The 108,746-nt window shown below is 60.8% G+C and carries 105 protein-coding genes (1 of these 105 cut by a window edge); 34 read left to right on the top strand and 71 right to left on the bottom strand.

Annotated features, from left to right (window positions below; all coding sequences use genetic code 11):
* The 9 genes from B2J69_RS04050 to fkpA all read right to left on the bottom strand — a co-directional run.
* Window positions 1-126: GTP-binding protein (locus B2J69_RS04050; RefSeq protein WP_008102187.1), on the bottom strand; the 126-nt coding region annotated here is incomplete at its 3' end.
* Window positions 127-195: 69 nt separating this feature from the next.
* On the bottom strand, window positions 196-2,310 hold the full coding sequence (gene fusA, locus B2J69_RS04045) for an elongation factor G (RefSeq protein ID WP_081136652.1): 2,115 nt from the start codon (window positions 2,308-2,310) through the stop codon (window positions 196-198).
* Window positions 2,311-2,403: 93 nt separating this feature from the next.
* Window positions 2,404-2,874, bottom strand: coding sequence for a 30S ribosomal protein S7 (gene rpsG, locus B2J69_RS04040; protein ID WP_013510774.1), 471 nt, complete (start codon window positions 2,872-2,874; stop codon window positions 2,404-2,406).
* A gap of 96 nt (window positions 2,875-2,970) precedes the next feature.
* On the bottom strand, window positions 2,971-3,345 hold the full coding sequence (gene rpsL / locus B2J69_RS04035) for a 30S ribosomal protein S12 (protein WP_003852912.1): 375 nt from the start codon (window positions 3,343-3,345) through the stop codon (window positions 2,971-2,973).
* A gap of 123 nt (window positions 3,346-3,468) precedes the next feature.
* Complete coding sequence (tusB, locus tag B2J69_RS04030; RefSeq protein ID WP_081136650.1) at window positions 3,469-3,756, bottom strand: sulfurtransferase complex subunit TusB; 288 nt, start codon at window positions 3,754-3,756, stop codon at window positions 3,469-3,471.
* A gap of 9 nt (window positions 3,757-3,765) precedes the next feature.
* Window positions 3,766-4,125 (bottom strand): sulfurtransferase complex subunit TusC, encoded by a 360-nt coding sequence (gene tusC / locus B2J69_RS04025; protein ID WP_081136648.1) that lies wholly within the window; start codon window positions 4,123-4,125, stop codon window positions 3,766-3,768.
* Window positions 4,125-4,511 (bottom strand): sulfurtransferase complex subunit TusD, encoded by a 387-nt coding sequence (gene tusD, locus B2J69_RS04020; RefSeq protein WP_081136646.1) that lies wholly within the window; start codon window positions 4,509-4,511, stop codon window positions 4,125-4,127. The genes tusC and tusD overlap by 1 nt, the downstream gene beginning before the upstream one ends.
* The gene (locus B2J69_RS04015) at window positions 4,511-5,233 is read right to left on the bottom strand and encodes a helix-turn-helix transcriptional regulator (protein WP_081136668.1); all 723 of its coding nucleotides are present in this window, start codon (window positions 5,231-5,233) and stop codon (window positions 4,511-4,513) included. The genes tusD and B2J69_RS04015 overlap by 1 nt, the downstream gene beginning before the upstream one ends.
* Before the next feature lie 164 nt (window positions 5,234-5,397).
* Entirely contained in the window at window positions 5,398-6,225 is an 828-nt protein-coding gene (gene fkpA / locus B2J69_RS04010; RefSeq protein WP_081136645.1) for an FKBP-type peptidyl-prolyl cis-trans isomerase, read from the bottom strand.
* Between the two features lie 280 nt (window positions 6,226-6,505).
* On the opposite strand from fkpA, the gene B2J69_RS04005 reads away from it, so the two are divergent.
* Window positions 6,506-6,724 (top strand): protein SlyX, encoded by a 219-nt coding sequence (locus tag B2J69_RS04005; protein ID WP_081136643.1) that lies wholly within the window; start codon window positions 6,506-6,508, stop codon window positions 6,722-6,724.
* Window positions 6,725-6,915: 191 nt separating this feature from the next.
* Here the strand turns inward: B2J69_RS04005 and slyD are convergent, their stop codons facing one another.
* From slyD to kefG, 4 genes are all read right to left on the bottom strand, one after another.
* Window positions 6,916-7,473 carry a peptidylprolyl isomerase gene (slyD, locus tag B2J69_RS04000; protein WP_081136641.1) on the bottom strand — a complete coding sequence of 186 codons (558 nt, stop codon included), beginning with the start codon at window positions 7,471-7,473 and terminating at the stop codon, window positions 6,916-6,918.
* A 192-nt stretch (window positions 7,474-7,665) separates the two neighbouring features.
* Complete coding sequence (locus B2J69_RS03995; RefSeq protein WP_167376551.1) at window positions 7,666-7,866, bottom strand: YheV family putative zinc ribbon protein; 201 nt, start codon at window positions 7,864-7,866, stop codon at window positions 7,666-7,668.
* A 15-nt stretch (window positions 7,867-7,881) separates the two neighbouring features.
* Window positions 7,882-9,687, bottom strand: a complete 1,806-nt coding sequence (kefB, locus tag B2J69_RS03990) for a glutathione-regulated potassium-efflux system protein KefB (protein WP_081136639.1) — start codon at window positions 9,685-9,687, stop codon at window positions 7,882-7,884.
* Window positions 9,687-10,238, bottom strand: coding sequence for a glutathione-regulated potassium-efflux system ancillary protein KefG (gene kefG / locus B2J69_RS03985; RefSeq protein ID WP_081136637.1), 552 nt, complete (start codon window positions 10,236-10,238; stop codon window positions 9,687-9,689). Before kefG ends, kefB begins: the two co-directional genes overlap by 1 nt.
* A gap of 113 nt (window positions 10,239-10,351) precedes the next feature.
* Between kefG and B2J69_RS03980 the strand changes: the two genes are divergently transcribed.
* Window positions 10,352-12,256, top strand: coding sequence for an ABC transporter ATP-binding protein (locus tag B2J69_RS03980; protein ID WP_081136635.1), 1,905 nt, complete (start codon window positions 10,352-10,354; stop codon window positions 12,254-12,256).
* Between the two features lie 165 nt (window positions 12,257-12,421).
* On the opposite strand, the gene tauD is transcribed toward B2J69_RS03980, so the two are convergent.
* Genes tauD through tauA form a run of 4 tightly spaced genes read right to left on the bottom strand, consistent with a single transcriptional unit; the run spans window position 12,422 to window position 15,841 of the window.
* Window positions 12,422-13,261: a taurine dioxygenase gene (gene tauD, locus B2J69_RS03975; RefSeq protein ID WP_081136633.1), complete on the bottom strand. Its 840-nt coding sequence runs from the start codon at window positions 13,259-13,261 to the stop codon at window positions 12,422-12,424.
* Window positions 13,258-14,085 carry a taurine ABC transporter permease TauC gene (gene tauC / locus B2J69_RS03970; protein WP_081136631.1) on the bottom strand — a complete coding sequence of 276 codons (828 nt, stop codon included), beginning with the start codon at window positions 14,083-14,085 and terminating at the stop codon, window positions 13,258-13,260. The genes tauD and tauC overlap by 4 nt, the downstream gene beginning before the upstream one ends.
* Entirely contained in the window at window positions 14,082-14,849 is a 768-nt protein-coding gene (gene tauB / locus B2J69_RS03965) for a taurine ABC transporter ATP-binding subunit (protein ID WP_081136629.1), read from the bottom strand. The genes tauC and tauB overlap by 4 nt, the downstream gene beginning before the upstream one ends.
* An 11-nt stretch (window positions 14,850-14,860) precedes the next feature.
* On the bottom strand, window positions 14,861-15,841 hold the full coding sequence (gene tauA / locus B2J69_RS03960; protein WP_174580887.1) for a taurine ABC transporter substrate-binding protein: 981 nt from the start codon (window positions 15,839-15,841) through the stop codon (window positions 14,861-14,863).
* A gap of 236 nt (window positions 15,842-16,077) precedes the next feature.
* Between tauA and B2J69_RS03955 the strand changes: the two genes are divergently transcribed.
* Complete coding sequence (locus tag B2J69_RS03955; RefSeq protein WP_081136625.1) at window positions 16,078-17,058, top strand: LacI family DNA-binding transcriptional regulator; 981 nt, start codon at window positions 16,078-16,080, stop codon at window positions 17,056-17,058.
* Window position 17,059: 1 nt separating this feature from the next.
* Here B2J69_RS03955 and B2J69_RS03950 read toward each other — a convergent pair whose 3' ends face one another.
* Window positions 17,060-17,662 carry a LysE family translocator gene (locus B2J69_RS03950; RefSeq protein WP_081136623.1) on the bottom strand — a complete coding sequence of 201 codons (603 nt, stop codon included), beginning with the start codon at window positions 17,660-17,662 and terminating at the stop codon, window positions 17,060-17,062.
* Window positions 17,663-17,718: 56 nt separating this feature from the next.
* On the opposite strand from B2J69_RS03950, the gene B2J69_RS03945 reads away from it, so the two are divergent.
* The 3 genes from B2J69_RS03945 to B2J69_RS03935 all read left to right on the top strand — a co-directional run bounded on the left by B2J69_RS03945 (window position 17,719) and on the right by B2J69_RS03935 (window position 19,881).
* On the top strand, window positions 17,719-18,735 hold the full coding sequence (locus tag B2J69_RS03945; protein ID WP_081136621.1) for a hydrolase: 1,017 nt from the start codon (window positions 17,719-17,721) through the stop codon (window positions 18,733-18,735).
* Complete coding sequence (locus B2J69_RS03940) at window positions 18,732-18,950, top strand: YheU family protein (protein WP_081136619.1); 219 nt, start codon at window positions 18,732-18,734, stop codon at window positions 18,948-18,950. The genes B2J69_RS03945 and B2J69_RS03940 overlap by 4 nt, the downstream gene beginning before the upstream one ends.
* Before the next feature lie 61 nt (window positions 18,951-19,011).
* Window positions 19,012-19,881: a phosphoribulokinase gene (locus B2J69_RS03935; protein ID WP_081136617.1), complete on the top strand. Its 870-nt coding sequence runs from the start codon at window positions 19,012-19,014 to the stop codon at window positions 19,879-19,881.
* A 246-nt stretch (window positions 19,882-20,127) separates the two neighbouring features.
* Here the strand turns inward: B2J69_RS03935 and B2J69_RS03925 are convergent, their stop codons facing one another.
* Window positions 20,128-20,532, bottom strand: coding sequence for an OsmC family protein (locus B2J69_RS03925; RefSeq protein WP_081136613.1), 405 nt, complete (start codon window positions 20,530-20,532; stop codon window positions 20,128-20,130).
* Between the two features lie 300 nt (window positions 20,533-20,832).
* On the opposite strand from B2J69_RS03925, the gene crp reads away from it, so the two are divergent.
* Both crp and B2J69_RS03915 read left to right on the top strand, forming a co-directional pair.
* Complete coding sequence (crp, locus tag B2J69_RS03920) at window positions 20,833-21,465, top strand: cAMP-activated global transcriptional regulator CRP (RefSeq protein ID WP_000242758.1); 633 nt, start codon at window positions 20,833-20,835, stop codon at window positions 21,463-21,465.
* Window positions 21,466-21,523: 58 nt separating this feature from the next.
* Window positions 21,524-23,599 (top strand): YccS/YhfK family putative transporter, encoded by a 2,076-nt coding sequence (locus B2J69_RS03915; protein WP_081136611.1) that lies wholly within the window; start codon window positions 21,524-21,526, stop codon window positions 23,597-23,599.
* On the opposite strand, the gene argD is transcribed toward B2J69_RS03915, so the two are convergent.
* The 5 genes from argD to ppiA all read right to left on the bottom strand — a co-directional run bounded on the left by argD (window position 23,600) and on the right by ppiA (window position 26,966).
* Window positions 23,600-24,820: a bifunctional acetylornithine/succinyldiaminopimelate transaminase gene (argD, locus tag B2J69_RS03910; RefSeq protein ID WP_081136609.1), complete on the bottom strand. Its 1,221-nt coding sequence runs from the start codon at window positions 24,818-24,820 to the stop codon at window positions 23,600-23,602. It abuts the gene before it with no gap.
* An 88-nt stretch (window positions 24,821-24,908) separates the two neighbouring features.
* Complete coding sequence (locus B2J69_RS03905) at window positions 24,909-25,484, bottom strand: anthranilate synthase component II (RefSeq protein ID WP_081136607.1); 576 nt, start codon at window positions 25,482-25,484, stop codon at window positions 24,909-24,911.
* 41 nt (window positions 25,485-25,525) lie between these two features.
* On the bottom strand, window positions 25,526-26,122 hold the full coding sequence (locus B2J69_RS03900; protein WP_081136605.1) for a putative adenosine monophosphate-protein transferase Fic: 597 nt from the start codon (window positions 26,120-26,122) through the stop codon (window positions 25,526-25,528).
* Window positions 26,109-26,282, bottom strand: a complete 174-nt coding sequence (locus B2J69_RS03895) for a YhfG family protein (RefSeq protein WP_081136603.1) — start codon at window positions 26,280-26,282, stop codon at window positions 26,109-26,111. Before B2J69_RS03895 ends, B2J69_RS03900 begins: the two co-directional genes overlap by 14 nt.
* Window positions 26,283-26,393: 111 nt before the next feature.
* On the bottom strand, window positions 26,394-26,966 hold the full coding sequence (ppiA, locus tag B2J69_RS03890) for a peptidylprolyl isomerase A (protein WP_081136601.1): 573 nt from the start codon (window positions 26,964-26,966) through the stop codon (window positions 26,394-26,396).
* A gap of 262 nt (window positions 26,967-27,228) precedes the next feature.
* Between ppiA and tsgA the strand changes: the two genes are divergently transcribed.
* The 4 genes from tsgA to cysG all read left to right on the top strand — a co-directional run bounded on the left by tsgA (window position 27,229) and on the right by cysG (window position 32,934).
* Window positions 27,229-28,407, top strand: a complete 1,179-nt coding sequence (gene tsgA, locus B2J69_RS03885; RefSeq protein ID WP_081136599.1) for an MFS transporter TsgA — start codon at window positions 27,229-27,231, stop codon at window positions 28,405-28,407.
* A 212-nt stretch (window positions 28,408-28,619) separates the two neighbouring features.
* On the top strand, window positions 28,620-31,160 hold the full coding sequence (gene nirB, locus B2J69_RS03880; protein WP_081136597.1) for a nitrite reductase large subunit NirB: 2,541 nt from the start codon (window positions 28,620-28,622) through the stop codon (window positions 31,158-31,160).
* Window positions 31,157-31,483 carry a nitrite reductase small subunit NirD gene (nirD, locus tag B2J69_RS03875; RefSeq protein ID WP_081136595.1) on the top strand — a complete coding sequence of 109 codons (327 nt, stop codon included), beginning with the start codon at window positions 31,157-31,159 and terminating at the stop codon, window positions 31,481-31,483. Before nirB ends, nirD begins: the two co-directional genes overlap by 4 nt.
* 86 nt (window positions 31,484-31,569) lie before the next feature.
* Window positions 31,570-32,934 (top strand): siroheme synthase CysG, encoded by a 1,365-nt coding sequence (gene cysG / locus B2J69_RS03870; RefSeq protein ID WP_081136593.1) that lies wholly within the window; start codon window positions 31,570-31,572, stop codon window positions 32,932-32,934.
* A gap of 75 nt (window positions 32,935-33,009) precedes the next feature.
* On the opposite strand, the gene trpS is transcribed toward cysG, so the two are convergent.
* The 12 genes from trpS to pilM all read right to left on the bottom strand — a co-directional run bounded on the left by trpS (window position 33,010) and on the right by pilM (window position 42,896).
* Window positions 33,010-34,014, bottom strand: coding sequence for a tryptophan--tRNA ligase (gene trpS / locus B2J69_RS03865; RefSeq protein ID WP_081136591.1), 1,005 nt, complete (start codon window positions 34,012-34,014; stop codon window positions 33,010-33,012).
* 13 nt (window positions 34,015-34,027) lie between these two features.
* The gene (locus B2J69_RS03860; protein WP_081136589.1) at window positions 34,028-34,708 is read right to left on the bottom strand and encodes a phosphoglycolate phosphatase; all 681 of its coding nucleotides are present in this window, start codon (window positions 34,706-34,708) and stop codon (window positions 34,028-34,030) included.
* A complete protein-coding gene (gene rpe / locus B2J69_RS03855) occupies window positions 34,692-35,375 on the bottom strand; it encodes a ribulose-phosphate 3-epimerase (RefSeq protein WP_033753082.1) in 684 nt (227 codons plus the stop codon). The genes B2J69_RS03860 and rpe overlap by 17 nt, the downstream gene beginning before the upstream one ends.
* A 66-nt stretch (window positions 35,376-35,441) precedes the next feature.
* On the bottom strand, window positions 35,442-36,254 hold the full coding sequence (gene dam, locus B2J69_RS03850) for an adenine-specific DNA-methyltransferase (RefSeq protein WP_081136666.1): 813 nt from the start codon (window positions 36,252-36,254) through the stop codon (window positions 35,442-35,444).
* Between the two features lie 94 nt (window positions 36,255-36,348).
* Window positions 36,349-37,389: an SPOR domain-containing protein gene (locus B2J69_RS03845; RefSeq protein WP_081136587.1), complete on the bottom strand. Its 1,041-nt coding sequence runs from the start codon at window positions 37,387-37,389 to the stop codon at window positions 36,349-36,351.
* A gap of 72 nt (window positions 37,390-37,461) precedes the next feature.
* Window positions 37,462-38,550: a 3-dehydroquinate synthase gene (gene aroB / locus B2J69_RS03840; RefSeq protein WP_081136585.1), complete on the bottom strand. Its 1,089-nt coding sequence runs from the start codon at window positions 38,548-38,550 to the stop codon at window positions 37,462-37,464.
* A gap of 38 nt (window positions 38,551-38,588) precedes the next feature.
* Window positions 38,589-39,110: a shikimate kinase AroK gene (gene aroK, locus B2J69_RS03835; RefSeq protein WP_033792589.1), complete on the bottom strand. Its 522-nt coding sequence runs from the start codon at window positions 39,108-39,110 to the stop codon at window positions 38,589-38,591.
* 361 nt (window positions 39,111-39,471) lie between these two features.
* On the bottom strand, window positions 39,472-40,734 hold the full coding sequence (gene hofQ / locus B2J69_RS03830) for a DNA uptake porin HofQ (protein WP_081136581.1): 1,263 nt from the start codon (window positions 40,732-40,734) through the stop codon (window positions 39,472-39,474).
* Window positions 40,661-41,068, bottom strand: a complete 408-nt coding sequence (locus B2J69_RS03825; protein WP_081136579.1) for a HofP DNA utilization family protein — start codon at window positions 41,066-41,068, stop codon at window positions 40,661-40,663. The genes hofQ and B2J69_RS03825 overlap by 74 nt, the downstream gene beginning before the upstream one ends.
* Window positions 41,058-41,549, bottom strand: a complete 492-nt coding sequence (locus B2J69_RS03820) for a HofO family protein (RefSeq protein WP_081136577.1) — start codon at window positions 41,547-41,549, stop codon at window positions 41,058-41,060. Before B2J69_RS03820 ends, B2J69_RS03825 begins: the two co-directional genes overlap by 11 nt.
* Entirely contained in the window at window positions 41,539-42,081 is a 543-nt protein-coding gene (locus B2J69_RS03815; RefSeq protein WP_081136575.1) for a PilN domain-containing protein, read from the bottom strand. The genes B2J69_RS03820 and B2J69_RS03815 overlap by 11 nt, the downstream gene beginning before the upstream one ends.
* Complete coding sequence (gene pilM / locus B2J69_RS03810; protein WP_081136573.1) at window positions 42,078-42,896, bottom strand: pilus assembly protein PilM; 819 nt, start codon at window positions 42,894-42,896, stop codon at window positions 42,078-42,080. Before pilM ends, B2J69_RS03815 begins: the two co-directional genes overlap by 4 nt.
* 117 nt (window positions 42,897-43,013) lie before the next feature.
* Here pilM and mrcA point away from each other — a divergent pair, with 117 nt between their 5' ends.
* Window positions 43,014-45,563, top strand: coding sequence for a peptidoglycan glycosyltransferase/peptidoglycan DD-transpeptidase MrcA (gene mrcA, locus B2J69_RS03805; RefSeq protein ID WP_081136571.1), 2,550 nt, complete (start codon window positions 43,014-43,016; stop codon window positions 45,561-45,563).
* 316 nt (window positions 45,564-45,879) lie between these two features.
* Here mrcA and nudE read toward each other — a convergent pair whose 3' ends face one another.
* Complete coding sequence (gene nudE, locus B2J69_RS03800) at window positions 45,880-46,446, bottom strand: ADP compounds hydrolase NudE (protein ID WP_081136569.1); 567 nt, start codon at window positions 46,444-46,446, stop codon at window positions 45,880-45,882.
* Between the two features lie 393 nt (window positions 46,447-46,839).
* Here nudE and B2J69_RS03795 point away from each other — a divergent pair, with 393 nt between their 5' ends.
* The 5 genes from B2J69_RS03795 to pckA all read left to right on the top strand — a co-directional run bounded on the left by B2J69_RS03795 (window position 46,840) and on the right by pckA (window position 52,938).
* Entirely contained in the window at window positions 46,840-48,975 is a 2,136-nt protein-coding gene (locus tag B2J69_RS03795) for an intracellular growth attenuator family protein (RefSeq protein WP_081136567.1), read from the top strand.
* Window positions 48,976-49,061: 86 nt separating this feature from the next.
* The gene (gene yrfG / locus B2J69_RS03790) at window positions 49,062-49,724 is read left to right on the top strand and encodes a GMP/IMP nucleotidase (protein ID WP_081136565.1); all 663 of its coding nucleotides are present in this window, start codon (window positions 49,062-49,064) and stop codon (window positions 49,722-49,724) included.
* A 12-nt stretch (window positions 49,725-49,736) separates the two neighbouring features.
* Complete coding sequence (hslR, locus tag B2J69_RS03785) at window positions 49,737-50,144, top strand: ribosome-associated heat shock protein Hsp15 (RefSeq protein WP_081136563.1); 408 nt, start codon at window positions 49,737-49,739, stop codon at window positions 50,142-50,144.
* Window positions 50,145-50,163: 19 nt separating this feature from the next.
* A complete protein-coding gene (gene hslO, locus B2J69_RS03780; protein WP_081136561.1) occupies window positions 50,164-51,036 on the top strand; it encodes an Hsp33 family molecular chaperone HslO in 873 nt (290 codons plus the stop codon).
* 282 nt (window positions 51,037-51,318) lie between these two features.
* The gene (gene pckA / locus B2J69_RS03775; RefSeq protein ID WP_081136559.1) at window positions 51,319-52,938 is read left to right on the top strand and encodes a phosphoenolpyruvate carboxykinase (ATP); all 1,620 of its coding nucleotides are present in this window, start codon (window positions 51,319-51,321) and stop codon (window positions 52,936-52,938) included.
* 31 nt (window positions 52,939-52,969) lie between these two features.
* On the opposite strand, the gene envZ is transcribed toward pckA, so the two are convergent.
* Both envZ and ompR read right to left on the bottom strand, forming a co-directional pair.
* Window positions 52,970-54,328: a two-component system sensor histidine kinase EnvZ gene (envZ, locus tag B2J69_RS03770; RefSeq protein ID WP_081136557.1), complete on the bottom strand. Its 1,359-nt coding sequence runs from the start codon at window positions 54,326-54,328 to the stop codon at window positions 52,970-52,972.
* On the bottom strand, window positions 54,325-55,044 hold the full coding sequence (gene ompR / locus B2J69_RS03765; protein WP_001157751.1) for an osmolarity response regulator transcription factor OmpR: 720 nt from the start codon (window positions 55,042-55,044) through the stop codon (window positions 54,325-54,327). Before ompR ends, envZ begins: the two co-directional genes overlap by 4 nt.
* A gap of 531 nt (window positions 55,045-55,575) precedes the next feature.
* Between ompR and yjbE the strand changes: the two genes are divergently transcribed.
* The 4 genes from yjbE (at window position 55,576) to B2J69_RS03745 (ending at window position 60,709) form a co-directional block, all read left to right on the top strand.
* Window positions 55,576-55,815 carry an exopolysaccharide production protein YjbE gene (gene yjbE / locus B2J69_RS03760; protein ID WP_081136555.1) on the top strand — a complete coding sequence of 80 codons (240 nt, stop codon included), beginning with the start codon at window positions 55,576-55,578 and terminating at the stop codon, window positions 55,813-55,815.
* Between the two features lie 153 nt (window positions 55,816-55,968).
* Window positions 55,969-56,445, top strand: a complete 477-nt coding sequence (gene greB / locus B2J69_RS03755) for a transcription elongation factor GreB (protein WP_081136553.1) — start codon at window positions 55,969-55,971, stop codon at window positions 56,443-56,445.
* A gap of 100 nt (window positions 56,446-56,545) precedes the next feature.
* Window positions 56,546-58,879: a Tex family protein gene (locus tag B2J69_RS03750; RefSeq protein WP_081136551.1), complete on the top strand. Its 2,334-nt coding sequence runs from the start codon at window positions 56,546-56,548 to the stop codon at window positions 58,877-58,879.
* 138 nt (window positions 58,880-59,017) lie between these two features.
* Window positions 59,018-60,709, top strand: a complete 1,692-nt coding sequence (locus tag B2J69_RS03745; protein WP_081136549.1) for an alpha-amylase family glycosyl hydrolase — start codon at window positions 59,018-59,020, stop codon at window positions 60,707-60,709.
* Here B2J69_RS03745 and B2J69_RS03740 read toward each other — a convergent pair whose 3' ends face one another.
* Both B2J69_RS03740 and bioH read right to left on the bottom strand, forming a co-directional pair.
* Window positions 60,710-60,979 (bottom strand): YdgH/BhsA/McbA-like domain containing protein, encoded by a 270-nt coding sequence (locus tag B2J69_RS03740; protein ID WP_081136547.1) that lies wholly within the window; start codon window positions 60,977-60,979, stop codon window positions 60,710-60,712.
* Between the two features lie 169 nt (window positions 60,980-61,148).
* Window positions 61,149-61,925, bottom strand: a complete 777-nt coding sequence (gene bioH / locus B2J69_RS03735) for a pimeloyl-ACP methyl ester esterase BioH (protein WP_081136545.1) — start codon at window positions 61,923-61,925, stop codon at window positions 61,149-61,151.
* A gap of 35 nt (window positions 61,926-61,960) precedes the next feature.
* Here bioH and gntX point away from each other — a divergent pair, with 35 nt between their 5' ends.
* A complete protein-coding gene (gene gntX, locus B2J69_RS03730; protein ID WP_081136543.1) occupies window positions 61,961-62,641 on the top strand; it encodes a DNA utilization protein GntX in 681 nt (226 codons plus the stop codon).
* 58 nt (window positions 62,642-62,699) lie between these two features.
* Window positions 62,700-63,275: a Fe-S biogenesis protein NfuA gene (nfuA, locus tag B2J69_RS03725; RefSeq protein WP_081136541.1), complete on the top strand. Its 576-nt coding sequence runs from the start codon at window positions 62,700-62,702 to the stop codon at window positions 63,273-63,275.
* 40 nt (window positions 63,276-63,315) lie between these two features.
* Here nfuA and malQ read toward each other — a convergent pair whose 3' ends face one another.
* The 4 genes from malQ to glpE form a co-directional block, all read right to left on the bottom strand.
* Window positions 63,316-65,391: a 4-alpha-glucanotransferase gene (gene malQ, locus B2J69_RS03720; RefSeq protein WP_081136539.1), complete on the bottom strand. Its 2,076-nt coding sequence runs from the start codon at window positions 65,389-65,391 to the stop codon at window positions 63,316-63,318.
* A 183-nt stretch (window positions 65,392-65,574) separates the two neighbouring features.
* Window positions 65,575-66,333 carry a DeoR/GlpR family transcriptional regulator gene (locus tag B2J69_RS03715; RefSeq protein WP_081136537.1) on the bottom strand — a complete coding sequence of 253 codons (759 nt, stop codon included), beginning with the start codon at window positions 66,331-66,333 and terminating at the stop codon, window positions 65,575-65,577.
* 32 nt (window positions 66,334-66,365) lie between these two features.
* Window positions 66,366-67,190 (bottom strand): rhomboid family intramembrane serine protease GlpG, encoded by an 825-nt coding sequence (gene glpG, locus B2J69_RS03710; RefSeq protein ID WP_081136664.1) that lies wholly within the window; start codon window positions 67,188-67,190, stop codon window positions 66,366-66,368.
* 33 nt (window positions 67,191-67,223) lie between these two features.
* The gene (gene glpE / locus B2J69_RS03705; RefSeq protein ID WP_081136535.1) at window positions 67,224-67,550 is read right to left on the bottom strand and encodes a thiosulfate sulfurtransferase GlpE; all 327 of its coding nucleotides are present in this window, start codon (window positions 67,548-67,550) and stop codon (window positions 67,224-67,226) included.
* Window positions 67,551-67,777: 227 nt separating this feature from the next.
* Here glpE and glpD point away from each other — a divergent pair, with 227 nt between their 5' ends.
* Window positions 67,778-69,286: a glycerol-3-phosphate dehydrogenase gene (gene glpD / locus B2J69_RS03695; protein WP_081136533.1), complete on the top strand. Its 1,509-nt coding sequence runs from the start codon at window positions 67,778-67,780 to the stop codon at window positions 69,284-69,286.
* Window positions 69,287-70,119: 833 nt separating this feature from the next.
* Here glpD and glgP read toward each other — a convergent pair.
* The 6 genes from glgP to asd all read right to left on the bottom strand — a co-directional run bounded on the left by glgP (window position 70,120) and on the right by asd (window position 81,016).
* Window positions 70,120-72,567, bottom strand: a complete 2,448-nt coding sequence (gene glgP / locus B2J69_RS03690; protein ID WP_081136531.1) for a glycogen phosphorylase — start codon at window positions 72,565-72,567, stop codon at window positions 70,120-70,122.
* A gap of 21 nt (window positions 72,568-72,588) precedes the next feature.
* A complete protein-coding gene (gene glgA / locus B2J69_RS03685) occupies window positions 72,589-74,022 on the bottom strand; it encodes a glycogen synthase GlgA (protein WP_081136529.1) in 1,434 nt (477 codons plus the stop codon).
* Between the two features lie 70 nt (window positions 74,023-74,092).
* The gene (glgC, locus tag B2J69_RS03680; protein WP_081136527.1) at window positions 74,093-75,379 is read right to left on the bottom strand and encodes a glucose-1-phosphate adenylyltransferase; all 1,287 of its coding nucleotides are present in this window, start codon (window positions 75,377-75,379) and stop codon (window positions 74,093-74,095) included.
* 10 nt (window positions 75,380-75,389) lie between these two features.
* On the bottom strand, window positions 75,390-77,390 hold the full coding sequence (glgX, locus tag B2J69_RS03675; RefSeq protein ID WP_407944732.1) for a glycogen debranching protein GlgX: 2,001 nt from the start codon (window positions 77,388-77,390) through the stop codon (window positions 75,390-75,392).
* The gene (glgB, locus tag B2J69_RS03670) at window positions 77,366-79,549 is read right to left on the bottom strand and encodes a 1,4-alpha-glucan branching enzyme (RefSeq protein ID WP_081136523.1); all 2,184 of its coding nucleotides are present in this window, start codon (window positions 79,547-79,549) and stop codon (window positions 77,366-77,368) included. Before glgB ends, glgX begins: the two co-directional genes overlap by 25 nt.
* Before the next feature lie 357 nt (window positions 79,550-79,906).
* Window positions 79,907-81,016, bottom strand: a complete 1,110-nt coding sequence (gene asd / locus B2J69_RS03665) for an aspartate-semialdehyde dehydrogenase (protein WP_081136521.1) — start codon at window positions 81,014-81,016, stop codon at window positions 79,907-79,909.
* Window positions 81,017-81,236: 220 nt separating this feature from the next.
* Between asd and B2J69_RS03660 the strand changes: the two genes are divergently transcribed.
* Together B2J69_RS03660 and B2J69_RS03655 are read left to right on the top strand one after the other, a co-directional pair.
* Window positions 81,237-81,830, top strand: coding sequence for a YhgN family NAAT transporter (locus B2J69_RS03660; RefSeq protein WP_081136519.1), 594 nt, complete (start codon window positions 81,237-81,239; stop codon window positions 81,828-81,830).
* 116 nt (window positions 81,831-81,946) lie between these two features.
* A complete protein-coding gene (locus B2J69_RS03655) occupies window positions 81,947-82,687 on the top strand; it encodes a carbonic anhydrase (RefSeq protein WP_081136517.1) in 741 nt (246 codons plus the stop codon).
* 32 nt (window positions 82,688-82,719) lie between these two features.
* On the opposite strand, the gene gntU is transcribed toward B2J69_RS03655, so the two are convergent.
* The 4 genes from gntU to B2J69_RS03635 form a co-directional block, all read right to left on the bottom strand.
* Window positions 82,720-84,060, bottom strand: a complete 1,341-nt coding sequence (gntU, locus tag B2J69_RS03650; RefSeq protein ID WP_081136515.1) for a gluconate transporter — start codon at window positions 84,058-84,060, stop codon at window positions 82,720-82,722.
* A 2-nt stretch (window positions 84,061-84,062) separates the two neighbouring features.
* Complete coding sequence (gene gntK, locus B2J69_RS03645; protein WP_033753176.1) at window positions 84,063-84,599, bottom strand: gluconokinase; 537 nt, start codon at window positions 84,597-84,599, stop codon at window positions 84,063-84,065.
* A gap of 139 nt (window positions 84,600-84,738) precedes the next feature.
* The gene (gene gntR, locus B2J69_RS03640) at window positions 84,739-85,734 is read right to left on the bottom strand and encodes a gluconate operon transcriptional repressor GntR (RefSeq protein WP_081136513.1); all 996 of its coding nucleotides are present in this window, start codon (window positions 85,732-85,734) and stop codon (window positions 84,739-84,741) included.
* A gap of 92 nt (window positions 85,735-85,826) precedes the next feature.
* Window positions 85,827-86,522 (bottom strand): pirin family protein, encoded by a 696-nt coding sequence (locus B2J69_RS03635; RefSeq protein ID WP_081136511.1) that lies wholly within the window; start codon window positions 86,520-86,522, stop codon window positions 85,827-85,829.
* 355 nt (window positions 86,523-86,877) lie between these two features.
* Between B2J69_RS03635 and B2J69_RS03630 the strand changes: the two genes are divergently transcribed.
* Window positions 86,878-87,369, top strand: coding sequence for a GNAT family N-acetyltransferase (locus tag B2J69_RS03630; protein WP_081136509.1), 492 nt, complete (start codon window positions 86,878-86,880; stop codon window positions 87,367-87,369).
* A gap of 28 nt (window positions 87,370-87,397) precedes the next feature.
* Here B2J69_RS03630 and ggt read toward each other — a convergent pair whose 3' ends face one another.
* A complete protein-coding gene (gene ggt / locus B2J69_RS03625) occupies window positions 87,398-89,152 on the bottom strand; it encodes a gamma-glutamyltransferase (protein WP_081136507.1) in 1,755 nt (584 codons plus the stop codon).
* Window positions 89,153-89,339: 187 nt separating this feature from the next.
* Here ggt and B2J69_RS03620 point away from each other — a divergent pair, with 187 nt between their 5' ends.
* A complete protein-coding gene (locus B2J69_RS03620; protein WP_081136505.1) occupies window positions 89,340-89,618 on the top strand; it encodes a DUF2756 domain-containing protein in 279 nt (92 codons plus the stop codon).
* On the opposite strand, the gene ugpQ is transcribed toward B2J69_RS03620, so the two are convergent.
* The 10 genes from ugpQ to B2J69_RS03570 form a co-directional block, all read right to left on the bottom strand.
* Window positions 89,615-90,358 (bottom strand): glycerophosphodiester phosphodiesterase, encoded by a 744-nt coding sequence (ugpQ, locus tag B2J69_RS03615; protein ID WP_081136503.1) that lies wholly within the window; start codon window positions 90,356-90,358, stop codon window positions 89,615-89,617. The two genes, B2J69_RS03620 and ugpQ, sit on opposite strands and share 4 nt — an antisense overlap.
* Complete coding sequence (locus tag B2J69_RS03610; protein WP_081136501.1) at window positions 90,355-91,428, bottom strand: sn-glycerol-3-phosphate import ATP-binding protein UgpC; 1,074 nt, start codon at window positions 91,426-91,428, stop codon at window positions 90,355-90,357. The genes ugpQ and B2J69_RS03610 overlap by 4 nt, the downstream gene beginning before the upstream one ends.
* 2 nt (window positions 91,429-91,430) lie before the next feature.
* Window positions 91,431-92,276, bottom strand: a complete 846-nt coding sequence (gene ugpE, locus B2J69_RS03605; protein WP_081136499.1) for a sn-glycerol-3-phosphate ABC transporter permease UgpE — start codon at window positions 92,274-92,276, stop codon at window positions 91,431-91,433.
* Entirely contained in the window at window positions 92,273-93,160 is an 888-nt protein-coding gene (ugpA, locus tag B2J69_RS03600) for a sn-glycerol-3-phosphate ABC transporter permease UgpA (protein ID WP_081136497.1), read from the bottom strand. The genes ugpE and ugpA overlap by 4 nt, the downstream gene beginning before the upstream one ends.
* Before the next feature lie 54 nt (window positions 93,161-93,214).
* On the bottom strand, window positions 93,215-94,531 hold the full coding sequence (gene ugpB / locus B2J69_RS03595) for a sn-glycerol-3-phosphate ABC transporter substrate-binding protein UgpB (protein ID WP_081136495.1): 1,317 nt from the start codon (window positions 94,529-94,531) through the stop codon (window positions 93,215-93,217).
* A 277-nt stretch (window positions 94,532-94,808) separates the two neighbouring features.
* Window positions 94,809-95,522, bottom strand: a complete 714-nt coding sequence (gene livF, locus B2J69_RS03590) for a high-affinity branched-chain amino acid ABC transporter ATP-binding protein LivF (protein WP_081136493.1) — start codon at window positions 95,520-95,522, stop codon at window positions 94,809-94,811.
* A 1-nt stretch (window position 95,523) separates the two neighbouring features.
* Window positions 95,524-96,291, bottom strand: a complete 768-nt coding sequence (gene livG / locus B2J69_RS03585; protein WP_081136491.1) for a high-affinity branched-chain amino acid ABC transporter ATP-binding protein LivG — start codon at window positions 96,289-96,291, stop codon at window positions 95,524-95,526.
* On the bottom strand, window positions 96,288-97,556 hold the full coding sequence (locus tag B2J69_RS03580) for a high-affinity branched-chain amino acid ABC transporter permease LivM (RefSeq protein ID WP_081136489.1): 1,269 nt from the start codon (window positions 97,554-97,556) through the stop codon (window positions 96,288-96,290). The genes livG and B2J69_RS03580 overlap by 4 nt, the downstream gene beginning before the upstream one ends.
* A complete protein-coding gene (gene livH / locus B2J69_RS03575; protein ID WP_081136662.1) occupies window positions 97,553-98,479 on the bottom strand; it encodes a high-affinity branched-chain amino acid ABC transporter permease LivH in 927 nt (308 codons plus the stop codon). Before livH ends, B2J69_RS03580 begins: the two co-directional genes overlap by 4 nt.
* A gap of 71 nt (window positions 98,480-98,550) precedes the next feature.
* Complete coding sequence (locus B2J69_RS03570; protein ID WP_081136487.1) at window positions 98,551-99,678, bottom strand: branched-chain amino acid ABC transporter substrate-binding protein; 1,128 nt, start codon at window positions 99,676-99,678, stop codon at window positions 98,551-98,553.
* A gap of 400 nt (window positions 99,679-100,078) precedes the next feature.
* Here B2J69_RS03570 and panM point away from each other — a divergent pair, with 400 nt between their 5' ends.
* Window positions 100,079-100,465, top strand: coding sequence for an aspartate 1-decarboxylase autocleavage activator PanM (gene panM / locus B2J69_RS03565; protein WP_081136485.1), 387 nt, complete (start codon window positions 100,079-100,081; stop codon window positions 100,463-100,465).
* 46 nt (window positions 100,466-100,511) lie between these two features.
* On the opposite strand, the gene rpoH is transcribed toward panM, so the two are convergent.
* The 4 genes from rpoH to ftsY all read right to left on the bottom strand — a co-directional run bounded on the left by rpoH (window position 100,512) and on the right by ftsY (window position 104,778).
* Window positions 100,512-101,369: an RNA polymerase sigma factor RpoH gene (gene rpoH / locus B2J69_RS03560; RefSeq protein ID WP_033753215.1), complete on the bottom strand. Its 858-nt coding sequence runs from the start codon at window positions 101,367-101,369 to the stop codon at window positions 100,512-100,514.
* A gap of 244 nt (window positions 101,370-101,613) precedes the next feature.
* Complete coding sequence (ftsX, locus tag B2J69_RS03555; RefSeq protein WP_081136660.1) at window positions 101,614-102,597, bottom strand: permease-like cell division protein FtsX; 984 nt, start codon at window positions 102,595-102,597, stop codon at window positions 101,614-101,616.
* Complete coding sequence (ftsE, locus tag B2J69_RS03550) at window positions 102,587-103,255, bottom strand: cell division ATP-binding protein FtsE (RefSeq protein WP_081136483.1); 669 nt, start codon at window positions 103,253-103,255, stop codon at window positions 102,587-102,589. The genes ftsX and ftsE overlap by 11 nt, the downstream gene beginning before the upstream one ends.
* Before the next feature lie 5 nt (window positions 103,256-103,260).
* A complete protein-coding gene (ftsY, locus tag B2J69_RS03545) occupies window positions 103,261-104,778 on the bottom strand; it encodes a signal recognition particle-docking protein FtsY (RefSeq protein ID WP_081136481.1) in 1,518 nt (505 codons plus the stop codon).
* A 235-nt stretch (window positions 104,779-105,013) separates the two neighbouring features.
* On the opposite strand from ftsY, the gene rsmD reads away from it, so the two are divergent.
* Window positions 105,014-105,613, top strand: coding sequence for a 16S rRNA (guanine(966)-N(2))-methyltransferase (gene rsmD / locus B2J69_RS03540; RefSeq protein WP_081136479.1), 600 nt, complete (start codon window positions 105,014-105,016; stop codon window positions 105,611-105,613).
* Window positions 105,603-105,875, top strand: coding sequence for a DUF1145 family protein (locus B2J69_RS03535; protein ID WP_033753227.1), 273 nt, complete (start codon window positions 105,603-105,605; stop codon window positions 105,873-105,875). The genes rsmD and B2J69_RS03535 overlap by 11 nt, the downstream gene beginning before the upstream one ends.
* 26 nt (window positions 105,876-105,901) lie before the next feature.
* On the opposite strand, the gene B2J69_RS03530 is transcribed toward B2J69_RS03535, so the two are convergent.
* On the bottom strand, window positions 105,902-106,258 hold the full coding sequence (locus B2J69_RS03530) for a DUF2500 domain-containing protein (protein WP_081136477.1): 357 nt from the start codon (window positions 106,256-106,258) through the stop codon (window positions 105,902-105,904).
* A gap of 157 nt (window positions 106,259-106,415) precedes the next feature.
* Between B2J69_RS03530 and B2J69_RS03525 the strand changes: the two genes are divergently transcribed.
* The gene (locus B2J69_RS03525; RefSeq protein WP_081136475.1) at window positions 106,416-107,045 is read left to right on the top strand and encodes a lysoplasmalogenase; all 630 of its coding nucleotides are present in this window, start codon (window positions 106,416-106,418) and stop codon (window positions 107,043-107,045) included.
* An 86-nt stretch (window positions 107,046-107,131) separates the two neighbouring features.
* On the top strand, window positions 107,132-108,746 hold the 5' portion of the coding sequence (locus B2J69_RS03520; protein ID WP_081136473.1) for a zinc/cadmium/mercury/lead-transporting ATPase. Its footprint extends 668 nt past the window's final position; only the first 1,615 of its 2,283 coding nucleotides appear in the window; it begins with the start codon at window positions 107,132-107,134; the stop codon falls past the right edge of the window.

The raw sequence follows: 108,746 nt of genomic DNA, 5'->3' as shown, positions 1-108,746 counted from the left end.
GCCGCCGTAGGTTTTAGCCAGAACGGTGGTGATTGCTGCAGTCAGGGTGGTTTTACCGTGGTCAACGTGACCGATGGTGCCCACGTTTACGTGCAGTTTGTTACGTTGAAATTGCTCTTTCGCCATGGCGATAATCCTTACGTTATGCCTTCATCATTGATGAAGGCATCTGTTCACAATTTTTAAACCGTAGCCTTATTTGCTACGAGCTTCAATAACGGCCTGAGCGACGTTGTTCGGCGCATCATCGTACTTCAGGAACTCCATGGAGTAAGAAGCACGGCCTTTAGTCAGAGAACGCAACTGCGTCGCGTATCCGAACATTTCAGACAGCGGAACTTCAGCGTGAATCTGAACGCCGGTAGCGTTAGATTCCTGCCCTTTCAGCATACCACGACGACGGCTAAGGTCACCGATGACGTCACCGGTGTTCTCTTCCGGCGTCTCTACTTCAACCTTCATGATCGGCTCAAGCAGAACCGGCTGTGCTTTCTTAAAGCCATCTTTAAAGGCGATAGAAGCGGCCAGTTTAAACGCCAGCTCAGAGGAGTCGACATCATGGTAAGAACCGAAGTGCAGACGCACGCCCAGATCAACAACCGGGTAACCTGCCAGCGGGCCAGATTTCAGCTGTTCCTGGATGCCTTTATCAACCGCAGGGATGTATTCGCCAGGAATCACACCGCCTTTGATGTCGTTGACAAATTCGTAGCCTTTCGGGTTTGAACCCGGCTCCAGCGGGTACATGTCGATAACAACATGACCGTACTGACCGCGACCACCAGACTGCTTAGCGTGTTTACCTTCGATGTCGGTAACTTTAGAGCGAATCGCTTCGCGGTAAGCTACCTGCGGTTTGCCCACGTTCGCTTCAACGTTGAATTCGCGCTTCATGCGGTCAACGATGATGTCGAGGTGCAGCTCACCCATACCAGCGATGATGGTCTGGTTAGACTCTTCGTCAGTCCATACGCGGAATGACGGGTCTTCTTTAGCCAGACGACCCAGAGCCAGACCCATTTTTTCCTGGTCAGCTTTGGTTTTCGGCTCAACGGCGATAGAGATTACCGGCTCCGGGAACTCCATGCGCTCCAGGATGATCGGGTTGCTCGGATCGCACAGGGTGTCACCGGTGATCACGTCTTTCAGACCGATCGCAGCGGCGATGTCGCCTGCGCGAACTTCGCTGATCTCTTCACGTTTGTTGGCGTGCATCTGTACGATACGGCCGAAACGCTCACGCGCAGATTTCACTGAGTTCAGTACGGTGTCGCCTGAGTTCACCACGCCAGAGTAGACGCGGAAGAAGGTCAGGTTGCCCACGAACGGGTCGTTGGCGATTTTGAACGCCAGCGCAGAGAACGGCTCGCTGTCGTCAGCGTGACGCTCAGCAGGCGTGTCTTTACCGTCGTCCAGCATACCATTGATAGCAGGAACGTCAGTCGGTGCCGGCAGGTATTCCACCACGGCATCCAGCATCGCCTGAACACCTTTGTTCTTGAACGCAGAACCACAGGTAACCAGGATAATTTCGTTGCGCAGTACGCGCTGACGCAGAGCAGTTTTGATCTCTTCTTCGCTCAGCTCGTCGCCGCTGAAGAATTTCTCCATCAGCTCTTCAGAAGCTTCTGCTGCCGCTTCGATCAGCTTGCCGCGCCACTCTTCAGCCAGTTCCTGCATGTCAGCCGGGATATCTTCGTAAACGAAGGTTACGCCCTGGTCAGCATCATTCCAGTTGATGGCTTTCATTTTGATCAGGTCAACAATGCCGGTGAAGTTCTCTTCAGCGCCAATAGCCAGCTGCAGCGGAACCGGAGTCGCGCCCAGACGGGATTCGATCTGACCAACTACTTTCAGGAAGTTCGCGCCCATACGGTCCATTTTGTTAACGAACGCGATACGCGGAACTTTATATTTGTTCGCCTGACGCCATACGGTCTCAGACTGCGGCTGCACGCCACCTACAGCACAGTAAACCATTACTGCGCCATCGAGCACACGCATTGAACGTTCTACTTCGATGGTGAAGTCAACGTGTCCAGGGGTGTCGATGATGTTGATACGGTGCGGCTCAAACTGCTTAGCCATACCGGACCAGAATGCGGTGGTCGCTGCAGACGTGATGGTGATACCACGCTCCTGCTCCTGCGCCATCCAGTCCATGGTCGCGGCGCCATCATGCACTTCACCGATTTTATGGTTAACACCGGTGTAGAACAGGATGCGCTCGGTAGTCGTGGTTTTACCGGCGTCGATGTGTGCGCTGATACCGATGTTACGGTAGCGCGCAATGGGTGTTGTACGAGCCATTTGATTCCTCTGATTCTCGGGCGTTCAAAATTAGTCGAACCCAGCGGGTTTGCATTTTGCACGCCCGCTGGTTTAACAACAACTACGTGGCGATTACCAGCGGTAGTGAGCGAACGCCTTGTTGGCTTCAGCCATACGGTGAACGTCTTCACGTTTCTTAACTGCAGTACCTTTGTTTTCTGCAGCGTCAGAAAGTTCGTTCGCCAGGCGGAGAGCCATAGATTTATCACCGCGTTTACGAGCAGCTTCTACGATCCAGCGCATTGCCAGGGCATTACGACGAACCGGACGGACTTCTACTGGTACCTGGTAGGTAGAACCACCAACGCGACGTGACTTAACTTCGACAGTCGGACGCACGTTTTCGAGGGCTACTTCAAAGGCTTCCAGCTCGTTCTTACCAGAACGCTGAGCCAGGGTCTCAAGCGCGGTATAAACGATTGATTCAGCGGTAGATTTTTTACCATCTACCATCAGGATATTTACAAATTTGGCCAGCAGCTCTGATCCAAACTTAGGATCCGGCAGAATTTTACGCTGACCAATGACGCGACGACGTGGCATGGAAATACTCCGTTGTTAATTCAGGATTGTCCAAAACTCTACGAGTTTAGTTTGACATTTAAGTTAAAACGTTTGGCCTTACTTAACGGAGAACCATTAAGCCTTTGGCTTCTTCACGCCGTACTTGGAGCGAGCCTGCTTACGGTCTTTAACACCTGAGCAGTCCAGCGCGCCACGAACGGTGTGGTAACGCACACCTGGCAGGTCTTTAACACGACCGCCACGGATCAGGATCACGGAGTGTTCCTGCAGGTTATGACCTTCACCGCCGATATAGGAGGTAACTTCAAAACCGTTGGTCAGACGAACACGGCAAACTTTACGCAGTGCGGAGTTCGGTTTTTTCGGAGTGGTGGTGTACACACGAGTACAAACGCCACGTTTTTGCGGGCAAGCTTCCAGCGCAGGCACGTTGCTCTTTGCAACTTTGCGTACGCGTGGTTTGCGAACCAGCTGGTTAACTGTTGCCATTAAATAGCTCCTGGATTTGCTTTTGCTTCGTAAACACGTAATAAATCGCCCCGTATAACTACGAGGACGCAGAATTTTAGGGCTGAGCCAATAGGGTGTCAAGAAATAACCAGGCTTTGTACGCTACCAGGTCATTTGCTGCTGATGTTTTTCAGTGAGCGTGACGAAACCAGTATAGTCTACCGGCCTTATTTTGGCTGAAATTTGACCAGCAAGGCCGCGCGCGGTCACGTCCTCCGTCAGCACCCACAGGGTTGCCGGCGAAGCGAGCAGACGATTCAGGGCGCGGCTGCCCTCTAGCGCGCCCAGCACGCCGTCCTGCAGCAGCAGCAGATCGTCTTGCGCCGTCAGCAGCAGCAGCAGCGTGTCGAGGTCGCTGTAATAGGGTGAATGCATCAGGGTATGCAGCATAGCGCGCTCTTAAAAGGTGATAATACTATCGTAGGTCGCCAGCTGCTGCTGCAGCGCCGCGGCGTCCAGAATGCCGACATCCATAATGCGGGCGCCCTCTTCCGCCAGGCCGCGCTCGCGCAGCGCCTCGCGGCTAATGTAGCAGTGCTCGATATCGTACAGCGCCAGCACGCCGAAGGTGGCAGCGTGGTGGCGGGACAGAATGATCTCTGGCTGCTGGCCGGGCATCAGCTGCAGGACGCCGTCGCCGATAAAGAACAGGCCGATCGACTCACTCAGCGCGCCGGTCGCCAGCGCGGCGTCGAGCCCTTCCCGTCCGGCGCTGCTGCCGTGCGGCGCGCGGGTAAACACAAAGGCGACGCGATTCATTAAAACTGCACCAGTCGATCGCAGCTGAGCGCGGCTTCCGCCAGCGCGCCCAGACCGCTGAGTTCAAACCCCGGCTGCAGGTTGCTGCCTGCCAGCTGCAGCCGCTCCGCCTCCTGCGCGTCGGTAACGCCGCGGCGCAGCGCGGCCGCCACGCAAATATTGAGCGCCACGCCCTGCTCCTGCTGCAGCCGCAGCCAGGCGCGCACGATATCCGCCTCATCGCTCGCCGGCGCGGTCAGCTGATTGGCGTTCAGCACGCCCTCGCGATAAAAGAACACGCTCTGTAACTGATGCCCCGCCGCCAGCAGCGCGCGGGCGAACAGCAAGGCGCTGCTCGCCTGCTGCGTGCCATAGGCCGGCCCGGTCACCAGCAGGGTGTAGCGCATCAGCGCTCCTGCCCCTGAAAGTCGCCGTTCTTGAACTGACGGATATAGAGATAGACGGTGTGCTTAGAGATATTGAGGCGATCCGCAACCTGATTAATGGCGTCTTTAATGTCGAAGATGCCCTTCTCATAAAGATTGAGCACGATCTGCCGGTTCTTGGCGTTATTGGAGACGTTGCGATCGGCGCTCACCTCTTCAATGGTGAACTCCAGCGTCTGGGTCACCAGATCCTCCACCGAGCTGGCGAAGTTGACGTTGGAATCGACCTGATGCATTTCCGGCGGCATAAAGGTCGACATAATCTGCGAGAACGGCACATCGAGATTCATATTGATGCACAACAGCCCGATAACGCGCTGCTGGCGATTGCGTATTGCAATGGTGACCGACTTCATCAGCACGCCGCTTTTGGCGCGGGTGAAGTAGGCGCGCGAGACGTTGCTGTCCGCGCCGTGCATATCGTGCAGCATACGCAGCGCCAGATCGGTAATCGGCGAGCCGACTTTACGCCCGGTGTGTTCGCCGTTGGCGATGCGCACCGCCGAACATTTCAGATCTTCCAGCGAGTGCAGCACGATTTCGCAGTGCGAACCGATCAGCATCGCCAGGCCGTCGACCACCGCCTCATAAGATTTGAGAATATCGTAGTCCGTCTGCTCAAACGGACGCTGCTCCAGTAAATCGAAGTCGCTCAGTTCGCCGGGATTGAATGGATTTGACATCGAAGACATTACCCTAAATGGCTGGAGCCTGTCTCAGCGCAGCGGGCAGACTCTTTTATTGGGAAAGTTGTGCAGGCGATAGTCTGGCAAATGTCGCACGCTTATGCCAGGGCTTTGTCATGGTGTGGAAATGAAACCGCCGCCCGAAGGCGGCGGTAGACAGATTATTGAGATTTCTTCGCGTCGGCGGCAGGCGCCTGCGCTTTCTCATCTGCTTTAGGCGCCGGTTTGATGTCGAGCAGTTCAACATCGAACACCAGCGTGGAGTTGGCCGGAATACCCGGCACGCCGTTTTTGCCGTAGGCGAGCTGCGGTGGGATCACCAGCTTGATTTTGCCGCCTTTCTTCACGTGCTTCAGGCCTTCGGTCCAGCCCGGGATCACGCCGTCAAGACGGAAAGAGAGCGGTTCGCCGCGCGTATAGGAGTTGTCGAACTCGGTGCCGTCGATCAGCGTGCCTTTATAGTTCACGACTACGGTGTCGCTGTCTTTCGGCGCGTCGCCGCTGCCCTCTTTCTCTACTTTATACAGCAGGCCAGATTCAGTTTTCTTCACGCCGCTCTCTTTGGCGAATTTGTCGGCGAAAGCGCTGCCTTTATCGGCGTTCTCTTTCGCGTCTTTCTCCATCTTCGCCTGCGCGGCGCCCTTCACGCGGCCTTCAAAGGCCTGCAGGGTCTGCTCGATCTCCTGGTCGGAGAGCTTGCTCTTACCGCCGAACGCATCCTGAACGCCCGCAATCAGCTGATCTTTGTCCAGCTTGATGCCCAGCTTCTCCTGTTCCTTCAGAGAGTTATCCATGTAGCGACCCAGCGAGGCGCCCAGCGCGTAGGCTGACTGCTGATCTTCATTTTTGAAGGCCGCATTTTTCGGTGCCTGCGGTGCCGCATCGGTCGCAGCAGGGGCTGCGGTCGCTTCGGCTGCCATCGCCAGCGGCGCGTTGAGCGCGATGGCCATGGTGGTGGCTAACATGGTGACTTTAAACAGTGATTTCATCCTTTCTCCAAAACCGAAGCTTGTTACCTCGGGAATTATTGCGGACTAAAGCTCCACACTATAGCGGTACGCGGCAGCGTCGAACACTCCCGCAGCGTAATTACCCGGCTCTCCTCCGACCTTTTTTGCATCAGGAAGTTTCATCAGAGATGATGCTGCCACCGGCGCTATTCAACCCCGCGCAGGCGAGGCGGCGAAGAAATCAGGTGATTCTGACCGGGGAAACCGTAGAATCAGCGCCTGATGTGAGATTCGCAGCGTCATACTATAAGGAGAGGTCATGCAACAATCAGAGTGGGAACAACGACTTGAAGCGCTGGAGAGCAAGCTGGCCTTTCAGGAGCTGACCATCGACCAGCTGAATCAGACGGTGGTGCAGCACGAGCTGGAGATGGCGAAGATGCGCGAGCAGCTGCGCCTGCTGCTGGATAAGCTGAAGGCGGCCGCGCCGTCGATGGTGGCGTCGCAGTCGGAAGAAACGCCGCCTCCGCATTACTGATATGTTCAGAATGGCTGCGCAACGCCGATGCTGCGTTGCTGCGTCAGCGTGAGATGCTCACATACCGCGGTATGCTCCGCTCTCCCGCTTCCTGGCGCCTTGCCTCGCCGCTTGCTCGCGCATTCTTCGCTCGCAAAAAGAGCAAAAGAAAAGGCCACCGTCTGGTGGCCTTGTCATCTGTCTCACACAGCTTAGTGGTTGCAGCCGCAACCGCCGTGGCTGCCGCAGCCGCCGTTGCCGTGATCGTGACCGTGGTCATGATCGTGGTCATGGTCGTGACCGTGCTCGCCGTGAACGTGGCCGTGCGCCAGCTCTTCCGGGGTCGCTTCGCGGATGGCGACAACTTCCACGTTGAAGTTCAGGTTCTGACCCGCCAGCATATGGTTGCCGTCAACCACCACGTGGTCATCTTCCACTTCGGTGATTTCGACCGGCACCGGGCCCTGATCGGTTTCCGCCAGGAAGCGCATGCCAACCTGCAGCTCGTCAACGCCCATAAACACATCTTTAGGCACGCGCTGCACCAGGTTGTCGTCGTACTGGCCGTATGCGTCGTTTGCCGGGATATGCACCTCAAACTTGTCGCCGACATCGTGATTTTCCAGCGCTTTTTCCAGACCAGAAATCAGGGAACCATGACCGTGCAGATAGTCTAACGGCGCACTTACCGGCGACTCGTCAACCAACACACCATCTTCTGTACGTACCTGATAGGCCAGGCTCACCACCAGGTCTTTTGCTACTTTCATGATATCTCCTAACCGTTGAGAACTGAGATCCCGTCTCATTGGTCTATTCTTGCGTGCAATAACACCAACCAGAAAGGTTCGGGGCTGAGGCCGCGCAGTCGCGACGCGTTTTACCTCAGCGTTAGTGGCGCCGATTGTATCGGAATTCAATCCCGCTGTAAGTTTAAGCGTAAAAAAAGCTGCGCCATTTCGCTACTCGGGATGGAAAATACCGATCACTTGCTCCTGGCTGCGAACCTGATCGCGAACCTGTTTATCCGCCTCGCGCATCTGGTGTCCGCATTTCACGCACTCCACGACGTCGACATTGTTTTCACGCCACATCGCCAGCGTGTCTTTTTCCTGGCAGTGCGGGCAAACCGCACCGGCAATAAATCGTTTACGCATGTTGATTAACCTGTGTTGCTGTTACTGATCTTCATCCCAGTCGTCGATCTGCCGCCTTTCATGCTGCATCTCGCGCTGGAAAATGTCTTCCAGCTCGCGCCGCGCCTCGCGCACGCGTGAAATCTGTGCATTGTCGGTGTGGTTCGGCATCAGTTCGCGCAGCATGCGCATATCGAGCCGGCGGAAATGCAGCTGCGCGCGCTGCGCCTGGTGCGGATGCATGCCGACCGAAATCAGCGCCTTACGTCCCAGCTCCAGCGCGCTAGAGAAGGTTTCGCGCGAGAACTGCGTGACGCCCGCCTGCAGCAGCTCGTGCGCCTCGACGCGGCCGCGCGCGCGCGCCACGATCTCCAGCTGCGGGAAGTGCTGCTGACAGAGATGCACGATCGCCATGGTATCTTCCGGCTCGTTGCAGGTGATAACGATCGACTGCGCGTCGGCGGCGCCGGCGGCGCGCAGCAGCTCCAGTTCGGTCGCGTCGCCATAGTAAACCTTGTAGCCATACTTGCGCATCAGGCTCACCGCGCTGATGTCGCGCTCCAGCACCGTGATCCTTTTATTGTTGGCCATCAGCAGACGGCCCACTACCTGTCCCATGCGTCCGAAGCCCACCACAATCACCTGCGGCTGGTCATCTTCGACAAACGGCTTCTCGCTATCCTCATCCACTTCGTTAAAACGCCGCGCCAGCAGCTTGTCGATCGCCTGCATCAGCAGCGGCGTGGTCATCATCGACAGCGTCACCGTCACCAGCAGCAGCGGCAGCTGATCGCCGGCAAACAGATGCGCCGAAGAAGCGGCGGAGAAGAGCACGAAGGCGAACTCCCCGCCCTGGCTTAGCACGCCGGCGAACTGCTGGCGCTCGGAGCTGCGCAGGCCATAAACGCGCGCCAGCACGTAGAGCACCAGCGTTTTCACCGTGACCAGAATCAGTACGCCGAGCAGGATCTCCAGAATATGGGTATAGAGCACACCGAGGTTAAGCGCCATGCCGACGGAGATAAAGAACAGCCCGAGCAGCAGGCCCTTAAACGGATCGATGGCGACTTCCAGCTCGTGGCGGTACTCGCTCTCCGCCAGCAGAATACCGGCGATAAAGGTGCCGAGCGCCATCGACAGTCCGAGGGCGTCCATAAACAGCGCCGAGCCCAGTACCAGCAGCAGCGCGGCGGCGGTAAACACCTCGCGCACGCCGGAAGCGGCGATAAAGCGGAAAATCGGCCGCAGCAGATAGCGGCCGCCCACCAGCATGCCGGCAAACGCCAGCACCTTCATGCCGATCTTCATCCAGTCGATATTGCCGCTGTCGCTGCCCGCCAGCAGTGGCACCAGCGCCAGCGCCGGAATTACCGCCAGGTCCTGGAACAGCAGCACCGAGAAGCCGAGCTGTCCCGCCTCGCTGCGGTTCATGCCTTTGTCGCGCATCAGCTGCAGCGCCATTGCGGTCGAGGACATGGCGAGGCCGATGCCGCCGATCACCGCCGCCTGCCAGCTAAAGTCGCTCAGCCACAGCAGCGCGCCGAGGATGCCGGCGGAAATCAGCACCTGCGCCGCGCCGACGCCGAAAATAGACCGTCGCAGCGCCCAGAGTTTCGACGGATTCAGCTCCAGCCCGATGATAAACATCAGGAACACCACGCCCAGCTCCGAGAAATGCAGGATCTCTTCAACGTCGCTGATAAAGCCCAGCCCCCACGGGCCGATGGCGATGCCCGCCACCAGATAGCCGAGCACGGCGCCGATGCCGAGCCGCGCGGCGATGGGCACGATCAGCACCGCCGCCACCAGGTAGATCACGCCTGCGGTCAGCAGCGTTTGTCCTTCCATCAGAGACCTCCGTTGGGCAGCGGCGCGGCGAGCCATTCGCCATAGGCGCGGGCAAAATGGCTCATCACCTCTTTCGGCTGGCGGCGCGCCCAGTAGAGGATCATCGGCGTCATCCAGTGCATACGGCACATCTGCGCCGTCAGTTCGAACGGGCGCATAATGTCCGATATGGAATAGCGATTCAGGCCGCTCTGCTGATAGGCCGCCTCCGGTTCGCCGGTGGTGATCACGCTGCGCCAGTATTTGCCTTCCAGCGCGTTGCCGTCAACGCCGTTGGCGAAGCCGCGCGACAGCACGCGATCCAGCCACTCTTTCAGCAGCGCCGGGCAGCTGTAGGTATAGAGCGGATGCTGAAAGACGATCACCTGATGCTCGCGCAGCAGCTGCTGTTCATAGTGAATATCGATAAAGAAATCAGGATAGTGCGCGTACAGATCGTGTACGGTGACGTTCTCCTGTTGCTGGGCCGACTGCAGCAGAACCCGATTCGCTATCGACTCCTGCGTTTCCGGATGAGCGTAAAGCAGCAAAACTTTTGCTGGCTGCGACATAGTTATCCTCTTCCAAAGCGTCGTCAGCACGGCGGTTTTCCGCTACCATGCACGACGCGACACCCTCTAATTATGTGGTGGGTAAATTAACATATTCTGACGATACGGCGCTTATGATTGTCTTTTCTTCTCTGCAAATCCGCCGCGGCGTCCGCGTGCTGCTCGATAACGCTTCCGCCACCATTAATCCCGGCCAGAAAGTGGGCCTGGTGGGCAAAAACGGCTGCGGCAAATCGACCCTGCTGTCGCTGTTAAAAGGCGAGATCGGCAGCGACGCCGGCGGCGTGACCTTTCCCGGCAACTGGGCGCTGGCCTGGGTGAACCAGGAGACCCCGGCGCTGAGCAAACCGGCGCTGGAATACGTTATCGACGGCGATCGCGAATACCGCGAGCTTGAGGCGGAACTGGCGGACGCCAACCAGCGCAACGACGGCAACGCCATCGCGCTGCTGCACGGCAAGCTGGACGCGATTCAGGCGTGGAGCATTCACGCCCGCGCCTCAAGCCTGCTGCACGGCCTCGGCTTTAGCCAGGAGCAGCTTAATCGTCCGGTGAGCGACTTCTCCGGCGGCTGGCGCATGCGCCTCAACCTCGCGCAGGCGCTGGTGTGCCGCTCAGATCTGCTGCTGCTCGACGAACCCACCAACCACCTCGATCTCGATGCGGTGATCTGGCTGGAGCGCTGGCTGAAAAGCTACGAAGGCACGCTGATCCTGATCTCCCACGACCGCGACTTCCTCGATCCGGTGGTGGATAAGATTATCCATATCGAGCAGGAAAGCCTCTACGAGTACACCGGCAACTACTCCTCGTTCGAACGGCAGCGCGTCGCCAAACTGGCGCAGCAGCAGGCGCTGTTTGCCAGCCAGCAGGAGAAAGTGGCGCATCTGCAGAGCTATATCGACCGCTTCCGTGCCAAGGCGTCAAAAGCGAAACAGGCGCAGAGCCGCATCAAGATGCTGGAGCGCATGGAGATGATCGCCCCGGCGCACGTCGATAACCCGTTCAGCTTCAGCTTCCGCGCGCCGGAAAGCCTGCCGAATCCGCTGTTGAAGATGGAGAAGGTCACCGCCGGCTACGGCGAGCGCATCATTCTCGACGCCATCAAGCTTAATCTGGTGCCGGGCTCGCGCATCGGCCTGCTCGGCCGCAACGGCGCGGGCAAATCGACGCTGATTAAGCTGCTGGCGGGCGAGCTGACGCCGCTCGACGGCGAGGTTGGGCTGGCGAAAGGCATTAAGCTCGGCTACTTCGCGCAGCATCAGCTGGAGTATCTGCGCAGCGACGAATCGCCGCTGCAGCATCTGGCGCGCATCGCGCCGAAGGTGCTGGAGCAGCAGCTGCGCGACTATCTCGGCGGCTTCGGCTTTCAGGGCGACAAAGTCAGCGAGGTAACAGCGCGCTTCTCCGGCGGCGAAAAGGCGCGGCTGGTGCTGGCGCTGATCGTCTGGCAGCGCCCTAACCTGCTGCTGCTCGACGAACCGACCAACCACCTCGATCTCGACATGCGCCAGGCGCTGACCGAAGCGCTGATCGACTTCGAAGGCGCGCTGGTGGTGGTGTCGCACGACCGCCATCTGCTGCGCGCCACCACCGACGATCTCTATCTGGTGCATGACGGCAAGGTCGATGTCTTCCCGGGCGATCTGGAGGATTATCAGCAGTGGCTGAGCGACCTGCAGAAGCAGCAGGCGCAGGCGGACGCCGCGCCGAAGCAGGACAACGGCAACAGCGCGCAGTCGCGCAAAGATCAGAAGCGCCGCGACGCCGAGCTGCGCGCCCAGACGCAGCCGCTGCGCAAAGAGATTGAGAAGCTGGAGAAGCAGATGGCGAAATGGCAGAGCCAGCTCACCGAAGCGGAAACCCAGCTCGCCGACGGCGACATCTACGACCCGAGCCGCAAAGCGGATCTTACCGTCGCGCTGCAGCGTCAGGCAGAGAGCAAAGCGGCGCTTGAAGAGGTCGAGATGGCGTGGCTGGATGCGCAGGAGCAGCTGGAGGCGATGCTCGCCTCCTGACTTTTCGCTTTTCGCTTTTCGCTTTTCGCTTTTCGCTTTTTGCGGACTTAAAACGATCGTACCGGAGCGAGACAAGGCGCAAGACGCGCCATAAGCGGAGCATACCGACGTATGTGAGCATTATGGCGCGTCGCAGCAACGCCGTCGCAGCCCGGTACGGACGTTTTAAAAGGGCTTATCCCCCAGCACCGTCGCGCGGTGCATTACCCGCCTCGCCGGATAATAATCCGCATTGGCATAGTGCTGCGTCACGCGGTTATCCCAGATCGCCACGTCGTTCGGCTGCCAGCGCCAGCGCACCTGAAACTCCGGCTTAGTGGCGTGCGCATAGAGCAGCTCCAGCACGGCGTGACTCTCTTTCTCGCTCAGTTCGACAATCCGCGTGGTAAATCCTTCGTTAACAAACAGCGCTTTGCGTCCGCTGACCGGATGGGTGCGGATCACCGGATGCTGCACCGGCGGATGCTTCGCCACCGCCGCCTGCCAACGCTGATGCTCCTCTTCGCTTCGACGATATTTATACTCCTGGAACGACTTCTTGAAATCGTGCTCGGCATGCAATCCCTCCAGCAGGGTTTTGATCGGCGCCGACAGGGTCTCATACGCGGCGATGCCGCTCGCCCACAGGGTATCGCCGCCTGACTCAGGCAGCAGCTTCGACGCCAGAATCGCCACCGCCGGCGGCGTGTTGATAAAAGTCACGTCGGTGTGCCAGTTGTCGTTGTCCGGCGGATTATCCTGATGGGTATCCAGCACGATAATCTCCTCGACGCCCTCGGCGTGCGGATAAACCGGGTGGATATGCAGGTCGCCGAAGCGTGCCGCCAGCGCGCGCTGCTGGTGCGGCGTGATTGCCTGGTCGCGCAGGAACAGCACCTGATGGCGCAGCAGCGCGTGATAGAGCTGTTCAAACTGGGCGTCGCTAAGCGGCCGGGTTAAATCGAGATTCGACACCTGCGCGCCAATATAAGGGCCGAGCGCGGTGATGGTCAGCTTTTCGTTCATGATTGTTCTCCATTCCAGGGCGTCAGTCGACGCTGCAGGGCGCGCAGCCCGAGTTCTAAGGTAAAGGCAATCAGCGCGATGACCGCGATGCCCGCCAGCACCACGTCGGTTGCCAGAAATTCGCCGGCGGACTGCACCATAAAGCCGAGCCCGCGCGTCGCGGCGATCAGCTCCGCCGCCACCAGCGTCGACCAGCCGACGCCCAGCCCGATGCGCAGGCCGGTGAGGATCTCCGGCAGCGCGCCGGGCAGGATCACCCAGCGCAGCAGCTGCCAGCGGCTGGCGCCCAGCGACTGCGCGGCGCGAATGCGCACCTGCTGCGTGTTGCGCACGCCCGCCAGGGTGGAAAGCGTCACCGGCGCGAAAATCGCCAGATAGATCAGCAGAATTTTGGAGGTTTCGCCGATGCCGAACCAGATCACCATCAGCGGCAGATAGGCGAGCGGCGGCACGGGACGATAAAGCTCAATCAGCGGATCGAGCAGGCCGCGCACCGCCGGGCTCAGGCCCATGGCGATGCCGACCGGAATGCCGATGGCCGCGGCGGCAAACAGCGCCACCAGCATGCGCGTCAGGCTGGCGGCGAGATGCTGCCACAGCGTCGCGTCCATAAAGCCCTGCGGACTGGCGATCAGCAGCAGCTTGCTCAGCACCTGCTGCGGCGCCGGCAGAAACAGCGGGCTAATCAGGCCCAGCGCCGTCACGCTCCACCAGATCAGCAGCAGCAGCGCCAGGCTCAGCAGGCTGAGGCTAAACGGCCGGGAAAAGGGCCAGCGCAGACGGCGACGCGCCGCCGCGGTTTTGTCATTGATCAGCGCGCTCATACAAAAGCCTCCCGCTGTTCGAATACCCGGCTCAGCACGTATTCACGCTGGGCAATAAACGCGGGATCGGATTTGATAGCGCGGCAGGGTTCGCCGTCGGCAAAGCGCTGGCCGAAGTTAAGCTTCAGGCGCTCCACGATGCGGCCCGGTCCCGGCGAAAGCAGCACCAGCTCGCTGGCGAGAAACACCGCCTCTTCGATATCGTGCGTGATAAGGAAAATTTGTTTGCCGCTGTCGCGCCACAGCGTCAGCAGCAGCGTCTGCATCTGCTCGCGGGTAAAAGCATCCAGCGCGCCGAAGGGTTCGTCGAGCAGCAGCAGCTGCGGATCCGCCGCCAGCGCGCGGGCAATGCCGACGCGCTGACGCTGGCCGCCGGAGAGCTGCCAGATAGGGCGGTTTTCCGCCCCTTCCAGTCCAACCTTTTTAATCAGCCGCTGCGCGATGGCGTTGCGCTCGCTGCGCGCCATCCCGGCGAGCTGCAGACCAAACGCGACATTATCCAGCACGTTGCGCCACGGCAGCAGCCCTTCATGCTGAAACACCACGCCGCGCTCCGCGCCCGGCCCGCTGATGGTTTTACCCTCCAGCGTAATGCTGCCCGACTCCACCGGCAAAAAGCCGGCGATCAGGTTCAGCAGCGTGGTTTTGCCGCAGCCCGACGGGCCGAGCGCCACCAGCAGTTCGCCTTTATCGAGCTGCAGGCTGATATCCTGCAGCGCGGGACGTCCGGCATAACGCGCGTTGAGATGAGCGATGCGCAGCATGGCGTTCTCCTTTATTGTTTCGCCAGCGGCTCGACAAAGCGGCTGGTGACGTAGTCGCTGTAGTCGGCGTTCGCCTGCGGCACTTTGCCCTGCTCTTTCAGGAAGTTCGCCGTGTCGACAATCGCCTTATTCACCGGCTTGCCCAGCTGCTCGACCTGCTGCTGCGCCGTGAGGTAGGTATTGCCCTTCACCAGCCCCGGCACCTGCGCTTCCGGCACGCCGCTCAGGCGCGACAGCTTGCTCAGGTTGTCAGGCTGCTTCAGCCACTGCTCCGGGTTGTCGATATAGGGTTTTTGCGCCTCCAGCGCGCTGCGGGCGAAGGCGGTGACGATCTCAGGATGCGCCTGGGCGAAATCCTTGCGCACCACCCAGACGTCGAGCGTCGGCGAGCCCCACTGTCCGACCTGCGAAGAGTCGGTCAGCACCTTGCCCTCTTTCTCCAGCTCGTTGACGGCGGGCGCCCAGACATAGGCGCCGTCGATATCCCCACGCTGCCAGGCGGCGATAATCGCGGGCGGCTGCAGGTTCACCAGCTGCACCTCGGTCGGCTTGATGCCCCAGTGCTTCAGCGCCGCCAGCAGGCTGTAGTGGGTGGTGGAGATAAAGGGCACGGCGATACGCTTGCCGATCAGATCTTTCGGGCTGGCGATGTTTTTCTTCACCACCAGCGCCTCGGAGTTGCCCAGCTGCGACGCCAGCAAAAAGGCTTCGATCGGCAGCTGCTGCGTGGCGGCGACCGCCAGCGGGCTGGAGCCGATATTGCCGATCTGCACGTCGCCGGACGCCAGCGCGCGCAGCACGCCCGCGCCGCTGTCGAACTTACGCCAGTCGACGGTGGCGCCGCTCTCTTTTGCGAAGCTATTGTCCGCCTGCGCCACTTTCGCCGGCTCGGCGGAGGTCTGATACGCCACCGTCACGTTGACGGCCTGCGCCTGAAACGCCAGCAGCGAAAGCGCTGCGGCCAAAATCGTTATACGTCCTTTCACTGCCATGATGTCGCACTCCGCCAGGGTCTGATGATGGGCGCAGTGTCGCCAGCGGCGATGATTTCATAAAGGAATTAAAAATTATTCTTAATAAACAGATGTTCTTAGATCATGATCGGCAAAGCTGATGCGAAATCCGGCAATGGCTGCGCCACTATTCAGACAAAATGGCAGGCGCTCACATTGCCGCTGTGCTATTGATATGAGTCCACTGTTAACCGGCCAAAAAGGGTTGCGGCAACATGTCCATTGAGAAGGTCGCGCTGCTGGCGGGCGTCTCCAAAGCTACGGTTTCCCGCGTGCTGAACGATCATCCCGGCGTAAAGTCAGATACGCGCGAACGGGTGCTGGCGGCAATCTCTGCCAGCGAATACCAGCCCAATCTGCTTGCGCGCCAGCTGCGTACCGCTCAGAGCAATATGCTGCTGGTGCTGATCTCCGATATCACTAATCCCTTCTGTTCGCGCGTGGTGCAGGGCATCGAAGCGGAAGCAGAAGCGCAGGGCTATCACATTCTGCTGTGCAACTCCGCCTCTCAGCTGCGGCGCGAAGCCGCTTATCTTGGCCTGCTGGCCGGCAAGGTAGTGGATGGGGTGATCACCATGGACGCCGCCGCCGCGCTGCAGGATATCGCCGCGATTATCGGCGATGCGCCCTGGGTGCAGTGCGCGGAGTTTGATCCCGCGCTGCCCGCCTCCTCGGTTTCTATTGATAACCACGGCGCGGCGCGAGAAACGGTGCGCTACCTGGCGAGCAAAGGCCGCCGCCGCATCGGGCTGGTGAACAGCGATTTGCGCTACCTTTATTCGCATCAGCGCGAGGCGGGCTATGAGCAAGGGTTGGCCGAGCTGGCGCTGCCGTGGCGCGGCGTGGCCTATGCGGAGGCGATTTCATGCGAAGCGGGCAGCGAGGCGCTGCGCCAGCTTTTGCAGCAGCCGACGCCGCCGGACGCGGTGCTGGCGGTGTCAGACGTGCTGGCGGTGGGCGTGGTGCACGCCGCGCTTGAGGCGGGTCTGCGCGTGCCGGAGGATCTGGCGGTAGTGGGATTCGACGGCATTCCCTTTACCCGCAGCCTGAATCCGCCGCTCACCACCGTCGAGCAGCCGATGTATCAGCTTGGCGCGCGCAGCGTGCAGCTGCTGCTGCAGCGCATTCGCCGCCCGACGTCGCCGGTGGTGCGCGAAGTGCTGCCGTGGACGCGCGTCGAACGCGCCTCCAGCTAGCCTAGCGCCAGATCAGCAGCACGCAGGCGGCGGTCAGCAGCCCCATCGCCAGGTTGAAAAGGGTCCAGGCGCGGCGGCTTTGCAGAATGCGGCCAATCAGCGCGCCGAAGCCGATCCAGATAATGCCCGCCACCAGGTTGACCATAAACATGCCCAGGCTGATAGCCGCCACCGAATGGAGATAGGCGGCGCCGGCGAGACTGAAGCTGGCGACCGCGCCCAGCGCCATCAGCCAGGCTTTGGGGTTGATCAGCTGCAGCAGGCCGCCCTGCCAGAACGGCATCGGCTTCGGCGGCGCGTCGCCGGTCTCCAGCTTTTCATAGGCGGCGGTGGCGATTTTCCACGCCAGCCAGAGCAGATAAAGGCTACCGGCAATCTTCAGGATAAGATGCAGCGCGGGATAGAGCAGGATCAGGCCGCCGACGCCGAACGCCACCATCAGCAGCATCACCTGCATGCCGATCATAATGCCGATCATCAGCGGCACGGTGCGCCAGAAGCCGAAATTGGCGCCGGACGCGGTGAGTAACATATTATTAGGGCCTGGCGTGATGGCGGCGACCCAGAGAAAACCTAACATTGATAAAAACAGGCTCAGTTCCATGAACGGGTGCTCCTTCCCCAAATTCACAACAAACTCAACGAAGCTAACAGTGTGATATGGATCAGACAAGCCCTGGCGACATGAATTTTACGCCGGACGCCGCGACGCGCTTTCTGCCGCCGCGCGCCCTGCGCAATCCGCATCTGCAGACGGTGCTGCCGCGCCTGGTGCGCCGTCGCCTGCTGCTGCGGCCGCACTGGCAGCGCCTCGACCTGCCGGACGGCGACTTCGTCGATCTCGCCTGGAGTGAAGATCCGCAGCAGGCGAGCCATAAGCCGCGCGTGGTGCTGTTTCACGGGCTGGAAGGCAACTTTCACAGCCCTTACGCCCACGGCCTGATGCACGCCTGCCAGCGACAGGGCTGGCTCGGCGTGGTGATGCACTTTCGCGGCTGCGGCGGCGAGCCGAACCGCCTTCATCGCATCTATCACTCCGGCGAAACCGAAGACGCCGCCTTTTTTCTGCGCTGGCTGAAAACCCGCTGGGGCGATGCGCCCACCGCGGCGGTCGGCGTGTCGCTCGGCGGCAATATGCTGGGCTGTTTGCTCGGCAGGCTGGGCGACGCCGCGCCGCTCGACGCCGGGGTGATCGTCTCCGCGCCGCTGCTGCTGGAGCCGTGCAGCCTGAAGCTGGAACAGGGCTTTTCACGCTTTTATCAGCGCTATCTGCTCGATCAGCTGAAAAAGAACGCCGAGCGCAAGCTGCGCGCCTGGCCGGGCACGCTGCCGGTCGATCTGCCGCAGCTGAAGGCGCTGCGGCGCCTGCGCGATTTTGACGACGCCATTACCGCGCGCGCCCACGGCTTTCTCGACGCGGGCGACTACTATCGTCGCGCCAGCGCCATGCCGCTGCTGAAAAAGGTGCGCAGGCCCTTGCTGATCATTCATGCGAAAGACGATCCTTTTATGACTGACGAGGTGATCCCCCAGCCGGAACAGCTCTCAGCCAGCACAACCTATCAACTTACGCCGCATGGCGGACACGTTGGTTTTGTCGGCGGCACGCTGCGTCAACCGCAGATGTGGCTCGAACAACGTGTGCCGCAGTGGCTCACACAGTGGCTTACATCATGATGATTCCCTGGCAACAGATCGATCCCGAGACCCTCACCAACCTGATCGAAGCCTTTGTGCTGCGCGAAGGCACCGACTACGGCGAACAGGAGCGCAGCCTGGCGCAAAAGGTCGATGACGTGCGCCGCCAGCTGGAGCGCGGCGACGTAGTGCTGGTCTGGTCGGAACTGCATGAAACCGTCAACATTATGCCGCGCAGCGAATTTCGCGGCTGATGCGCCACGGCCTTTTTCGTGTTAACAATGCTCATCGCCCGAGGTTACAGGAAGCTTTACCATGTCAGCACGACACCCGATTATCGCGGTGACCGGCTCCAGCGGGGCCGGCACCACCACCACCAGCCTGGCGTTCCGTAAGATTTTCCAGCAGCTCAGCCTGCACGCCGCCGAGCTGGAGGGCGACAGTTTCCACCGCTATACGCGGCCGGAGATGGATATGGCCATCCGCAAAGCGCGCGATCTGGGACGGCACATCAGCTATTTCGGGCCGGAAGCCAATGATTTCGGCCTGCTGGAGCAGACCTTTATCGACTACGGCAACGCGGGCAAAGGCCAGTCGCGCAAGTATCTGCACACCTACGACGAGGCCGTGCCCTGGAATCAGGTGCCCGGCACCTTTACGCCCTGGCAGCCGCTGCCGGAGAACACCGATATTCTGTTTTACGAGGGGCTACACGGCGGTGTCGTGACGCAGCAGCACAACGTGGCGGAAAAGGTCGATCTGCTGGTGGGCGTGGTGCCGATCGTCAATCTGGAGTGGATCCAGAAGCTGGTGCGCGACACCGGCGAGCGCGGCCACTCGCGCGAAGCGGTGATGGACTCGGTAGTGCGCTCAATGGAGGATTACATCAACTTCATTACGCCGCAGTTCTCGCGCACCCACATTAACTTCCAGCGCGTCCCCACCGTAGATACCTCGAACCCGTTCGCCGCGCGCGAGATCCCGTCGCTGGACGAGAGCTTCGTGGTGATCCACTTTCGCGGGCTGGAGAATATCGACTTCCCCTATCTGCTGGCGATGCTGCAGGGATCCTTTATCTCGCATATGAATACGCTGGTGGTGCCGGGCGGCAAGATGGGGCTGGCGATGGAGCTGATTATGGCGCCGCTGGTGCAGCGGCTGATGGAAGGCAAACAGATCGCCTGACCAAACAATGAGCAGACGGCTCATAAGCGTAAAACGCGGGCGAGATGGGCAGAAGAGCAAAGCGTCCCGCGACAGGGACAAAAACGTTGGGAACGTTTTTGAACAACGCAGCGCGTTGGCCCGTTTACGGGCGCACCTCAGGGAAGAGGTGCGTATCCGGGCGGGCCGAGCGAGCATGGATGCCTTGAGCGACTTTGCGATCGGCCCCTCTCACCCGCGTGAGCACCTTGCCAAAAAGTTTACGTTTTACAGCGCGACCACTTCATAGCTATGGGTCATCTCTACGCCCTTGCCCAGCATCAACGCCACCGAACAGTACTTCTCCGCCGAGAGATCCACCGCGCGCGCCACCGCTTTGTCGCTCAGCGCCTTGCCGGTAACCACGAAGTGCAGATTGATATGGGTAAACAGGCGCGGCGCCTCTTCGCGGCGTTCAGAGGTCAGCTTCACCTCGCAGTCCACCACGTCGTTGCGCCCTTTCTGCAAAATAGAAACCACGTCGATCGCGCTGCAGCCGCCCGCGGCCATCAGCACCATCTCCATCGGACTGGGCGCTTTATCGCCGGAGTTGCCGTCCATCAGGATCTGATGCCCTGACGACGACTCGCCGAGAAAGGTTAACCCTTCGACCCACTTCACTCTTGCCTGCATGTTTCCACCTCGAGAATAGCCCGTTTGCCGCCAGAGTACGCGTTCGCCTGGCAAACAGCAATCCAGAGTAATCCCCCCTTTGCTGAAGCGAGACAACAGAAGACAGTCGGCAAAAGCTGTGCTACAAACAGTGCTGAAAATAGTTCGTCTTGCTAAGGACGAAGACGGGACACATCAAGCGCCTGGCGCAAAATAAGGCCCGAATAATCTCCTTTAGGGGAAACGCTTGAAGCTTTCATCGCCTGGCAGGGAATAATCCCCCCGCGTTTTGGGCACGATTACAACAGAGGATAATAGCGAATGGTTCTCGGCAAACCGCAAACAGACCCTACACTCGAATGGTTCCTGTCCCATTGCCATATTCACAAATATCCATCCAAAAGTACGCTGATTCATCAGGGTGAGAAGGCTGAAACCCTCTACTACATCGTGAAAGGTTCCGTTGCGGTGCTGATCAAAGATGAAGAGGGCAAAGAGATGATCCTCTCTTACCTGAATCAGGGTGATTTTATCGGCGAGCTTGGCCTGTTTGAAGAAGGTCAGGAGCGCAGCGCCTGGGTGCGCGCGAAAACCGCGTGCGAAGTGGCAGAAATTTCCTACAAGAAATTCCGTCAGCTTATCCAGGTGAACCCGGATATTTTAATGCGTCTCTCATCGCAGATGGCGCGCCGTCTGCAGGTAACATCGGAGAAAGTGGGCAATTTAGCTTTCCTCGACGTGACCGGACGTATTGCACAAACCCTGCTTAACCTGGCGAAACAGCCAGACGCCATGACGCATCCCGACGGCATGCAAATCAAAATTACTCGTCAGGAAATTGGCCAAATCGTTGGTTGCTCGCGTGAAACCGTGGGCCGCATTTTGAAAATGTTGGAAGACCAGAATCTGATTTCCGCACACGGCAAAACCATTGTCGTTTACGGCACCCGCTGATTTCCTCTCACTCACGGCGTGAACTTACCGTCACGCCGTTACTGCTTTTAGCGAAGTGATGTGGCGTCGAATCATCTACCACCCCGAAGTTAACTATGCCCTGCGGCAGACGCTGGTGCTGTGCATTCCCGTCGCGCTCGGCTGGCTGTTCGGCGATCTGCAAAAAGGGCTGCTCTTCTCGCTGGTTCCCGCCTGCTGCAACGTCGCGGGCCTGGATACGCCCCATAAGCGTTTCTTCAAACGACTGATCGTTGGCGGCTCGCTGTTCGCGCTCGGCAGCTTTCTGATCCAACTATTGACCCTGAAAGGAGTGCCGCTGCCTGCGGTGCTCTTTGTGCTGCCGCTGCTGCTGGGCGTCACCGGCGAAATCAGCCCGCTGCACGGCCGGCTGCTCTCCGGCACGCTGGTGGCGGCGATCTTTACCCTGAGCCTGATCGGCCGCATGCCGATCTACGTGCCGCCGCTGCTCTATATCGGCGGCACGCTCTGGTACGGGCTCTTTAACTGGTTCTGGTTCTGGCTGTGGAAAGAGCAGCCGATGCGCGAAACCCTGAGCCTGATCTACCGCGAGCTGGCGGACTACTGCGACGCCAAATATACCCTGCTGACCCAGCTCACCGATCCGGAAAAAGCGCTGCCGCCGCTGCTGGCGCGCCAGCAGAAAGCGGTCGATCTGATCAACACCTGCTATCAGCAGATGCATATGCTCTCCGCCAGCCGCGACAACAGCCATAAACGGCTGACGCGCGCCTTTCAGGTGGCGCTCGATCTGCAGGAGCACATCTCCGTCAGCCTGCACCAGCCGGAAGAGGTGCAAAAGCTGGTAGAGCGCAGCCATGCGGAAGCGGTGATACGCTGGAACGCCAAAATCATCTCGGCGCGGCTGCGCGCGCTGGCCGACGCCATTCTCTATCACCAGCTGCCGAGCCGTTTCGAGATGGAGAAGCCGCTCGGCGCGCTGGAGAAGATCGCTCGCCAGCATCCCGACAATCCCGTCGGCCACTTCTGCTTCTACCACTTCAGCCGCATCGCACGCGTGCTGCGCACCCAGAAGCCGCTTTATCAGCGCGACCTGATGACCGATCGTCAGCGTCGGCTGCCGCTGCTGCCCGCGCTGCGCAGCTACCTGTCGCTGAAGTCCGCCGCGCTGCGCACGGCGGCGCGCTTCGCCGTGATGCTGATGTTCGGCAGCGCGCTGGCGATGCTGTTCGACATTCCCAAACCCTACTGGATCCTGATGACCATTATGTTCGTCAGCCAGAATGGCTACAGCGCCACGCGGGTGCGCATTCAGCACCGGGCGCTCGGCACCTTTGTCGGGCTGGTGATCGCCGCCGCCTCGCTGCGCTTCGCGGTGCCGGAATCGCTGGTGCTGCTGTTTATGCTGGTGGTGACGCTGCTCAGCTATCTGGTGACGCGCAAATATTACGGCTGGTCGATGATCGGCTTTACCGTCACGGCGGTCTACTCGCTGCAGCTGCTGTCGCTGAACGGCGCGCAGTTTCTCCTGCCGCGCCTGATGGATACGCTGATGGGCTGTTTGATCGCCTTCGGCGGCATGCTGTGGCTCTGGCCGCAGTGGCAAAGCGGGCTGCTGCGGCAGAACGCCCACGACGCGCTGGAAACCTATCAGGAGGCGCTGCGCCTGCTGCTGGGGCCGGAGCAGGAGGCGAAGCCGCTGGCGTACCAGCGCATGAAGGTCAATCAGGCGCACAACGCGCTGTTTAACTCGCTCAATCAGGCGATGCAGGAGCCGGGCTTCAACGCGCAGTATCTGAAAGATATGCGCTTATGGGTGACGCACAGCCAGTTTATCGTCGAGCATATCAACGCCATGACCATCCTGGCGCGTGAGCACACCATGCTGACCGCAGACCTGGCGCAGCGTTATCTGCAGTCGTGCGAGGTGGCGCTGCAGCGCTGCCAGCAGCGGCTGGAGTATGACGGACCGGGATCGCAGACCAACGTGATGGCGGGCGTGGAGAGCATTGATGAAGGCCCCACCACGATTCTGGAGCAGCATGTGAAACGCATTCTGGAGCACCTGAACGTGATGCACACCATTTCGTCGCTGGCGTGGAGCCAGCGGCCGCATCATGGCCGCTGGCTGATCAGGCATTTACGCAAAGGCTGATTAGGCCGTCAGCACGCGCTCGACCGCGCGGGCGAAGCGCGCCATGCCCTCTTCGATATCGGCGGGTTCGATCACCAGCGACGGCGCGAAACGGATCACATCGGTGCCGGCCACCAGCACCATCAGCCCTTCCGCCGCCGCGGCGTTGAGAATATCGCGCGCTTTACCGGCGTGCTGCGGCTTAAGCGCCGCGCCAATCAGCAGCCCTTTGCCGCGAATGTCGCTAAACAGATCGAACTTCGCGTCGAGCGTCTGCAGCGCGCTGACAAACTGCTGGCGACGCGCCTGCACGCCCTCCAGCACCTCGGGCGTATTGATGACGTCCAGCGCCGCTTCCGCGACCGCGCAGGCCAGCGGATTGCCGCCGTAGGTGGTGCCGTGCACGCCCGGTGACATGGTTGAGGCGATCTCATTGGTGGTCAGCATCGCGCTCACCGGGAAGCCGCCGCCCAGCGCCTTGGCGCTGGTGAGAATATCGGGCGTCACGCCGTAGTGTTCATAGGCGAACAGCTTGCCGCTGCGTCCCATGCCGCTCTGCACCTCATCCAGCACCAGCAGCGCCTGATGCTTATCGCACAGCGCGCGCAGCCCCTGCATAAATTCCGGCGTGGCGGGCATCACGCCGCCTTCGCCCTGAATCGGCTCCACCACGATGGCGCAGGTATGGTCGTCGATAACCGCTTTAACCGCCTCGAGATCGTTAAAGGGAACGTGCACAATATCCGCCGGTTTTGGCCCGAAGCCGTCGGAATATTTCGGCTGGCCGCCCACCGACACGGTAAACAAGGTGCGGCCGTGAAACGCATTATGGAAGGCGATGATTTTGGTCTTGAACGGGCTGTGGCGCTGACAGGCGTAAAAGCGCGCCAGCTTAAAGGCAGCTTCGTTCGCTTCCGCGCCGGAGTTGGCGAAGAAGACGCGATCGGCGAAGGTGGCGTCGATCAGTTTGCTGGCGAGGCGCAGCGCAGGCTCGTTGGTAAAGACGTTGCTGAGATGCCACAGGGTTTCGCCCTGGGTTTTCAGCGCCTCGACCAGCGCCGGATGGCAGTGACCGAGCGCCGTAACGGCGATGCCGCCGGAGAAGTCGATATACTCTTTGCCCTGCTGATCCCAGACGCGGCTGCCCTTGCCTTTGACCGGCACGAACTGCGCGGGTGCATAAACAGGCAAAATGACGTTATCGAACGTTTCCCGCGTTACCGCAATTTTCTCCGCTGCCATCGACGACCACCTTTGATTAATTATTGAGCCACAGTGAAATAATAGTCATAAAATATGCATAATAAATCACCCAAAGGCAAACATAACTTCAGGTAGCGAGAAAATTGCGCAGCAGCTGATGCCCCTGCTCGCTGAGGATGCTTTCAGGATGAAACTGCACGCCTTCCAGCGCCAGCGTCTTATGGCGGAAGCCCATAATCTCGTCGGGTTCGCCCGCTTTCAGGCTCCAGGCGGTGATTTCGAACGCGTCGGGCAGCGAATCCCAGGCGACGATCAGAGAGTGGTAGCGCGTGACGGTAAGCGGATCGTTGAGGTTGCGGAACACGCCGCGATGGTTATGGGCGATGGCGGAGGTCTTGCCGTGCATCGCCTGCCGGGCACGCACCACCTTCGCGCCGTAGGCCTGGGCGATCGCCTGATGGCCGAGGCAGACGCCCAGCACCGGAATGCGGCCGGCGAAGTAACGGATCGCCGCCATCGACACGCCGGACGCGTCGGGTGTACAGGGGCCTGGCGAGATCACCAGATGCGTCAGCGGCAGCGCCGCCATCTCTTCCAGCGTAATGGCGTCGTTGCGCACGACGCGCACCTGCGCGCCAAGCTCGCAAAAATACTGATAAAGATTCCAGGTAAAGGAGTCGTAGTTGTCGATTAGCAGCAGCATAATCCGTCCTGAAGGAGAAAACCGCCGCTATTCTACGCGTTTTACAGGCTGGCGCGACTCACTACCTGGGCGAACAGCGCTTCCAGCGGCGCCAGATCGCCACCGGCCGCCGCCTGATTCGCCTCGCGCCACGCCTGCGCCTCTGCGTGCTGCCACTCAAGGAAGTAGCCGGCGTGCAGCGCCAGCTGCTCGAAGAAGATGCGCTGGGCGCGTCCGTTGCCTTCGCGGAACGGATGCAGCATATTGATTTCGCAATAGTAGTGCGCGATGCGCTCGACAAACGCCTGCGGCTCCAGATTGCGCAGCCCCTCTTCTTCCTCCAGCGCGTCCATCAGCGCGTTGCCCTCTTTCTCGATATATTCGAAGTGGCAGAACGGCGTATCGTCGCGCCAGATATCGATGGTGCGCAGCTCGCCCGCCCAGGCATAGACATCCTGGAACAGCGTGCGATGGATATGGCACAGAAAAGGCAGGCCGATGGTGGCAGGCCCCAGTTCGAGCGTCGCGAGACGCGCGGCGCTGAACGCCAGCTCCGCCTTGCGCAGCTGCGCGGCGTCATGAATATCCAGACGGTTTTTCAACACGTCGTCGTTTTGCCACAGGTAGGGATCGCGTGCTACCGCGCTATTCGGCACCATACTGCCTCCTCAGCGAGTCAAGTCGCGCCTCGGCCCGATCGTAAGTGCTGGCGGGCTCGGCCAGAATAAGATTTTCCAGCCGACAGCTGGCCTGATAGCTGGCGATGCGGCGCTGCTGCCAGAGGGTATTTTTCTGTTTCTCGGTGAGTTTGCTTGCCATGCCGCCTCCTGGCTGGGGTTGTCCACTCTCGTGAAGAGGAGTATAGGAGCAATTTTTCCCTTTGCCGGAGAGGGGCAAGGCGAAGCCGCCAGCGGAGGGCGGCTTACAGGCTTACGGCAGAACTTTGGCGGAGAGGATAACTACCGGTTTTACCGGCACATTTTGATAAGGGCCAACGTCTTTGGTCGGCACCTGGGAAATTTTGTCCGCCACATCCATCCCTTTCACAATTTTACCAAATACCGCGTAGCCGAAGTCGCGCTGGCCGTGATCGAGGAAGGCGTTATCGGCAACGTTGAGAAAGAACTGGCTGGTGGCGCTGTCTTTATCGGCGGTGCGCGCCATCGAGATGGTGCCGCGCAGGTTGCGCAGGCCGTTGTCCGCTTCGTTTTTGATTGGCGCGTTGGTCTGCTTCTGCTGCATGTCGGTGGTGAAACCGCCGCCCTGCACCATAAAGCCAGGGATCACGCGGTGAAAAATGGTGTTGTTATAGAAACCGCTGTTGACGTAGTCGACGAAATTCTTCACCGAAACCGGCGCTTTTTGGTTATTCAGTTCGAGTTCGATATTACCGGCGGAGGTGGTGAACAGGACGTGGGTATCGCCTTTAGCGGCCAGCGCCGAGACGGAAACGGAAGAGAGCGCAAACAGGGCGACCGCCGCTGTAAGAGTACGTTTAAGCATGAGTGAGTCCTTACCTTGGAGAGCAGCTTTTAAACGAGACTGATTGTAAAGAGCCTAAAATACAAGAGCCAGCGTTTTACCGTAATTTACGCAGCATGTGGGCAGAATGGACAATCGGCCACGCAAACGTTTTCGTGATACAAATCACATTATGAATGAAATATGAAAACGTATTTTCAGTCTTTATTTATTAAGATCACAGTTCCGTTTACACTTTCTGACAGTTTTACGCCGCCCTCTCTGTTTTCCACAGGTTCACAACATGACAAATCGTAATCGTATCGGGCTTACCTGGATAAGCTTTTTCTCGTACGCGCTGACCGGCGCGCTGGTGATCGTCACCGGCATGGTCATGGGCGACATCGCGAAGGATTTCCAGCTGCCGATTGAAAGTATGGGCAACACCTTTACCTTTCTGAACGCCGGCATTCTGGTCTCGGTTTTCCTTAACGCCTGGCTGATGGTGATCGTGCCGCTGAAGCGTCAGCTGATTTTCGGCTTTATTTTGATGGTGCTGGCGGTGCTGGGTTTGATGACCAGCCGCGATCTCTCGGTGTTCTCGCTCTGCATGTTCGTGCTGGGCGTGGTCAGCGGCATCACCATGTCAATCGGCACCTTCCTGATCACCCATCTGTATGAAGGCCGTCAGCGCGGCTCGCGCCTGCTGTTTACCGACTCCTTCTTCAGCATGGCCGGCACGCTGTTTCCGGTGCTGGCGGGTATCCTGCTGGCGCGCGCGCTGCCGTGGTACTGGGTCTATGTCTGCATCGGTATTATCTACGTCGCGATTTTCGTGCTGACGCTGTGCGTCGAGTTCCCGGTGCTGCGCAAGCCGGAAAACAGCCCGACGGTGGAAAAAGAGAAATGGGGCGTCGGCGTGCTGTTTCTCGCCGTGGCCGCGCTCTGCTATATCCTCGGCCAGCTCGGCTTTATCTCCTGGGTGCCGGAGTACGCCACCAAAACCATGGGCATGGATATCGCCAGCGCCGGCCAGCTGGTGGGCAACTTCTGGACCGCCTATATGGTCGGCATGTGGATCTTTAGCTTCCTGCTGCGCTTCTTCGACCTGCAGCGCATTCTGATGGTGCTGGCCGGCCTGGCGACGCTGCTGATGTACTGGTTCGTCAGCGCCACGGACGCCAGCATGCTGCGCTGGATTATTATGATCCTCGGCTTCAGCTCCAGCGCCATCTACACCACCATCATTACGCTCGGCTCGCTGCAGACCAAAGTCTCCTCGCCGAAGCTGGTGAACTTTATCCTGACCTGCGGCACCGTCGGCACCATGCTCACCTTCGTGGTGACCAGCCCGATCGTCAGGCAGGGCGGCGTCCATGCCGCGCTGCTGACGGCAAACGGTCTCTACGCCGTGGTATTCGTGATGTGCGTGCTGCTGGGCTTTGTCACCCGACATCGTCAGCACGGCCATGTCATGCACTAAGCAGTAACAAGGCGGCGCAAGCCGCCTTTTTTTATCCCGCCGCAAAAATGCGATCCCGCGCTTTTGTTAACAGAACGAATAACTTACGAAAAATGATGCAGAAACAGTAACCTACCTCAAAATAGGTATACAGAAAGGCGCTTGATGTATATCAATATGAGCGCAAAACGGCGCGCTATTGTAGCCTCAATTCCCGCAATTTTGAGGCAAGCATGAGCAAACACAATGTCGTCGTTATTGGTAACGGCATGGTGGGGCATCGCTTTATTGAGGAGCTGATCGACAAAGCCGAACCCGGCCAGTTCGCGTTAACCGTCTTCTGCGAAGAACCCCGCGTCGCCTATGACCGCGTCCACCTTTCCGCCTACTTCTCTCACCATACCGCCGAAGAGCTTTCGCTGGTGCGCGAAGGCTATTATGAAAAGCATCAGGTCAATCTGCTGCTGGGCGAGCGCGCCATCACCATCAACCGCGACGAGAAGCTGATCCACTCTAATACCGGCCGCGCCGTGCGCTACGATACGCTGATTTTCGCCACCGGCTCTTATCCCTGGATCCCGCCAATCAAGGGTTCGGAAGGCAGCGACTGCTTTGTTTACCGCACCATCGAAGATCTCAACGCCATTGAAGCCTGCGCGCGCCGCAGTAAGCGTGGCGCGGTGATCGGCGGTGGCCTGCTCGGCCTGGAGGCCGCGGGCGCGCTGAAAAATTTAGGTATCGAAACGCACGTGATTGAGTTCGCGCCGGTGCTGATGGCGGAGCAGCTCGACGTGCAGGGCGGCGAGCAGCTGCGGCGAAAAATCGAAGAGATGGGCGTGCGGGTGCATACCGGCAAAAATACCCAGCAAATCGTGCATCACGCCGCAGGTGGCAAAACGCTGGAGTTTGCCGACGGCAGCGCGCTGGAGGTGGACTTTATCGTCTTCTCCACCGGCATTCGCCCGCAGGACAAGCTGGCGAAGCAGTGCGGCCTGGCGCTCGGCCAGCGCGGCGGCATCGCCATTGACGACCGCTGCCGCACCAGCGATCCGGCGATCTACGCCATCGGCGAATGCGCCGCCTGGCGCCACCGCGCCTTTGGCCTGGTAGCGCCGGGCTACAAAATGGCGCAGGTGGCGAGCGATGCACTGGTGGGTCGCGACAGCCTCTTCCAGGGCGCCGACATGAGCGCCAAACTCAAGCTGCTCGGCGTGGACGTCGGCGGCATCGGCGACGCGCATGGCCGCACGCCGGGCGCGCGCAGCTTCGTCTGGCTGGATGAGAGCCGTTCGGTCTACAAACGCCTGATCGTCAGCGAAGAGGGCAACACCCTGCTCGGCGCGGTGCTGGTGGGCGACACCAGCGACTACGGCAACCTGCTGCAGCTGGTGCTTAACGCCATTCCGCTGCCAGAAAATCCCGAAGCGCTGATCCTGCCCGCCGGCAGCGGCGAAAAGCCGGTGATGGGCGTTGATTCGCTGCCCGACAGCGCGCAGATCTGCTCCTGCTTCGACGTCAGCAAAGGGGACATCGTCAAGGCGGTGCAGGCCGGCTGCCACACCGTGGCGGCGCTGAAAAGCGAAACCCGCGCCGGCACCGGCTGCGGCGGCTGCATCCCGCTGCTGACCCAGGTGCTGAACGCCGAGCTAAGCCGTCAGGGCATCGAGGTCAACAACCATCTCTGCGCCCACTTCCCCTACTCGCGTCAGGAGCTTTACCATCTGATCCGCGTCGAGGAGATCAAAACCTTCGACGCGCTGCTGGCGAAGTATGGCACCGGCTACGGCTGCGAAGTCTGCAAACCCACGGTGGCGTCGCTGCTGGCGTCGTGCTGGAACGACTTTGTGCTCGCGCCGCAGCATACGCCGCTGCAGGACAGCAACGATCTTTTCCTCGGCAATATCCAGAAAGACGGCACCTACTCCGTGATCCCGCGCTCGCCCGGCGGCGAAATCACGCCGCAGGGTCTGAAGGTGATTGGCGAGGTCGCCGAACGCTATCACCTCTACACCAAAATCACCGGCTCGCAGCGCATCGGCCTGTTCGGCGCGCAGAAAGACGATCTGCCCGCTATCTGGTCGCAGCTGATCGCCGCAGGTTTTGAAACCGGCCAGGCCTACGCCAAAGCGCTGCGCATGGCGAAAACCTGCGTCGGCAGCGCCTGGTGCCGCTACGGCGTCGGCGACAGCCTCGGCTTCGGCATCGCGCTGGAGAACCGCTACAAGGGCATCCGCACGCCGCACAAGATGAAGTTCGGCGTGTCGGGCTGCACGCGTGAATGCGCCGAGGCGCAGGGCAAAGACGTCGGCATTATCGCCACGGAAAAAGGCTGGAATCTCTACGTCTGCGGCAACGGCGGCATGAAGCCGCGCCACGCCGATCTGCTGGCGGCCGACCTCGACAGCGACACCCTGCTCGCCTACCTGGACCGCTTTATGATGTTCTACATCCGCACCGGCGATCGGCTGCAGCGCACTTCACTGTGGCTGGAGAGCCTGGAAGGCGGCATCGACTACCTGCGCAGCGTCATCATTGATGACAAGCTGGGCATCAACGCCAGGCTGGAGGCAGAGCTGGCCGAGCTGCGTGCCCGCGCGCGCTGCGAGTGGAAAGAAACCCTGGAGGATCCCGCCCAGCAGGCGCGCTTTGCCCACTTTATCAACGCGCCGCTGCGCGATCCCAACGTGCAGATGGTCGCCGAGCGCAGCCAGCATCGTCCAGCGCGGCCGGATGAGCGCATCGCCGTGACCCTGATTGAGGAGAGCGAAGTATGAGCCAGTGGACGCCCGTCTGCGATTTGCAGCAAATCCTGCCCGCTACCGGCGTATGCGCGCTGGTGAATAACCAGCAGATCGCCATTTTCCGGCCGCGCAACGATAGCGAGCTGTTCGCCATCAGCAATATCGATCCCTTTGCCCAGGCCAGCGTGCTGTCGCGCGGCATTATCGCCGAGCATGAAGGTACGCTCTGGGTCGCCAGTCCGCTGAAGAAGCAGCGCTTTCGCCTCAGCGACGGCCACTGTATGGAGGACGCGTCGCGCTCTGTCGCCGCTTATCCGGTCCGGGTAAACGCGGGCAAGGTCGAGGTATGTGCCTGACCCCATCCCTGCCCTGATGCTATGCTACGCCGCCGGCGCCCTGCGCGCCGGCTGTCTGCCCTCTCTTCTCGCTTTCAGGATGCGCTATGGACTACTTTCCCCTTTTTTGTCGCCTGCAGGGCAAGCGCTGTTTGCTGGTGGGCGGCGGCGAGGTCGCTGAGCGCAAGGCGCGCCTGCTACTGGCCGCCGGCGCCGATCTGCAGGTTGGCGCGCTGCGCTTTTCACCCGCATTCCAGCAGTGGGCCGACAGCGGCGAGCTGACGCTGATGGTCGGCGCGTTCGACGACGCCTGGCTGGACGGATGCTGGCTGGCGGTCGCCGCCACCGATGACGACGCGGTGAATCAGCAGGTGGCGGTCGCCGCCGAGGCGCGACGCATCTTCTGCAATCTGGTGGACGCGCCGGAGCAGGCCAGCGCGATTATGCCGTCGGTTATCGACCGCTCGCCGCTGATGGTGGCGGTCTCTTCCGGCGGCCGCGCGCCGGTGCTGGCGCGCCTGCTGCGCGAAAAAATCGAGGCGATGCTGCCGCAGCATCTTGGTCAGCTGGCGTCGCTGGCGGGCACGCTGCGCGCGCGGGTTAAGCAGCGCTTCGCCTCGATGGCGCAGCGCCGCTTTTTCTGGGAGCGCTATTTCACCAGCGATCGGCTGGCGCAGACGCTGGCCAACGGCGACACCGCGCGCGCGGATCGGCTGGTCGAGGCGCTGTTCAGCGACGCGCTGCCCGCGCAAGGGGAAGTGACGCTGGTGGGCGCCGGGCCGGGCGACGCGGGACTGCTGACGCTGAAAGGGCTGCAGCAGATCCAGCAGGCGGACGTGATTGTTTATGACCGGCTGGTGTCAGAAGAGATCCTGAATCTGGTGCGCCGCGACGCAGAGCGCATTTTTGTCGGCAAACGCGCCGGGCATCACTGCGTGCCGCAGGAGGAGATTAATCAGCTGCTGCTGCAACAGGCGCAGCGCGGCAGGCGCGTGGTGCGGCTGAAAGGCGGCGATCCCTTTATCTTCGGACGCGGCGGCGAGGAGCTGGAGAGCCTGGCGCAGCATCAGATCCCGTTCAGCGTGGTGCCGGGCGTGACGGCAGCCTCAGGCTGCGCCGCCTACAGCGGCATTCCGCTGACGCACCGCGACCATGCGCAGAGCGTGCGGCTGGTCACCGGCCATTTGCAGCAGAAGAACGCGCTGGAGTGGGAGAAGCTGGCCGCCGAGCAGCAGACGCTGGTGTTTTATATGGGCCTCTCGCAGGCGCCGCATATTCAGCAGCAGCTGATGCGTCACGGTATGCGCGCGAATATGCCGGTGGCGCTGGTGGAGAACGGCACCAGCACGCGGCAGCGCGTGGTGACCGGTACGCTGGCGCGGCTCGGCGAGCTGGCGCAGCAGGTGGAGAGCCCGTCGCTGATAATTATCGGCAGCGTGGTGTCGCTGCGCGACCGGCTGCGCTGGTTTTAGGCAGGCGACGAAAAGCGGAAATAAAAAAAGGCGGGTGTAAACCCGCCGTTTATGCCTGCTACAGTTGCTGCCGTTTCAGGGCGCGGCGACAAAGCCGATCGCTTCATACACCTTCTTCAGCGTCTCCTGCGCGCGTTCACGCGCTTTCTGCGCGCCGTCGCGCATCACCTGCTCCAGAAAAGCTTCGTCGTTGCGGTAGCGGTTGTAGCGCTCCTGCAGCTCGGTGAGCATGCCGGATACCGCATCCGCCACCGCGCCTTTCAGGTGGCCATACATCTTGCCTTCGAACTCTGCTTCCAGCTCGGCGATGGTTTTGCCGGTAACGCCAGCGAGAATATCCAGCAGGTTCGAGACCCCTGCTTTCTCTTTGACGTCGTAACGCACCACCGGCGGCTCTTCGGAGTCGGTCACCGCGCGTTTAATCTTCTTCACCACCGATTTCGGATCTTCCAGCAGGCCGATAACGTTGTTGCGGTTATCGTCCGATTTGGACATCTTGCGCGTCGGCTCCAGCAGCGACATGACGCGCGCGCCCGATTTAGGGATAAACGGCTCCGGCACACGGAAAATATCACCGTAGAGCGCGTTAAAGCGCTGCGCGATATCGCGGCTCAGCTCCAGATGCTGCTTCTGATCTTCGCCCACCGGCACCTGGTTGGTCTGGTAAAGCAGGATGTCCGCCGCCATCAGCACCGGATAGTCGAACAGCCCGGCGTTGATGTTCTCTTCATAGCGCGCCGATTTGTCTTTGAACTGGGTCATACGGCTCAGCTCGCCGAAATAGGCGTAGCAGTTCAGCACCCAGCTCAGCTGCGCGTGTTCTGGCACGTGCGACTGCACGAAGATGGTGCTCTTGCTGGGATCGATGCCGCAGGCGAGATAGAGCGCCAGCGTATCCAGCGTGGCTTTACGCAGCGCCGCCGGATCCTGACGAACGGTGATGGCGTGCAGATCGACGATGCAGTAAATGCAGTGGAAATCGTCCTGCATCTGCACCCACTGACGCAGCGCACCCATATAGTTGCCAATGGTAAGTTCGCCGGACGGCTGTGCGCCGCTGAAAACAATGGGTTTGCTCATGCTTGTGTCCTGATTAGTGCAGCCCGAGTAGGGGCAAAAGTTCATCAAAAGAGTCGAGTGTCAGGTCAGGGTTGCTGCCGGCGATCGGCTCGCCGTAGTTGTAGCCGTAGGTCATGGCGACGTTCGGCACGCCGGCAGCCTGGGCGGCCTGAATATCGTTGCGCGAGTCGCCGACAAACAGCAGCTGGTTCGGCAGCACGCCGAAGCGGCCCAGTACCAGAAAAATCGCCGCCGGGTGCGGTTTTTTCACGATCACGTCATCGCCGCCGATGATCAGCGTAAACGCCTCGGCGATGCCGAGCGACTCCATCAGCGGCGCGACGAACGGCGTCGGCTTGTTGGTGACGATCGCCATCGGAAAACCTTTCGCATGCAGCGCCAGCAGCGTCTCTTTCACCTGCGGAAACAGCGTGCTGCCCGCTTCTACCGTGTCGACATAGTGCTTATCAAACAGCGCGCGCGCGTCGCGCTGCTCGTCGGGCTGCGGTTCGCGGCCCAGCGCCCAGTTCAACGCGCGCGACATCATGACGTCGGCGCCGTTGCCGATCCAGGTGGAGGCGCGCTCGACGCCCGCAGGCGGCAGCTGCAGATCCGCCAGCGCGCGGTCGATCGCCTGCGCCAGACCCGGCGCGCTGTGCACCAGGGTGCCGTCGAGATCGAACGCCAGCGCGCGGATATCAGTGAAATGAGCCATTAACCTTCTCCAGTTCGTGTCGCATTTCATCGATCACTTTCTTGTAGTCGGGATGGCCGAAAATTGCCGAGCCGGCGACGAACATATCCGCGCCAGCGGCGGCGATCTGAGCGATATTGTCGATCTTCACCCCGCCGTCCACTTCCAGGCGAATGTTATAGCCGCCGTGATCGATGCGTCTGCGCGCTTCGCGCAGCTTATCCAGCGTGCCGGGAATAAAGGACTGACCGCCGAAACCGGGGTTCACCGACATAATCAGGATCACGTCGAGCTTATCCATCACATAGTCGAGGTAACTCAGCGGCGTGGCGGGATTAAACACCAGGCCCGCTTTGCAGCCGTGCTCTTTGATCAGCTGCAGCGTGCGGTCGACGTGCTCGCTCGCTTCGGGATGAAAAGTGATATAGCTGGCGCCAGCTTTGGCGAAATCCGGGATCAGCGCATCGACCGGCTTCACCATCAGATGCACGTCAATCGGCGCGGTAATGCCGTAGTCGCGCAGCGCTTTCAGCACCATCGGCCCCATCGTGAGGTTGGGAACGTAGTGGTTGTCCATCACGTCGAAATGCACCACGTCGCCGCCGGCGGCTAACGCTTTTGCGGTATCTTCACCCAGGCGGGCAAAATCCGCCGAGAGGATTGAAGGGGCCAGCAAATATTGTTTCATCCGATTCTCCCAATGTTGTGCGCCAGCCCTGCGGCTGACGTAATGCCTGGTCGCGGACGAAACAGACTAGCAGTAAAGTGCCAGCAGTTCGTCGACCTGTGTGCGACCCGTTATGCTCCGGCTGATAGAACGCCGCGCTTTAACCACATGTAATACTGCATCCTGATACCAGAGACGCGTCAGCGCGGTATCGTGATTCGAGATCAGAACCGGTATGCGGCTCTCCAGAGCCAGCCGCGACGCCAGTTCGGCGAGATGCTGCTGCTCACGCAGGCTGAAGCTGTTGGTGTGGTAGGCCGTAAAGTTGGCCGTTGCCGACAGCGGCGCATAGGGTGGATCGCAATAGACCACCGAACCCGCCTGCGCGTTGGTCAGGGTAACATCGTACGATTCACAGACAAAGGTCGCCTTTTGCGCCCGCTCGGCAAACCACAGCAGCTCGGCTTCAGGAAAGTAGGGCTTGCGGTAGCGACCGAAAGGCACGTTGAACTCGCCGCGCAGGTTATAGCGGCACAGGCCGTTGTAGCCGTGGCGGTTGAGATAGAGAAACAGCAGCGCGCGCTCATAGGGATCGCTACTGGCGTTAAAGGCGATGCGGCGCAGATAGTAGCACTCCGACGTATTGCCTTCAGGCGAAAACAGCCGACGCGCGTCTTCAATAAAGGCCGCGCTGCGGTGCTTGACGATGTTGTAGAGGTTGATCAGGTCGCTGTTGATATCCGCCAGGTGATAGCGCGCATAGTCGGTGTTGAGAAACACCGAACCCGCGCCGACAAAAGGCTCAATCAGGCAGTCGCCTTGCGGCAGATGGCGACGGATATCCTCCATCAGAGGATATTTGCCTCCTGCCCATTTCAGGAAAGCGCGATTTTTCTTCATGCTGTCGTGGTTATACATCTTATTGTGGAGCTGTGGCGGACCGACAGCAGAACGGCGCTTATCAACGGGGCCGGTTCGACCGGCCCCACATGGTTTACTGGCTGGCTTCTTTCTTCACCTGGCTTACAGGCTTCACCCAGGGATTTTGCGCGCGCACTTCAGCGGGCAGCGAAGCGACGGCGCGTCGGGCGTCTGCCGAGGTCGCGTAAGAACCGCTCACCAGCACGTACCATGGCTGGCCGTTGCGAGTGGTTTTATAAACGTGGTAGCCGCTAAGATTCTGTTTTTTCGCCCAGGCGTTCAGGCTCTCCGCGCGTGACGCGCCGCTCAGCTGCAGCGTGTAGTTGCCGCCCGGCACCGACTTGCCTGCTGCTGCGCTGCTGCTGGCCGCCGTTGCGCTGCCGCCTGTCGCGCCGTTGATCGCAGGACGCGCCGGCGTGGTATGGGTGCGGCTTTCGCTGGCTGCAGGTCGGCTGACGGTCGCGGATTTGTGTGCAGGCTCGCGCGACGTATGCGACGGCGCAGCGGTGCGCGGCGTGGTCGGACGCGTCGCCGCAGGCGCGCTAATGCTGTTGCTGGCGCTGCCGCTAATGGTCGCTGGCGCGGTTGGCAGCGAGCTGCCGCCCTGTGCGGCGCTGTCAACCTGCTGCTGCTGATTGCTCAGCGCGCTGTTGAGGTCGCCAGGCAGGGTGACGCGCTGCTGGTTAGCAGGCGTCTCTACCGGCGCGGCCTGCGTCGGCGTAGAGGAGACCGGCGGCATAGAGACGTCGCGCGGCGCGCTGTTGTCAGCCGGCGCGCTGCCTGTTGTCGCCCCTTCTGCTGGCGCGCTCTGGCCGCCGCTCATGGCGGTCGAGCCGGAGAGATCAATGCTCTTCTCGCCGCCGTTGCCGCCGGCAGAAGCCGGTGCGTTACCGGCGCTCTTGCCTGCGGCCGGTTTGCTCTCGTCCGGGCCTTTCAGCGCCGAACCAATGCCGAGCACCAGCAGCAACAGCACCAGAATGCCGATGCCCATCATCATATGCTGGCGCGAAACCGGCACCTTAACCTTAGGCGCGGAAGACGTCTTACGCGGGCGCGAGGGACGGCGGTCGCTGGCGTCAGGTTTTAACTCGTCTTCGGGTTTAAACTCATCCATTTTGCCTCCTCCGTAAAGCGGCATTCGGCCATGCGCACCCCGCGCGCCGCGTCACCACTTAACTGCTTATGTTCAGGGTTTCTGACAGTCGTTAATCGCAGCCAGCACCATATCATGCGCCACGCCGCTGCGCACTTCAGAGCGGCCCAGCGCCAGCGGCAACACCAGCCGCAGCTCGCCCGCCAGCACCTTTTTGTCGCGCAGCATATGCGGCAGATAATCTTCCGCCTGCATGCTTTGCGGGCCGTACACCGGCAAACCGGCGCGCTGCAGCAGCGCGATAATGCGCTGGGTGTCCGCCTCGCTGAACTGGCCGAGACGTTGCGCGGTGCGCGCCGCCATCACCATGCCCGCCGCGACGGCTTCGCCATGCAGCCAGTTGCCGTAGCCCATGTGCGCTTCGATGGCGTGGCCGAAGGTGTGACCCAGATTCAGCAGCGCGCGCTGGCCGTGCTCATGCTCGTCCGCCGCCACTACTTCTGCCTTCAGCTCGCAGCAGCGACGAATGCACCAGGCGATCGCCTGTTCATCCAGCGCCAGCAGCGCGTCCAGGTTCTGCTCCAGCCAGCAAAAGAAGTCGCCGTCCAGAATGATGCCGTATTTGATCACTTCCGCCAGACCCGACGCGAGTTCGCGCGGCGGCAGCGTGCGCAGACAGTCGGTATCGATCACCACCGATGCGGGCTGGTAGAAGGCGCCGATCATGTTTTTGCCTAACGGATGGTTAACGGCCGTTTTGCCGCCGACCGACGAATCGACCTGCGACAGCAGCGTGGTGGGCACCTGAATAAAGCGCACGCCGCGCTGATAGCTGGCGGCCGCAAAACCGGTAAGATCGCCGATCACGCCGCCACCCAGCGCAATAAGCGTGGTGTCGCGACCGTGCGGCTTCTGCAGTAACGCGGTAAAGACCTCATCCATCACGGCCAGCGTTTTGTACTGCTCGCCGTCGGGTAAAATCACCTGATCCACTTTGACGCCCGCAGCCGTCAGCCGCGCCGAAAGCGCGTCAAGATAGAGCGGCTCCAGCGTCTGGTTGGTGACCAGCATCGTGTTATCACCCGCTTTTAGCGGCCAAAAAGAAGCCGGATCCTTGAACAGTCCGGCGGCAATGGTGATGGGATAGCTACGCTCTCCCAGTGAGACGGTGATCTTCTCCATGATGCTCGATACCTGTTACTGAGCCTTTCGGCATTAGATCAGTTTTTTTCCAACATGTGGATAATCTGGTTGGCCACCACTTTCGCACTTTGATCGTCAGTACGAATGGTGACATCCGCGATCTCTTCATAGAGCGGGTTGCGCTCGTCCGCCAGCGCTTCAAGCACTTCGCGCGGCGGGGAATCAACCTGCAGCAGCGGACGCTTTTTATCGCGTTGCGTGCGTGCCAGCTGTTTCTCGATGGTGGTTTCAAGATACACCACGACACCACGGGCGGAGAGACGATTGCGTGTTTCCCGAGATTTGACGGAACCGCCGCCGGTCGCCAGGACAATGCCCTGCTTCTCGGTCAGCTCGTTGATAATTTTTTCTTCGCGGTCACGAAATCCAGCTTCGCCCTCGACGTCAAATACCCAGCCCACATCCGCTCCGGTACGTCGCTCAATTTCCTGATCGGAATCGAAAAATTCCATATTGAGTTGCTGAGCTAACTGACGACCAATAGTGCTTTTGCCGGCACCCATCGGCCCAACCAGAAAGATATTGCGTTTCTCTGCCATTTTGTCGGTATTACTAAGAATTCGTTGATGATACCCCGCGTTCAGCGATTTCGCTGGCGGGACAGGAACTGAGACCTCATGAGCGTTAGCAAGAGTCAGACGAAAAATTATCTCAACACTCAAGGCCGTTTGGCAACCGAATAAATCGCTCGCCGGCATTCCCCTTGCGGGGCCGGTGTGCGGTGCGCGAAACGATACGCATTAGCGCTGCGCTTTTTACGCGCCGCCTTCAGAGGAAACTTCTGACCCTGACGGATACGCGCCGTCGGGACGGTTACAGCGTTCTAAAAATCGCTAAACCTTGTAAGCTAATTCCTGCCCTGCGTCAACGCAGTTGGCACTGGAGGGCGCATTTTCCGGTTTATCCGGCCGTAAGCGCTGCTTCCCTGACCAATCGCGGCGTAATGAAGATGACCAGCTCGCGCTTTTTATTTTCCGTGGTCTGATGGCGAAACAGCGCGCCTAACAGCGGAATATTGCCCAGCAGCGGCACCCGACTTTCGCCCTGGCTGCGCTGCTGTTGAAAAATACCGCCCAGAGCCAGCGTCTCGCCATCTTTTAGCGTGACCTGGGTTTCAATTTCCTGCTTGTCGATAGAGAGAATGCTGCTGTCGCCGTTCTGGATGGCGCGGCCCGGCACATTCTGGCTGAGTCGGATGCGCAGCAGAATACGTCCGTTGCCCAGCACGTTGGGCGTGACCTCCATCCCCAGCACCGCCTCTTTGAATTCGATGGTGGTGGCGCCGCTGTTGCCCGCCGAAACCTCATAGGGAATTTCGCTGCCCTGCTTGATGGTCGCCTTCTGCTGATGCGAGGTGAGCAGACGCGGGCTGGCGATAATCTCCACCTGATTCTCCTGCTCCAGCGCGCTCAGCTCCAGGTCGAGCAGCTGGCCGCCGATGCGCGCCAGGGTGACGCCCGCGGCGATGCCCGGCGAGCTTGCCGCCAGCGGGATCGCCAGCCGGGGATGGCGCAGCGCCTCGCTGACCGCCTCTGCACCAGCGGGCAGGCTCCAGCTGACGCCGAGTTCGCGCAGCGTCTCCTCGCTGATGGTGACGATATGCGCCGCCAGCTCCACCTGCTCGAGCGGTACGTCAAGCGCCTGCAGCCAGCGCTCCGTCTCCTTAAGCGCCGCCGCCGTATCGCGCAGCAGCAGCGCATTGGCGCGCGCGTCCAGCGTCACGCTGCCGCGCGGCGTCATCAGCGACAGCCGCTCGCCCTGCAGGCTGCGATAGACCTCCTCCGCGCTGGCGTAGCGTAGCGTCACGGCGCGCAGCACCAGCGGCTGCTGCTCGACCGCAATGGCCTGCTCGGCCTGCGCCTCTTCTCGCTGATGCTGGCGCCAGCTGTCGGGATAGACCAGCAGCACATTCTCCTCCTCCACCACGGTGAGCCCGGCCAGCCGCGTCACCAGCGACAGCGCCTGTCGCCAGGGCACGTCGTCGAGCCGCAGCGAAAGCTGGCCCTCTACGCCCGGCGCGATTAACAGATTCACGCGCTGATAATCCGCCAGCGCCTGCAAAATACGCTCAACCGGCGCGTCGTCGAAATTAAGGCTGAGCCGCTGGCTGCTGCTGGCCTGCGCCGGCGCGAGCAGGACGCACGCCGTCAGCAGAAGTATCATCCTGAACACAGGTGCCTCCCTTCAGTGAAAATGTGATGCGCTGCGGCGCACAGCCGCGGCCTGTGGTGAGCGTCAGGCTGCGCGGCGTGATAGCGCCCAACTGCCAGCCCACCAGCGGCAGAGGCGTTGCCGACGCCACCGCCACCCTGGCGCCCTGCGGCGCAACCAGCCAGGCGCGCAGGCTGGCTCCGCGTCCCAGCACGCCCTGCAGCCGCCAGTGGGTCAGCGTGTCCGGCGGCGGGCACGCCGGGCTGGCCAGCGGCTGAAAGGGATCGCGCGGCGCGGCGCTCAGGCTGAACGTCGCCAGCGTGACACACAGCCATCTAGCGCGCATCGTCGCTCTCCAGCCAGAGTCTGGCCTGCACTTTTCCCTGCTGCGCCTCTAGCAGAAAGCGCGCGGGGAAAGGCGTCGCGGTGCGCGCCAGCTCGGCAAACAGCGGTTGAAACTGCGGCCACGCCAGCAGCAGGGTTAAGGCGCGCGGCGCAGACTCCGGCTGCCATGCCGTCAGCTGGTCGCCGCGCGCCGCCAGGAGCGCCTCAAGCGGCGCGGCGCGCGCGGCGATCTGACGCGCCGTCTCGTCGAGCTGCGACCGCAACAGGTTTTCCGCAGGCAGCGCTCTGAGCTGCGCCTGCTGCTGTCGAGACTGCTGTTGGAGAGCAGCGAGATCGGCGCGCAGCGCCTGCTGCGCCCGCTGCTGAGGCCGAAGCAGCAGCAGCCATATTCCCAGCATCGTCGCCGCCAGGCACGCCGTCGCAACCGCGAGCCGGGCGCGCAGCGGCAGGTGCAGCCAGCGTTCCAGCGCGCTATTCATCATCGACCTCGCCAGGGTAGGCGCGCAGCGTGAAGCGATAGAGCCCGTCCGGCTGACGCTCGACGCTGCCCTGCTTTATCGCCGCGAACAGCGGCAGGCCACCCAGCCGCCGACGCAGCTCGCCTATTGCCTGCATACTCTGCGCGCGCCCCTCGATGCTGAGCCGCTCTGGCTGTTTCTCTACGCGATCGAGCCACAGCGGGTCGGGCAGCAGCGCTGGCAGGGCCTGCCAGAACTGATGCCAGCGCAGCAGCTGGTCGGCGTGACGCCGGACGCGGCGCCACTGCGCCTGTTGCGCGGCCAGCTGCTGCTGCAAGGCGCGGCGCTGGGCGAGCCGGTCGCCGCTTTCCGCCAGCGCGGCGCGCGCCTCACGCTGCGCGGCCTGCAGCCGCTGGCTGGCGCAATCGAGGCGCCACAGCTGCCAGGCCGCCAGCAGCGCCAGCAGCAGCAGCGCGGCGGCGCCAATGCTCAGGCTGACGCGCCGCTGACGCCGCAGGCGGGCCTGTCGCCACGGCAGCAAATTCACCGCGATCATGGGCAATCCTCCGGACGCAGCGCCAGGCCGGCGGCGATGCAAAATGCCGCCTCCTGCTGCGGCAGCGGCGGCTGCCGGTAAGCAAACAGCTGCAACGGCGAAAAAGGCGTGAAGGCGTCAGGCAGAGCGACAGAGGATGGCGCGCAGCCGTACAGCGCGCGCGCCTGAGGGAAATAGCGCGACGGCAGCGTCTCCGCCGCGCTGTCCGCCACCGCGCTGCCAACCAGGCCTTCGCTGGCGCGGCTATACCAGAGCCACTGCGCATCCTGATAGAGCAGCAGCGCGGCGTCCTCAGCCAGCCCCGCGGCCAGCGCGGTCTGCGCCAGCGCATGAGTGGCGAGTTCAAAAACCGCAGGCCGCAGCGCGCTCTGTTGCAGCGGCGCCAGCCACTGCGCAATCGCCTCGCGCCGCGCCGCCGTCACATAGAGCTGGCGATCCGCTTCGCTGGCGCGATAGTCGAGCGCCAGCGCGTCAGGTTCGACGGGAAAGAGACGCTGCGCCGCCGCCGTCACGTAACGTCCCAGCGCCGGCTCCTGCAGTCGCTGGGCGGGCAGCGCCAGCGGCCGCTGCAGCACCAGCTGCGCAGGCAGCGCGACGCGCAGCGAATAGCGCTGCGGCAGCTGGCGCTGCAGGTCGCGCAGCGCCGCCTGCAGTTCAGGCGAAGATTGCAGCAGGCCGTTTCTTAACGTATCTTGCGGCAGCCCTTGCTGCCACCAGCGGCAGAGTTGCCAGCCGCCGCGTCGGCGCTGTACGGCGAGAGCGCAGAGCTGCGTATTCTGAATATCCAGTCCGACTTGCCATGTCTGAAAAGCCATGCGCGCGATCTCCTTATCTACAGGGGCAAAAGGACATATCAAAGCGTCTGGCTTGCCTTTATACTACCGCGCGGTTGTTTATAAACTGCCCAAACGACAACAGATGGGAAATTCCAGGTGAAGTTCGTAAAGTATTTATTAATCCTTGCAGTGTGTTGCGTCTTGCTGGGAGCTGGCTCGATTTATGGTTTGTACAAATACATAGAGCCGCAGTTGCCTGACGTTAACACGCTGAAAGATGTGCGCCTGCAAACACCCATGCAGGTGTACAGCGCGGATGGCGAGCTGATCGCCCAGTACGGTGAGAAACGCCGTATCCCATTAACGTTGCAGCAGATGCCGCCCGTGATGCTCAAAGCTTTTATCGCCACGGAAGACAGCCGTTTCTATGAGCACCATGGCGTGGATCCGGTGGGCATTTTCCGTGCGGCGAGCATCGCGCTGATGTCCGGCCACGCCTCACAGGGCGCGAGCACCATCACGCAGCAGCTGGCGCGTAACTTCTTCCTGAGCCCGGAACGCACCCTGATGCGTAAAATCAAGGAAGCGTTTCTCGCCATTCGCATTGAGCAGCTGCTGAATAAAGATGAGATCCTCGAACTCTATCTGAACAAAATTTATCTCGGCTACCGCGCCTATGGCGTCGGCGCCGCGGCGCAGGTCTACTTCGGCAAACCGGTCGACCAGCTTTCCCTGAGCGAAATGGCGATGATCGCCGGCCTGCCGAAAGCGCCGTCGACCTTCAACCCGCTCTATTCCCACAGCCGCGCGCTGGCGCGTCGCAACGTGGTGCTGGCGCGTATGCTGGATCAGCACTACATCACCCAGCAGCAGTATGACGAGGCGCGCAGCACGCCGCTGGTGGCGGTCTATCACGGCCCGGAAATCGCCTTCTCCTCTCCCTATCTCAGCGAGATGGTGCGTCAGGAGATGGTGAAGCGCTACGGCGACGGCGCCTACAACGACGGTTACAAGGTCTACACCACCGTGACGCGTCGCCTGCAGCAGGCGGCGCAGGAGGCGGTGCGCAACAACGTGCTGGCCTACGATATGCGCCACGGCTACCGCGGCCCGACCAGCGTGCTGTGGAAGGTGGGCGAACCCGCCTGGAGTCAGGAGCAGATCCTGAAGGCGCTGAAGCCGCTGCCCGCTTATGGGCCGCTGCTGCCTGCTGTCGTGACGCAGGCGAGCAGCAACGAAGCGACCGCGATGCTGAAAGACGGCACCAGCGTCTCGCTGGGCCTTGCCGGCGTGCGCTGGGCGCGCGCCTTTAAGTCGGATACCGTTCAGGGCCCGACGCCGCGCAGCGTGACGCAGGTTATCCAGACAGGCCAGCAGATTTGGGTGCGCAAAGTCGATAACGACTGGTGGCTGGCGCAGGTGCCGGACGTCAACTCCGCGCTGGTGTCGCTCGATCCGCAAACCGGCGCGGTGCGCGCGCTGGTGGGCGGATTCGACTTTAACCAGAGCATGTTCAACCGCGCCACCCAGGCGCTGCGCCAGGTCGGCTCCAACATCAAGCCGTTCCTCTACACCGCGGCGATGGATCGCGGCCTGACGCTCGCCTCGATTCTCAACGACGTGCCGATCTCACGCTGGGATGCGGGCGCGGGCGCTGACTGGCGGCCGAAGAACTCGCCGCCGACCTACGACGGTCCAATCCGCCTGCGTCAGGGCTTAGGTCAGTCGAAAAACGTGGTGATGGTGCGCGCCATGCGCGCGATGGGCGTCGACTACGCGGCGGAGTATTTGCAGCGCTTCGGCTTCCCGGCGCAGAATATCGTGCATACCGAATCGCTGGCGCTCGGCGCGGCCTCGTTTACCCCGCTGCAGGTGGCGCGCGGCTACTCGGTGATGGCGAATGGCGGCTTCCTGGTTGACCCTTACTTCATCAGCAAGATTGAGAACGAGCAAGGCGGAACGATTTTCGAAGCGAAACCGCGCATCGCCTGCCCACAGTGCAATCTGCCGGTGATCTACGGCGAGACTCGCAAAGCGCTGGCGCTGAACGAGGAGAGCGTAGAGAACGTCGCCACTTCCGATCAGAACCAGAATCAACCCGCGCCGCAGCCGGCGCTGGAGCAGGTGCCCGCCCAGCCGCAGCCGGACGGTCAGCAGTATGCGCCGCACGTGATCAACACGCCGCTGTCATTCCTGATCAAGAGCGCGCTGAACTCCAATATCTTCGGCGAACCGGGCTGGATGGGCACCGGCTGGCGCGCTTCGCGCGATCTGAAACGCAACGATATCGGCGGCAAAACCGGCACCACCAACAGTTCTAAGGACGCCTGGTTCTCGGGTTACGGTCCTGGCGTGGTGACCTCGGTGTGGATCGGCTTTGACGATGCGCGGCGCGATCTGGGCCGCAGCACGCTGTCGGGCGCGATCCCTAATCAAATTTCCGGCTACGAAGGCGGCGCGAAAAGCGCTCAGCCAGCCTGGGACGACTACATGAAGAGCGCGCTGGACGGCGTGCCGGAGCAGCCGCTGACGCCGCCGGACGGCGTGGTGACGGTGACCATCGATCGCAGCACCGGCAAGCTGGCTAACGGCGGCGGCAATACGCGTCAGGAGTATTTCATCAACGGTACGCAGCCGACGGAATATTCCGTGCATGACGTCGGCACCACCATTATGGATAACGGCGAGAGCCACGAGCTGTTTTAAGCCCTGCCGTGAGTAGCAAAAAAGGCCGACATCGCTGTCGGCCTTTTTATTTTGGAATGTGCCAACGCGGGCGAGATGGCCCGATCGCAAAGACGCAAAAAGCGGCATCCCTGCCAGCTCGGCCCGCGCGTATACGCCCCTCATCCCTGAGGGGCGCCCATAAACGGGCCAACGCGTTGCGTTGTTCAAAAACGCTCCCGGCGTTTTTGTCCCTGTCGCGGGACGCTTTGCTCTTCGGTCCATCTCACCCGCTTACAAGCTTTAGAGCTGTCTGTAAAAGTCAAAGCCCTGCCAGTTTCAGGCAATGTCGTATCCGTTAGTAGCTCAGCCGCCCCTGGCGCACCAGCCATTCGCGCACCAGAAACAGCGCGCTGACGTTGCGCGCCTCGCGGAAGTCCGGCTCCTGCAGCAGCGCCAGCAGGTTATCCAGCGGCCAGCGATGCTCGATCAGCGGCTCTGGCTCGTCGCCTTCCAGCCGCTCCGGGTAAAGCCCTTCCGCCACCACGATATTCATCTTGCTGGAGAAGTAAGAGGGCGCCATGGTGAGCTTGCTGAGAAACTCCAGCTTCTCGGCACCAAAGCCGACTTCCTCTTTCAGCTCGCGGTTCGCCGCCTCGAAGACATTCTCGCCGGGATCGATCAGCCCTTTCGGAAAGCCCAGCTCATAGGTCTCCAGCCCCACCGCATACTCCTGAATCAGCACCACCTGGTCGTCGATAATCGGCACGATCATCACCGCCTCGCGCTCCGACGGCTTCATCCGCTCATAAACGCGGCGCGCGCCGTTGCTAAAAGCGAGATCGACCGATTCAACGGTGAACAGACGCGAACGCGCTACCGTTTCCACATTGAGGATGTCAGGTTTTTTTAACGGGTTCTTCATATCAGCCTCAGACTTTCAACGCCGTGCTCTACCGGGAAAAAATCAGCTTACCTGACCACAGGCGAATGTGCGACAGCGAGTTTAGACCCGTAGTCTGGCAGAAGGCGACGCCGCACGATATCAACGAATTGTTATAGCAGTTAACGTTTTCGCCATAAGTCAACGTCGAAGAGTAAAATTCAGAAAAGACCGATGTTTAATTCAGTTTCTAACGGTTAACATTCGGACAAGGCATGCTGCATTAACTTCTAATTTAATGATTTTGCGCGTTATTTCCTCCGGCATTTAACTTGTCAGAGTTGTTTATTCCCGCCAAAATTGTCTTAAATAACAGTTCTATCTGGGAGCATCTGGCTAACGTGAAGGCAGGATTTTGGCTGAATTGAGCAAAGCATGAGCACAATCCTCATTGTATTGATAATAGTGCTGGTCTGCTCAGCTCTGGCAGGCGTCGGCTTTTGGTACGCTATGCGGCATCGTCCGCCGTTGGCGAAACCGCTGCCATTTATCAGTCCGCCCTGCCGTAAACTCACCGATGACGAACGTCGCGCGGTAGAGAAATATGTCGCCTCGATTGCCAGACAGTCGCGTCCCGTCACGCCTGGCGAAAAGCACCCCGCGTTCGACAACCTGACGCTCACCGCCCAGAGCAGTAACGTCTATCCCGTGACGCGCGCCATTACCCGCTACGGCCTCTCAACGGACGATCCGCACAAGTGGCGCTACTATCTCGACGAAGTCGAAGTGCATCTGCCGCCGCACTGGGAGCAGTACATCACCGATGAGAACTACGTCGAACTGATCCGCACCCAGACCGTGCCGCTGGTGATCTCGCTCAACGGCCACTCGCTGATCAACTATGGCACGGACCAGCCGGCGCTGCCGGCGCTGGTGCGTCCGGGATCGACCAACGCCTCGATCCGCAAGGAAGAGAGCGAAAACGTCGAGCTGCTGCAGGTGCGCAAAGAGACGCTGGAGGAGTATCAGCTGACGCGGCCGGACGGCACGCGCGAGGCGGTCACTATCACCTTCGCCTTTTTGCTGTTTTTCGTCAGCCTGCTGGTGCCCGCCAGCCTGATGGGCTGGCTGGTGCTGCTGGGCTGCGCCATGATCGGCGCCAGCGTCTGGTCACTGTTTCACATTCCTGCGCAAAAGCGCATGCGCGATATCCACTGCCTGCGCGGCGCGCCCAAGCGCTGGGGCCTGTTCGGCGAGTCGAACCAGGAGCAGAGCAACATTACGCTGGGCATTATCGACCTCGCCTATCCGCCGCACTGGCTGCCCTATGTGGCGCACGATCTCGGCCAGACCACCGACGTCGAGATCTACCTGAACCGTCAGGTGGTGCGTCAGGGCCGCTTTCTGTCGCTTCAGGATGAGGTGCGCAACTTTCCTATCCAGCGCTGGCGCAAAAACGTGGTGCTGGCCTGCGGCTCGCTGCTGGTGATGGCGCTGCTGGTGAGCTGGATCCCGCTCAGCATGCCGATCAAACTCAGCCTGGCCTGGATCAAAGGCACCGAAAGCCTGGCCGTCGACAACGTGGACAAGCTGGCGGCGCAGACGCTGCACGTCGGCGATATTTTAAAGGTCAACGGCACTGGCATGTGTTCCGTGCCCGATAACTATCAGAGCAACCGCAGCTACGCCTATATGCCGTTCGACTGCTCGGCGGTCTACTGGAACAACGCCTCGCCGCTGCCTCAGCCGCAGTCCGACATTATCGACAAAGCCGCGGCGCTGCTGGACGCCACCACGCGCCAGCTGCATCCAGAAACCAACACCGATCCCAAGCTCAACCCGCAGCTCGCCTCGGCGATCCAGAAATCGGGCATGATCCTGCTGGACGACTTTGCCGACCTTGTGCTGAAAACCCAGGACCTCTGCAGCCAGCAGCAGGATTGCGTGCGGCTGAAGAACGCGCTGGTCAATCTCGGCAACGCCAAAGACTGGGATACGCTGGTGCGCCGCGCCGATTCCGGCCAGCTCAACGGCATGAACGTGCTGCTGCGCCCGGTCAGCGCGGAAGCGCTGGAAAATCTGGTCAATACCGCGACTTCCAGCTTCTTTTTCCGCGAGACGCGCCGCGCCGCTGAAAACCTTAACAGCCCGCCGCCGGGCGGCTTCCTGATCGTCAGCGACGAGGGTCGCCAGCTGGTGAATCAGCCGCAGCCGACGGTGTCGCTGTTCGATCTCGACGCGCCGTCGCAGTGGCGCGAGCTACAGCGCCTCTCCGGCATGCTGCTGCACACGCCGTTCAGCGCCAGCGGCATCATCACCGGCCTGTCGGTCGACGCCAACGGCACGCGTCATATCGCGCTGCACAACGAGCCGGATGCGATGGCGATGTGGCGCTATCTCGGCACCGCCCTGCTGCTGACGGTATTGCTCGCCTGCGCGCTGATCAACGGTCTACTGGCGCTGCGCCGCATTCACCGCAACCGTCAGCGCATGGCGAACATTCAGCACTATTACGACAAATGCTTTAATCATAATCTTGGCACCATGCAGAGCGTGCGCTCGATGTTCTGACGCGGCCGTCGCCGCCTCTCACCCTCCCCTCTTCCCGCCTGTTTTATGCTACCCTGTCGCCCGCTTTTCACCGGAGAACCTGCCTGATGACGCTGAACTGGTCGCAAATCGATACCGTGCTGCTGGATATGGACGGCACGCTGCTGGATCTGGCGTTCGACCGTCATTTCTGGCTGGAGCATGTGCCGCTAACGCTGAGCGAAACGCGCGGTATTACACTGGCGGAAGCGGAGTCGCTGATCGCCGGAAAGTACCAGGCGGTGGCGCATACGCTAAACTGGTATTGTCTGGACTACTGGGCAGCGGAGCTGGGGCTGGATATTCGCGCCATGACCTTTGCGAAACGCAGCCTGGCGGCGATGCGCGACGATACCGTGCCGTTTTTGCAGGCGCTGCGTCAGGCGGGAAAACGCACCATCCTGCTGACCAACGCCCATCCGTACAATCTGGATGTCAAACTGGCGCAGACCGGTCTTGCGCCGCACCTTGATTTATTACTTTCCACCCATACCTTTGGGTATCCGAAAGAGGACCCGCGCTTATGGCAGGCGGTGGAGCAGCATACCGGACTTGATCGTCCCCGAACGCTGTTTATTGATGACAACGAGACCATTCTCGACGCCGCGAAAAGCTGGGGCATCGGCTGCTGTTTAGGCGTCAGCAATCCCGACTCCGGGCGTCCCGATCAGGTCTTCCAGCGTCACGCGGCGGTCCGCGATTTTCGCACCCTGTGCCGCGCGCTGGCGTAAACGGGAGCAGCAATGAAAGAGAAAAGCAGCGAAGGCGTGCGCCTCGACAAATGGCTCTGGGCGGCGCGCTTCTACAAAACGCGCTCGCTGGCGCGCGACATGATTGAAGGCGGCAAAGTGCACTACAACGGCCAGCGCAGCAAGCCGAGCAAGCTGGTGGAGCTGGAGGCGGAGCTGACGCTGCGCCAGGGCAACGACGAGCGCACCGTGATTGTTACCGCGCTGAGCGACAAGCGCGGTCCGGCGGAGGTGGCGCAGCAGCTCTACAGCGAAACCGCCGCCAGCATTGAGAAGCGGGAAAAAGTGGCGCTGGCGCGCAAGATGAATGCGCTGACCATGCCACATCCCGATCGCCGCCCCGATAAAAAAGAGCGCCGCGATCTGCTGAAATTTAAATTAACGGGCGACGACCAGGGTTAGCCCCAACGAGAGAAACTTTATGTCTGTACAAGATCAACTGCATCGTTACCTGTTTGAAAATGTGGCCGTGCGCGGCGAGCTGGCGAACGTCAGCCACACCTGGCAGGAAATTATCAAAAACCACGACTATCCGGCACCGGTGCAGACGCTGCTGGGCGAGCTGCTGGTGGCGACCAGCCTGCTGACCGCCACCCTGAAGTTCGACGGCGACATCACGGTACAGCTGCAGGGCGACGGGCCGCTGACGCTGGCGGTGATTAACGGCAATAACCGTCAGGAGCTGCGCGGCGTGGCGCGCGTGAAGGGCGATATTCCGGCGGACGCCACGCTGAAAAGCATGGTCGGCACCGGCTATCTGGCGATCACCATTTCGCCGGAGAAAGGCGAGCGCTATCAGGGCGTGGTCGGCCTGGAAGGCGAAACCCTGGCTGCCTGTCTGGAAGATTACTTTATGCGATCCGAGCAGCTGCCGACGCGCCTGTTTATTCGCACCAATGAAAAAGGCGCGGCGGGCATCCTGCTGCAGGTGCTGCCGGCGCAGGACACCCAGACCGAAGACTTCAACCATCTGGCGACGCTGACGGAAACCGTGAAGAGCGAAGAGCTGATCGATCTGCCGGCCACCGACGTGCTGTGGCGCCTCTATCATCAGGAAGAGGCGACGGTTTTCGATCCGCAGCCGGTAAGCTTTAAGTGCACCTGCTCGCGCGAGCGCTGTGGTGAAGTGCTGAAAACCCTGCCGCAGCATGAGGTTGACGAGATCATCGAAGAGGATGGTCAGGTCGATATGCACTGCGACTACTGCGGCACTCACTACGTCTACGACGCGGTCGATATTGCAGCGATCCGCAAAGGCGGCGCGGAAGGCGAAAGCAGCGACAGCATTCACTGATTTATCATCCCTGGGCGGCGTCGCCGCCCTTTTCCCCTGCCGCGATATCCCCTTAATTTACAAAGTAAAATAACCCGCTTTCGCGAACTTTAGTTTCAAAAGCGGCTCTTTTCGCTCCTTAACGCGCCCTGGTTCGCATTTCTGACGGACAACGCTTTTCCCACAGGCTGAGAAGAGTACACTGCGCGCGATCGTGCATCCGCCCAGCCGCGTGCGGCGCCTGTTGTACGACACCTATAACTATTCGCCTGTGCAGTACCAAAACGATTTAAGGAGCAGTCAATGCGCGTTACCGGCCTGACCTCGCAAGATCTTGCCGCTTTGGGCATCGAGGACACCACCGAAGTGGTTCACAATCCCGATTTCGATACGCTGTTTGCCGAAGAACTTCGTCCTGAGCTGGAAGGTTATGCGCGCGGCACTCTGACGCAAAGCGGCGCCGTCGCGGTCGATACCGGCATTTTTACCGGCCGCTCGCCAAAGGATAAATATATCGTCCGCGATGACACCACCCGCGACACGCTGTGGTGGAACGATCGGGGAACAGGCAAAAACGACAACCAGCCGCTGTCGCCGGAAGTCTGGCAGCAGCTCAAAGCCTGCGTGACGCGCCAGCTCTCCGGCAAGCGCCTGTTCGTGGTGGACGCCTTCTGCGGCGCCAACGCCGATTCACGCCTCAGCGTGCGCTTCGTCACCGAAGTCGCCTGGCAGGCGCACTTCGTCAAAAACATGTTTATTCAGCCGAGTGAAAGCGAACTGGCGGCGTTTAAACCTGACTTCACGGTGCTGAACGGGGCGAAATGCACCAACCCCGACTGGCAGGCGCAGGGGCTGCACTCTGAGAACTTCGTGGCGTTCAACCTGACCGAAAACATGCAGCTGATCGGCGGCACCTGGTACGGCGGCGAGATGAAAAAAGGGCTCTTCGCGGTGATGAACTACCTGCTGCCGCTGCGCGGCATCGCCTCGATGCACTGCTCGGCCAACGTCGGCAAAGCGGGCGACGTCGCGGTGTTCTTCGGTCTTTCCGGCACCGGCAAAACCACTCTCTCCACCGATCCTGAGCGCCAGCTGATCGGCGACGACGAACACGGCTGGGACGACGACGGCGTGTTTAACTTCGAAGGCGGCTGCTACGCCAAGACCATTAAACTCTCCGAGCAGGCCGAGCCGGAGATCTACCGCGCCATCCGCCGCAACGCGCTGCTGGAGAACGTGGTGGTGCGCGAAGACGGCAGCGTCGACTACGACGACGACAGCAAGACGGAAAACACCCGCGTCTCCTATCCGATCGATCACATCGACAATATCGTGCGTCCGGTGTCAAAAGCGGGCCACGCGAAGAAAGTGATTTTCCTCACCGCCGACGCCTTTGGCGTGCTGCCGCCGGTGTCGCGCCTGACGCCTGAGCAGACGCAGTATCACTTCCTGTCTGGCTTTACCGCCAAGCTGGCCGGCACCGAGCGCGGCGTCACCGCGCCGACGCCGACTTTCTCAGCCTGCTTCGGCGCGGCGTTCCTGACGCTCCATCCGACGCAGTATGCCGAGGTGCTGGTGAAGCGCATGCAGGCGGCGGGCGCGCAGGCGTATCTGGTCAATACTGGCTGGAACGGCAGCGGCAAACGCATTTCGCTGAAAAATACGCGCGCCATCATCAACGCGATTCTGGCCGGTGAGCTGGACGATGCGGAAACCGAGACGCTGCCGGTGTTCAACCTGCAGGTGCCGACCGCGCTGGGGCAGCTTGACGCCGCCACGCTCGATCCGCGCAGCAGCTGGGAAAGCAGTGAGAAGTGGCAGGAAGCGGCGCGCGATCTGGCGCAGCGCTTTATCACCAACTTTGAGAAGTACACCGATAACGCGGCAGGCGCCGCGCTGGTCAAAGCGGGCCCGGTGCTGTAACCCGTCGGGCGCGGCTCTCACCGCGCCTGTTTTAGCTCTGCGCCGCGCTGATGCTGCCCGGCGCGCTCTGCTCCGTCAGCGGCAGCCAGGCGCGAATGCGCAGCCCGCCGCGCTCGCTCTCGCCAATCTCCAGCGATCCCTGATGCGCATCGATAATGCGCTGCACAATCGCCAGCCCCAAACCGGTGCCGCTGGTGCTGCGCGCGCTGTCGCCGCGCACAAAGGGCTGCAGCAGATGCGCCAGCTGCTCGGGCTTAATGCCTGGACCGTCATCCTCGACCTGAAACCAGGCGCGATGCAGTTCGCGGCCGCTGCTCACCTTGATCCAGCCGTTGCCGTAGCGCGCCGCGTTCACCACCAGGTTCGCCACCGCGCGCTTGATCGACAGCGGATTGATATTCAGCATCAGCTCTTCCGGCATCACCGCGTTCTCAATCTCCCGCTCGTAGCCGCTTTCCGCCGCCACCACTTCGCCCAGCACGCTGTTGAGATCGGCGCGTTCGGTCTGGATCTCCTGGCCGGTGCGCAGATAGTCGATGAACTGTTCGATGATGGCGTTGCACTCTTCGATATCTTTATTAATCGATTCGGCAAGATAGCCATCCTCTTCGCTCATCATCTCGGTGGCGAGGCGAATGCGCGTCAGCGGCGTGCGCAGGTCGTGGCTGACGCCCGCCATCAGCAGCGTGCGGTCATCCGCCAGCTGCTTGACGCCTGAGGCCATCTGGTTAAAGGCGCGCGTCACCGAACGCACCTCCGACGCACCATACTCGCGCAGCGGCGGCGGAATAATGCCTTTGCCGACCTGCAGCGCCGCGTGTTCGAGATCGACCAGCGGCCGGTTCTGAATACGGATAAACAGCCACGCGCCGCCTATGGCCAGCAGCATAATCGCCAGCGTGTAGCGGAACAGCGGCGAGAAGTCGCCCTGATGGATCTCCGTCAGCGGCACGCGCACCCAGATGTCGGGCGACAGCCAGGTTTTCAGCCACACCACCGGCGAGTTTTTATTGACCTCGACGCGCACGTCGGTCGGCCCGCCAAGCTGCTGGCCCATCTGCTCGCTAAGAAATTCATAGTGCTGCGCCCAGCGCAACCCGCTCTCTTCGGCCGCCGCATTGGTATAGAGCGAAATGCCGAGTTCGCGGTAGATCTCGCGGCGGAACGCAGGCGGCACTTCCAGCTGCGTGCCGTCCTCCAGCTGCAGCCGGTCGGTCATCAACATGCGCACTTCATACGCCAGCACCTTGTTGAACTGCTGCAGGCTGGGAAGAATGGCGAAGTTGAGCACCACCAGATAGGTCGTGACCAGGCTGACGAACAGCAGGGTCACGATCAATAACAGGGTGCGGGCGAACGAACTGCGAGGCGAGAAGCGCAGTCGCCTCATGCTTTAGAACCGTCCGGAACGAACACGTAGCCTAAGCCCCAGACCGTCTGGATATAGCGCGGGTGCGCCGGATCTTCTTCCACCATGCGGCGCAGGCGCGAGATCTGCACGTCGATAGAGCGCTCCATCGCGCTGTATTCGCGTCCGCGCGCCAGGTTCATCAGCTTGTCGCGCGACAGCGGCTCGCGCGGATGGCTGACCAGCGCTTTAAGCACCGCGAATTCACCGCTGGTGAGCGGCATCGGCTCATCTTCGCGGAACATTTCGCGCGTGCCGAGGTTCAGCTTGAACTTGCCGAAGGCGATGACCGCCTCTTCCTGCGAAGGGGCGCCCGGCAGCTCATTGGCCTGACGGCGCAGCACCGCACGGATACGCGCCAACAGTTCGCGCGGGTTAAAAGGCTTGGGAATATAGTCGTCGGCGCCGATTTCCAGCCCGACGATGCGATCCACCTCTTCGCCTTTCGCCGTCACCATAATGATCGGCATCGGGTTGCTCTGGCTGCGCAGACGGCGGCAAATCGACAGGCCATCTTCGCCCGGCAGCATCAGATCCAGCACCATCAGATGAAAGGATTCACGGGTCAGCAGACGATCCATCTGCTCGGCGTTGGCGACGCTGCGCACCTGAAAGCCCTGCTCGGTGAGATAGCGTTCCAGCAGCGCACGTAAACGCATATCATCATCAACGACCAGGATTTTGTAATTCTCTTGCATTTTCTACTCCCAAAGGCGCCATTGCCTGAGCCGATATTGTTAAAAAAAGTTGTCTGTCTGTGACAGTCATTAATGGTTTATATTCTAGCCGAAATTGTTACAAAGCATATTAAACAGGAGCTTATCTTTAATTTTCTCGCTGCGTTAAGTGTAAAATCACATGCTTAAGGGCGCGTTACCTTGCTTACGGCAAATCTGAAAGTCAGCCGCTTTTTCTCGCTATCGCCGGCCGTAAAACCCAGCCGCTTATTAATCAAACTTGCAGATCAAACAGTTAACGCGCAATTTGAGTTTAGCGCGATTCAGCACGCGCCTGCCGTCTGGCAGCAGAAAGCGCCTCAGCCACGCAACAGCATAAAATATCAGCTTCTGCGCGCCGCGCCGCACGCTTCTCTCGGATTAGCGCCAGTTTGCGCATCGTTCAGGCCATTCAAAAATAAAGCACGCTAAATCAATCAGTAAAGCTACCTTTCCGCCCTTTGTGAATTGCACCACACTGCTTGCACTCGCTTCACTACAGGGATAGCAATTATGAAAAAAACGTTGTTAGTGCTGGGTGCGCTGGCCACCCTTAGTCTGAACTCAGTCTGGGCGGCGACCGCGACGGGCGAAGCTGCCGGCGCGCAGGCCTCTACCACTGCGCAGGGCAACTCTAACGCTATCGGCGTCGGCGCCGTGGCGGCGCTGCTCGGCGTGGCGCTGGCGACCGCTGGCGGCGGCGATAAAGGCACCTCTTCTTCCACCACCACCTCAACCGTGGCGGGAAAATAACACTTTTTGCTTTCTGACTTTTTGACCCTGCCCGTTTCGCCACCGGGGAACGCAACAAGGGGTTTTCACCGTTGAAAACCTGTTCCCCGACTCTTTTTTGCCGCGCCCGCTTTGCTTTACACTGCCTGCCTGTTTCTTTCTGAGTCGCTACGCATGAAAACCCGACTGATCACTCGCGAAGGCTTCGATAAGCTGAAGGCCGAACTCGACTATCTCTGGCGCGAAGAGCGTCCCGAAGTCACAAAGAAGGTGACCTGGGCCGCCAGCCTCGGCGATCGCAGCGAAAACGCCGACTACCAGTACAATAAAAAACGGCTGCGCGAAATCGATCGCCGCGTGCGTTATCTGACCAAAAGCCTCGAGTCGCTGCGCATTGTCGACTATTCGCCGCAGCAGGACGGCAAGGTCTTTTTCGGCGCCTGGGTCGAAGTCGAGAATGACGACGGCGAAATAAAACGCTTCCGCATTGTTGGCTACGACGAGATTTTCGGCCGCAAAGATTACATCTCTATCGACTCGCCAATGGCGCGCGCGCTGCTGAAAAAAGAGGTGGGCGACGCGGCGATGGTCGAGACACCGGCGGGTCCGGCGCTCTGGTACGTCAACGCCATTTCCTATCCAGACGCCTGATTCAGAATATCGCTGAAAGCCAGCCGCATCGCTGGCAATTTCACTTTTCAGTCCGTATAACTGTCCCCTGTTTTTTAACCCTGTAAGCAAGACAGAATCGATGATGAAAGATCTCAGCCACATTATTGCCAGTGAGCTGCAGGCGCGTGCGGAGCAAGTTGAAGCCGCCGTGCGTCTGCTGGACGAAGGGAACACCGTGCCGTTTATCGCACGCTATCGTAAAGAGGTGACCGGCGGTCTGGACGATACCCAACTGCGCCAGCTGGAGACGCGTCTCGGCTACCTGCGCGAACTGGAAGAGCGCCGCCAGTCGATTCTGAAATCCATTGCCGATCAGAGCAAACTCACCGACGAACTCGCCGGGGCGATTAACGCCACGCTGAACAAAACCGAACTCGAAGACCTCTACCTGCCCTATAAACTCAAGCGCCGCACCCGCGGTCAGATCGCCATCGAAGCGGGTCTGCAACCGCTGGCCGAGACGCTGTGGCAGGATCCGTCGCAGGATCCCGAGCAGCTGGCCGCGCAGTATGTCGACGCTGACAAAGGCGTTGCCGACGTGCGCGCCGCGCTGGACGGCGCGCGCTATATCCTGATGGAGCGCTTCGCCGAAGACGCCGCGCTGCTGGCGAAGGTGCGCGACTACCTGTGGAAAAATGCGCATCTGGTGTCGCGCGTGGTGGAAGGCAAAGAGCAGGAAGGGGCCAAATTCCGCGACTACTTCGATCATCACGAAGCGCTGCACAGCGTGCCGTCGCACCGCGCGCTGGCGATGCTGCGCGGCCGCAACGAAGGCATTCTGCAGCTTTCGCTGAACGCCGATCCGCAGTTCGACGAGCCGCCGCGCGAAAGCCACGGCGAAACGCTGATCGCCGAGCACCTTAATCTGCGCCTTAACGGCGCGCCGGCCGACGGCTGGCGCAAGGCGGTGGTGAGCTGGACCTGGCGCATTAAAGTGATGCTGCATCTGGAGACGGAGCTGATGGGCACGGTGCGCGAGCGCGCCGAAGATGAAGCGATCAACGTCTTCGCCCGCAACCTGCACGATCTGCTGATGGCGGCCCCGGCGGGTATGCGCGCCACCATGGGCCTCGATCCCGGCCTGCGCACCGGCGTGAAGGTCGCGGTGGTGGACGCCACCGGCAAGCTGGTCGCCACCGACACTATCTATCCGCACACCGGCCAGGCGGCGAAAGCCGCCACCGCGGTCGCCGCGCTCTGCGCGAAACATCAGGTCGAACTGGTGGCGATCGGCAACGGCACCGCCTCGCGCGAGACAGAGCGCTTCTTCCTTGAGGTGCAGAAACAGTATCCGCATGTGACCGCGCAGAAAGTGATCGTCAGCGAAGCGGGCGCCTCGGTCTACTCCGCCTCTGAGCTGGCGGCGCTGGAGTTCCCCAATCTCGACGTTTCGCTGCGCGGCGCCGTCTCTATCGCGCGACGCCTGCAGGATCCGCTGGCGGAGCTGGTGAAGATCGATCCGAAATCGATCGGCGTCGGCCAGTATCAGCACGACGTCAGCCAGAGCCAGCTGGCGAAGAAGCTGGACGCGGTGGTGGAAGACTGCGTGAACGCGGTCGGCGTCGATCTCAATACCGCCTCTGTGCCGCTGCTGACCCGCGTCGCGGGTCTGACGCGCATGATGGCGCAGAATATTGTCAGCTGGCGCGATGAGAACGGCCGCTTCCAGAACCGTCAGCAGTTGCTGAAGGTGAGCCGCCTCGGCCCGAAAGCTTTTGAGCAGTGCGCCGGCTTCCTGCGCATCAACCACGGCGATAACCCGCTCGACGCCTCAACGGTGCATCCGGAAGCCTATCCGGTGGTGGAGCGTATTCTGGCGGCCACCGAGCAGGCGCTAAACGAGCTGATGGGCAATCCCTCCAGCCTGCGCAGCGTGAAAGCGGTGGATTTTACCGACGAGCGCTTCGGCCTGCCGACCGTGACCGACATTATTAAAGAGCTGGAAAAACCGGGCCGCGATCCGCGCCCTGAGTTCAAGACCGCGCAGTTCGCCGAAGGCGTCGAAACCCTGAACGATCTGCTGCCGGGCATGGTGCTGGAAGGCGCGGTGACCAACGTCACCAACTTCGGCGCCTTTGTCGATATCGGCGTGCATCAGGACGGTCTGGTGCATATCTCTTCGCTGTCGGACAAGTTCGTCGAAGATCCGCATCAGGTGGTGAAAGCGGGCGATATCGTGAAGGTCAAAGTGATGGAGGTCGATCTGCCGCGCAAGCGCATCGCGCTGACCATGCGGCTGGATGAGCAGCCAGGCGACAGCAACGCGCGCAGCAGCGGCAACGGCCGCAGCGCGCCGCGCGATAACGCCCGTCCAGCCGGCGGCGCGAAGCCGCGTCCGCGCCAGAGCAGCCAGCCCGCCGGCAACAGCGCGATGGGCGATGCGCTGGCGGCGGCGTTCGGCAAAAAACGCTGACTTAGCCCCACGCGCGCCCGGCTGATTCCGCGCCGGGCGCGCGCAACCACCGCTGCAAAGTTGAAAATCCCCTTCTTAACGCTACGCTGAAAACACGCCTGCATAAAAAACAACCCGGGACGTGGCACCCAATTCGCGATGGAAACGATCACAGCGCTGCTTGATAAAATCTATGCCGACACCTTTCCCCAGGCGGCGCGAGCGCGCTTGCTGAGCCGCATCGCCGCCGCGCGCGACGCGATTAAACTGCCGCGCAAAGCGCACTGGGACGAACAGGACGTGGTGCTGATCACCTACGCCGATCAGTTCCGCGAGACGGACAAGCCGACGCTGCAGAGCTTTTCCCGCTTCTACCAGCAGCATCTGCAGGCCTCCTTTCCGCTGGTGCATCTGCTGCCCTTTTTCCCCTACTCCTCCGACGACGGCTTCTCCGTGATTGATTACCATCAGGTCAATCCGCTGTGCGGCGAGTGGCCCGACGTCGCGCGGCTGCATCAGGAGACGCGCCTGATGTTCGACTTTGTCTGCAACCATATGTCCGCCCACAGCGCCTGGTTCAAACACTATCTGGCGCTCGATCCCGGCTGGGACGACTTCTTTATCAGCATGCCGCCCGCTACCGATCTTAGCGCCGTAACGCGGCCACGCACCTCGCCGCTGCTGACGCCGTTCGAGATGGCCAGCGGCGAAACGCGCTTTATCTGGACCACCTTCAGCGCCGATCAGATCGATCTTAACTTCGGCAATCCCGAGGTGCTGATCCGCATGGTGGAGGTGCTGCTCGACTACCTGCAAAAAGGGGCGGACTACGTGCGCCTCGACGCCGTGGGCTATATGTGGAAAACGCCCGGCACGCGCTGCATCCATCTGGAGAAAACCCATCTGCTGGTGAAGCTGTTTCGCGCCATTGCCGACACGGTCGCGCCCGGCACGGTGATTATCACGGAAACCAACGTGCCGCATAAAGATAACGTCAGCTACTTCGGCGACGGCCATGACGAGGCGCAGATGGTCTACCAGTTCTCTCTGCCGCCGCTGGTGCTGCACGCCATTCACTCTGGCTCAGGACGCGCGCTGCGCCAGTGGGCCGGCGCGCTGGAGCCAGGCAATGGCGGAACCACTTTTTTTAACTTTCTGGCCTCGCACGACGGCATTGGGCTCAATCCGGCGCGCGGCATTCTCTCTGAAGTGGAAATCGTGGCGCTGGTGCGCGACCTGGCGCTGGAAGGGGCGCTGGTTTCCTATAAAAACAACCCGGACGGCACCACCAGCCCTTACGAAATCAACGTCACCTATCTCGATGCCCTTAACCGCCAGCAGGACAGCGACGACACGCGCCTGCGGCGCTTTTTACTGGCTCATGCCATTCTGCTGGCGTTTCCCGGCGTGCCCGCCATCTATATCCAGAGCATTCTCGGATCGCGCAACGACTATGAAGGCGTTAAGGCCGCCGGGCACAACCGCGCCATCAACCGGCAGAAGTTCGATCTGGCGGCGATAGAGGCGGCGCTGGCGCAGAACGACACGCTGCGTCACGCCATCTACACCCGCCTGAGCCAGCTGATCCAGCTGCGCACGCGCCAGTCAGCTTTTCATCCCGATAACCCGATGCGGCTCTATGACAGCGACAATGCGCTGCTGGTGCTGAAGCGCCATGCGCCGCAGCAGCAGGATAACGGGCTGCTGTGCGTGTTCAATCTGAGCGGCAAAAGCGTGGAGACAACGCTGCCGGAGGCGCGCCTTTTTCAGGATATCGTGACGGGAGAGAGAATTGATGGCACCCAGCGGATAACGCTGGATGCCTGGCAGTTTGTCTGGTTAAAAAGCTGATTACTTATAGACTTCTGCGGTGGCGCTGAATTTGCCGTGTTCACGGCCTGCGATCACCAGGAAGTATTTCCCTCCTTTTTCATCAGCCTGTTTAGAAAGCTCGCGCTTGGCGTCCATTGGCGAGGTGGTTTCCGCCGTGGTGTTCACCGTGCCGATCTTCTGAAGATTCATTTTCTTCACTTCTTCTTTGGTCACTTCCTTGGCCGCAAACGCCGAAAACGACACCGCACCCATCACCATCGAAGCGACAACCCATTTCATCACCTTCATTACAGTACCCCTCATTCATTTCCGTTATGTGAGATGTAAGCAGACGCCGAATGCGTCAGGCGAGATGGAACCTCATTATCCTCTCCCTGGACAATTCACATCATGAAGCGGCCATGCTTACCAGGAAAGTATTGTCGCTGCCGGAAAAAATGCCAGCTGCGCGCCGGGTTTAACCGCAAAACTCTCGACTGAAATCAAGAATATGCTGACAGAAGGCGTCAGGATGCGAAATAAACGGCGCGTGCGCGGCTTTCTCCATCACCACGGAAGGCGAAGCGGGCAGCGCCGCGTCGAGCTGCGCGGCGATGCGGCGCGGGACTAGCCCGTCGAGCGCGCCATAGAGACGCAAAAACGGCACGCTGAGCTGCGACAGCCGAGGGCGTAAATCCACCTCACGCAGGATCGCCAGCCCACCGTCCAGCACCTCGACCGGCGGCATCGGCTGCGCCAGCACCACCTCTTTTAAGCGGCGCGCATCCTGACGCGCGCTGTCGGTGCCCAGCGTCTGCAGCGCCAGAAAGCGTTCGACGGTGCGCTGGAAGTCGCTGTTGAGCTGCGCCCGAAAGGTTTCCAGCGTTTCTGGCTTAATGCCCGGCCATGACTCGCTGGCGGTAAAACAGGGCGACGAGGCGACGCTGATCAATCCCGCGACCTGCTGTGGCACGCGCAGCGCCAGCTCGGTCGCCACCAGCCCGCCCAGTGACCAGCCCAGCAGCAGCGCGCGGGCGGGCAAATGCGGCAGCAGCTGTTGCGCCATCTCCTCCAGCGACAGCGCGCCGGCTCGCCGGCTGCGGCCATAGCCCGGCAGATCGACCAGGTGCAGGCGAAAATGCGGGCTAAGTCGCGGCACAATGCTTTGCCACACTTCGGCGTTCAGCCCCCATCCGTGCAGCAGCACAAGATCCACATTCCCTTCTCCGCAGGTGTGCCAGTAAAGCGAGGTCATCAGTTACTATCCCGTAAAACGTTAAGGAGGCCGCTATGCTACCAATGCCCGCCCTCTGTTGGCTATGCCAGCTGCCGCTGCGCCTCGCCGCGCATGGATTGTGCAGCGTCTGTCTGCGCGCCCTGCCGCCGTTGCCGATCCTCTGTCCGCGCTGCGGCTTGCCCGCCGCCTCCTGCCGCATCGCCTGCGGCCGCTGTCTGCGTACGCCGCCGGCGTGGCAGGCATTGGTCTGCGTCAGCGGCTATCAGCCGCCGCTGCGCCGCTGGGTGCAGCAGCTGAAGTTTTCCCGCGTTACCGCACTCAGGGTGATGCTGGCGCGGCTGCTTTTGCTAAGCTGGCTGGACGCTCACCGCACGCGCGGACTGGCTCGGCCGGATCTGCTGCTGTGCGTGCCGCTGCATAAAAGGCGCGCCTGCCAGCGCGGCTATAATCAGGCGGCGCTGCTGGCACAGCCGCTGGCGCGCTGGCTAGGCTGCGAGTTTCGCGATGCCGTGCGTCGCAGGCGGCGCGGCGCGCTGCAGCATCAGCTCAGCGCCTCGCAGCGCCGTCGCAACGTGCGCGGCGCCTTCCGCCTTGAAATCGCCGTGCGCGGACGCCATATCGCCCTGATAGACGATGTGGTGACGACGGGTCATACCGTGGGAGAAATTAGCCGCATTTTGCTGGCGCAGGGCGCGGCCAGCGTACAAATCTGGTGCCTGTGCCGTACCTTGTAGAGCGTCGGTGATGGGCGTATTATAACCAACTAAATTAGTCAACTATTGAGCAATTGCCATGATCCGAATTACAGACTCTGCCCAGGAGCATTTCGCAAAACTGCTGTCAAAACAGGAAGATGGCACCCAAATCCGCGTATTCGTCATTAACCCGGGTACGCCAACCGCCGAATGCGGCGTCTCTTACTGTCCGCCGGACGCGGTAGAAGCCACCGACACGGAGCTGAAGTTCGAGAAGCTTTCGGCCTACGTTGACGAACTGAGCGCGCCCTACCTTGAAGACGCGGAAATCGACTTTGTCACCGACAATCTCGGCTCGCAGCTGACGCTGAAAGCGCCGAACGCCAAAATGCGCAAGGTTTCTGACGACGCGCCAATGGTTGAACGCGTCGAATATCTGCTGCAGGCGCAGATCAACCCGCAGCTGGCGGGTCACGGTGGTCGCGTGTCGCTGATGGAAATCACTGACGACGGCTACGCCATTCTGCAGTTCGGTGGCGGCTGTAACGGCTGCTCAATGATCGACGTCACCCTGAAAGACGGCATCGAAAAAGAGCTGCTGGCCGCTTTCCCGGAGCTGAAAGGCGTGCGCGATCTCACCGAGCACCAGCGCGGCGAGCACTCCTACTACTAATCGCTGCTCTGCGCGACAGTCATCGACTGTCGCGCCCTGTTTACGACTCCCCTTTCCGCGTCTGGCTCACCGCTTTCAGCAGTTTCACTACCGCTTTATCCGCAAAGATCGTCTCCAGCGGCTGCGTCAGCTTGCGTCGCCAGTTGGGATATTGATCGACCGTGCCCGGCACGTTGACCGGGGTGGTCATGCCGATCCAGTCCTCTGGCTGCAGGCCTAACAGCGCGCTGCCGGTCGCCGCCAGAAACTTATGCATCGCCAGATTGAGCGCGGGCGTCATCTCCAGCTTCTCCGCCTGACGCGCGCTGCGCGCTGGCATCGCGCCCGCCTGATGAAGCGCGTCCAGCAGCGCCTGCTTCTGCTTCGCCCGCTGTTCATGCAGCGACTGCAAAACCGCTTTGCCGGGATAAAGCTTGAGCTTTTCACCCAGCGCGAAGTCGCCGGCGTTCCAGAAGCCGCTCAGCGTCGGCAGATCGTGCGTGCTGGCGCTGGCAATCGACTGGCGCGGATAGTCGCCAGGCAGGCGATAGCGGCCGTCGCGCTGCTGCTCGAACCACATTACCTTCCAGGAGAAGACGCCGCTGGCGCGCAGCAGGCCGACGATTTCCGGCGGCACGGTGCCAAGATCTTCGCCAATTACCATACAGCGATGCCGCTGGCTTTCCAGCGCCAGCACGCCCAGCAGATCCTGCACCGGATAGCTGACGTAGGCGCCTTTATCGGCGGTTTCCCCTTTCGGCACCCACCACAGTCGCAGCAGCGCCATCACGTGATCGATGCGCAGCGCGCCGCAGTCGCGCATATTGGCGCGCAGCATGTCGATAAACGGCTGGTAGCCGCGCGCGCGCATCACATGCGGATCCATCGGCGGCAGGCCCCAGTTTTGCCCCAGCGGACCAAGACGGTCCGGCGGCGCGCCGACCGAGGCTTCCAGACGATAAAGCTCGGGATCGTGCCAGGTTTCCGCGCTGCCTTCTGCGACGCCGACCGCCAGATCGCGATAGAGGCCCACCGTCATGTTCAACGCCTGGCTGCGCGCCCAGCACTGGGCAAACTGGGTTTGCGCCAGCCACTGCAGCCACTGCCAGAAGGCGATCTCCTCTTGGTGCGTCTCACACCAGCGCTGCACCTCGGGCGACTGGCTGCTGCGCCAGCTTTCCGGCCAGGCGGGCCAGCCCCAGGCCTGATCATCCTCGGCACGACGTTCCGCCTGCAGGCCATCATAGGCCGCCTGGTAGCGCAGGCTGTCGCCGCCGTCGCGCACGAAATCGGCAAACGCCTGACGCTGCGCATCCTCTTCCGCGCGCTGGCTAAACTGCGCCCAGGCGTGACGCAGCGCGGCGAGCTTCAGTGCCATCACCGCCGCGTAGTCGACAAATTCGCTGTCGCGCGCCTTCGCCAGCGCGCGCTGGGTTTTCGCCGCGCTCCACCACTTCTGCGCCGCCGCGCTGTTCTGAAAGTCCTCCAGCTGCGCCACGCTGATATAGATAATATTTAGCCAGCGCCGCGATGAGGGGCTGTAGGGGCTGGCAAAATCGGGCGTGGCGGGATAGAGCGCATGCAGCGGATTAAGCCCGACGAAGTCGCCGCCCTGGCGCGCCACCTGCTCCAGCAGCTGTTGCAGGTCGCCGAAATCGCCGATGCCCCAGTTATCGGCGGAGCGCACGGTGTAAAGCTGCACCAGCGCGCCCCAGCGCTTCTCGCCGTTGCGCAGCGGCGCCGGCAGCCAGCAGCGGCGCGGCGTCAGAATAATGCGCGTCTGCCACGCTTTTTTGCCCTTGCTCAGCGTCAGCTGGTGGTAGCCGTGGCCGAGGGGCGACGGCAGCGTAAACGGCTCGCCCGCCTCGAGTTCGCCGCTAAACTCGCGGCCCTTTTCGCTGCGCAGCCGCCACTGATAGCGGCCGCGCCCTTGCGGCTCAAGCTGTCGCGCGGCGCCGCCGCTGAAGACCTGCACCGGCGGCAGCGGCGCGCCCTTCTCCTGGCGCGCATCGCCCATAACCGCCAGCAGCGCCGTTTTAGTGTCGTCGCTAATGGCTTCCGGCTCGCCTTTGGCGTTGGTATAGGTCAGGGAAATCCCGGCGGCGACTGCCGCGCGATCCAGTGCGCTCTCTTTCATGCTCTCCCCTTAGCGTCGTGATCCAAAGCCGTTGAGTGACGGTGTGCTGAATGTCTGCGCACAGGCAAACTGAGCATTAAGTAAAGACGGCAGTGGGGAAAAAATCGACAGGAAACAAAGAAAAAGGTCAGGCGCAAGCGTCATGGGCAGAGCGTTTACGCCATGACGCTTATTACGGCGGGGTTAGCAGAGTTCGAGCTGCACCTCATGCTGCTCGATCACCTTCATAATGCTGGCGGGCGGCTGCTTGTCGGTGTAGAGCTGGTCGATCAGCCCCATATTGCCGAGGTTCACCATCGCGTTGCGGCCAAATTTCGAATGGTCGACCACCAGCATGACGCAGCGTGAATTCTCGATGATGGCGCGTTTGGTGCGCACCTCATGGTAGTCGAACTCCAGCAGCGAACCGTCCATATCGATGCCGCTAATGCCGAGAATGCCGAAGTCGAGACGGAACTGGGAGATAAAATCGAGCGTCGCTTCGCCCATAATGCCGCCGTCGCGCGTGCGCACTTCGCCACCGGCAATAATCAGCCGGAAGTCGGGCTTGCACATTAGCAGCGTCGCAACGTTGATGTTGTTGGTGACCACGCGCAGATTTTTATGATTCAGCAGCGCGTGCGCCACCGCTTCCGGCGTGGTGCCGATATCGATAAACAGCGTCGCGCCGTCGGGTATTTCGCTGGCGACGCGTTCGGCGATGCGTGCTTTCTCCGCCGACCACATCATCTTACGCTCTTGCCAGGCGGTGTTTTCAGAGCTGGAAGGCAGCGCCGCGCCGCCGTGATGACGCTGAATTTTATTCTGATCGGCGAGGTCGTTAAGATCGCGACGAATGGTCTGCGGGCTGACCTCAAAATGCTCTACCAGCTCTTCGGTACTGACATATCCCTGACGCCGGACCAGATCGATAATGGCGTCATGACGTTGCGTCTGCTTCACATTACTCTCCTGTTTTCTTTTCTTATCCGGCGCTAATGGCGCCGCACTGCACGGGTATCGACAAACGCCATCGCCAGCCCGACCAGCAGACCGGCAACGTGTGCGCCATTGGCGATAGCGAGTCCAAACGCGCCATACCAGCCGATCACCAGCCATACAATGGCAAAACCAATCAGGCCGCGCTCCAGATAGACGCCGCTTTCGGGATCGCGCTCGCCGCGCAGCCAGCAGTAGCCCATCAGCGCATAGACCACGCCCGACAGCCCGCCGAACCAGATGCCGCTGAATTTCGCCTGCACGAAGCCGCTCAGCAGCGCTGAGATCAGCATAATGACGAACAGCTTGCCGCTGCCGAGCCGCTTCTCTACCGCGCCGCCCAGATACCACCACCACATCAGGTTAAACAGGATATGCAGCAGCGAGAAGTGCAGCAGCGCATGGCTGAACCAGCGCCAGACCTGAAAATACTGGCCCGGCCCGTCCGGCCAGCTGAGCCACAGCAGCACGGTCTGATCGCCGAAAATCTGCATCAGAATAAACATCGCGATGCAGACAAACAGGATGGTCATGGTGAGCGGACCGGCGCGATCGCGAATATTGGTCCAGAGGTTGCTACGCTCATAGCGCAGGCCGCTTTTGGTGTTGCCGGTATGCCAGCTGGCCGCCTGATAGCGGGGATGGTCCGGCTGGCGCACAAACTGCTGAAGTTCGTTTTCGACCATTGAGAGCTGGCTCTCATCGTCGAGCAGAATGACCGCGTGACCGTCCTGCTCGATGCGCAGCGTGACGCCGCGCGTCGCCATATAGTCGACAAACGCCTGCGCCATGCGCGGGTTATTGAACTGGGTAATGCGCACCATTATTCACTCTCCTTGTCCTTTGCGCGCGGCTCACTGGCCGCCGTCGACAACCTGCGCCGGGAACGCGGCGCGCCAGGCGTCGAAGCCGCCGTCGATGCTGTAGGCGGCGTGGAAGCCCTGGCTCAGCAGATACTGCGCCGCGCCTTTGCTGCTGTTGCCGTGATAGCACATCACCAGCACCGGCAGCTCGCGGCTGGCGCTGGCGAGAAACGCATTCAGGTTGGTGTTGCTCAGGTGCTGCGCGCTTTCCGCATGGCCCAGCGCGAAGCTCTGCGCATCGCGGATGTCGACCAGCAGCGCGCCCTGCGCCAGCTGTTCGCTGGCCTGCTGAACGTTAATACATTCGAATGTTTCCATGATTTTCTCATTACGACGACACAATTGTCGCCTAGTGTAACCCGATAATCCGCCCCAATAACCTGACAAAGCCTCCGGGTTTGTATTTTTTTCTCAGCAAGAATGTTAGCTGTATCACGCTAAAATGTTTTTACCACGTTAAACACTGGCATCAATGTTGGTTTGCGATTATGATTATGCTCGAAAACGAACATTAATGAACTATTCCGAACATCGGAGGAGATGACGTGGAAACCAAAGACCTGATCGTGATCGGCGGCGGCATCAACGGTGCCGGCATTGCAGCGGACGCTGCAGGACGCGGCCTGTCAGTGCTAATGCTGGAGGCGCGGGACCTGGCTTGCGCGACCTCTTCCGCCAGTTCAAAGCTGATTCACGGCGGCCTGCGCTACCTCGAACACTACGAATTCCGTCTGGTCAGCGAGGCGCTGGCAGAGCGTGAAGTGCTGCTGAAGATGGCGCCGCATATCGCCTTCCCGATGCGCTTCCGCCTGCCGCACCGTCCGCATCTGCGCCCGGCGTGGATGATCCGCACCGGCCTGTTTTTATATGACCATCTTGGCAAACGCACCAGCCTGCCGGGCAGCAAGAGCCTGCGTTTTGGCGCGGATTCGGCCCTGAAGCCGGAAATTACGCGCGGTTTCGAATATTCCGACTGCTGGGTAGACGATGCGCGCCTGGTGGTGCTGAACGCGCAGGAAGTGGTGAAGCGCGGCGGCGACGTCCGCACCCGCACCCGCGTGACGCGCGCCTGGCGTGAAAACGGCCTGTGGATGGTAGAAGCGGAAGATGTCGACAGCGGCAAAACCTACACCTGGCGCGCCAAAGCGCTGGTGAACGCGGCGGGCCCGTGGGTGAAACAGTTCTTTGACGACGGCCTGAAGCTGAAATCGCCTTACGGCATTCGTCTGATTAAAGGCAGCCATATCGTGGTGCCGCGCGTGCACAACGAGAAGCAGTCCTACATTCTGCAGAACGAAGATAACCGTATCGTGTTTGTGATCCCGTGGATGGACGACTTCTCCATTATCGGCACCACCGATGTGGAGTACAAAGGCGATCCGAAAAACGTCAAAATCGACGAGAGCGAGATCGACTATCTGCTGAAGATTTACAACAGCCACTTCAAGAAGCCGCTGGCGCGCAACGATGTGGTCTGGACCTACTCCGGCGTGCGTCCGCTGTGCGACGACGAATCCGATTCGCCGCAGGCAATTACGCGCGACTACACGCTGGACGTGCGCGACGACAACGGCCAGGCGCCGCTGCTGTCGGTGTTCGGCGGCAAGCTGACCACCTACCGTAAGCTGGCGGAGCATGCACTGGAGAAGCTGACGAAGTATTTCCCGAATGCCGGTCCGGCATGGACGAAAAACTGCGTGCTGCCGGGCGGCGATATCGCCGGTACGCGTGAAGACTACGCCGCCAGCCTGCGTCGTCGCTATCCGTTTATTACCGAAGGCATGGCGCGTCATTTCGCCCGTACCTACGGCAGCAGCACCGAGACGCTGCTCGACGGCGCGACGCGCCTTGAGGATCTGGGCGAGAACTTCGGCCATGACTTCTATGAAGCCGAGCTGCGCTATCTGGTGCAGAACGAATGGGTGCGCGAGCTGGACGATGCTATCTGGCGCCGCACCAAGCAAGGGATGTGGCTGAATGAGGCGCAGCAGGCGCGCGTGGCGGAGTGGCTGGCAACGCACAGTCAGAAGCCCAGCCTGTCGCTGGCGAGCTAAATAAGATCAACGGGGCTTCGGCCCCGTTTTTTTTTGCCTGCTGCGCAGGCGGCTCGATGTTCGCTGCGCGAACCGGCTATGAGCAGGTTCCGCCCGCCAGGCGGCAGGGAGTTTCAGCCGCGCCGCTGCTGGCGTGCGTGTTAAGGGGCTCGCCAGCCCCTTAACAATCCCGGCTTCCGGCAGCCTCCACGCCGCGCTGCGCGCGGTGCCTTCGTTGCTTACGTCGGCCTGACGGACCCGTCGGGACAGGCCGTCCTGGCCTGACCCTCCCTCTCGCCGACGTCCTGTCGGCTCGTCCTGGCCGCCGTGCGCGCCTCAGCGTGTCGAATGCCTCTGACACTGCCCCGCCTGTAATTCCTGATTCTTTATTAACGACAGCGTCGTCTGAGCGCTTGATTCATGCCCTCAGCAATGAAGTGGTGCCTTCAATAATCAGGACGTGCAGCCGGGGTTGTGGGGGCCATCGCAGCCGCTGAGCGGAGGAAAGATTTCAGGACGAGCGGCAGGGATGCCGCGAAGAGGCTGGCATGAGCCAGCGACAAAAACGCCGGGAGCGTTTTTGAACCGCGCAAAGCGCTGGCCCCGAAGGGGTGAGCCCCAGGAATGGGGCGAATAAGGCGAATCCAGCCGGTCCGTCAGAAATCCTGACGAAGCGAAGGAACCCGCGCAGCGGGCGAGTGCGCTGGCCCGGGGCGCGGGTGCAGGGCCGGCGCCTACCGGCCCTGCTCGGTCGCCCGCAGCGGGCGAAATGAAACTGCCTCGCTGTCGGGCGAACGAAACCCACTCAGAGCCGCCCGCGCAGCAGGCAACCCCGCCAGCGGGCGGGAACCCGCTCAAAGCCTCACTGGCTTAATATGCCAAATCTCATCCGCATACTCCTGGATGGTGCGGTCGGACGAAAAATACCCCATATTGGCGATATTCAGCGCCGCGCGGCGCTGCCACTCTTCCGGCTTGCGATACAGCTCATCTACCTTATCCTGGGTATCCACATAGCTGCGGTAATCCGCCAGCAGCTGATAGTGGTCGCCAAAGTTCACCAGCGAATCGAACAGATTGCGGTAGCGGCCAGGCTCCTGCGGGCTGAACACCCCAGAGGCGATCTGCGTCAGCACCTGATGCAGCTCGGCATCCTCTTCGTAATATTTACGCGGGTTATAGCCGCCGCTGCGCAGCGCCTCTACCTGCGGCGTGGTGTTGCCGAAAATAAAGATATTCTCCTCGCCGACGTGCTCCAGCATTTCGACGTTGGCGCCATCCAGCGTGCCGATAGTCAGCGCGCCGTTGAGCGCGAACTTCATATTGCTGGTACCCGACGCCTCGGTGCCCGCCGTGGAAATCTGTTCAGAGAGATCCGCCGCCGGAATAATGATCTGCGCCAGGCTGACGCTGTAGTTGGGGATAAACACCACTTTCAGCTTGTTCTTCACCTGCGGATCGTTGTTGATCACGCTCGCCACATCGTTGATCAGGTGAATAATGTGCTTGGCGGTATAGTAGGCGGAAGCCGCCTTGCCGGCGAAAATATTGACGCGCGGCACCCAGTCGGCGTTGGGATCGGCCTTAATGCGGTTATAGCGGGTGATGACGTGCAGCACGTTCAACAGCTGACGCTTGTACTCGTGGATGCGCTTGATCTGCACGTCGAACAAGGCGTTGGGGTCGAGCACCACGTCCAGATTCTTCGCCACCCAGTCCGCCAGACGCCGCTTGTTGGCGAACTTGGCGTCCGCCACCTTCTCGATAAACGCCGGAAAATCGACCTGCTGGTTCAGCTCAGCGAGCTGGCTGAGATCGGTGCGCCAGGTGCGGCCAATCTCTTCATCCAGCAGATCCGACAGCGCCGGGTTGGCCAGCGCCAGCCAGCGACGCGGCGTCACGCCGTTGGTTTTATTGCAGAAGCGTCCTGGGAAGAGACGGGCGAAATCGGCAAACAGCGACTGCACCATCAGATTGGAGTGCAGCTCGGAGACGCCGTTGACCTTGTGGCTCACCACCACCGCCAGCCACGCCATACGAATGCGGCGGCCGTTGTTTTCATCAATGATAGAGATGCGCGACAGCAGATCCCAGTCATCCGGGTAGTACTCCTGAATCGTCTTCAGGAAGTAGTCGTTGATCTCGAAAATAATGCCGAGATGGCGCGGCAGGATCTTGCCGATCATCTCTACCGGCCAGGTTTCCAGCGCTTCGCTCATCAGCGTGTGGTTGGTGTAGGAGAAGACCTGACAGGTCACTTCAAAGGCGTCGTCCCAGCTAAATTTGTGCTCGTCGATCAGCAGACGCATCAGCTCCGGGATCGCCAGCACCGGATGGGTGTCGTTCAGGTGGATAGCGATCTTATCCGCCAGGTTGGCCCAGGTCTTGTGCATCTGCCAGTGGCGGTTAAGGATATCCTGCACCGTGGCGGAGACAAGGAAGTACTCCTGACGCAGGCGCAGCTCGCGGCCTGAATAGGTCGAGTCGTCGGGATAGAGCACGCGCGAAACGTTTTCAGAGTGGTTTTTATCTTCTACCGCGGCAAAGTAATCGCCCTGGTTGAATTTGCCCAGATTGATTTCGTTGCTCGCCTGCGCGCCCCACAGCCGCAGGGTGTTGGTAGCGTCGGTGTCGAAGCCGGGAATGATCTGATCGTAGGCCATCGCCACGATCTCTTCCGTCTCCAGCCAGCGCACCTTGGATCCTTCATGCTGAATGCGGCCGCCGAAACGCACCTTGTAGCGCGTGTTGTAGCGCTGGAACTCCCAGGGGTTGCCGTATTCCAGCCAGTAGTCGGGCGACTCTTTCTGCTCGCCGTCGATAATATTCTGCCGGAACATGCCGTAGTCGTAGCGGATGCCGTAGCCGCGTCCCGGCAGGCCGAGCGTGGCGAGCGAGTCGAGAAAACAGGCGGCGAGCCGCCCGAGGCCACCGTTACCGAGTCCGGGATCGTTCTCTTCTTCCATCAGATCGGCCAGATCCAGCCCCATCTCGTCCAGCGCCTGGTTGAGATCGTCATAAATGCCCATCGCCATCAGCGCGTTGCCTAACGTCCGGCCCAGCAGAAACTCCATCGACAGGTAGTAGACCTGACGCACATCCTGCGAAAGCTGCGCGCGGCTGGAGCGCAGCCAGCGCTCCACCATACGGTCGCGCACCGCCAGCAGCGAGGCGTTGAGCCAGTCATGCTGGTTCGCCACGGAGGGATCCTTGCCGATGGTGAACATCAGCTTATAGGCAATCGAGTGTTTCAGCGCCTCGACCGTCAGTGTCGGCGACGTGTAGGTGAAAGGAGCATTCATATCAGTTATCCCAGTCTCTCGTTACAGCAAACGTTGGTAAAGATCGCGATAGGCCTGCGCGGCCACCTGCCAGCTGAAATCCATTCCCATCGCCTGTCGCTGCACGTAGCGCCAGAGCGAAGGCCGGGACCACAAGACAAACGCGCGTCGAATCGCCCGCAGCAGCGACCAGGCGTTGCTGTCTTCAAAGCTAAAGCCGCTGGCGATGCCGTCAGCGAGGTTCTCCAGCGAGCTGTCGTTGACCGTATCGGCCAGGCCGCCCGTGCGCCGCACCAGCGGCAAGGTGCCGTACTTCAGGCCGTAGAGCTGGGTCAGGCCGCAGGGCTCGAAGCGGCTCGGCACCATAATGACGTCCGCGCCGCCGACGATGCGGTGCGAGAAGGCTTCGTGATAGCCGATCTGCACGCCGACGCTGCCGGGATGCTCCGCCGCCGCCGCCAGGAAGCCCTGCTGCAGTTCGGCGTCGCCCTGTCCGAGCAGCACCAGCTGACCGCCCTGCGCCAGCAGGCCAGGCAGCGCCTCCAGCACCAGATCCAGCCCTTTTTGTCGCGTCAGACGGCTGATCACCGCGAACACCGGCACGCTGTCGTCGACCTTAAGCCCCATGGCGATCTGCAGCTGCCGTTTGTTCTCCGCCTTCGCCTCCAGCGTGTCGCGGTTGTAGCGCGCGCTGAGCAGCAGGTCATGCGCCGGGTCCCAGATGCCGGGATCGACGCCGTTAAGGATGCCGCTCAGGCGCCCTTCGCGCAGCCGCTGCTCCAGCAGCGCCTCCATGCCGTAGCCGAACTCGGGACGGGTGATCTCGTGCGCATAGGTCGGGCTGACGGCGGTAATGTGATCGGCGAAAAAGAGCCCCGCCTTCAGATAGGAGATCTGGCCGTAGAACTCCAGCCCGTGCATATCGAAAAACGATCGCGGCAGTTCGATTTCGTCCAGATGACGCGCGTTGAACAGCCCCTGATACGCCAGGTTGTGTACGGTAAATACCGACTTTGCCGGACGTCCGCGCGCCTCCAGATAGGCGCAGGTCAGGCCCGCATGCCAGTCGTGGGCATGCACGATATCGGGCCGCCAGTAGGTGTCCAGCCCGCTGGCGATTTCACACCCCATCCAGCCCAGCAGCGCGAAGCGCAGGTAGTTATCCACATAGGCGAACTGCGACGTATCGTGATACGGACTGCCGGGGCGGTCGTACAGCTCCGGCACGTCGATCAGATAGATGCCAACGCCGTTGAAATGGCCAAACAGCAGCCGTGTCGGACCGGCAAAGGTCTGCAACTCGGCCACCACTTCCGTTTCGGGGATCCCTTTGCGCAGGTCGGGAAAAGCGGGCAGCAGCACCCGCGTATCCGTCCCGTCAGCGATCTGCGCCTGCGGCAATGCCCCAACAACATCAGCCAACCCGCCGGTTTTTAGCAGCGGAAAAAGTTCTGAACAGACATGTAAAACCTGCATCCTCGGCCTCTTAATTAGTGATCGGGCGCGATCCTCGCGTCGATTATATGGTGCTTTTTATCGCTAACGGCTACGCGCTGGCCAGCCTGGCAAGCATGGCGCGTGTGACCAGAACGATACCCTCTTCTGAACGGTAAAACCGACGACTGTCCTCGTCAGGATTCTCTCCTATCACCATGCCTTCCGGCAGCACGCAGGCGCGGTCGATGACGCATCGGCGCAGGCGGCAGGATCGTCCCACCACCACGTCGGGCAGCAGTACGGCGGAATCGATATTGCAAAACGAGTTGATGCGCACGCGCGGAAACAGCACCGAGTTGACCACCACCGACCCCGAGATAATGGTGCCGCCCGAGATCAGCGAGTTCATCGTCATCCCGTGGCTGCCCGAGCGGTCCTGCACGAACTTGGCGGGCGGCAGCGGCTCCATATGCGTCCGGATCGGCCAGGTATGGTCATACATATCCAGCTCCGGCGTGACCGACGCGAGATCGAGATTCGCGCGCCAGTAGGCTTCCAGCGTCCCTACGTCGCGCCAGTAGGGCGTCGAACTCTCATCCTGCTGCACGCAGGAGAGCGTGAACGAATGCGCGTAGCCTTCGCCGCTCGCCACCACTTTGGGCAAAATATCTTTGCCGAAGTCGTGGTTGGAGTTCGGCTCCTGAAGATCTTCCTCCAGCAGCTGATAGAGATAGTCGGCGTTGAACACATAGATCCCCATGCTGGCGAGCGCCTGCGTGTCGTCCCCCGGCATGGCGGGCGGCTGCGGCGGCTTCTCGACGAAGTCGATCACTTTGTTGTGTTCATCCACCGCCATCACGCCAAAGGCGGTCGCTTCATGAAGCGGCACGGGCAAGCAGGCAATGGTGCACTTCGCGTTGGCGTCGACGTGGTCGAGCAGCATGCGCGAATAGTCCATTTTATAAATATGATCCCCGGCCAGAATCACGATGTACTGCGCCTGATAGCGGCGAATAATGTCGAGGTTCTGGGTCACGGCGTCCGCGGTGCCGCGATACCAGTGTTCGGTTAACGTCCGCTGCTGCGCCGGCAGCAGGTCAACGAACTCGTTCATCTCTTCGTTGAAGATAGACCAGCCGCGCTGAACGTGCTGCGTTAGCGTGTGCGACTGATACTGGGTGATGACGCCGATGCGGCGGATCCCCGAGTTGATGCAGTTGGAGAGCGCGAAATCGATAATGCGAAACTTGCCGCCGAAGTGCACCGCTGGCTTGGCGCGTTTGGCGGTCAGATCTTTCAGGCGCGTGCCTCTTCCCCCGGCGAGGATCAGCGCAACCGTCTGTGTAGGGAGCTGGCGGGCCAGCATCAGGTGATCGGTTCTGTCTAACTTAACCATGTCTGACTCCTTATGATTGCTTTTGGAACACGCACACACCGTGTGCGGGACCATGCCAGACAGTCGACAAAATGGGGTTGTCATCCCCGGCGAAAGGAGGAACGGCACGCCATTCTCCGTCTGGTAAGGCGATGTCACTCACCGAATCCGTGGCGTTTATTGTTATTAACCAGCGGCCGGAGAGCAGGATCTGCATTCTGTGCGCCTTCTGCTCCCACTCCTCTCGCTGCAGTGGCCTGCCGCTGGCATTGAACCACTGCACATTGCCGTCGCCCTCTTGCCACCAGCGATCGGCGGTTAACGCCGGGATCTGCTGACGCAAACGGATCAGGGCGGCGGTAAAATCCACCAGACTGCTCTCTTCTTCCTGCCAGTCGAGCCAGGTCAGGAGGTTGTCCTGACAGTAGGCGTTGTTGTTGCCGTGCTGGCTGTGGCCGCGCTCGTCGCCGGCGAGCAGCATCGGCGTGCCCTGCGCCAGCAGCAGCGTGGTCAGCAGCGCATGGGCGCTGAGTCGACGCCGCTCGATGACGTCGAAGCTGGCGCGCAGCCCTTCCACGCCGTGGTTATGACTAAAATTGCTGCTGCTGCCGTCGCGATTATCTTCGCCGTTGGCCTGGTTGTGCTTCTGGTTAAAGCTCACCAGGTCGCGCAGCGTAAAGCCGTCATGGGCGGTAATCAGGTTAACGGCGGCGTGCGGCAGCCGGCCGCTACGCTGAAACAGATCGCTCGAGGCGGCGAAGCGCCGGGCGAACGCGCCGTTGCTGACGTCGCGGTGCAGCCAGAAACGCCGCATATCGTCGCGAAAATGGTCGTTCCATTCGGCGAACAGCGGCGGAAAGTTGCCCACCTGATAGCCGCCAGGGCCGATATCCCAGGGTTCGGCGATCAGCTTGACCTGCGAGAGCAGCGGGCAGGTGTTGATCGCCTCAAACAGCGGCGCGTGCGCCGAAAAATCGGGCGTGCGCCCCAGCACCGGCGCCAGATCGAAGCGAAAGCCGTCGACGTGGCAGACGCGCACCCAGTAGCGCAGCGCCTCCAGCGCCCAGTTCATCACGTCGGGGTCGCTGAGGTTCAGGGTATTGCCGCAGCCGGTCCAGTTTTCATACTCGCCCTGCGACGTCAGCCAGTAGTAGCTGGCGTTATCGACGCCGCGCAGCGACAGCGTCGGGCCGATCTCTTCCAGCTCGGCGGTGTGGTTAAACACCACGTCCAGCAGCACTTCGATGCCCGCCGCGTGCAGGTTTTTCACCGCCTGCTGGAACTCCTGCAGCGGCGTCGCGCCAGCGTGACCAGAGGCGTAGCGCGCATCGACAGCCCAAAGCGCGAAGGGGTTATAGCCCCAGTAGTTGCTCAGCCCCAGCCGCTGCAGGCGCGGCTCGCTGGCGAACTGGGCCACCGGCAGCAGCTCAAGCGCGGTGACGCCGAGATGGCGCAGGTAATTCACCATAACAGGATGGCCGAGCGCGGCGTAAGTCCCGCGCAGCGATTCCGGAATTTCCGGATGCCGCTGCGTTAAGCCGCGGACGTGCGCCTCGTAAATCACCGTGTTGCCCCAGGAGGTGCGCGGCGCGATGTCCCCTTCCCAGTCGAAATCCTCCGCCACCACCAGCGATTTAGGCGCCACGGCGCCGCTGTCCTGCGCGTCGGGATGCGCGATGCCGCCATAGAGACGCGCGTCGTCGGCTACTTCGCCCTCTACCGCGCGGGCGCAGGGATCGACCAGCAGCTTGGCCGGATTGAAGCGGTGGCCGCGCGCCGGCGCCCAGGGGCCGTGCACGCGGAAGCCGTAGCGCTGGCCGGGTTTCAGCGCGGCCGCGTAGCCGTGCCAGATATCGCCGGTGCGCGCCGGCAGATCGAAACGACGCTCCTGGCCGTCGATAAACAGGCACAGCTCGACGCGTTCGGCATGCCGGGAAAAGAGCGTAAAGTTAACGCCCTTGCCGTCGTAACTGGCGCCTGGAGGCTCAGCACGTCCCGGAAGCAGCGTCATTCCGCCTCCTTCACCAGCCATAGCGTTGCGAGCGGCGGCAGCGTCAGCGACAGGGACTGCGCGCGGTTATGGCTCGGGATATCGTCGGTATGCACTACCGGGTTTCGCGTATCGCTGCCGTGATAGCTATGCTGGTCGGTGTTAATCACCTCGCGCCAGTTCCCCGCCTGATTAACGCCAAAGCGATAGTTATGACGCGGCACCGGCGTAAAGTTGCTGGCAACAATGATTTCGTTGCCGTCGCGATCGCGACGCACAAAAACAAACACCGAGTTCTCGCGATCGTCGACCACCAGCCACTCAAAGCCCGCCGGATCGAAATCGAGCTGGTGCATCGGCGCGTAGTGGCGGTAGGTATGATTCAGGTCGCGCACCAGCCGCTGCACGCCGTGATGCCAGTTGTCGCCGCCCTCCAGCAGATGCCAGTCCAGGCTGACGTCGTGGTTCCACTCTTTGCCCTGGGCGAACTCGCCGCCCATAAACAGCAGTTTTTTACCAGGGAAGGCCCACATCCAGCCGTAATAGGCGCGCAGGTTGGCGAACTTCTGCCAGGCGTCGCCCGGCATGCGGTCGAGGATCGACTTTTTGCCGTGCACCACCTCGTCGTGGGAGAGCGGCAGCATAAAGTTCTCGGTGTAGTTGTACATCATGCCGAAGCTCATCAGGTCATGATGATGGCAGCGGTAGACGGGATCGAGCTTCATGTAGTCGAGGGTGTCATGCATCCAGCCCAGGTTCCACTTGTACCAGAAGCCGAGCCCGCCCGACTCCGGCGGGCGCGACACGCCGTCGAAGTCGGTGGACTCCTCGGCGATGGTGACGCTGCCCGGCGCGGCACGGCCCAGCGTGCGGTTGGTGTAGCGCAGAAAGGCGATCGCTTCGAGATTCTCGCGCCCGCCGTAGTGGTTCGGCACCCATTCGCCCTCGGCGCGGCTGTAATCGCGGTAGATCATCGAGGCCACCGCGTCGACGCGCAGTCCGTCGATGCCGTAGCGCTCCAGCCAGTAGAGGGCGTTGCCCGCCAGATAGTTGCTCACCTCGCGGCGGCCGAAGTTGTAGATCAGGGTGTTCCAGTCCTGATGATAGCCTTCGCGCGGATCGCTGTGCTCATACAGCTCGGTGCCGTCGAACTTCGCCAGGCCGAAATCGTCGCTGGGGAAGTGGCCCGGCACCCAGTCGAGCAGCACGTTGAGGCCCGCCTCGTGCGCGGCGTTGATAAAGTAGAGGAACTCGTCGCGCGTGCCGAAGCGGCGCGTTGGGGCATACATGCCGAGCGGCTGATAGCCCCAGCTGCCGTCGAAAGGGTGCTCATTGATCGGCAGCAGTTCGATATGGGTAAAGCCCATCTCTTTAACATAGGGCACCAGCTGCTCCGCCAGCTCTTTGTAGCTGAGCCAGAAGTTGTTTTCGGTGTGGCGACGCCAGGAGCCGAGGTGCACTTCGTAGACGGAAATCGGCGCGTCGAAGGCGTTGCGCGCTTTGCGCTCCTCGCTCATCTCCGTTTTCGGCGGCAGGCCGCAGATCATCGACGCGGTTTGCGGGCGCATTTGCGCCTCAAAGGCGTAGGGATCCGCTTTGATACGCAGCTGTCCGGCGATATCCACGATTTCAAACTTATAGAGCTGGCCGTTAAAGGCGCCGGGCACGAACAGCTCCCAGATGCCCATTTCGCGGCGGAAACGCATGGGATGACGGCGGCCGTCCCAGAAGTTGAAATCCCCCACTACCGAGACGCGCTGCGCGTTAGGCGCCCAGACGCTGAAGCGGGTGCCGTGCACGCCGTCAATCACCGCGCCGTGCGCGCCCAGGGTTTCGTAGGGGCGCAAATGGGTGCCTTCCGCCAGCAGCCAGGCGTCCATCTCCTGCAGCAGCGGGCCGAAGCGGTAGGCGTCGTCGATCAGATTCTGCTGGCCGTGCCAGTTCACCGCCAGCTGGTAGCGGAACATATTCTTGCGGCGCGGCACCACTGCGCTGAAAAAGCCGCGCGGATCGAGACATTCTAGCTGAGCGAGCTTGCGTCCGGTGGTGGTTTCAATTACCCACACTTCCGAGGCGTCGGGCAGCAACGCTCTGACTTCCAGCCCGTTGGCTGTCTGGTGCATCCCCAGTAACGCAAAAGGATCGGCATAATTACCCGCAAACAGGGCATTGATCGCCAGGCGATCGGGAAGCTCTGACATGACTTTCTTCCTGTGATTATTTGGCAGGCGAGATGGACGCGGCGCGGGCCACGCATCAGGTGCGCTGCTCTTCATTGAGCCATGCGTACAACGGCAGAGAAAGGAAACCGCTCCGTGGGAAAAGAACTTTGCCGTGTACAACAACCATTCAGTGCGAAAAGCAAAACAGTCAACAACCGGCACATCATTGTTAAATCATAGCTTGGGCTTGCAAGTTGCCAGGGCAGAAAGCGAAAAATTATTGGTGGGGACGTAAAAAACGGAAGTCGATCACTTACAGACAGTAAGTTGTTTGACTTATTTCAGAATAATCAGGCAAAAGGCCGGGAAATTCCCGGCCTCGCTTAGTGTTTTGTGTTAGTCGACCAGCAGACGCAGCATGCGGCGCAGCGGCTCCGCGGCGCCCCACAGCAGCTGATCGCCGACCGTAAAGGCAGAGAGATACTCCGGCCCCATATTAAGCTTGCGCAGACGGCCAACCGGCGTGGTCAGCGTGCCGGTCACCGCTGCCGGCGTCAGCTCGCGCATCGTCAGCTCGCGGTCGTTCGGCACCACTTTCACCCACTCGTTGTGCGACGCCAGCAGCTGTTCGATCTCCGCCAGCGGCACATCTTTTTTCAGCTTCAGGGTGAACGCCTGGCTGTGGCAGCGCAGCGCGCCGACGCGCACGCAGAGGCCATCCACCGGAATGGTCTGCTGGGTGCCGAGGATCTTATTGGTTTCCGCCTGGCCCTTCCACTCTTCGCGGCTCTGGCCGTTGTCGAGCTGTTTGTCGATCCACGGGATCAGGCTGCCGGCCAGCGGCACGCCGAAGTTATCGGTCGGCAGCGTGCCGGAGCGGGTCAGCTCGGTGACGCTGCGCTCGATGTCGAGAATAGCCGACGCGGGATCCTGCAGCGAGGTGGCGACGTGGTTATGCAGCATGCCCATCTGGGTCAGCAGTTCGCGCATATGGCGTGCGCCGCCGCCAGACGCCGCCTGGTAGGTGGCGACAGAGGCCCACTCCACCAGATTCTGAGCGAACAGACCGCCCAGCGACATCAGCATCAGGCTGACGGTGCAGTTGCCGCCGACAAAGGTGTTGATGCCTTTGTCGAGGCCCTGACGGATCACCTGATGGTTCACCGGGTCGAGAATAATGATGGCGTCGTCTTTCATGCGCAGCGTCGAGGCCGCGTCAATCCAGTAGCCCTGCCAGCCGCTGGCGCGCAGCTTCGGATAGACTTCACTGGTATAGTCGCCGCCCTGGCAGGTAATAATGATATCCAGCGCCTTCAGCGCGTCGATATCAAAGGCATCCTGCAGCGCACCGGTGGACTTGCCACCAAACGCTGGCGCAGCCTGGCCCAGTTGCGAGGTGGAGAAGAAGACCGGATTGATGACGTCAAAATCACGCTCTTCGCTCATGCGCGACATCAGCACGGAGCCGACCATACCGCGCCAACCAATAAAACCTACATTCTTCATTTTCTGTCCGTCTCAGTCAGCGATAACGCCTGACCTGCTTACCGAAGGGAAGAGCGGAAGGGTGTTTTCACTCCGCTCTGCGTCATAAATGGATTTACCTGTGACCAACAACTCTACAAAATGCAGCCTTTCTGGCAAGTGAATTAATTCGATTGCGCCAACTTTTTCAGCAGCGCAGCTAATAACCCTGCGTCAGCCTGTAAGGGATAACCTAAAACTCATGACCGAAATGATTTCTGCGACCGTTTTACTGCTGCTGATTATGGATCCGCTGGGTAACCTGCCGATTTTTATGTCGGTGCTAAAGCATCTGGAGCCGAAACGGCGCCGCGCGGTGTTGATCCGCGAGCTGCTGATCGCGCTGGTGCTGATGCTGCTGTTTTTGTTCGCTGGCGAACGCATTCTCACCTTTCTTAACCTGCGCACCGAGACGGTGTCGATTTCCGGCGGCATCATCCTGTTTCTGATCGCCATCCGCATGATTTTTCCGTCAGGCGAGAGCAGCACCAGCGGCCTGCCCGCGGGCGAAGAGCCGTTTCTGGTGCCGCTGGCGATCCCACTGGTCGCCGGCCCGTCGCTGCTTGCCACGCTGATGCTGCTGTCGCATCAGTATCCCAACCAGATGGGGCATCTGGTGGGCGCGCTGCTGATCGCCTGGGGCGTTACGGTGACCATTCTGCTGCTGTCGGGCCTGTTTCTGCGGCTGCTGGGTGATAAAGGCGTCAGCGCGCTGGAGCGGCTGATGGGACTGATTTTGATTATGCTGGCGACGCAGATGTTCCTGGACGGCATTCGCGCCTACCTGAAATTATGATCTGACGCAAAGCGAAGCGGGATTGATACCCCTTTCTTTATAACGGTTTTAGGTTAGTTAATTTTCGCCGCCCTACCATCGGGCGCGTTTAAATCGACCAACATCAGGAACTTATAATGAAAACTATCCAGCACGCTCAACCTTCACGTCGTTCCATTCTGAAAAAAACCCTGGCGGTTTCTGCGCTCTCTGTCACAGGCGTCGGCACCATGACGCTGCCGACCCTCTCCTTTGCTGCGTCGCTGAGTAAAGAGGCGCGCGACGCCATGACGCCGGACGCGGTGATTGCACATTTTAAACAGGGCAACCTGCGCTTTCGTGAAAACCGTCCCCTGCAGCACGATTACCTGGCGCAGAAGCGCAATAGCATTGCGGGTCAGTATCCGGCGGCGGTGATCCTGAGCTGCATCGACTCACGCGCACCCGCTGAAATTGTGCTGGACGCCGGGATCGGCGAAACCTTCAACGCGCGCGTCGCCGGCAATATCAGCAACCGCGATATGCTGGGCAGCATGGAGTTCGCCTGCGCCGTAGCCGGCGCGAAAGTGGTGCTGGTCATGGGGCATACGCGCTGCGGCGCAGTGCGCGGCGCGATTGATAACGCGCAGCTCGGCAACCTGACCGGCCTGCTGGAGGAGATTAAGCCGGCGATCGACCAGACGGTTTTCAGCGGCGAGCGCAGCGGCAGCAACGACGATTTCGTCGATGCGGTGGCGCGCAAGAATGTCGAGCTGACCATCGAACGCATCCGCAGCAACAGCCCGGTGCTGAAGCAGCTGGAAGAGGAGAAGAAGATCAAAATCGTCGGCAGCATGTACCATCTGTCCGGCGGCAAGGTGGAGTTTTTTGAGGCTTAATCTGTCAGCCGCCGCGCGCGGCGGCTGACCATTTATGACAGCAGGGTAAAGGCGATCATGCCGACAATGGCGCCGACGGTGCCGAGAATAGTCTCCATCAGCGTCCAGGTTTTCAGCGTTTCCCCTTCGGTGGCGCCGGTAAAGCGGCCGAACAGCCAGAAGCCCGCGTCGTTCACGTGGCTGATAATGATCGAGCCGCCGCCGATGCAGATAGAGAGCGCCGCCAGCTGCGCGCCGCTGTAGTGCAGCGGCTCGATCACCGGCATCACCAGCCCAACCGTGGTCAGGCAGGCGACCGTCGCCGATCCCTGAATCACGCGCACCGCGCCGGAGAGGATAAAGCAGGCCAGCGCGATCGGCAGGCCCGCGCCGGTGAGCGCATGGCCCAGCACCGGACCGACCCCCGAATCCACCAGCACCTGCTTGAATACGCCGCCGGCGCCGATCACCAGCAGAATAATGCCTGCGGGCTGCAGCGCGCTGCCGCACACCTGCATCACCTTCTCTTTATCCATGCCCTGGCGGTAGGCCAGACCATAGATCGCCACCAGACAGGCGAGCAGAATGGCGGTAAACGGATGACCGATAAACTCCAGCCATTCATACAGAGAAGACCCCTGTTCGGTAAAGCGCGCGCCGATGGTTTTCAGCCCCACCAGCAGCAGCGGGAAGAGAATAAGCGCCAGGCTGAAGCCGAACGACGGCAGTTTGGTCGCATCGACGTCGGGCTGATGATCTTCCGGCGGCGCGCTAAAGGTGACGCGACGCGCAATCAGCGAGCCGAACAGCGGCCCGGCGATCAGCATGCCGGGGATCGCGGCGCACAGCCCGAGCAGGATCATCCAGCCGAAATCGGCGTGCATCTGCGACGCCAGCAGCATCGGCGCCGGACCCGGCAGCAGAAAGGCCGCCGAGGCCGCCACGCCGGCGAACAGCGGGATCACCAGCTTCACCAGATTGTCGTGAGTGCGGCGCGCCACGGCGAAGGCGATGCTGATCAGCAGCACCACCGCCACCTCGAAAAAGAGCGGCAGCGCGCAGATCAAGCCGGCAATGCCCATCGCGTAGTGGGCGCGGCTTTCGCCGAAGGTTTTCAGCATACGGATAGCGATCTGATCCACTGCGCCCGTCTCATGCAGGATTTTGCCGAACATCGCGCCCAGCGCCACCACGATAGCCAGAAAGCCCAGCGTGCCGCCCATGCCCTTCTGCATAGTTTCCGCGATCTTGTCCAGCGGCATGCCGGAGCAGACGCCGGCGCCGATTGAGACCAGCATCAGCGCGACAAAGGCGTGCATACGCGCTTTCATCACTAAAAAAAGCAGCAGCAGGACAGAGCCTGCTGCGGTTAACACCAGCGTTGCGGTACTCATGACTAACCCTTGTTGATGGCTTTCCCGATAGCCGCAACCGTAGCCGCAACAACCTCGTCAACTGAATGATTGATATCCACCGTCAGCACGTCCGGCTCGTCAGCGCCCGGCTCTTCCAGCGTGGCGAACTGCGTCACCAGCATCTGCGGTTTAAAGAAGTGGCCTTTGCGCGCCTTCAGACGGGATTCAATGGTGTCGAAGTCGCCTTTGAGATAGATAAAGCGCAGGTTGTCGTTGCCCTGACGCAGGATATCGCGGTAGCGCTTTTTCAGCGCCGAGCAGACGATAATGGAGATCGCCTGGGTGCGCTGCATGGCGAAAGCGGCGTCGTTCAGCGCCTGCAGCCACGGCTGACGATCGTTGTCGTCCAGCGGATGGCCGTCTGCCATTTTCAAAATGTTGGCGCGCGGATGAAGAAAGTCGCCGTCGAGAAAAGCGGTGTTGAGCTGGTGGGAAACCTGGTTAGCGACAACGGATTTACCGCTGCCTGAAACGCCCATCAAAATAAAGACGTGATGCGACGAAGATTGAGTAGTCATTTTTCTGCTCCGGCAGGTAAATTCGCCAATGTTACCGATAACAATGCTGGTTGCCATTGTGTTAAGCCCACTACAGGCTGGCAACCCTGTTTAGCCGGAAAAGCATGAAAGTGTGAACTGACTCATAAAAATGTCAGATTCAGATGCTGCCGCCTTCTGTAATGTCAAAGCCGATATCGAGCGGCGCGACGGCGCTGAGATCGCCGTTAATACGCGCCAGCAGCATGGCGGCCGCTTCACGTCCCATGCGTTCGCGCGGCGTCAGGACGGTCGCCAGCTTCGGCGTCACCACCTGACTAATATCATGGCCGTGAAACCCGGCGATCGCCATTTGCGACGGCACGTTAAGCCCCTGACGCTGGCATTCGAACATGGCGCCGACCGCCAGGTCATCGTTGGTGCAGAACAAACTGTCGGTTTGCGGATAGCGGCGCTGCGCCTCACACAGCAGCATTCCGCCCGCGCTAAAGGAGGAAGCCTCTTCCATCATCACGCTGTGCGGCTCCAGCCCCGCTTCGCGCATCGCCTTTTCGTAGCCCTGCTGTTTCTGCAGGGTGCGCTCGTCGAGACGCGCGCCCAGATAGACGGTGTGGCGATGCCCTTTGCGCAGGATGGCGTGGGTCATCTGACGCGCCGCCTCGACGTTGTCGAACCCCACCGCCATATCAAGGCAGGGCGAAACGCTGTCCATCATTTCGATCACCGGAATGCCAGCGACCTCCAGCATGCGCAGCGTGGCGGGCGTGTGGGTGCGTTCGGTGAGGATAACGCCGTCGATGTTCCAGCCCAGCAGCGAGCGCAGCTGCAGCTCCTCTTTTTGTGGGCTGTAGCCGAAATGGGCCACCAGCGTCTGGTAGCCCGCTTCATCGGTGACGGTTTCGATGCCGCGCAGCACGTCGGCGAACACCTGGTTGGTAAGCGACGGCAGCAGCACGCCGATGGCGCGACTGGTGGCGTTGGAGAGCATGTCCGGCGCGCGGTTGGGGATATAGCCGAGTTCATCGAGCGCGACGGCGATCTTGTCGCGCAGCGGCGCCGAGACCTGCTCAGGATTGCGCAGGTAGCGGCTGACGGTCATTTTTGTTACGCCGACACGATCGGCAACGTCCTGTAATACCGGTCTTTTTTTCTTCATCGTCTGTGCCCAGGGTCACCATTACGACGAGTCTATCACTATTCAGCCGCAGAATTGTAAGCAGGGCGCGAAGGTGCGCGCCCTGTCACCGCTTAGACCGGCGGCAGATCGAACAGCAGCACTTCGGCGTCGCTGCTGGCTTCAAGTGTCACGCTCGCCTCATCCCAGACGGCAAACGCGTCGCTGGTGCGAGCGGTTTCGCCGTTGACGCGGATCTCGCCTTTGACCACCTGCACCCAGACGCGGCGGCCGGTTTCGATAGCGACCTCATCTTTTTCGCCCGCGCTCAATACCCAGCGCGACAGGGTCATATCCTGAAAGACCTTGAGCGAGCCGTCACGCGCGTCCGGCGTCAGCACAAACTGGCGTCCTTTGACGTCTGGGAAGCGGCGCTGAGCGTAGCGCGGTTCGATGCCGGTGCGCTCGGGAATAATCCAGATCTGATACAGATGCAGCGGCTCGCTGCTGCTGGCGTTGTATTCAGAGTGGCGCACGCCGGTGCCCGCGCTCATGATCTGAAATTCGCCTGCCGGGATCTGCTCTTTGTTGCCCATGCTGTCCTGATGCTCGACAGTGCCGGAAAGCACATAGGTCAGGATCTCCATATCTTTATGAGGATGGGTGCCAAAGCCCTGCCCGCCTGCGACCACATCTTCGTTAATCACGCGCAGCGCCGAAAAGCCCATGAAGTTTGCGTCGTGGTAGCTGGCAAAAGAAAAGGTGTGCCAGCTTTCCAGCCAGCCGTGATTGGCGTGACCGCGTTCTTCTGCTTTACGTAAGTAGATCATGTTCAGTTCTCCTCAATGTTTTAAAACAGTCTGAACCTGAGACGAACCTATTGATAGCTGAAAAACTTCACGCCTCTGTTCAAAAAAGATGAATAAGGGTGTGCAGAATAGTGAGTAGGGCTGAATAAAGCGGCGGGCAAAAAAAAAGCCAGCACCCGAGCTGGCTAAGAAATACTGGAAGCAATGTGAGCAATGTCGTGCTTTCCGGTTTGTCCGAGGACGCCCCGAGAACGCATCGCAATAATAATCATTATCATTCGCGTTTGTAAAGCCTTTTGTGATCTTTTCTGTTGATAATTAATAAGGTTTCCTTGATGTTTAAAGGGGTTTCCCGCTAGTCACAAGGAGAAGAGAGATGAGTGAGATTGTTATTCGCCACGTTACCCCTGAAGATGCCGCCGCCTCAATGCACATTTACAGCCAGCCGGACACCATGGCGAATACGCTACATCTACCGCTGCCTTCGCTGCAAAAGTGGCAGGAGCGGCTCAGCCATCTCTCTCCAGCCGGACATTCGCTGGTCGCCTGCATCGATGAAAAAGTGGTTGGCCAGCTGACGCTGGAGGTTCTCGCGCCTGCGCGCCGCCGCCACTGCGCCACGCTGGGCATGGGCGTCGATCAGGCCTATCGCAACCGCGGCGTCGGCAAAGCGCTGCTCGGCGCGGCGGTCGATCTGTGCGACAACTGGCTGCAGGTGACGCGCATGGAGCTAACGGTATTCGCCGACAATCCCGCCGCCATCGCCCTCTACCGCCATTTTGGCTTTGAAGTTGAAGGCACGGCGAAGGCTTTTGCTATGCGGCATGGCGAGATGATCGATACGCACTATATGGCGCGGCTGAAGTAGCAAACGGGGCCAGACTGGCCCCGATATCTTAATACCCCGCGCTTAAATCCCCTGGCGTGCGCGGATCGGACGCGCCATACAGCGTGCCGTCCGGCCCAATCATAATGCTCTGCGTGCTGCCCATCGCCGGCAGCACCTTCACATGCTGCCCTTTATTCTCCAGCAAACGCAGCGTATCCGGGCTAAATCCCTTCTCGACGCGCAGCTGATCCGGCAGCCACTGATGATGGAAACGCGGCGCGTTGGTCGCTTCCGCCACGTTCATCCCGAAATCGACGCTGTTCACCACCATTTGCAGCACGGTGGTGATAATGCGGCTGCCGCCCGGACTGCCGGTCACCAGCCAGGTTTTACCCCCTTTCGCCACGATGGTCGGCGACATCGAGGAAAGCGGACGCTTGGCCGGCTGGACCGCGTTCGCCTCGCCGCCTACCAGGCCGTAGACGTTCGGCGTGCCCGGCTTGGCGGAGAAGTCGTCCATCTCGTTATTCAGCAGAATGCCGCTGTTGCCCGCCACAATGCCGCTGCCGAAGTTGGTGTTCAGGGTATAGGTGACCGCGACCGCCGTGCCCTGCTTGTCGACCACCGAGAAATGGGTGGTCTGGTTGCTCTCATAGGGCTCCAGCTTGCCGGGTTTGATCTCGCTCGACGGACGCGCCTTCGCCACGTCGATCTGCTGCGCGATCGACTTCGCATAGGCTTTGCTGGTCAGCGCCTGCCACGGCACCTTCACGAAATCGGGATCGCCAAGGTACTCTGAACGGTCGGCGTAGGCGTACTTCTCCGCTTCGGCGACCACCTGCATCGCGTCGGCGCTGCCAAAGCCCATCTTCGCCAGATCGAAGTTTTCCAGGATATTGAGGATCTGCACGATATGGATCCCGCCGGATGAGGGCGGCGGCATTGAGAAGACCTCATAGCCGCGATAGGTGCCGCTGATCGGCTTACGCTCGACGGCGCGGTAGGCCGCCAGATCCGCTTTGCCGATCAATCCGCCGTGCTGCGCCATCTCGCTGGCGATCTGATCGGCGATTTCGCCTTTATAGAAGGCGTCCGGCCCCTGCTGCGCAATCAGCTGCAGGCTGTGGGCGAGGTTTTTCTGCACCAGACGATCGCCCTTCTGCCACGGCGTGCCGTCAGGCTTAAAGAAGATCGCTTTGCTGTTGGGGTGCGCCAGCAGCACCTCTTTGCCGTAGGTTTTCAGATCGTCCGCCAGCGCGTCGTTAACCACATAGCCTTCGCGCGCCAGTTTGATCGCCGGCGCCAGCAGCGTGCTGAGCGGCAGCGTGCCATATTTCTGCGCCGCCAGCGCAAAGCCCGCCACGCTGCCCGGCGTGCCGGAGGCGAGATGCGAGGTCAGCGACAGCTTGCTGTCGGCGTTGCCCTGTTTATCGAGGAACATATCGCGTGAGGCGCGGCCCGGCGCCATTTCGCGGAAGTCGATAGAGGTGGCGCGGCCGGAGGCGGTGCGCAGCAGCATAAAGCCGCCGCCGCCGAGATTGCCCGCCTGCGGATGGGTCACCGCCAGCGCGAAGCCGACGGCGACGGCCGCATCTACCGCGTTGCCGCCCTGGCGCAGAATATCGACTCCTACCTGCGTCGCCAGCGCATCCACCGACGCCACCATGCCGTGCTGCGCCCTGACCGGATGAAAGGTGTCATCCTCAACGCCGTAAGAAACAGGCGGCGCGCTGGCGGGCACGGCGGCGTTAGCCACGCTGACCACCGTTAAACTCATCATTACGGCCCAGCCAAGCTGGCGTATATTTCCTCGCATCATCATCCCTCTACCCTTTTCAGTTGTTTACATTTGTTATCACGCAGGCAAGTGTTTACAAATACAGCAAAAAAATAACATCTAAGTCAAATTCGGTGCGTTCCTGGGGGAGAAGTTTGTGAGGTTGCTAAACTTATAGCTGCGGCCACGGCGCATCACACGCCGACGCGGTCGCCTTGACGGAGGAAGTCAGATGAAAAAATGGTTAATCGTTTTTGCCGCGCTGCTGCCGCTCAGCAGCATGGCCAATATGCTGAACAACAGCAATCAGCCTAATCAGCCGGGCTACAACCCCAGCCAGCAGCGGATGCAGACGCAGATGCAAATCAGGCAGCAGCAACAGCAGAGCAAACTGCAGCAGGATCAGCAGCAGCAGACGCAGCAGATTCAGCGCAAACTGCAGGAGCAGCGCAGCAGCGCCCAGCAGCGCGTGATCAACGCGCAGCCGGGACAGCAGCAGAACAGTAATTAGCAGAAGTCGGGGCCGATGATGTCGATGCGATCGGTGCAGATGGCGTCAACGCCCCATTTCAGCAGAGTACGCGCGCGATCCGGGTCATTCACCGTGTAGACCAGAATATGCAGGCCGGCGGCCTTTAGCGCTGATACACGCTCAGCGTCGAGCAGCTTATGGTTAAGGTGAATCGACACGCACCCCAGCGCGGCGGTTTTGCTTTGCCACGCCTCATCCCACTCATCCAGCAGCAGGCCGCGCGGCAGCTCCGGCTCCGCCTGCATCGCCGCCTCCAGCGCCTCGTAAGAGAAGGAGGAGAGCAGCGGCGCGGTCATCTCCTGCCACAGAATTTTCGCCGCATGGGCGATGGCGCGACCGGTTTCCACCTCGCGTCCGGTGGTGGGTTTAATTTCGATATTCGCCATCATGCCGTGCTGGCGGCAGCGCGCCGCCACCTCTGGCAGCCGCGCCAGCGGTTCGCCGTCGAACGCCTTACCGAACCAGCCGCCCGCATCGAGCTGCGCCAGCTTTTCCCACGGCAGATCGCCCGCTACGCCCCAGCCATTGCTGGTGCGATCGAGCGTGTCGTCGTGCAGCAGGAAAATCTGCCGATCCTGCGACAGCTTCGCGTCGAACTCAATCATGCTATGGCCATACTTCGCGCCGACATCGATCGCCGCCAGGGTATTTTCCGGGGCCAGTTTGCCGCCGCCGCGATGGGCGACGATATGTGGATAGGGCCAGCGGGGTGTGCTCATTCCAGTCGCTTTCCTGTGGTTGAATCGAAATAGTGTAACGCATCCGACGGCAGATGCAGCCACAGCGTGCTGCCCGCCTGCGGCCGGACGCTGTGCGGCAGACGCACCACCAGCGGCGTGTCGCCGATACGTCCGTGCGCCAGATTATCCGCGCCGAGCAGCTCCAGCGTCTCGACGCGCAGCGGCAGGCCGTCGCGCTCGCGCGCGCTGACCTGCACATGCTCGGGACGAATGCCGAGCGTGACGGCGCGATTCGCCCACTGCGCTTTACTGTCGCCGAGCGGCAGGGCGTATGAATGGTCGAGATTGAAACGCGCGCCGTCGCTGGCGATCTGGCCAGACATCAGGTTCATCGCCGGCGCGCCGATAAACGAGGCGACAAACTGGCTGGCGGGCCGCTCGTAAATCTCCACCGGCGAGCCGATCTGCTCGACGAAACCTTTGTTCAGCACCATCACGCGCTGCGCCAGCGTCATCGCCTCGACCTGATCGTGCGTGACGTAGAGGCTGGTGGTTTGCAGGCGACGATGCAGCTGCTGCAGCTCCAGCCGCATCTGCACGCGCAGCCGCGCGTCCAGGTTGGAGAGCGGCTCGTCGAACAGAAACACCGCCGGCTCGCGCACGATGGCGCGCCCCATCGCCACGCGCTGGCGCTGGCCGCCGGACAGCTCGCGCGGGCGACGGCTTAGCAGCTGATCCAGCTCCAGGCTGCGCGCCGCCTCCAGCACGCGCAGGCGGATATGCTCTTTGCTCATGCCGCGGATCTTCAGCCCGTAGGCCATATTCTCCTCTACCGTCATATGCGGGTAGAGCGCGTAGTTCTGGAAGACCATGGCGATGCCGCGATCTTTCGGCTCCAGCTGGGTAACGCGCCGGTCGTCGATATAGATATCGCCCAAGGTGACGCGCTCCAGCCCCGCCACCATGCGCAGCAGCGTCGATTTGCCGCAGCCGGAAGGACCGACCATCACCATAAATTCGCCGTCGTTAACGGTGACGTTCAGCGGCTGAATGATCTGATTCTTGCCGTCGTAAGATTTGGTTACCGCCTGAAGGGTTACGCCTGCCATGCTTATTTCTCGCTCTCGACCAGGCCACGCACGAACGCGCGCTGCATGACCAGCACCACCACCACCGGTGGGATCAGGGTTAATAACATTGCCGCCATCACTTCGTTCCACTGCGTCGGCGATCCGCTGGTGGAGATCATGCTTTTGATCCCCGCCACCGCGGTGCTGAGCGAGGCGTCGTTGACGATCAGCAGCGGCCAGAGATACTGGTTCCAGCCGTAGATAAAGGTGATGACGAACAGCGCCGCGAGGTTGGTTTTCGACAGCGGCAGCACGATGTCCCAGAAGAAGCGCAGCGCGCTGGCGCCGTCGATGCGCGCCGCCTCGATCAGCTCGTCCGGCAGCGACATAAAGAACTGGCGGAACAGAAAGGTCGCCGTGGCCGACGCCATCAGCGGCAGCGTCAGGCCGCTGTAGCTGTCGAGCATATTGAGATCGGCGATCACCTGCACCGTCGGGAAGATGCGCACCTCGACCGGCAACATCAGGGTGATAAAGATCAGCCAGAAAAAGAGCGAGCGCAGCGGAAAGCGAAACCAGACCAGCGCAAAGGCGGAGAGCATCGACACCGTGATTTTGCCGACGGTAATGCCGAACGCCATGATCAGGCTGTTCAGCAGCATCAGGCTGAACGCCGGGCCGCTGCCGTTCACGCCCTGCGTCCAGATGCGCGAGAGGTTTTCCCACAGATGGGTGCCGGGGATCAGCGTCATCGGCACCTGATAGACCGCCTCGTTGTCCAGCGTGGCGGCGACAAAGGCGACGTAGAGCGGAAAGAGAATAGTGAGCACGCCCAGCACCAGCAGCGTGTGGCTGAAGATATCCAGCCCGCGACGGTTTTCAATCATTGGTACTGCACCTTACGCTCAACAAAGCGAAACTGAATCACGGTCAGGCCGATCACCAGCAGCATCAGCACCACCGACTGCGCCGCCGAGGAGGAGAGATCCAGCCCGGTAAAGCCTTCGCGATAAATTTTGTAGATCAGCGTAGTGGTGGCCTGCACCGGCCCGCCGCCGGTCGCGGCGTCGATCACCGGGAAGGTGTCGAAGAAGGCGTAGATCAGGTTCACCACCAGCAGAAAGAAACTCACCGGCGTGATCAGCGGCAGGGACAGATGGAAGAAGCGGCGCACCGGACCGGCGCCGTCGATCGCCGCCGCTTCCACCAGCGATTTCGGGATCGACTGCAGCGCGGCGAAAAAGAACAAAAAGTTGTAGCTCATCTGCTGCCAGATCGAGGCCACTACAATCAGAAACATCGCCTGACCGCTGTTCTGCGCGTAGTTCCAGTTGTAGCCTAGCTGGTTAAGAACGTGGCTAATCAGGCCGAGACCGGGATTGAACAGAAACATCCACAGCACCGCCGCCACTACCGGCGCCACCGCGTAGGGCAGCAGCAGCAGCGTCTGATAGAGCTTGCGCAGGCGAATAACGTAATCCACCAGCGCCGCCAGCAGCAGCGAGAGCAGCATGCCGCACACCGTCACCAGCGTGCTGAAAACGATGGTGGTCCAGAAGGCGTCGAGGTAGTAGCTGTCCTGAAACAGGCGTTTGAAGTTTTCGAGGCCGACAAAGGTGCTGGAGAGGCCAAAGGGATCGAGGTTCTGCAGCGAATACCACAGCGCTTCGCCCGCGGGCCAGAGGAAAAAGATGGCGGTAATCAGCAGCTGCGGCAGCACCAGCAAATAGGGCAACGGGCTGGTGCGAAACACCGGACGAGATAGAGACATAGCGGACTCTGTCTGAGAAAAAAGAGAGGGTCGGCCCACGCCGACCCTTTGAGATTACTTCACCTGCTGTTCAAAGCGGCGCAGCAGTTCGTTGCCGCGTTTTACCGCCTTATCCAGCGCAGCCTGCGGCGACTGTTTGCCGGTCCAGACGCCTTCCAGCTCTTCGTCGACGATGGTGCGGATCTGCGGCATATTGCCCAGGCGCATGCCTTTGGTGAACGGCAGCGGATCTTTGTTCAGCATCTGACGCGTGGCGATATCCGCGCCGGGATTCTTGTCATAGAAGCCCTGCTGCTTGCTCAGCTCGTAGGCGGCGGTGGTAATCGGCAGATAGCCGGTTTTCTGGTGCCACTCGGCGGCGATTTCCGGCTGCGCGAGGAACTGCATAAACTCCGCGACGCCTTTGTAGGTGTTGGCATCTTTGCCTTTCATCACCCACAGGCTGGCGCCGCCGATAATGGCGTTCTGCGGCGCGTTCGGCACGCTTTCGTCATAGGGCATCATGCCGACGCCGAAGTTGAATTTGGCGTAGTGTTTGATATCTGCCAGCGAGCCGGAAGAGGCGGTGGTGATGCCGCAGTCGCCGTTATAGAACTTGGCGGTGGATTCATCTTTGCGGCCAAAGTAGGTGAAGTCCCCTTTCTTGTTCATCTCTTCCAGCATCTGGATATGGCGCACCTGCACCGGCTTATTGAACTCCAGCACCGCGTCGGTGCCGTCGAAGCCGTTGTTTTTGCTGGCCACCGGCAGGGCGTGCCAGGCGCTGAAGTTTTCAATCTGGATCCAGCCCTGCCAGCCGCTGGCGTAGCCGCAGGTCACCCCCGCTTTACGCAGCGCGTCGGCGTCTTTCGCCAGCTCCTGCCAGGTTTTCGGCGGCTGATCCGGGTTCAGGCCCGCTTTTTTAAAGGCGTCTTTGTTGTAGTAGAGCACCGGCGTGGAGCTGTTGAACGGCTGAGAGATCAGATGGCCGCTGGCGTCGCTGTAGTAGCCCGCCACGGTCGGCACGAACTGTTTTTCGTCGAACGGGATACCCGCATCCTGGAACACCTGGTGCACCGGCACGATCGCCTTTGAGGCCATCATGGTAGCGGTGCCGACTTCGTAGACCTGTAAAATGGCCGGCGCTTTGCCGGTGCGTACCGCTGCGATGCCTGCCGCCAGGCTCTGCTCGTAGTTGCCTTTATAGGTCGGCACGATTTTATAGTCGGGATGCGCCTGGTTGAAACGCTGTGCCAGCGAGTCGACCTCTTTGCCTAACTCGCCCTCCATCGAGTGCCAGAAAGGAATTTCAGTGGCGGCCAGCGCGTTGCCGCTGATGGCCAGGCCCAGAACCGCACTTATCAGGCTTTTTTTATAGGTAAAGACAGACATAGAGTTTTCCTGTGCAGGTAGGTACGCGCGATATCACGCATTTTTTGTTCGCGAAGTAACATGACACGGGAAAATGACGGATTAATAACAGCCAGATGACAGCCGCATGACGGCCAGATGAAGGAGGTTTTATCTAGAATGTTTTACTGCACAACAGCCAAAGGCCGTCGGCGGCGCAGCCAGATTACGGGCGGCCAGCGCGCAGTCACCGGAGCGTACACGTAGTACGTGAGGATGACGAGCACTGCCCAACCGCAATCTGGCAAGTAAGCCAGGCCTAAGCCCCCAAGTAAGCGCTGCGGACGGCTTCGTTGGAGAGAAGCGCTTCGCCGGTATCTTCCAGCACCACGTGTCCGTTCTCCAGCACATAGCCGCGATCCGCCAGCTTCAGCGCCTGATTCGCGTTCTGCTCCACCAGGAAGATCGTCATCCCCTCCTGGCGCAGCTGCTCGATGGTGTCGAAGATCTGCTGGATAATAATCGGCGCCAGCCCCAGCGACGGCTCGTCCAGCAGCAGCAGACGCGGCTGGCTCATCAGCGCGCGGCCGATCGCCAGCATCTGCTGCTCGCCGCCGGACATGGTGCCCGCGCGCTGGATTTTACGCTCCGCCAGCCGCGGGAAGAGTTCGTAAACGCGCGCGATGCGCGTCTGATACTCCTGGCGGCTGGCGAAAAAGCCGCCCATCGCCAGGTTCTCTTCCACCGTCATGCGTGAAAAGACGCGACGCCCTTCCGGCACGATGGCGATCGCCTCGCGCATAATGCGCGCGGTTTGCCAGTCGGTAATAGTTTTGCCGTCAAAGGTAATGCTGCCCTGGGTGGCGCGCGGCTCGCCGCACAGCGTGCCGAGCAGCGTGGTTTTCCCTGCGCCGTTGGCGCCGATCAGGGTGACAATTTCGCCCTGGCTGATATGCAGGCTGACGTTGTGCAGCGCCTGGATCTTGCCGTAGTGCGCGCTGACGTTGTTAACGGATAACATCGGGTTTGCCATGTTACGCCTCTCCTAAATAGGCTCGGATCACATCCGGATTGTTACGCACCTCTTCCGGCGTGCCGTTGGCCAGCGGCGTACCCTGGTTCACCACGTAGATACGGTCGGAAATACCCATTACCAGCTTCATATCGTGTTCAATCAGCAGCACGGAGACCTTGTGCTCGCCGCGCAGCTCGGCGATCAGCTCATCCAGCTCGTGCGTCTCTTTTGGATTGAGCCCGGCCGCCGGTTCGTCCAGCATCAGGATCTCCGGACGCGTCACCATGCAGCGGGCGATCTCCAGACGACGCTGCTGGCCGTAGGCGAGATTGCCCGCCTGACGGTTAGCAAGATCGAGCAGCCCGATGCGCGACAACCAGCTGGCGGCGCGATCCAGCGCCTCGCTCTCGCCGCGACGAAACGCCGGGGTTTTGAACAGGCCGGAAAAGAGGCCGCTCTTCAGATGCTGATGCTGCGCCACCAGCAGGTTCTCGATTACCGTCATCTCACGGAACAGGCGCACGTGCTGAAAGGTGCGCACCACGCCCATGCGGGCGATCTGCTGGCCGGGCAGCCCTTCCAGATGCTGCTCACGCAGCTTGATGGTGCCGCCGGTCGGCTTGTAGAAGCCGGTCAGGCAGTTAAAGACGGTAGTTTTTCCCGCGCCGTTGGGGCCAATCAGCGAGACGATCTCCTGCGGGCGCAGCTCCAGCGCCACGTTATTGACCGCCAGCAGGCCGCCGAAGCGCATCATCAGGCCTTCAACGGCTAATAAAGGCTGACTCATGCCTGCTCTCCTTGTTTCTGCTTCAGTTTCAGATGCGGGCGCTTCATCGGCAGCAGCCCCTGCGGACGCCAGATCATCATCAGCACCATCAGGCCGCCCAGCACCAGCATGCTGTATTCGTTCAGATCGCGCATCAGCTCACGCGACACCACCAGCAGGATAGCGGCGAGGATCACCGCGAACTGCGAGCCCATGCCGCCCAGCACCACAATCGCCAGCACAAAGGCGGATTCGACGAAGGTAAAGGACTCCGGGCTGACAAAGCCCTGGCGCGCGGCGAACAGCGTACCCGCGAAGCCGGCGAACGCGGCGCTGATGGTGAAGGCGGTCAGCTTGATGCGTGTCGGGCTGAGGCCAAGCGAGCGACAGGCGATTTCATCTTCGCGCAGCGCTTCCCAGGCGCGGCCCAGCGGCATACGCAGCAGGCGGTTAATCACGAACAGCGTCAGCGTCACCAGCAGCAGCGCCACCAGATAGAGAAAAATCACGCGGTCGCTGGGGTCATATTTCAGGCCGAAGAAGTCATGGAAGGTGCTCCAGCCGCCCTCAGAGACTTTGCGGCCGAACTCGAGGCCGAACAGCGACGGTTTCGGGATCTGCGCGATGCCGTTGGGGCCGCCGGTAATCGCGGTGTTGTTCAGCAGCAGAATACGCACGATCTCGCCGAAGCCGAGCGTGACGATCGCCAGATAGTCGCCGCGCAGGCGCAGCACCGGAAAGCCGAGCAGCAGGCCGAACAGCGCCGAAACGATGCCCGCCAGCGGCAGACACTCCCAGAAGCCGAGGCCGAAGTAGTGATTGAGCAGCGCGAAAGTGTAGGCGCCGATGGCGTAGAAGCCGCCGTAGCCGAGCACCAGCAGGCCGGAAAGTCCAACCACCACGTTGAGGCCGAGGCCGAGCATCACGTAGATCAGCGTCAGGGTGGCGATATCCACCGCGCCGCGCGACACGAAAAAGGGCCAGGCCACCGCCACGACGATCAACGCCAGCATAAACAGCTTCTGCTTCGGCGTAGAGCCGTCAATGCCGGGCAGCACCAGCGCCGGGCCGGAAATCTTTTTCAGGCCGCGCTGCCAGAACGGGCGCAGCAGCTGGAACAAAAACACCACGGCGCAGCCGACGAAAATCCAGTTCCAGCGCACGTCCCCTGCGCTCTCCACCACCAGCCGGGTGCCGTCAAGGCCGAGGCGCATGCCCATAAAGAAGCTGGCCAGCACCAGCAGCATCACCGAAGAGAGCAGCGCGTTGATAAAGGAGGATTTCATACTTTCTCTACCTCCGGGCGGCCCAGAATGCCGGTCGGCATCACCAGCAGCACCACAATCAGCAGCGCGAAGGAGACCACATCTTTATATTCGGTGCTGAGATAGGCGGAGGTCAGCGCTTCGGCAATGCCGAGCACCAGGCCGCCGATCATCGCACCCGGAATGCTGCCGATGCCGCCCAGCACCGCGGCGGTAAAGGCTTTCATACCGGCCATAAAGCCGATAAAGGGGTTAATCGAGCCGTAGAACTGGCCGAGCAGCACGCCCGCCACCGCCGCCATCGCCGCGCCGATAACAAAGGTCAGCGAAATAACGCGGTCGGTGTTGATGCCGAGCAGGCTCGCCATCTTCAGATCTTCAGCGCAGGCGCGGCAGGCGCGGCCCATGCGCGAATAGCGGATAAACAGCGTCAGCGCCAGCATCGCCAGGAAGGTCACCAGCCAGATCACGATCTGCATGGTAGAGACGGTGGCGGCAAAGCCGTTGCTCTCGCCCAGCGTCCACTGGCCGGTGATCAGGCTCGGCAGCGCGAGGTCGCGCGAGCCCTGCGTCAGGCTGACGTAGTTCTGCAGGAAGATCGACATGCCGATGGCGGAGATCAGCGCGATCAGGCGCTTCGAGGATCGCACCGGTTTATAGGCGACGCGCTCGATGCTCCAGCCGTAGGCGCTGGAGATCAGGATCGCCATCACGAAGCCGGCGGCGATCATCAGCCAGCCGGTGTCGATGCCCATCATCATCAGGGCGGCGATCACGATAAAGGAGACATAGCTGCCGATCATATAGACCTCGCCGTGGGCGAAGTTGATCATGCCGATAATGCCGTAAACCATGGTGTAACCGATGGCGATCAGCGCGTAGGTGCTGCCGAGGGTGACCCCGTTAAGCATCTGCTGAATAAAATAAAGAAACTGCTCGGACATAGTGAAGACCTGCATAAGAACGGGAAAATCCCCTGCCGACGCGGCAAGGGATTGGTCTGCCGATGGGACGATTACTTAACTGCGGTAGAGGAACCGTCTTTGTGCCATTTGAATACGCCGAACTCGAAGCCTTTCAGATCGCCTTTCTGGTCCCAGCTCAGGTTGCCCATCACGGTCGGCACCGGCGCGCCGCCCTTCAGGTTCTTCGCGATGGCGTCTGGCTCGTCGCTTTTGCTGCGTTCGATGCCGGCCGCCAGCGACTGGATCGCCGCATAGGTGGTCCAGACGAACGGGCCGGTCGGATCTTTGCGGTTCTGCGCGCTGTTGGTTTTGATGGCGTCAACGATCGCCTTGTTCTCCGGCAGCTGGTCGTAGCGCTTCGGCAGCGTCACATAGATGCCTTCCGAGGCGTCGCCCGCGATGTTAGAGAGCGAGGCGTTGCCCACCCCTTCCGGCCCCATAAAGCCAGCGTTCAGACCTGCGGCTTTCGCCTGGCGCAGGATCTGGCCCATTTCCGGGTAGTAGCCGCCGTAATAGACGAAGTCCACGTTCTCTTTTTTCAGGCGCGCAATCAGCGTCGAGAAGTCTTTATCACCTGCGGTGATACCTTCAAACAGCACCACGTTGCCGCCTTTGGCTTTCAGAGTCTTCTGCACGGATTCCGCCAGGCCCTGGCCGTACTGCTGCTTGTCATGCACCACGGCGATGCGCTTAGGCTTGATCTGGTCGAGGATATAGCTTGCGGCGGTCGGGCCCTGGTCGGAGTCCAGACCGGTGGTGCGCATAATGGTTTCGTAACCGCGCGCGGTCAGCTCCGGCGCGGTGGCCGCCGGGGTAATCATCAGCACGCCTTCGTCGTTGTAGATGTCAGACGCAGGCTGGGTAGAAGAGGAGCAAAGATGGCCGATAACGTACTTGATGCCGTCGTTGACGACCTTGTTCGCCACCGCCACGGCCTGTTTCGGGTCGCAGGCGTCGTCATACTCTACGCCCACCAGCTTGTTGCCGTTTACGCCGCCTTTGGCGTTGATGTCCTTAATCGCCTGCGCGGCGCCGGTGAACTGCATATCGCCATACTGCGCGACCGGGCCGGTGACGGCGCCGACGATGGCAATTTTGATGTCGGCAGCCAGGGCGGCGTGGCTCATCGCCAGCGCAACGCATCCCGCCAGTAACGCGCGGCCTTTACTCATTTTCATGCGGACTTCCCCATCTTGTTGTGTCTGTGATTTGTGGTTTGCTGTTGCTACCGGATAAAGCCGAAAAATGATGTTTATGAATGATTTAGCGTGCTTTTCCGGTATTTTTTGGTAATAAGGCTTTATTTTTCAGGTTATTAAACAGGAAGTTTCTTCTGTAAATCAACTGACACATTGGGAAATAGCCAGCTGAAACAGCATAATCATCTGGTTGTTATGCAGGCTTTACTGCCACTTCTCTAGCGCGTTATGCTGGCTTTTAGCGCGAATATTGTTCTTTATCTCCTCTATCCTGGCATCCAGGCCATCTTTTGACCTGTTTTCATCTTAAAAAAGTGACGGCGCTCTGACTGTCTAAATTCGCTACACTATGCCCTTTCGACTAGTACAGGTGTTTGTTATGAAACTCACTATTCTGCGCCTGACGACGCTGAGCGCGCAGGACCGTATCGATCTGGCGAAAATCTGGCCTAATGAAGATATTGCGGCGCTGGAAAACAGCCTGAGCGACACGCATCGCCTCTATGCGGCGCGCTTCAACGCGCGGCTGCTGGGCGCGCTGAAGCTGGAGATCGCAGGAACGCTGGGCAAGATTTCACAGCTGGAGGTGCGCGAGGTGACGCGACGTCGCGGCGTAGGCCACTATTTGATGGAAGAGACGCTGGCGCAGAACGGCGCGATCTCAAGCTGGTGGGTGGCGGACGACGGCAGCGCGGATCAGGGTGAGCGCGCCGCGTTTATGCAGGCGTGCGGTTTTCGCGCGCAGGCGGATGGCTGGGTAAAATAGCGGGCAAAAAAAGGGCGACTTCGCGTCGCCCGTTTTGACTGTCTGGTTATGCTTCAATCGCCATGCGCAGTTTTTTCATGGCGTTCTTTTCCAGCTGCCGCACACGTTCGGCCGACACGCCGTAGCGATCCGCCAGCTCCTGCAGCGTGGTTTTATTGTCTTCGTCCAGCCAGCGAGCGCGGATAATATGCTGGCTGCGCTCGTCGAGGCCCTGCATCGCGTCGCTTAGCTTATCCGCCGCGTGCGATTCCCAGTTATCCTCTTCGATACCGTCGGCAAAGTCTGAGGTTTTATCCTGCAGATAGAGCACCGGCGCCATCGCTTTGCCTTCGCCGCTTTCATCGTCAGCGGACATATCAAAGGTCATATCCTGCGCGGCCATACGCGATTCCATTTCACGCACGTCTTTGCTGCTTACGCCCAGTTCACGCGCCACCATCTCCACTTCGTCCTGATTGAACCAGCCCAGACGCTGCTTGGTTTTACGCAGGTTGAAGAACAGCTTGCGCTGCGCTTTGGTGGTAGCGACCTTCACGATACGCCAGTTACGCAGCACGTATTCGTGGATCTCGGCTTTAATCCAGTGCACGGCAAAAGAGACCAGACGCACGCCCACTTCAGGGTTAAAGCGACGCACCGCCTTCATCAGGCCAATGTTCCCTTCCTGAATCAGGTCCGCCTGAGGCAGGCCGTAACCAGAATAATTACGAGCGATATGAACTACAAAGCGCAGGTGAGACAGGATCAGCGTCTTGGCTGCATCCAGATCGCCCTGGTAATGCAGCCGTTCAGCCAGCGCTTTTTCCTCTTCTGCCGACAGCATCGGCCAGACATTGGCGGCCCGAACGTAAGATTCCAGGTTGCCAAGAGGAGCAATAGCTAAAGTTTGCATTTCTTTGGTCATTCAAACCCTCACATGGTTAATGAATTGCTGCGTCTTCCCTTTTGAGCAGACGTTACCTTAAGTCAACGCCGGGGAAAATCCGAAAGCAATCTGTGCTACTTAGAGTAGCTAAGTTATCCACAAGTTCAATTATAGCAGTGAATATTTTACACACAGATGACGAGGCGGGAAGAGAGAGAAGATTCCTCTGCGCCCGGATCGTCGGCAGCAGAGGAACATTATACCAAAAAAACGTTGCAGGCGGTTACTGGGGCGTAAATCGACGTAAATGTTGCACCGTCGCCAGCCAGGCGGCGATCCAGCCGATAATCGCGGCGATTAGCAGCAAGAGCAGCCCTTCATCCCACGAGAAACCTTTCAGCGAGAAGGTGGTGCCGAACACCTGCGCCACCTGCGCCACCACCGACTGCAGGCGCAGCACCAGCACTTCGGAGAGGATCAGCGACAGCACCGCGCCGCTAAAGCCGAGCAGCGCGCCGCCGTAGAGAAACGGACGCAGGATAAAGCCGTCGGTGGCGCCGATCAGCTTCTGCACGTTGATGGTGTCGCGACGCGCGAAGATGCTGAGCCGCACGCTGTTGCCGATCACCAGGAAGACCGCGACAATCATCAGAATGCCGATCATCGAGGCGATCTGCCCGACCAGCCCGGTCAGGGCCGCCAGACGCGCGAACCAGCTGTCGTCCATGCGCACTTCATCGACGCCCTGCACCTTCGCCACCGTATCGCGCAGGTTCTGCATGGTATTCGAGTTCTGGAAGTTAAGCTTCGGCGTGATGATCGCCACCGCCGGCAGCGGATTCTGCTCCAGCATATCCATCGCGCCGCCAAAGCCCGACCAGTTGCGGAACTCATTCAGCGCCTCTTCCCGCGTCAGGTAGTTGACGTTATCCACGCCGTCGACCTGCTTCAGCTGCGCCACCACATTTTCCGCCGCGGTGTCGTCGAGTGTTTTCGACAGATACACCGTCAGCTGCGGCGCGGGATACCACTGGGTCGCGGCCTGGTTGACGTTTTTCCACACCATATAGCAGACGCTGGGCAGCGTCAGCGAAATGGCGATCACCATCACCGTCAGCAGCGTCGCCAGCGGCTGACGATACATATCCGACAGGGTGCCGCGCCACGCGTAGCGCCACTGCTCCTGCCAGCCGCCCTTTAGCGCTTTGCTTTTTGACGGCGCTTTCGCTTTTGGCGCGGCGGGGCGCTTGTTGCGTTTATTGACCATCGTGGCCTCCATGCAGGCGTCCCTGATTGAGCGTCATGACGCGATAGCGACGACGCGCGATCAGCCCGCTGTCGTGCGTGGCCATCAGCACGGTGACGCCAACGCGGTTGAACTCTTCGAACAGGCGCAGAATATCTTCCGACAGCGCGTCATCCAGGTTGCCGGTCGGTTCGTCCGCCAGCAGCACGGCGGGCTTATTTACCACGGCGCGCGCAATGCCGACGCGCTGCTGTTCGCCGCCGGAGAGCTGAATCGGAAAATTTTTCGCCTTGTCGAGCAGGCCGACCTTATCCAGCGCCGCCGACACGCGACGGCGAATATCTTCGCCGCTGGCGCCGGAGATAATCAGCGGGATCGCCACGTTGTCGTAGACCGACCGATCCATCAGCAGGTGGTGATCCTGAAAGATCATGCCGATCTGACGACGCAGAAACGGCACCTCGCTGTTGCGCAACCGGGAAATGTCGTGCCCGCTGAACCAGATATGGCCCGCGCTCGGACGTTCAATGCCACAAATCAGCTTCAGCAGCGTACTTTTACCGGCGCCGGAGTGGCCGGTAAGAAACGCCATTTCGCCAGGGCGCAGATGAAAATCGACCCCCTGCAGCGCCTGGCGCCCGCCGAGATATGCCTTACTGACCTCTTCAAAGCGAATCATCCCAATTAGTCCTCTCGGGCAAACAGTGCCTCAATAAAATCCTCGGCCTTAAAGGGCCGTAAATCTTCAATGCCTTCGCCGACGCCGATGTAGCGGATCGGGATGCCGAACTGATCGGCCACCGAGAAGATCACGCCGCCTTTCGCCGTGCCGTCCAGCTTGGTCAGGGTAATGCCGGTCAGACCGACCGCTTCGTGGAAGAGTTTCGCCTGGCTGATGGCGTTCTGGCCGGTGCTGGCGTCGAGGGTAAGCATCACCTCATGCGGCGCCTCTACGTCCAGCTTTTTCATCACGCGGGTGATTTTCTTCAGCTCTTCCATCAGGTGCGATTTGTTCTGCAGACGGCCAGCGGTATCGGCGATCAGCACGTCAACGCCGCGCGCCTTCGCCGCCTGGATGGCGTCGAAAATCACCGAGGCGGAATCCGCGCCGGTATGCTGCGCCACCACCGGGATATGGTTGCGTTCGCCCCACACCTGCAGCTGCTCAACGGCCGCCGCGCGGAAGGTATCGCCCGCCGCCAGCATCACCGATTTGCCCTGCGCCTGATACTGACGCGCCAGCTTGCCGATGGTGGTGGTTTTGCCGACGCCGTTAACGCCGACCATCAGAATGACGAACGGCGTTTTGCCGCTGACGTCGAGCGGCGCGTCCACTTTCGCCAGAATGCCGGACATTTCCGCCTTCAGCAGGCCGTAGAGCGCTTCCGCGTCGCGCAGCTGCTTGCGGTTCGCCTGCTGCGTCAGATTGGTAATGATGCGGCGCGTTGTCTCGACGCCAACGTCGGCGATCAGCAGCTGCTCTTCCAGCTCTTCAAACAGATCGTCGTCGATTTTCTTGCCGCGAAACAGGCTGATAAAACCAGAGCCGAGGTTCTGGCGAGTTTTCACCAGGCTGCGCTTCAGGCGCGCGAAAAAGCCCTCTTTGGTGGGGCGTTCCTGCTCCTGGCTAACGATGGGCGCGGCGGCGAGCGGCAGATCGCTGACGGTGTCCTGCGGTTCGTCTTCCGCGGCGATGGCTTGCGCGGTGTCGTCCTGCGGCGCTTCCGCCAGCGCCAGCGCGGCCAGCTCCTCGTCGTCCAGCGGCTGCTCCTCTTCCGGCAGCGTCTCGGGGAGGATCTCTTCTTCAACCGGCTGCGGTGCCAGCGTCGGCTCCTCTTCCGGGACGATCTCCTCTAACGGCGCGATAATCTCTGCGTCATGCTCCTGCCGGATGATCGCTTCCGCTTCCGGCTCCACGACAGCGGGCGCTTCCGCAACGGGCTGGTCCGTGACTGTCGCTTCTTCGATATGCGCTTCTTCGACGTACGCTTCTTCGCTGTGCGCTTCCGCGGCGGGCTCGTCCGCAGCGTGCGCTTCGCGCTGCGCCTCGGCAACCTGCTCAGTCACCTCGACGGTATGCGCCGCGTCGCTTTCCGCCTGCGCTAGCGCAGCCTCTTCCGGCTGCTGTTCAGGCTGTTGCTTCTCTTCTTCTTTGCCAAATCCCAGCCAGGAAAAAAAGCCACGTTTTTTCTCTTTTGCCATTGTGTGACCACACTCCTCGATGGCTTAATCCCGGTCGCTCGCTGTTCCCAGGGGATAAAAATTAGCTCTGGTTTTACGCGCCAAAACGGCGAAAAACGGCAGAATTATGTATGACTTCAGCAACTCACTAGTCTAACACTTTCCAGCCAGCGCACCACAGCACCCTTTTTTACCGTTTCTTCTCACCGATTCGCCCGTTAAACTACGCAACAAATTATGACGAGTTGTGAGCAAGATGAGTAAAACTCCCCGTGGCACAGGCGGTGCCGGACAAATTCGCATCATCGGCGGCCGGTGGCGCGGACGCAAACTGCCGGTGCCCGACAGCGCCGGACTGCGTCCCACCACCGATCGCGTGCGTGAAACCCTGTTTAACTGGCTGGCGCCCGTGTTGCCGCAGGCGCGCTGCCTCGACTGTTTCGCCGGCAGCGGCGCGCTCGGGCTGGAGGCGCTGTCGCGCCATGCCGCGTCGGTGACGCTGCTGGAGCTGGAACGGCCGGTGGCGCAGCAGCTTGAGAAAAATCTCCACACCCTGGGCACGCGCGACGCGCAGGTGATTAACGCCAATACCCTTAACTGGCTGGCCGCCGCCGGCGAGCCTTACGATGTGGTATTCGTCGATCCGCCGTTTCGCAAAGGGCTGCTGGAGCAGACGCTGCAGCAGCTGGAGCAAAACGGCTGGCTGGCGGATGAGGCGATGATTTATGTAGAGAGCGAAGTAGAGCACGGCGCGCCGCCGGTGCCCGCCAACTGGGCGCTGCATCGCGAGAAGATCGCCGGACAAGTGGCGTACCGTTTATATCACCGACAACAAGAGAGTGCCGATGTTGCTTAATTTAGGTCGCCTGCTGATGCTCTGCGTCTGGGCCTTTTTACTTTTTAACCTGGTTGATCCCTACCCGAAACCGCTGCGCTATTTTATCCACGTCGCGCTGTTCTTTATGATCCTGATGCACGGGCTGCAGCTGACGCTGCTGCGCGCCACCCAGCCGAAAGACGCGCCGCCAATCGATCGCTGGACGCAGACCAAAATCTTTCTGTTCGGCGTGTTTGAACTGCTGGCGTGGCAGAAAGCCAATTTTCCAAAGAAGAAGTAAACGCGGCGGGCTGAACAGCCCGCTTTTTACTGCGCCGGCGTAAAGCTGACAAAGCGCGAGCCCTGCATTTTCAGCTCGCCCTGCGCGCCGGTATCCATCTGGTTGTAATCACGCTCGCCCACAATCGCTTTGATGTCGCTGGCGCCGTTCAGCGGATGAAACCAGGCCTCATAGCGCATCTCTTCGCCGGCGATCACCTCGCGCTGGCGCGAACGCCGATTCGGCGACGGATATTCCCGTTTGGTTTTCACTTTCACCATCAGCGTGCGCACCGGCGAGGCGTCGTTAACCGCCGTTTCACGCCGCTGTTTGATAAACTGACGGGTCGCCAGCACGGCGATAATCGCCAGCACGATAAAAAAGAGTAGCGGTGGTTTGCTCATGGTTTTTCTCGTCTCGTTAAGCGCTAAAAAGCAATGCGCAAGAAGCATACAACCAGAGTTGCCTGATTGTCACATCGCGAAGCCGTAACCTAAACTAGGATCGACTTACTGGGATTCTTCACCATCTGATGGACAGGTTGTCCTTAAGGGAGCAGCAATGCTTTGGTCATTTCTTGCGGTACTTTTCTCCGGTTGGCTCTACGTTGACGCATCCTATCGCGGCCCGCAGTGGCAGCGCTGGCTCTTTAAGCCGGTTACGCTGCTGCTGATGGTAGGCTGGGCCTGGCAGGCGCCGGTACTCAAACCCACCGACTACCTGATTATCGCCGGCCTGGTGGCGACGCTGATCGGCGACGCGCTGCTGCTGTTGCCGCGCCAGCAGATGCTCTATGCGCTGGGCGCCTTCTTCCTCTCTCATCTGCTTTACACCCTCTGCTTCGCCGCCAATATGACGATGACGTTCTACTGGCCGATCCCGCTAACGCTGCTGATTATCGGCGTGGCCACCATCGCGGTGATCTGGAGTCGGCTGGAGACGCTGCGCTGGCCGATCTGCACGCTGATCGGCATGACGCTGGTCATGACCTGGATGGCCGCCGAGCAATACTTCTTCCGTCCCAGCGACGACAGCTTCACGCTGATCGTCGGCGCGAGCCTGCTGCTGCTGGCAAATATCGTCTGGTTCGTCAGCCACTATCGCCGTCGCTTCCGCGCCGACAGCGCTATCGTCGCCGCCTGCTACTTCGCCGGGCACTTTATGATTGTCCGTTCGCTGTGGCTCATCTGAGGCAAACCGTTCTTGACTCTGGAGTCGACTCCAGAGTGTAGGATGCAGTAGCGGGCGGGATCGCCCGTCCGTTACTGGAGGTTTATATGCACTCACATCATCACCCCTGCGGCTGCGGCCGCGCATGCCATACCCCTTCCGCCGCCAAACCGCTCTGCGCCGTGCCTGCCGCGTCGTCCTCGGGTTTCACTATTCGCGCCGCCTCGCCCGTTCAGCCTGACTGCGGCGGCGGATGCTGCGCGGCCGACGCCAGCCCCGACAGCGGTGGCGGCGATGACGACGAAGGCGACAGGCGCGGCGCCTGGCGCTTTAGCTGGCGCGTCAGCGGCATGGACTGCCCCAGCTGCGCCCGCACCGTAGAAACCGCCGTCAGCCAGCTGCCACAGGTGCTGCACGCCCGTGTGATCTTCGCCAGCGAAAAACTGCAGGTCGACGCCAGCGCCGACGTCGCCGCCGCGGTTGAACAGGCGGTCACGCGCGCCGGTTTTTCCCTGGTCAGCGACGCCGCGCCAGCCGCCCCGCCCTCTCGCTGGCGTGAAAACCGCACGCTGCTGCTGCTCGCTTTTTTGATGCTGGTCAGCGTGATCCTGAGCCAGTTTATGCCGCGCTGGGGCGACGGCCTGTTTATCGCTACCACGCTGATCGGCCTGTGGCCGGTGGCGCGCAGCGCATGGCAACGCGCGCGCAGCGGATCGCCTTTCACCATTGAAATGTTAATGAGCGTCGCTGCGGCGGGCGCGCTGCTGATCGGTGCCCATGCCGAAGCGGCAATGGTGCTGCTGCTGTTCTTGCTGGGCGAGCGGCTCGAGGCCTTCGCCGCCGCCCGCGCGCGCAGCGGCGTGACGCAGCTGATGGCGCTGCGCCCGGAAAGCGCCACGCGGATAGCGGGCGACAAACGGGAAAGCGTGGCGCTGGCGGCCTTGCGGCCCGGCGACCTCATCGAAGTCGCCGCGGGCGGACGCCTGCCGGTGGATGGCCGCCTGCTGAACGACGAAGCGAGCTTCGATGAAAGCGCGCTGACCGGCGAGTCGCTGCCGGTAACGCGTGAAAAAGGCGAGGCGCTGCTGGCGGGCGCCGCCAGCGTCGATCGCCTGGTGCGCATTGAGGTGACCTCAAAGCCGGGCGAAAGCGCCATCGACCGTATTCTGACCCTGATTGAAGAGGCGGACAGCCACCGCGCGCCGGTAGAGCGCTTTATTGATCGCTTCAGCCGTCTCTATACGCCGCTGATTATGCTACTGGCGGCGCTGGTGATGGTGGCGCCGCCGCTGCTCGGTTTTGGCGGCTGGCTGCCGTGGATCTATAAAGGGCTGACGCTGCTGCTGATCGGCTGTCCCTGCGCGCTGGTGATCGCCACGCCCGCTGCCATTACCTCTGGTCTCGCCGCCGCCGCACGTCAGGGCGCGCTGATTAAAGGCGGCGCGGCGCTGGAACGCCTTAGCCAGGTGCGCGCCGTCGCCTTCGACAAAACCGGCACCCTGACGCAGGGCAAGCCGCAGGTCACCGCCGTGCTCTGTTTCGCCACCGCGTCGCAGGATGAGCTACTGGCGCTGGCGGCGGCGGTGGAACAGGGTTCGACCCATCCGCTGGCGACGGCGATCGTCGCGGCCGCCAGCGCACGTCAGCTGCCGCTGCCCGCCGCCACGCATCAGCTGACGCTGGCGGGCAGCGGCATCGCCGCGCGGATCGCGGGCGCACAGG

Source organism: Pantoea latae (assembly GCF_002077695.1).
Taxonomy (GTDB): domain Bacteria; phylum Pseudomonadota; class Gammaproteobacteria; order Enterobacterales; family Enterobacteriaceae; genus Pantoea; species Pantoea latae.
The sequence above is the reverse complement of the archived record's forward strand: the minus strand, read 5'-3'. Positions and strand labels throughout refer to the sequence as shown.

Bases quoted from the DNA above. Each gene is read 5' to 3' on its own strand.
- B2J69_RS03745 (WP_081136549.1), top strand. From the start codon at position 59,018: ATGGAAACGATCACAGCGCTGCTTGATAAAATCTATGCCGACACCTTT.
- aroB (WP_081136585.1), bottom strand. From the start codon at position 38,550: ATGGAGAAGATCACCGTCTCACTGGGAGAGCGTAGCTATCCCATCACC.
- ggt (WP_081136507.1), bottom strand. From the start codon at position 89,152: ATGATGATGCGAGGAAATATACGCCAGCTTGGCTGGGCCGTAATGATG.
- B2J69_RS03820 (WP_081136577.1), bottom strand. From the start codon at position 41,549: ATGATGAATAGCGCGCTGGAACGCTGGCTGCACCTGCCGCTGCGCGCC.
- B2J69_RS03740 (WP_081136547.1), bottom strand. From the start codon at position 60,979: ATGAAGGTGATGAAATGGGTTGTCGCTTCGATGGTGATGGGTGCGGTG.
- glpE (WP_081136535.1), bottom strand. From the start codon at position 67,550: ATGGAAACATTCGAATGTATTAACGTTCAGCAGGCCAGCGAACAGCTG.
- tsgA (WP_081136599.1), top strand. From the start codon at position 27,229: ATGACAAATCGTAATCGTATCGGGCTTACCTGGATAAGCTTTTTCTCG.
- fusA (WP_081136652.1), bottom strand. From the start codon at position 2,310: ATGGCTCGTACAACACCCATTGCGCGCTACCGTAACATCGGTATCAGC.
- ugpQ (WP_081136503.1), bottom strand. From the start codon at position 90,358: ATGAGCACACCCCGCTGGCCCTATCCACATATCGTCGCCCATCGCGGC.
- B2J69_RS03535 (WP_033753227.1), top strand. From the start codon at position 105,603: ATGTTGCTTAATTTAGGTCGCCTGCTGATGCTCTGCGTCTGGGCCTTT.
- ompR (WP_001157751.1), bottom strand. From the start codon at position 55,044: ATGCAAGAGAATTACAAAATCCTGGTCGTTGATGATGATATGCGTTTA.
- cysG (WP_081136593.1), top strand. From the start codon at position 31,570: ATGGACTACTTTCCCCTTTTTTGTCGCCTGCAGGGCAAGCGCTGTTTG.
- rpe (WP_033753082.1), bottom strand. From the start codon at position 35,375: ATGAAACAATATTTGCTGGCCCCTTCAATCCTCTCGGCGGATTTTGCC.
- crp (WP_000242758.1), top strand. From the start codon at position 20,833: ATGGTTCTCGGCAAACCGCAAACAGACCCTACACTCGAATGGTTCCTG.
- ugpA (WP_081136497.1), bottom strand. From the start codon at position 93,160: ATGTCTCTATCTCGTCCGGTGTTTCGCACCAGCCCGTTGCCCTATTTG.
- B2J69_RS03795 (WP_081136567.1), top strand. From the start codon at position 46,840: ATGAGCACAATCCTCATTGTATTGATAATAGTGCTGGTCTGCTCAGCT.
- B2J69_RS03620 (WP_081136505.1), top strand. From the start codon at position 89,340: ATGAAAAAATGGTTAATCGTTTTTGCCGCGCTGCTGCCGCTCAGCAGC.
- kefG (WP_081136637.1), bottom strand. From the start codon at position 10,238: ATGTCGCAGCCAGCAAAAGTTTTGCTGCTTTACGCTCATCCGGAAACG.
- tauB (WP_081136629.1), bottom strand. From the start codon at position 14,849: ATGCTGCGCATCGCTCATCTCAACGCGCGTTATGCCGGACGTCCCGCG.
- gntK (WP_033753176.1), bottom strand. From the start codon at position 84,599: ATGACTACTCAATCTTCGTCGCATCACGTCTTTATTTTGATGGGCGTT.
- kefB (WP_081136639.1), bottom strand. From the start codon at position 9,687: ATGGAAGGACAAACGCTGCTGACCGCAGGCGTGATCTACCTGGTGGCG.
- tauA (WP_174580887.1), bottom strand. From the start codon at position 15,841: ATGGCAGTGAAAGGACGTATAACGATTTTGGCCGCAGCGCTTTCGCTG.
- glgB (WP_081136523.1), bottom strand. From the start codon at position 79,549: ATGTCAGAGCTTCCCGATCGCCTGGCGATCAATGCCCTGTTTGCGGGT.
- slyD (WP_081136641.1), bottom strand. From the start codon at position 7,473: ATGAAAGTAGCAAAAGACCTGGTGGTGAGCCTGGCCTATCAGGTACGT.
- envZ (WP_081136557.1), bottom strand. From the start codon at position 54,328: ATGAGGCGACTGCGCTTCTCGCCTCGCAGTTCGTTCGCCCGCACCCTG.
- B2J69_RS03610 (WP_081136501.1), bottom strand. From the start codon at position 91,428: ATGGCAGGCGTAACCCTTCAGGCGGTAACCAAATCTTACGACGGCAAG.
- malQ (WP_081136539.1), bottom strand. From the start codon at position 65,391: ATGAAAGAGAGCGCACTGGATCGCGCGGCAGTCGCCGCCGGGATTTCC.
- nirD (WP_081136595.1), top strand. From the start codon at position 31,157: ATGAGCCAGTGGACGCCCGTCTGCGATTTGCAGCAAATCCTGCCCGCT.
- B2J69_RS03825 (WP_081136579.1), bottom strand. From the start codon at position 41,068: ATGCGCGCTAGATGGCTGTGTGTCACGCTGGCGACGTTCAGCCTGAGC.
- tauD (WP_081136633.1), bottom strand. From the start codon at position 13,261: ATGAACGAAAAGCTGACCATCACCGCGCTCGGCCCTTATATTGGCGCG.
- ugpE (WP_081136499.1), bottom strand. From the start codon at position 92,276: ATGATTGAAAACCGTCGCGGGCTGGATATCTTCAGCCACACGCTGCTG.
- argD (WP_081136609.1), bottom strand. From the start codon at position 24,820: ATGGCAGCGGAGAAAATTGCGGTAACGCGGGAAACGTTCGATAACGTC.
- B2J69_RS03980 (WP_081136635.1), top strand. From the start codon at position 10,352: ATGATTGTCTTTTCTTCTCTGCAAATCCGCCGCGGCGTCCGCGTGCTG.
- B2J69_RS03925 (WP_081136613.1), bottom strand. From the start codon at position 20,532: ATGCAGGCAAGAGTGAAGTGGGTCGAAGGGTTAACCTTTCTCGGCGAG.
- B2J69_RS03940 (WP_081136619.1), top strand. From the start codon at position 18,732: ATGATGATTCCCTGGCAACAGATCGATCCCGAGACCCTCACCAACCTG.
- B2J69_RS03845 (WP_081136587.1), bottom strand. From the start codon at position 37,389: ATGGATGAGTTTAAACCCGAAGACGAGTTAAAACCTGACGCCAGCGAC.
- greB (WP_081136553.1), top strand. From the start codon at position 55,969: ATGAAAACCCGACTGATCACTCGCGAAGGCTTCGATAAGCTGAAGGCC.
- ftsE (WP_081136483.1), bottom strand. From the start codon at position 103,255: ATGATTCGCTTTGAAGAGGTCAGTAAGGCATATCTCGGCGGGCGCCAG.
- livH (WP_081136662.1), bottom strand. From the start codon at position 98,479: ATGTCCGAGCAGTTTCTTTATTTTATTCAGCAGATGCTTAACGGGGTC.
- B2J69_RS04005 (WP_081136643.1), top strand. From the start codon at position 6,506: ATGCAACAATCAGAGTGGGAACAACGACTTGAAGCGCTGGAGAGCAAG.
- B2J69_RS03655 (WP_081136517.1), top strand. From the start codon at position 81,947: ATGAAAACTATCCAGCACGCTCAACCTTCACGTCGTTCCATTCTGAAA.
- B2J69_RS03635 (WP_081136511.1), bottom strand. From the start codon at position 86,522: ATGATCTACTTACGTAAAGCAGAAGAACGCGGTCACGCCAATCACGGC.
- bioH (WP_081136545.1), bottom strand. From the start codon at position 61,925: ATGACCTCGCTTTACTGGCACACCTGCGGAGAAGGGAATGTGGATCTT.
- B2J69_RS03895 (WP_081136603.1), bottom strand. From the start codon at position 26,282: ATGGCAAGCAAACTCACCGAGAAACAGAAAAATACCCTCTGGCAGCAG.
- ugpB (WP_081136495.1), bottom strand. From the start codon at position 94,531: ATGTCTGTCTTTACCTATAAAAAAAGCCTGATAAGTGCGGTTCTGGGC.
- asd (WP_081136521.1), bottom strand. From the start codon at position 81,016: ATGAAGAATGTAGGTTTTATTGGTTGGCGCGGTATGGTCGGCTCCGTG.
- ftsY (WP_081136481.1), bottom strand. From the start codon at position 104,778: ATGGCAAAAGAGAAAAAACGTGGCTTTTTTTCCTGGCTGGGATTTGGC.
- yrfG (WP_081136565.1), top strand. From the start codon at position 49,062: ATGACGCTGAACTGGTCGCAAATCGATACCGTGCTGCTGGATATGGAC.
- trpS (WP_081136591.1), bottom strand. From the start codon at position 34,014: ATGAGCAAACCCATTGTTTTCAGCGGCGCACAGCCGTCCGGCGAACTT.
- rpsG (WP_013510774.1), bottom strand. From the start codon at position 2,874: ATGCCACGTCGTCGCGTCATTGGTCAGCGTAAAATTCTGCCGGATCCT.
- glgC (WP_081136527.1), bottom strand. From the start codon at position 75,379: ATGGTTAAGTTAGACAGAACCGATCACCTGATGCTGGCCCGCCAGCTC.
- glgP (WP_081136531.1), bottom strand. From the start codon at position 72,567: ATGAATGCTCCTTTCACCTACACGTCGCCGACACTGACGGTCGAGGCG.
- glgX (WP_407944732.1), bottom strand. From the start codon at position 77,390: ATGGCTGGTGAAGGAGGCGGAATGACGCTGCTTCCGGGACGTGCTGAG.
- B2J69_RS03950 (WP_081136623.1), bottom strand. From the start codon at position 17,662: ATGGAACTGAGCCTGTTTTTATCAATGTTAGGTTTTCTCTGGGTCGCC.
- panM (WP_081136485.1), top strand. From the start codon at position 100,079: ATGAAACTCACTATTCTGCGCCTGACGACGCTGAGCGCGCAGGACCGT.
- livG (WP_081136491.1), bottom strand. From the start codon at position 96,291: ATGAGTCAGCCTTTATTAGCCGTTGAAGGCCTGATGATGCGCTTCGGC.
- glgA (WP_081136529.1), bottom strand. From the start codon at position 74,022: ATGCAGGTTTTACATGTCTGTTCAGAACTTTTTCCGCTGCTAAAAACC.
- pckA (WP_081136559.1), top strand. From the start codon at position 51,319: ATGCGCGTTACCGGCCTGACCTCGCAAGATCTTGCCGCTTTGGGCATC.
- pilM (WP_081136573.1), bottom strand. From the start codon at position 42,896: ATGGCTTTTCAGACATGGCAAGTCGGACTGGATATTCAGAATACGCAG.
- gntX (WP_081136543.1), top strand. From the start codon at position 61,961: ATGCTACCAATGCCCGCCCTCTGTTGGCTATGCCAGCTGCCGCTGCGC.
- rpsL (WP_003852912.1), bottom strand. From the start codon at position 3,345: ATGGCAACAGTTAACCAGCTGGTTCGCAAACCACGCGTACGCAAAGTT.
- B2J69_RS03915 (WP_081136611.1), top strand. From the start codon at position 21,524: ATGTGGCGTCGAATCATCTACCACCCCGAAGTTAACTATGCCCTGCGG.
- B2J69_RS03525 (WP_081136475.1), top strand. From the start codon at position 106,416: ATGCTTTGGTCATTTCTTGCGGTACTTTTCTCCGGTTGGCTCTACGTT.
- tusC (WP_081136648.1), bottom strand. From the start codon at position 4,125: ATGAATCGCGTCGCCTTTGTGTTTACCCGCGCGCCGCACGGCAGCAGC.
- hofQ (WP_081136581.1), bottom strand. From the start codon at position 40,734: ATGATACTTCTGCTGACGGCGTGCGTCCTGCTCGCGCCGGCGCAGGCC.
- tauC (WP_081136631.1), bottom strand. From the start codon at position 14,085: ATGAGCGCGCTGATCAATGACAAAACCGCGGCGGCGCGTCGCCGTCTG.
- B2J69_RS03630 (WP_081136509.1), top strand. From the start codon at position 86,878: ATGAGTGAGATTGTTATTCGCCACGTTACCCCTGAAGATGCCGCCGCC.
- nfuA (WP_081136541.1), top strand. From the start codon at position 62,700: ATGATCCGAATTACAGACTCTGCCCAGGAGCATTTCGCAAAACTGCTG.
- fkpA (WP_081136645.1), bottom strand. From the start codon at position 6,225: ATGAAATCACTGTTTAAAGTCACCATGTTAGCCACCACCATGGCCATC.
- gntR (WP_081136513.1), bottom strand. From the start codon at position 85,734: ATGAAGAAAAAAAGACCGGTATTACAGGACGTTGCCGATCGTGTCGGC.
- rsmD (WP_081136479.1), top strand. From the start codon at position 105,014: ATGAGTAAAACTCCCCGTGGCACAGGCGGTGCCGGACAAATTCGCATC.
- tusD (WP_081136646.1), bottom strand. From the start codon at position 4,511: ATGCGCTACACCCTGCTGGTGACCGGGCCGGCCTATGGCACGCAGCAG.
- rpoH (WP_033753215.1), bottom strand. From the start codon at position 101,369: ATGACCAAAGAAATGCAAACTTTAGCTATTGCTCCTCTTGGCAACCTG.
- hslO (WP_081136561.1), top strand. From the start codon at position 50,164: ATGTCTGTACAAGATCAACTGCATCGTTACCTGTTTGAAAATGTGGCC.
- B2J69_RS03905 (WP_081136607.1), bottom strand. From the start codon at position 25,484: ATGCTGCTGCTAATCGACAACTACGACTCCTTTACCTGGAATCTTTAT.
- nudE (WP_081136569.1), bottom strand. From the start codon at position 46,446: ATGAAGAACCCGTTAAAAAAACCTGACATCCTCAATGTGGAAACGGTA.
- B2J69_RS03860 (WP_081136589.1), bottom strand. From the start codon at position 34,708: ATGGCTCATTTCACTGATATCCGCGCGCTGGCGTTCGATCTCGACGGC.
- aroK (WP_033792589.1), bottom strand. From the start codon at position 39,110: ATGGCAGAGAAACGCAATATCTTTCTGGTTGGGCCGATGGGTGCCGGC.
- B2J69_RS03955 (WP_081136625.1), top strand. From the start codon at position 16,078: ATGTCCATTGAGAAGGTCGCGCTGCTGGCGGGCGTCTCCAAAGCTACG.
- B2J69_RS03945 (WP_081136621.1), top strand. From the start codon at position 17,719: ATGGATCAGACAAGCCCTGGCGACATGAATTTTACGCCGGACGCCGCG.
- B2J69_RS04015 (WP_081136668.1), bottom strand. From the start codon at position 5,233: ATGTCAAATCCATTCAATCCCGGCGAACTGAGCGACTTCGATTTACTG.
- B2J69_RS03580 (WP_081136489.1), bottom strand. From the start codon at position 97,556: ATGAAATCCTCCTTTATCAACGCGCTGCTCTCTTCGGTGATGCTGCTG.
- dam (WP_081136666.1), bottom strand. From the start codon at position 36,254: ATGAAGAAAAATCGCGCTTTCCTGAAATGGGCAGGAGGCAAATATCCT.
- B2J69_RS03935 (WP_081136617.1), top strand. From the start codon at position 19,012: ATGTCAGCACGACACCCGATTATCGCGGTGACCGGCTCCAGCGGGGCC.
- nirB (WP_081136597.1), top strand. From the start codon at position 28,620: ATGAGCAAACACAATGTCGTCGTTATTGGTAACGGCATGGTGGGGCAT.
- B2J69_RS03530 (WP_081136477.1), bottom strand. From the start codon at position 106,258: ATGAGCAAACCACCGCTACTCTTTTTTATCGTGCTGGCGATTATCGCC.
- hslR (WP_081136563.1), top strand. From the start codon at position 49,737: ATGAAAGAGAAAAGCAGCGAAGGCGTGCGCCTCGACAAATGGCTCTGG.
- ppiA (WP_081136601.1), bottom strand. From the start codon at position 26,966: ATGCTTAAACGTACTCTTACAGCGGCGGTCGCCCTGTTTGCGCTCTCT.
- livF (WP_081136493.1), bottom strand. From the start codon at position 95,522: ATGGCAAACCCGATGTTATCCGTTAACAACGTCAGCGCGCACTACGGC.
- ftsX (WP_081136660.1), bottom strand. From the start codon at position 102,597: ATGGTCAATAAACGCAACAAGCGCCCCGCCGCGCCAAAAGCGAAAGCG.
- tusB (WP_081136650.1), bottom strand. From the start codon at position 3,756: ATGCTGCATACCCTGATGCATTCACCCTATTACAGCGACCTCGACACG.
- B2J69_RS03750 (WP_081136551.1), top strand. From the start codon at position 56,546: ATGATGAAAGATCTCAGCCACATTATTGCCAGTGAGCTGCAGGCGCGT.
- B2J69_RS03900 (WP_081136605.1), bottom strand. From the start codon at position 26,122: ATGGTGCCGAATAGCGCGGTAGCACGCGATCCCTACCTGTGGCAAAAC.
- B2J69_RS03660 (WP_081136519.1), top strand. From the start codon at position 81,237: ATGACCGAAATGATTTCTGCGACCGTTTTACTGCTGCTGATTATGGAT.
- B2J69_RS03570 (WP_081136487.1), bottom strand. From the start codon at position 99,678: ATGAAAATGAGTAAAGGCCGCGCGTTACTGGCGGGATGCGTTGCGCTG.
- gntU (WP_081136515.1), bottom strand. From the start codon at position 84,060: ATGAGTACCGCAACGCTGGTGTTAACCGCAGCAGGCTCTGTCCTGCTG.
- yjbE (WP_081136555.1), top strand. From the start codon at position 55,576: ATGAAAAAAACGTTGTTAGTGCTGGGTGCGCTGGCCACCCTTAGTCTG.
- B2J69_RS03815 (WP_081136575.1), bottom strand. From the start codon at position 42,081: ATGATCGCGGTGAATTTGCTGCCGTGGCGACAGGCCCGCCTGCGGCGT.